This is a genomic window from Streptomyces sp. NBC_01260 (assembly GCF_036226405.1).
GTDB lineage: Bacteria > Actinomycetota > Actinomycetes > Streptomycetales > Streptomycetaceae > Streptomyces > Streptomyces laculatispora.
In genome coordinates, this window is the sequence record NZ_CP108464.1 from 2411423 (window position 1) to 2526089 (window position 114667).

A 114667-nucleotide genomic window follows, 5' to 3' on the forward strand; every position below is an offset into this window, starting at 1 on the left:
ACGTCGTCGAGGTCTCCGTTGCGCTGGGCGGCGGTGAGGTCCGCGGTGTTCGCCAGTTCCTCGACCGAGTCGACCAGGTCACGCGACTGCGACCAGCGCGAGCGGACCATGCCGGAGACCAGATCGACGGCTTCGCCGCCCACCTGGCCGCGCAGCAGACGTCCGGCCAGCTCGGCCCTGGCCTCGCCGGGCTGAGCCGGGTCGGTCAGGACCCGGCGCAGCGACACCTCGCGGTGCAGCAGCGCCGTGACGCCGGCCAGGTCCTCGGCGAGCTTCGACGCGTCGACCGACGTGCTGTCGGTCAGTGCGTCGAGACGCTCGCGTGCGGCGGCCAGTGCCTCGCGGCTCGCGCCGTTCATCGGACGGCCTCGGCCTTCGCCTCGAGCTCGTCGAGGAAGCGGTCGACGGTGCCACTCTGCCGGGCGTGGTCCTCAAGGGACTCGCCGACGAGCTTGCCGGCCAGGTCGGTGGCGAGCTTGCCCACGTCCTGACGCAGCGCGGACGCCGCGGCCTTGCGGTCGGCCTCGATCTGGGCGTGGCCCGCAGCGACGATCTCCTCGCGCTGCCGCTGGCCTTCCGCCCGCATCTCCTGCAGGATCACGGCGCCCTGCTCCTGCGCCTCCTGGCGCATACGAGCGGCTTCGTGGCGGGCCTCGGCGAGCTGAGCCTTGTACTGCTCAAGAACGCTCTGGGCCTCGGTCTGGGCCGCATCGGCCTTTTCGATACCGCCTTCGATGGCCTCGCGACGCTCTTCCAGAACCTTGTTGATGTTCGGGAGGAGCTTCTTGGCGAGGAAGCCGAAGACGATGAGGAAAGCGATGAGGCCGATGACGAGCTCAGGGATCGGCGGGATGAGCGGGTTTTCCGTCTCAGCCGCGATCGTAAGCAACTGGCTCACGTCATTGCCTTTCGTCTAGTGGGCTGGTCGTGGATCCGAAGATCTACTTGATGCCGTAGACGAACGGCATGACCAGACCGATGAGGGCGAGCGCCTCACAGAAGGCGAAGCCGAGGATCTGGTTGGCGCGGATGAGACCGGCAGCCTCGGGCTGACGGGCCAGCGCCTGGGTGCCGTTACCGAAGATGATGCCGACGCCGACGCCGGGACCGATGGCGGCGAGGCCGTAACCGATGGAGCCGATGGAGCCGGTGACGGCAGCAAGAGTCTGGGACATGCCGGTTCTTCCTTCTCTTTCACGGACCGGTGGGGGTTGGCCACCGGACGAATAACGAGCGGCGCGCGAGGTGCTCAGTGGTGCTTGGCGAGCGCGCCCTGGATGTAGGTGCAGGTCAGGAGTACGAAGACGTACGCCTGCAGCGCCTGGATGAAGAGCTCGAAGGCGGTCATCACGATGGTCATCACAAAGGAGACGCCCGCGTAGGCAAAGCCGATGCCGTTGAGCAGGTACCAGCTGGCGATCGTGAACAGCAGCAACAGCGTGTGGCCTGCAAACATGTTCGCGAAGAGTCGCACCGCGTGGGTGAAAGGCCGGATGAGCAGGTTCGAGAAGAACTCGATCAACATGGCCAGAGGCAACACCGGGCCGAGCGACTTGTCGTACCCGGTGAAGTTCTTGAAGGCGCCGACAAAGCCGTGCCGCTTGAAGGTCAGGCTGACCCACAGGACGTAGACGATGACTGCCAGCACGGCCGGGTAGGCGATGATCGCCGTCACCGGGAACTGGGCGACCGGGATGATCGACCAGAGGTTCATCATCCAGACGAAGAAGAACAGCGAGACGACGAGCGGAACGTACTTCTCGCCCTCGCGCTTGCCGAGCGTCTCGTAGACGATCCCCCGGCGGATGAAGTCGTATCCCGTCTCGGCGACCATCTGCAGCTTGCCCGGGACGACCTTCGGCTTACGGAAGGCGGCCCAGAAGAAACCGACGATGACGATCGAGCCGAGCAGGGCCAGCAGCATCGGCTTGTTGAAGTACAGGTTGCTGTCCGCGTCGCCCCAGAGGGGTTCGAACAGGAACGAGTGCAGGCCGGGTGCCGGGAAACCACAACCGGAGAAGATGTGGCAATCGGTCTCGAAGGCGAGCACCTGTGTCGGGTCAGCACTCACCGCGGGCTCCTTCAGCGTGGCGCATAGGTACGGCAACCTCGTTGTGTCGGCGCGGCGCGCAGCCGCGATTCGGCACTGGACTGGTGATTCGGATGGGCGAGCGGCAGTCAGGCATTGAGCCTCGCGATCGAGCAGGCGTCAGCTCATATACCCGCGCCCGCGGTGCCGCAGTTGGAACCGGACGATAGCAGGGTCCTGAACTTGCCCTTATACCGCCCCTACCCTTCACGACCGGGGGCCAGTGTTCTTGGGCTTCTCACCCTTGTCGGAGTCGGGTTCGACGTAAAGGATCTTGGCCTTCATGTACGCACGCGCCTGTGCGCCGATCCACACGAGAGTCGCCGCGACCAGCGTGATCGCGAAGGCCTTCGGGTTGAACAACGTGGTGTTCTTGAATACAGCGACAAAGATGACCAACAGGAGCAGCTGAGCCGTGTACAGCATCAGCCCCATCGCCTGGAACAGATGGGGCAGGGACTTGGCGGTCCGCTGCAGGACCACCAGCCCGATACCCATGAAGAGGATGACCACGATCGTCGCAATGACCGCGCCCAGGGCTCCCTTGCCACCGGCGACGCCACCGCTGATCGCGGCGGCAACAGCGCCGGCGACAGCGGTGGGTACGGCGGTCTGGAGGAGAGTCCGGACGTCGTTGGACGGCATGGCGGCAGCTCCGCTTGCTGGGGGGGGTTGGCAGTGTGTCGTCATGGACGAGCGTAGGCCCGGTCCGAGTCGATGCCTCGAGGCCAAGGGACCGTGCTACTCAGGCCCTTCGGCTCTGTCACCGGGTTCGTGAACGGTATCACAAACTATTTGATGAGGTCTTTACCAAGAAAGTGTGCTTGCTGTCACACTTGAGTGTGAACAAGCACGTGTGAGCAAGACAACGCAACCGCTTGTCTGGTATTGCCCGTTGATGCCCGAATTATCGACGCGTGGAATCGGCCTCGCGCCGGTCCGAAAATCGCGAACGGGGGCCAATGGCGGTCGCTCCGTTGACGCCCGAGACACCTGCGGCGATCGGGGGCCTCGGGGCGGTCTCGCGCCCCCCCTGCCCCATCTGGGCATCCGCCGCCGCCTGTTGATCCTCCAGCCCCTCCGCGGACGCCGCCCCGGGCCCCTCGCCCCGCCGCCGCCGGCGGTAGCGGGGCGGTACGAAGCGTTGCGCCCACAACGGGGCGCGCGGGGTGAAGCGGGGCATCAGGAGCAGGATCAGGCCGAGCGCGCTCAGGCCCACGATCACGAGGACGATCCACATCGAGGCCGAGTGCACGGAGTAGCCGACCGCGCCGAAGGCGATCAGGGCCGACCAGAAGTACATGATCAGCACCGACCGGCTGTGCGAGTGCCCGATCTCCAGCAGCCGGTGGTGCAGGTGGCCCCGGTCGGCGGCGAACGGCGACTGGCCGTTCCAGGTGCGCCGCACGATCGCCAGCACCAGGTCGGCCGCCGGGATCGCGATGATCGTGAGCGGCAGCAGCAGCGGAATGAACACCGGCAGCATCGCGTGGGTCGCCTGGCGCTCACTGCCCTCGAAGATCTTCAGGTTGTCCGGGTCGACCTGTCCGGTCACCGAGATCGCGCCGGCGGCCAGGACGAGGCCGATCAGCATCGAGCCGGAGTCGCCCATGAAGATCCGGGCCGGATGCATGTTGTGCGGCAGGAAGCCGAGGCACATGCCCATCAGGATGGCCGTGAAGAGCGTCGCGGGTGCGGCCGCCTCGATCGTGTGTCCGTACCAGAGCCGGTAGGTGTAGAGGAAGAACGCGGCCGACGCGATGAGGACCATGCCGGCCGCCAGGCCGTCCAGGCCGTCGACGAAGTTCACCGCGTTGATCGTGATGACGACCAGGGCGACCGTGAGCAGCGTGCCCTGCCACTGGGTGAGGGCGACGGTGCCGACGCCGGGGATCGGCAGCCACAGGATCGTCAGGCCCTGCAGGACCATGACCGCCGCGGCGATCATCTGTCCGCCCAGCTTGATCAGGGCGTCGATCTCGAACTTGTCGTCCAGGACGCCGATCAGCCAGATCAGCGCCGCCCCGGAGAGCAGCGCCCGGGGTTCGCTGGAGAGGTCGAAGACGCCGTCGAGGTTGGCCAGGTGGTCGGCGACGATCAGTCCGGCGCACAGCCCGCCGAACATGGCGATGCCACCGAGCCTCGGTGTCGGTTCACGGTGGACGTCTCGCGCACGGATCGCGGGCATCGCCCCGACCGCGATGGCGAACTTACGCACCGGGCCGGTGAGCAGATAGGTCACTGCTGCCGTGACACAGAGCGTCAGCAGGTAATCACGCACGGGCTGCCCCACAAATGTCGCCGGCCATCTCAGCCCACACCTTAACTACGTCGGCCTCATGGTTGAGGACACAGAGGTACTCGTGATGGTTGCACGGGTCGTCCCCATTCGGGACATAGGGCCAATGTCACCCGGGGTACGGCGGAAATTCCGCAGCCAGCTCCCGCACCTCCGCGAGGACGTCGCCCTCCTCGCGCACCGCCGCGCCGAACAGCGCCGCGAGCCGTGCCACGCCGGCGCCGTCCATGCCCTGGGTGGTGACGGCCGCGGTGCCCAGCCTGATGCCCCGGGCGTCCCCGTACGGAAGCGCGCAGGTGTCCAGCACCAGGCCCGCAGCGGCCAGCCGGGCGCGGGCGGTGGGGCCGTCCACGCCGAGCGGGGCCGGGTCCGCGACGATCAGGTGGGTGTCCGTGCCGCCGGTGGTGACGTCGAAGCCCTCGGCCTCCAGGCCGGCGGCCAGCACCCGGGCGTGGGACACCACACGATGGGCGTACGCGGCGAAGGCCGGGGTCGCCGCCTCGTGGAAGGCGACGGCCTTCGCGGCCACCGTGTGCATCTGGGCGCCGCCCTGGGTGAAGGGGAAGACCGCCCGGTCGATCCGCTCGGCCAGTTCCACGCCGCACAGGATCATGCCGCCGCGCGGCCCGCGCAGCACCTTGTGCGTGGTGGCGCAGACCACGTCCGCGTACGGAACGGGGCTCGGCGCCGCTCCCCCGGCGATCAGCCCCATCGGGTGCGCGGCATCGGCGATGAGGTAGGCGCCCACCTCGTCGGCGATCTCGCGGAACCTCGCGTGGTCCGGGTGGCGCGGATAGGAGATGGAGCCGCTGACGATCGCCTTGGGACGGTGGCTGCGGGCCAGGGTGCGGACCTGGTCGTAGTCGATCAGGCCGCTCTCGGAGTCCACCCCGTAGCCGATGAACTCGAACCAGCGGCCGGAGAAGTTGGCGGGTGAGCCATGGGTGAGGTGTCCGCCGTACGGGAGTCCCATCGCGAGCACCGTGTCGCCGGGCCGCAGCAGTGCCGCGTACGCCGCGAGGACGGCCGAGGAGCCGGAGTGCGGCTGGACGTTGGCGTGCTCGGCGCCGAAGAGCGCGGTGGCCCGGCGGACGGCGATGCGCTCGGCGGCGTCCGCCTGTTCGCAGCCGCCGTGGTGGCGCCTGCCGGGGTAGCCCTCGGCGTACTTGTTGGCGAGCGGTGAGCCGAGGGCGGCCAGGACCGCGGGCGAGGTGAAGTTCTCGGCGGCGGTCAGCTGCAGTGTGCCGGACTGCCGGCGCAACTCCCCCAGCAGCACGTCGGCGATCTCGGGGTCCTCCCGGAGCAGGGCGCCGAAGTCCTGCGGCAGGGTGTCCGGTGGTGCGGCGGAAGCGGTGACCGGCATCGGGGGCTCCGGGCCTGGGAGGGGTGCGCTGACGTCAGCTCCAATGTAGGCCCGCGACGGGCCCGCTGCCCGCTGTCACGGCCCGGCGTGCACCCGTCCGGACCCCGCGCCGGTCAGCGCGGAGTCGATACGCCGGTCAGCGCGGTGACGACCGGCTCCAGGGCCTGGTTGATCTCGTCGCCGATGGACCGGAAGAACGTGATCGGGGCGCCGTACGGGTCGTAGACCTCGTCGGCCTCGGCGGTCGGGGCCAGCAGCCAGCCGCGCAGCGCGGCGGCCGCGCGCACCAGCGCGCGGGCGCGCTCGACGACGCCCTCGTCCTTCGCGTCGGGCAGCGTCGCGTGGTCTATCGCCCGGACCAGCCGGGTGAACTCCTTGAGCGTGAAGGTCCGCAGACCGGCCGAGTGGCCCATCGAGATCACCTGGGCGCGGTGGTCGCGGGTGGCGGTGAGCACCAGGTCGGCGCGGATCACGTGCTCGTCCAGCAGCTCACGGCCGACGAACCCGGTGGCGTCGGCGCCGAAGTCGGCGAGGACCACCTCCGCGTTGGCCTCCATCGGGGCGCCCTCGTGCCCCCAGGTGCCGGCACTCTCCACGATCAGGCCGCCCTGGAGCGGGTCGCCGAGGCGGTCCACGAGGGCATGGCGGGTCAGCCGCTCGGTGATCGGTGAGCGGCAGACATTGCCGGTGCTGACGTGGAGGATGCGGAAAGTGTCGGTCTGCCCCGCTATGCCACGCCCCTCAGGGGCGGTCAATTGGCCACCTCGAGGTCGGGTACCACCTTGCGCAGCTCCTCCGCGGAGAGCGCGCCGGCGCGCAGCAGGACCGGCACCTTGCCGGTGACGTCGACGATCGAGGACGGGACGATGCCCGGCGTCGGACCGCCGTCGAGGTAGACGGAGACGGAGTCGCCGAGCATCTCCTGGGCGGCGTCGCAGTCCTCGGGCGAGGGGTGTCCGGTGAGGTTGGCGCTGGAGACGGCCATCGGGCCGACCTCGGTGAGCAGCTCGATGGCGACCGGGTGCAGCGGCATCCGGATGGCGACGGTGCCGCGGGTGTCGCCGAGGTCCCACTGGAGGGACGGCTGGTGCTTGGCGACGAGCGTGAGGGCGCCGGGCCAGAAGGCGTCGACGAGCTCCCAGGCCTGCTCGGAGAAGTCGGTGACCAGGCCGTGCAGGGTGTTCGGGGAACCGATCAGGACGGGGGTCGGCATGTTGCGGCCGCGGCCCTTGGCGTCCAGCAGGTCGGCGACGCCCTCGGAACTGAAGGCGTCCGCACCGATCCCGTACACCGTGTCGGTGGGCAGCACGACCAGTTCGCCTCGGCGGACGGCGGACGCGGCCTCGCGCAGACCCGTCGTACGGTCGGTCGCGTCGTTGCAGTCGTATCGCCGTGCCATCAGCCGGCCTCCTCAAGCATGTTCGGGTAGGGCTGGTACGGGTCGTGCGGGTGGTGGCCGCCGGTCACGGCATCGCCTTGCGGGCCGTGGCGAACCGGGGACGGTTGTTCAGGTCGGGATGGTCGGCCGCGTCGGCCCAGCCCCGCTCCTCGGTGAAGATCCACGGCACCTGGCCGCCCTGGGTGTCGGCGTGCTCGATGACGACGAGGCCGCCGGGGCGCAGCAGACGGTGAGCGGTGCGCTCGATGCCGCGGATGGTGTCGAGGCCGTCCTCACCGGAGAAGAGAGCCATCTGGGGGTCGTGGTCGCGGGCCTCCGGAGCCACGTACTCCCACTCGGTGAGCGGGATGTACGGCGGGTTGGAGATGACCAGGTCGACCTGTCCGTCGAGCTCGGGAAGGGCCGTCAGGGCGTCTCCGCGGTGCACGGTGACCCTGGAGTCCTCGGCGTTCTTCCTGGTCCATTTGAGGGCGTCCTCGGACAGCTCCACGGCGTGCACGCGCGAGCGCGGCACCTCCTGGGCCATGGCCAGCGCGATGGCGCCCGATCCCGTGCAGAGATCGACGATCAGCGGCTCGACGACGTCCATCGCGCGGACCGCGTCTATCGCCCAGCCGACGACCGATTCGGTCTCCGGGCGGGGCACGAAGACACCGGGTCCCACCTGGAGCTCCAGATAGCGGAAGAAGGCGCGTCCGGTGATGTGCTGGAGCGGTTCGCGGGCCTCGCGCCGGGCGATGGTCTCCCAGTACCGGGCGTCGAAGTCGGCGTCCGGCACGTTGTGCAGCTCGCCCCGCTTGACGCCGTGCACGAACGCGGCGAGTTCCTCCGCGTCGAATCTCGGCGAAGGTACACCGGCGTCGGCCAGCCGCTGGGTGGCCTGGGCCACCTCGGCGAGCAGCAGGTTCATCGCGGTTCTCCGTACAGGTTCACGAGCGGTGCGGGGTGGTGGAGCTTACGCGGCGGCGAGCTTGGCGGCGGAGTCGGCGTCGACACATGCCTGGATCACGGCGCCCAGTTCACCGTCGAGCACCTGGTCCAAGTTGTACGCCTTGAAGCCGACGCGGTGGTCCGAGATCCGGTTTTCCGGGAAGTTGTAGGTACGGATCTTCTCGGAACGGTCGACCGTACGCACCTGGCTGCGCCGTACGTCCGAGGCTTCCTGCTCGGCGGCCTCCTGGGCGGCCGCGAGGAGGCGCGAACGCAGGATGCGCATGGCCTGCTCCTTGTTCTGGAGCTGGCTCTTCTCGTTCTGGCAGGAGGCCACGACGCCGGTGGGCAGGTGCGTGATGCGGACGGCGGAGTCCGTGGTGTTGACGGACTGACCGCCGGGGCCGGACGAGCGGTAGACGTCGATGCGCAGGTCGTTGGCGAGGATCTCGACCTCGACCTCCTCGGCCTCGGGCGTGACCAGCACGCCGGCGGCGGAGGTGTGGATGCGCCCCTGGGACTCGGTGGAGGGCACGCGCTGCACACGGTGCACGCCGCCCTCGTACTTCATCCGGGCCCAGACGCCCTGGCCGGGTTCGGTGGCCCCGTTGCCGCCCTTGGTCTTCACGGCGACCTGGACGTCCTTGTAGCCGCCGAGCTCGGACTCGGTGGAGTCGATGATCTCGGTCTTCCAGCCGACCCGCTCGGCGTAGCGCAGGTACATGCGCAGCAGGTCCCCGGCGAACAGGGCGGACTCGTCGCCGCCCGCGCCCGCCTTGATCTCCAGGAGCACGTCCTTGTCGTCACTGGGGTCACGGGGTACGAGCAGGAGGCGGAGCTTCTCGGTGAGCTCCTGGCGCTCCTTCTCCAGGTCCTTGACCTCGGCGGCGAAGTCGGGGTCGTCGGCGGCGAACTCGCGGGCCGTCTCGATGTCGTCCCCGGTCTGCTTCCAGGAGCGGTACGTGGCGACGATCGGGGTCAGCTCGGCGTAGCGCTTGTTGAGCTTGCGCGCGTTGGCCTGGTCGGCGTGGACCGACGGGTCCGCGAGCTTCTTCTCGAGATCGGACTGTTCGCCGATCAGTTCCTCGACCGCCTCGAACATCTTCGGGCTCCTGGTTTCTTCGCTCGACGTGCCTGCCGGCCGGCGGTTTGCCTGCCGGGCGGGACACGGGGATGCCGTGTCCCGGCCGGAAAAAACGCCGGTCACGGCGCCCCCGGGAAGAGGGCGCCGAGAACCGGCGCAGTTGGCTCGCTACTTGCTGGCGGAGCCGGCGGCCTTGCCGAAGCGGGCCTCGAAGCGGGCCACACGGCCACCGGTGTCGAGGATCTTCTGCTTGCCCGTGTAGAACGGGTGGCACTCGGAGCAGACGTCCGCACGGATGGCGCCGCTGTCCAGGGTGGACCGGGTGGTGAACGACGCGCCACAGGTGCAGCTGACCTGGGTCTCGACGTACTGGGGGTGGATCTCGCGCTTCAAGGGTGTCTCCTAGTTTCGGGAGGGCGCCGGGTCGTACGCGCGGATTGCGTGTCCGTGAACCGGGGCCGACGTACCAGTCTGCCAGGACCGGCCGCATCTCCCAAAACCGGGGTCGGCCCGGAACTATTCCCGGGCACTCCCGGTCACCGCACGATGTCGCCCGCGGCACCCTTGTCGCCCGCCGACTTCTCGGTGGCCGAGGCGGGGATCGGCGAGTCGTGCAGAAGCGCCGTCCACACCTGCTGTCCGGCCTTCTCCTGCGGTATGACGCGGTTCGGGTCGGCCGGGTCGTACTCGACGGGCAGGGTCACCATGTGGACGTTCTCGGAGCCGAGCCCCTTGAGTCCGTTGGCGAAGCCCGCGAGTGCCTTGACCGAGCCCAGGTCGGAGTCGGTCGTGATGGCCTTGGTCGCCGTGTCCGCGAGGCCGTACAGCTTGGTTCCGTCGAGGACGCCGACGCTCTTCGCCTGCACCATCAGCGCCTTGATGAAGGCCTGCTGGAGCTGGATGCGGCCGAGGTCGCTGCCGTCGCCGACGCTCTTGCGGGTGCGGACCAGGCCGAGCGACTGCTCGCCGTTCAGGGTGTGGGGGCCCGGCTCCAGGTTCAGATGGCTCTTGGGGTCGTTGATCGCCTGCGTGGTGGTGATCTTGACCCCGCCGAGCTTGTCGATCAGCTTCTTGAAGCCGGTGAAGTCGACTTCGACGTAGTGGTCCATCCGGATCCCGGACATCGACTCGACGGTCTTGACCGCGCAGGCCGGTCCGCCGACCTCGTACGCCGTGTTGAACATCGCGCGCTGTTCGCCCGGGACGTCCGCGCCGCTCTCGTCGCTCTTGCAGTCGGGCCGGGTGACGAGGGTGTCGCGGGGGATGGAGACGACGCTGGCCGCCTTGTGGCCCTTGTTGACGTGGACGACCATCGCGGTGTCCGAACGGGCGCCTCCCTCGTCGACGCCGTACTGCGCGTTCGCGCCGGAGCGGGAGTCGGAACCCAGGACGAGGATGTCCTCGGAGCCGTTGTCGACGTTCTGGGGGCGGTTCTTGCCGAGGGCGTTGTTGATGTCGACGGCCTTGAGATTGCCGTCGAGCTGGAAGTACGCGTACCCCAGCCCCGCTCCGCCCACGACGACCACGCCGGCCAGGCTCCAAGCGGCTATGACGGTCGCCCTGCGGCGGCGGGACGCCTTCCTCCGGCGTTTGCCGGTGGCCCGTATTCGGCTGTTGCTCCCACTCGGCTCGGTCATCCGTCTCCTCGTTCCGTCGGCTGCTCCCGGCTACCCCCTGCTGCGGTGTGCGGGTCGGTGCGCCGTTTTGTCGCTCTTGGGTACGACGCCACGGCGACAAGAAGGGTTGCACAGCACCCTGTGGCCTCCGGGTGCGCGAGAGGCGGTTCCACGGGGCCGGGAACAGTCGGTGATCCGGCGTTCACCTGCGGTTTCTTGCCCGATACAGGCAATGCCCGACGCGGTTGCGACCCGGCGGCCGTGTGGCGAAGGTCTCGGGTCGGCAACGGCCGGGAACGGCGGTCCGCACCCGGCGTACGGCACAGGGCCGCCCCCGGCACCGAAGTGTCGGGGGCGGCCCTGGGTACGGCTGCCGAGGGGCTGCGAACTAGTCGTTGTTGCCCGGGGCCGGCGTCGTCTTCTGGATCTGGAGCAGGAACTCCGCGTTGGACTGGGTCTTCTTCATCCGGTCCAGGAGGAGCTCGATCGCCTGCTGCTGGTCCAGCGCGTGGAGCACCCGGCGCAGCTTCCAGGTAATCGCCAACTCGTCGCTGCCGAGCAGGATTTCTTCCTTACGGGTGCTGGACGCGTCGACGTCCACCGCCGGGAAGATGCGCTTGTCGGAGAGCTTGCGGTCGAGCTTGAGCTCCATGTTGCCGGTGCCCTTGAACTCCTCGAAGATCACCTCGTCCATGCGCGATCCGGTCTCGACCAGCGCGGTGGCCAGGATGGTCAGCGAGCCGCCGTCCTCGATGTTCCGCGCGGCACCGAAGAAGCGCTTCGGCGGGTACAGCGCGGTCGAGTCGACACCACCGGACAGGATGCGGCCGGAGGCGGGGGCCGCGAGGTTGTACGCGCGGCCCAGGCGGGTGATCGAGTCCAGCAGGACGACCACGTCGTGACCCAGCTCCACGAGACGCTTGGCGCGCTCGATGGCCAGCTCGGCGACGGTGGTGTGGTCCTCGGCGGGACGGTCGAAGGTCGAGGAGATGACCTCGCCCTTCACCGACCGCTGCATGTCGGTGACCTCTTCCGGACGCTCGTCGACCAGGACGACCATCAGGTGGCACTCGGGGCTGTTGACCGTGATCGCGTTGGCGATCGCCTGCAGGATCATGGTCTTACCGGTCTTCGGCGGGGCCACGATCAGGCCTCGCTGGCCCTTGCCGATGGGGGCGACCAGGTCGATGATGCGCGTCGTCAGGATGTTGGAGTCGGTCTCCAGGCGGAGCCGGTCCTGCGGGTACAACGGCGTCAGCTTCTGGAACTCCGGGCGGCCGCGGCCGGTTTCGGGCGCCATGCCGTTGACCGTGTCGAGGCGGACCAGCGCGTTGAACTTCTCGCGGCGCTCGCCGTCCTTGGGCTGGCGCACCGCGCCGGTGACGTGGTCACCCTTGCGCAGGCCGTTCTTGCGGACCTGGGCGAGCGAGACGTACACGTCGTTCGGGCCCGGCAGGTAGCCGGAGGTCCGGATGAACGCGTAGTTGTCGAGGATGTCCAGGATGCCCGCGACGGGGATCAGGACGTCGTCGTCGGTGACCGGCGGCGCGTCACTCGCGAAGTCGTCACGGCCACGACGGCCGCGGCGGTCGCGGTAACGGCCGCGCCGGCCACGACGGCCGCCCTCGTCGTCGAAGTCGTCCTGCGGTCCGCCGCCGCCCTGCTGACCCTGGCCCTGGTTCTGACCCTGGCCCTGGCCCTGGCCCTGGCGCTGCTGGCGCTGGCCGCCCTGGCCACCGCCCTGCTCGTCGCCGCCCTTGCCGCGGCGGTCGCGCTGGCGCTCACGACGGTCACCGCGGTCGCCGCGGTCACCACGCTCGCCGCGCTGGCCGCGGTCCTGACGGTCGCCCCGGCGGCCCTCCGCGTTGTCCGCGGCGGCCTCGGCCTTGGGCTCGGAGCGGTCCTCGGCGGGCGTCTCTCGCTTCGGCTCGTCCTGCGTGCGGTCCTTGGCCTGCGCCTTGGTGTCCGCCTTGGTCTCCGGGCTGCCCGCCTGAGCGGTCGCGCGGCGCCGACGACGCTCGCCCGCGGGCTGCTCGTCGTTGGCCGGCTGGCCGGGGATGTCGATCTGCTGCTGAGCCGCGGCCTTGTCGGCGGGTGCGGCGGCCGGGGTCTCGTCCCCGGCGCCGGTGCGCGCCTTGGAGGTGGCCCGGCGCTTCGGCTTGGTCTCGGCCTCGTCGGCGGGGGCCGCTGCGGCGGCCTTGGCCTTGGGCGCGGAGGAACCGCCGGCCTGGGTCTCCTTGATGACCTCGATCAGCTGGCTCTTGCGCATCCGCGCAGTGCCCTTGATGCCGAGGCCGGACGCGACCTGCTGCAGCTCGGCCAGGACCATGCCGTCAAGGCCGGTGCCGGAGCGGCGGCGCCGTGCGGTGGTGCCAGTGGCAGCACCTTCGGCGGGCGCGGCGCTGTCGACGTTCTTGTCGGCAGTCACGCCCATCAGATCGGTGGTGTCGCTCACGAAGGGTCCTTCCCTGGAGCGGACGTCGGCCTTCTGGCTCGGCGACCGGTTGTGCTGTCCGACTGCGGTCTCTGGTGGTGCGGACCGTGCCGGGGCGGTGGTCCGCCGGGTAGGTACGGCGGAGAGATGAACGTGTGCATGGGGCCCGGCGCGAGCATCCCCCTGCTCGGCCCACTCCTGGACGAGCGAGAGGGTGTCGTGCCGGTTCCGGAGCGTGCTCGAAACTGCTCAGGCAGGCTGCTCAGGCAGTTGGGGAGGCTCCCGGAAGAAATGGTGGTCCCGGAAAGGGACACGAAGCAACGCGCCTCATAGACGTCGATTGCAGACTTGAGGTTAACACTACCGGCTCCAACAAATATTCCCCCTCTCACGCACCGGCAATCACTTCTCGGCTACGGGGCGAGCGGCAGCACACTCGCACCGGAGGCGTCGAGAGTCAGCCGGTTGGCCGCCCAGCCCTCGCCCGCCAGCCGTGCGACCTTGTCGGCCGCATCGTCCTCGGCCAGTGCCAGCACGGTCGGCCCGGCACCGGAGATGACCGCGGGGACGCCGTCCGCGCGCAGTCGGTTCACGAGTTCCACGCTCTGCGGCATCGCCGGGGAGCGGTATTCCTGGTGCAGCCGGTCCTCGGTGGCGGTGAGCAGCAGCTCGGGGCGCCTGGTCAGGGCCTCGACGAGGAGGGCGGCACGGCCCGCGTTGAAGGCGGCGTCGACATGCGGAACGGTACGCGGCAGCAGTCCGCGGGCGGTCTCGGTGAGCACCGGGTTGCCGGGGACGAAAACCACCGGAACGATGGAATCCGCGGGGTCCATCCTGATGGCGCGGGCCGATCCGCCGTCCATCCAGGCGAGCGTGAACCCGCCGAGGAGACAGGCCGCGACGTTGTCCGGGTGGCCCTCGATCTCGGTCGCGAGCTCCAGCAGTGCCGCGTCGTCGAGCCGGGCGTCACCGCCGGTCGTCACGGCGCGGGCGGCGACGATGCCCGCGCAGATGGCGGCGGAGGACGAGCCGAGGCCGCGTCCGTGCGGGATGCGGTTGGCGCAGACGATCTCCAGGCCGCGGGGCTGTCCGCCGAGCAGGTCGAAGGCGGTGCGCAGGGACCGTACGAGCAGGTGGTTCTCGTCGCGGGGCAGCGTGTCCGCGCCCTCGCCGGCGATGTCGATGTGCAGCCCGGCGTCGGCGACGCGGACGACGACGTCGTCGTACAGCCCCAGCGACAGGCCGAGGGCGTCGAAGCCCGGGCCCAGGTTGGCGCTGGTTGCGGGGACGCGCACCCGTACGGCGGCGGCTCGGAAGGCGGGACCGGCCATCGCTCTGACGACTCTCCTTGTGAGGCGGCGGGGAATTTCGAAGCGCTGCGGGATATCTGGGTATCTTCGCGGCTCTTCGGGTTCTTCGGGGTCTACCGGATTATGGGGATTCTTCTGGGCGATTGCGGCGGCGGGCATTGCGTAAGTCCGGGATGGGACCGACGGCCGCAACGGCCTGGGCACCCCGGGCATATGCGGCGGGGTGGGTTGGGTACAGCTTATCGAAGGAAGGTTCTGTGGCGACATAGGGCGCACAGGAGGCGCACGATGCGTGTCGCACGTTGCCGGTGCGCTCTCCGCCCCGGAGGTGGGCCGTCGAGCCGTCTTCCTGCCGAATCCGCTGCCGCCCCGGGCCCGATATGCGCATCGGGCCCGGGGCGGCGGCGCGGCCGCTGCGTACTACGCGAGGCCCAGCTTCTCGGCGGCGGCGACCGCGTCGACCGGGACCGTGACCGGCTGGGGGGCGCCCGCGACGGCCCAGTCCGGGTCCTTCAGGCCGTTGCCGGTGACCGTGCAGACGATGCGCTGGCCCGGGTCGACCTTGCCCTCTTCGGCGGCCTTGAGCAGACCGGCGACCGACGCGGCCGACGCGGGCTCCACGAAGACGCCCTCCTGCGAGGCCAACAGACGGTAGGCGGACAGGATCTGCCGGTCCGTCACCTCGTCGATGAAGCCGCCCGACTCGTCCCGCGCGGCGAGCGCGTAACTCCAGGAGGCCGGGTTGCCGATCCGGATGGCGGTGGCGATGGTCGACGGGTCCTTGACGATCTCGCCGCGCACGATGGGCGCGGAGCCGGAGGCCTGGAAGCCCCACATCCGCGGCGTGTGGGTGGCCGGGCCGTCCGCGGCGTACTCGGTGTAGCCCTTCCAGTACGCGGTGATGTTGCCCGCGTTGCCGACCGGGAGGACGTGGATGTCCGGGGCGTCGCCGAGCGCGTCGACGATCTCGAAGGCCGCGGTCTTCTGGCCCTCGATGCGGACCGGGTTGACCGAATTGACCAGCGCCACGGGGTAGTTGTCCGAGAGCGAGCGGGCCAGCGTCAGACAGTCGTCGAAGTTGCCGTCGACCTGGAGGATCTTGGCGCCGTGCACGAGGGCCTGGCCCATCTTGCCGAGCGCGATCTTGCCCTGCGGTACGAGGACGGCGCAGACCATGCCCGCCCTGACCGCGTACGCGGCGGCGGAGGCGGAGGTGTTGCCGGTGGAGGCGCAGATGACGGCCTGCGCGCCCTCCTCCTTGGCCCGGGTGATCGCCATCGTCATTCCGCGGTCCTTGAAGGACCCGGTGGGGTTGGCGCCCTCGACCTTGAGGTGCACCTCGCAGCCCGTGCGCTCGGAGAGGACCTGAGCGGGGACGAGCGGCGTGCCGCCCTCACGGAGCGTGACGACCGGCGTCGTGCTCGTGACCGGAAGGCGGTCCCGGTACTCCTCGATGATGCCGCGCCACTGGTGGGTGCCCTTGGTGGTCATGGGTCCTTACTCCCCTTCAACACGCATGATGCTGGCGACACCGCGGACGGTGTCGAGCTTGCGCAGCGCCTCGACGGTCCCGGAGAGGGCGGCGTCGGGCGCGCGGTGGGTGACGACGACGAGCGAAGCCTCGCCGCTCTTGTCCTGTCGGCCTTTCTGGCGGACCGTATCGATGGATACGCCCTGTTCGGCGAAGACCGTCGCGACCTGGGCGAGCACGCCAGGCTTGTCGGCCACGTCGAGACTGATGTGGTACCGCGTGACGACGTCGCCCATGGGGCTGACCGGCAGACGCGTGTACGCGGACTCACCGGGGCCGGGGGCCTCGCTGAGTTTGTTGCGGCAGACCGCGACGAGGTCGCCCAGGACCGCGGAGGCGGTCGGCGCGCCACCGGCGCCGGGGCCGTAGAACATCAGCTGCCCGGCGGCATCGGCCTCGATGAACACCGCGTTGTACGCCTCGCGGACGGAGGCCAGCGGGTGGCTGAGCGGGATCATCGCGGGATGCACGCGGGCCGTGACCGAGCGCCCGTCGGCGGCGCGCTCGCAGATGGCGAGGAGCTTGACGGTGCAGCCCATGCGGCGGGCGGAGGCGATGTCGGCGGCGGTGACCTCGGTGATGCCCTCGCGGTGCACGTCGCCGATCCTCACCCGGGTGTGAAAGGCGATTCCGGCGAGGATCGCGGCCTTGGCGGCGGCGTCGAAGCCCTCGACGTCGGCGGTGGGGTCGGCCTCGGCGTATCCGAGTGCGGTGGCCTCGTCGAGCGCCTCGGAGTACCCGGCGCCACTCGTGTCCATCTTGTCGAGGATGAAGTTCGTGGTGCCGTTGACGATGCCGAGGACCCGGTTGACCTTGTCGCCGGCCAGGGACTCGCGCAGCGGGCGGACGAGCGGGATGGCGCCGGCCACGGCGGCCTCGTAGTAGAGGTCCCGGCCGTACTGCTCGGCGGCGGCGTGCAGGGCCGCGCCGTCCTCGGCGAGCAGCGCCTTGTTGGCGGAGACGACGCTCGCGCCGTGCTCGAAGGCGGTGGTGATGAGCGTGCGGGCGGGCTCGATGCCGCCGATGACCTCGACGACGACGTCGATGTCACCCCGTTTGACCAGGGCGGTCGCGTCGGTGGTGATCAGCGCGGGGTCGATGCCCTCGCGCACTTTGGAGGGCCGGCGCACGGCGACACCGGCGAGCTCCACCGGCGCGCCGATGCGCGCGGCGAGGTCGTCGGCGTGCGTCGTCATGATGCGCGCCACCTCTGAGCCGACCACTCCACAGCCCAGCAGCGCCACCTTCAGCGGACGCGTACGCATCATCCGACCTCGTTTCGTTTACATCTGATGTATGGACCAGTCTCACTCACCGGACGGGCGTTCCCCGCCACCCGTCCGGATCCTGAGATGTTTATGGGCGACCGGGGGTGTACCCCGGGAAATACGGCATCAGCCGACATCCAGACGCAGGAGATCTTCCTCCGTCTCGCGCCGGACGATGACCCGCGCCCGACCGTCGCGCACGGCGACGACCGGCGGGCGCAGGGCGTGGTTGTAGTTGCTCGCCATGGAACGGCAGTACGCGCCGGTGGCGGGGACCGCGATCAGGTCGCCGGGGGCCAGGTCGGACGGCAGGAAGGCGTCCTTGACCACGATGTCGCCGCTCTCGCAGTGCTTGCCGACGACCCGCACGAGCATCGGCTCGGCGTCGGAGGTGCGCGAGACGAGCGCGACGCTGTACTCGGCGTCGTACAGCGCGGTGCGGATGTTGTCCGACATGCCGCCGTCGACGCTGACGTAGGTGCGCAGCCCCTCCAGGGGCTTGATCGTGCCGACCTCGTACAGCGTGAAGGCGGTCGGTCCGACGATGGCGCGGCCCGGCTCGACGGAGATCCGCGGGGTGGCGAGCCCGGCGGACTCGCACTCACGGGTCACGATGTCGCCGAGCGCCTTGGCGATCTCGTACGGCTCGCGCGGGTCGTCCTCGGAGGTGTACGCGATGCCGAGGCCGCCGCCGAGGTCGATCTCGGGCAGTTCGACGCCGTGCTCGTCGCGCACCTCGGCGAGGAGTTGCACCACGCGCCGGGCGGAGACCTCGAAGCCGGCCATGTCGAAGATCTGCGAGCCGATGTGCGAGTGGATGCCGATGAGTTCGAGCCCGTCGAGGGTGAGCGCCCGCCGTACGGCCTCGGCGGCCTGTCCCCCGGCCAGCGCGATGCCGAACTTCTGGTCCTCGTGCGCGGTGGCGATGAACTCGTGGGTGTGTGCCTCGACGCCGACGGTCACCCGGATCTGCACGGGCTGGCGCCGGCCGAGCCGCTGCGCGATGTGCGAGACCCGGACGATCTCCTGGAAGGAGTCGAGCACGATCCGCCCGACGCCCGCCGTGATGGCCCGCTCGATCTCGTCGACCGTCTTGTTGTTGCCGTGGAAGGCGATGCGCTCGGCGGGCATCCCGGCGTCCAGTGCGGTGGTCAGCTCGCCGCCGGAGCAGACGTCGAGGTTGAGCCCCTCCTCCTTCAGCCAGCGCACGATCGCGCGGGAGAGGAAGGCCTTGCCGGCGTAGAAGACGTCGGCGCCGGGGCCGAAGGCGTCGGACCAGGCGCGGCAGCGGGCCCGGAAGTCGGTCTCGTCCAGGAAGTAGGCCGGAGTGCCGAACTCCTCGGCCAGCCGGGCGACTTCGATCCCGCCGACGGTCAGTGCGCCGTGTTCGTCCCGGGTGACGGTGCGGGACCAGACCTTCTCGTCGAGGACATTGAGGTCCTCTGCCGGGGCGGAGTAGTGCCCCTCCGACATGACATCGGCGTGACGGGGTCCGGCGGGGTGTGCGGATCGGCTCATCGTGTTGCTCTGTTCTCTCTCGGGTCTCTCACAGGTGCGGGGGCGCGCTGATACCGAGCAGGGACAGGCCGCCTGCCAGCACCGTCCCGGCGGCTTCGGCGAGGGCGAGCCGGGTGCGGTGGGCGGCCGAGGGTTTCTCGTCCCCGACGGGGAGCGGCGACGCGGCGTCGTGGAAGTCGAAGAACGCGTGCGCGACCGCTTCGAGGTGGCGGGCGAGCCGGTCGGGTGCGCGGTGGTGCGCGGCGGCGGCGAGGACGGCGGGGTGGTCGGCGATGACGGCGAGGAGCGCGGGCGCCCCGGCTCCCGCCGGGTCGCCGGGGTCGCTGGTGAATCCGAGCCGCTCCGCGCCGCGGCTGAGCGCGCGGGTGCGGGAGTGGGCGTAGCGGACCAGGAACAGGGGGTTGTCCTCGCCCTGGACGAGAAGGCCGTCGCCGAGCCGGGCGCGGTCGTGACCGGCCGGGCGGAGCAGCCCCCAGCGGGTGGCGTCGGGCCCGAGCCGTTCGAGCAGCTCACCGGCGGTGGCACCGGCGGGAACCGGCCGTATCTCCGTCAGCGGTACGGGGGGCCGCCCATGGACGTCGACGGCGACCCCGAGCCGCGCCCAGTCCGGGTCGGAGGCCTCGTCGCAGCTGATGCGGACGGGCGCGCCCTGTGCCCGCACGAGCCGGCGCACCGCGTCGGCGGTGACCGCGGCCCGGACCTCGCGGGCGTGGCTGAACTGCAGCGGTGCTCCGGCGAGCGCGTCGCCGTGTCCGTAGCGCAGCCCTTGCTCCCGTACCCGGTGCAGGAGCGCGCGGTGCGCGGCGGTGTCGGCCGTGGCGTCGAGCGTGAAGTTCAGGAAGCCGGGTCCGGTGATCTCGACCCGCCCGAGCCCGGGGGCACCGGCCATCCGCTCCCGCAGGATCTCGGCCACCTCCCGCGCGGGCAGCGCGGCGGGCCCGGCCAGCTGGAGGGCGACGGCGCTGGCGTAGTCGCCCCGGCCGCCCGGCCGGGTCCTCTCCACTCGCACGCGCGCGGGCACGGGCGCGTGCAAGGCGTCCTCGTCGACCGCGCGGCGCACGGCGTGCAGCACGGTCGTGGAGAGATCGGCGGGGGTCACGGGACAAGCGTATGGGAGGGAGGGGGGCCTTTCGCGAACCGGTTTCGCCATCCGGTCAGCCCGCGGCTCTCTCCGCCCGCCCGGCACCCCGCCTGCCGTCGAGTGCCGGTGGCCGGCCACGCTCCATCAACTGCCGTACGACCCGCACCAGCTCGCTCGGCTCGAAGGGCTTCGCGAGGAAGGCGTCGACTCCCGCCGCGACGCCGTTGTCCACCTCGTACGGCGTACAGGCGCTGATGACCGCCACGGGCAGATGCCGGGTCCGTGGATCGGAACGGAGTCTGGTGGCCGTCTGCAGACCGTCCAGCCGGGGCATCACGACATCGAGCGTGATCACATCGGGACTGACCCGATGCACCAGATCCAGACACTCGACACCATCGGCCGCGGTCACGACCTCGAAGCCCTCAAGCTCGAGATTGACCCTGATCAACTGCCGGATGACCTTGTTGTCGTCGACAACAAGCACGCGGCCGGACGCCCCTGACACCCTTCGAGAGTAGGCGGGCAGGAGTGGCTGCGTCCGGGTTTTGCCCACTTCCGTCCCCACGGAGGTGGCGGCGAAGGTTGGCCGGATGTGTGTGCGACGGGCCGGACAGGGCCTGAGGCACCCGGCGGGCGGCGCGGAAATACCTGTTCACGGGCACCGGGCGGAAGCTGGTAGTGTTTCACCCGTCGCAGAGCAACACAGCGATACGCCCCCGTAGCTCAGGGGATAGAGCATCGGCCTCCGGAGCCGGGAGCGCAGGTTCGAATCCTGCCGGGGGCACCTTAGTCCAGGTGCCATGCAGGCCCTCTGATCAGGCAAGACGCCAGATCGGGGGGCCTGTTGCCATGAGTGGCGAAGTCCGGGAAGAATGCAGATCACCGCTGCGCCCGGGACGTACTCCGACGAACTGCGCGGGCGTGCGACGTGGCAGCAGAATCACCGTGTCCAAGGCTGACACCGGGCTAGGTCGTGTCGTCAAAACCGACCGTGTGGTTGAGGGAGGGCGGGGCGGCCTGGCGAGCAAAACCCACGTGCCAGCGCTGCTGCGCCTTGGCGATGATTCACAGATGTTGAACGTCACCGGCGCGGACGACGCCGAAAGCACGGCTCTCTTGCTGACCACGATGCATCGGCTGCACAAGCAGCTGGACGTTTTCACCACTCAGCTCTACATCGCCTACGACTTCGGGGACGAGTCTGGGCTGGTGCCTGTCATCATGATCGAAAAGCACGCTGCGGGGCCTGAACTGAGGATCCACCACCGCTTCGGCTTCTTCGCGGAGGGCGATTCGGATGTCAGTGAGCTGCGGTTCTCGGCAGGTGTGACCATCACCTCGGCCGGGTGCATCGTTGAAGCCAAGGTGGATGTCGACCTTGAACGACCCCTGGGAGAGTTCGGCGCCGACGTCCACACCCTCTATTTTGAGCGGTTCGATGCACTTTCCCTCACGGACGCCCTGAGCTGTTTGGAGGAGCAGGTCACGGCGCTCTGCAACATGGGCGATGTCCCGAATCGTCTGGGTTTCGATACGCGTTGATCGCGGTCATCGCCTCGGCGGCACCATAGGAGACGCGCATGTGGTTCACACCCACATGAGGAGTGCAGCCAAAGTGACGGCTGCTTCGTAGGACTCGGCGGTTTTGTCGTAGCGAGTGGCGATGCCTCGCCACTGTTTGAGGCGGTTGAAGCATCGTTCCACCACGTTGCGCTGCTTGTAGACGGAGCGGTCGAAGGCCGGCGGCCTGCCGCCACGGCTGCCGCGCCTGAGCCGGTTGCGGGCCTGGTCGGCTCGCTCGGGGATGGTGTGGGCGATGCCGCGCCGCCTGAGCCAGGTGCGGATCGCCCTCGAGCTATAGCCCTTGTCGCCCAGGACGTGGGCGGGTCGAACCCGCGGCCGGCCCAGTCCGATGCGGGGCACCCGGATCGCTTCCATCACCGTGGTGAACTGAGTGCAGTCGTTGATGTTCCCGCCTGTAAAGACGAAGGCCAGCGGGCGGCCCAGAGCATCACAGGCCAGGTGAATCTTGCTGGTCAGACCGCCTCGGGACCGTCCGAGCGCCGGGCCGCGGAGCCCTTTTTTAGCCCCGGCGGCATGCTGGTGGGCTCGGACGATCGTGGAGTCAACCGACACCAGCCAACTAATGTCGCCCGCCGCGTCTGCCTTGGCCTGGGCAGTCCGAAGCATCCGCTCGAACGTGCCGTCCGCCGCCCACCTGCGGAAACGGGTATGAAGCGTGGCCCACGACCCGTACCGAACAGGCACATCCCGCCAAGCGGTCCCGGTGCGGAACTTCCACACGATCCCGTTGAGGACCCTGCGGTCGTCCAGTCGCTTCCGCCCCCGCAACGATGAGGGCAGCAGCGGCTGAACGAACTCCCACTCGCGGTCGGACAGTTCATGGCGGCGTATCACGACTCCATGATCCACCATCCAAGATCATTTGAAGACAGGTCCTAGCCCTCGGACGGTCCCCCGTGCGCCGTGATCCCGGGCAGGACGTCCACCGGTACGGTGCTCGCCACCGCAGCCGTGGCTCCCCGGCGGCGATCCGCCCAGACCAGCAGTGGGAGACCGCCCCCGCCCGCCTTCAGCAGGGCCTCCCGGCGCACCCACGCCCGGAGCAGTTCCGGACCGGGGTCCGGGGAAGCGGCTGCCGCTTCCAGGTCGGCCTCGGGCAGCATCCGCCGCAGCACCGACACGGGGCCGGGCCGGCGGGTGGAGGGCTCCACGTCGATGCCCACGGCACCGGGGCCTGCGGCTGCCGCGACCAGGCCGTGGGCATGGCTCATGCTGACGCCGGTACGGGGGCGGTCCCGGAGCGAGGGGCGACCGTGCTCGTACTGCCCGCACTCGGGGCAGAACTGGACGAGATCGTGGGCGTCCGGGGCGAGGCCGGTGAAGCGCGAGGCGCACAGGCGCAGCAGGAGCCGCGCCGCCACCACGTCGTCGCGGCGGGCCGGCACCCGTATCCGGGTCAGCCGCCGGCGCTCCCAGGGGGCGAGCATGTCCGCGTCCAGCTCCGGGTGGGCCAGGACCTCCGCCGTGGTGGCCACCGCGGCCACCACGTGGTCGTGGCGCGGCGGAGGGCCGCCGCTCAACGGCGGACGCTCATCCGGACGCCGCCTCGGAGGCTGCCGAGGAGACGGGCGGGGCCAGGAAGCGCTGCTGTATGCGGTCGAGGGTACGGAAGTCGTCGATGGTGACTTCCTGGAGGTCGATGCTGCTGGCGGAGAGCTCCTCCAGCAGATCGATGAACTCCAGGAAGTCCATGGAGTCGATGAGGCGGGCCTCGATCAGGTCCTCGTCGGAGGCGATGCCGCCGGTGAGACCGGGGTTCTTCTCGTGGAGCCACGCGGTGATGCTGTCCATGGTGCTGAACCGTTCCTTGTCGTACGGGAGTTGTCGGAGCCGAGGCGGCCGGGTCCCAGGGGGCTAAATGGCCCGGAGCCGACCCGGAAGGCGCTCAGGCGCCGACGCGGCGGAGGCGGTCGAGAGCCCGCTCGGGGGTTCCGTGGGCGAGGATCATCGCGTGGACCCAGCGCTCGACGCCGAAGGCCACGCAGGAGCTGTACACGGACTCTTCGGAGCCCGCGCGGATGCCCAGCCGCTCGCCGAAGAAGTTGCGGTGCCGGTTGACCGAGGCGACAGCGGTGCCGTCCGGAGCGCTGAACTCGTGCTTGACCGGGTCCAGCATCATCAGACGGGCACGCGATCCGCCCTTGTCGTAGAACGGGTCGTCGGCCGCGGCCCGGGTCAGCTCCAGGCCGAGGTGGGCGGCGACCTCGCGGATGAACTCCGCTCCCCGGCCCAGGTGTTCGGACGCTCCGTCCTGGGTGCCGAGGTACAGCACCTCGCGCATGTGGAAGCCCCATAGCCGCCGCAGCCCGTCGTAGTGGGTCTCGTTGCGGTAGCAGCGGCCGGTCGCCGAGAGCCGCAGCCCGTCCGCACCGACGTCCTGCCCCTCCAGGGAGAGCAGCAGTCCGTAGCAGGTGGCGGAGGGCAGGAGGTGACCGGTCGGCTCCAGCGGCAGGCCGCCCGGCGGCTGTCCGCCGGCCAGGCCGTCGAAGGCGTCCGGAGCGAAACGGCCGGCGGCGACACCGAGGTGGGGGAAGTTGCGGAAGTAGTCCAGCCGGGACAGCCCCTCCGCGGAGAGCAGCGGCGGACCCACCACCTCCGGGGCCGAGAGCCTGGCCGCCAGGCCCGTCAGCAGGGCGTCCAGTCCGTGCAGCAGGGCGGTGTGGACCGGGTCCAGGGGGACGAGGCCGGGCCCCGGGCTCTTCAGGGTGATGCCCGGCGGCGTCGTGGTGTCGGATGTGCTCATGAAGACCGCTCCCTCTGAGCGTGGCGAAGAGCCGAGGAGCTGACCCATCGGCAGGGCGGAACGTCACGAGTCGCTGGTCAGGGCGGTGTGAAGTTCCTTGGGAAGGTGGCGATTTCGCCGGCACACGCAGGACGTGCCGACGGACGCTCCGTCAGGAGCCGTGCCAGGTACGGACCTTAGGACGAGTGCACGCGATTTGTCTAGACCAAAGATGGCGAAGTCGATTGCAGGGCAGGCGCGTTGCTCACGACGGCAGGAATCCGCCCGTATGCCCATTCCGGCGCGTCGCTTGACAGGGATAATGGTCTGGACCACTGTGCTGACACGCGGGATCTCCACCGATCCGCCGGAGTGACCGCCTTCGATCCTGCCGTTCGCACCTCCCCGCGGACAGCGGCGCGCTGCCCCCTGGCCGAGAAGGAGCCCATGTCCGCCATGCCCTCCTCACGCCCCCCGCGCGCCCTTCCTCCGGCGCCTGCCAACCGGACCCGGAGCGACCGTCAGGCCGCCCAGGTCCCCCTGCCCAGAAGGTCAGCGTGATACCCACCACCCCGCAAGGCCCCCGCCGTCCCCGGTTGCACCGGGCGGCGTCCGACCGTCCCTACTTCAGCGCCGACGGCGAGTCCTACCTGGCACAGACCACCCTGCGGGAGCTGAGCAAGTCACGTCCGCTGCGGGTGCTGTCCGAGGAGGACTTCGCCCACTGGCAGACCTATGGCTACGTCGTCGTCCGTGAGGCGATTCCCGCACGGGCGGCCCGTCAACTGCTCGACTTCACCTGGGATTTCCAGGGTCTCGACCCGGACCGGCCGGACAGCTGGCACGAGGACCGCCCGTTCCGTTCCCAACTGGACCGCCAACTGCACGTATACGGCTTCGTCGAGGCCTACCACCACCAGTTGCTCTGGGACAGCCGCCAGGCCCAGCGGGTGTACGACGCCTTCGTCGACGTGTGGGACTGCGAGGAGCTGTGGGTCACCCTGGACCGGCTCAACCTCAACCCGCCCAACGTCGGGAACCGGGACCGCGCCCTCATCGACGCCACCGACCGGGGCTTCGACATCGAGCTGCACTGGGACATCGACACCACGCTGGGTGTCCCGCCCCAGCGGGTGCAGGGCATCATCGCGCTCAACGACACCAGCCCGGAGACGGGCGGTTTCCAGTGCGGCCCGGAGCTGTTCCGGCGGTTCGAGGAGTGGAAGACCGATCAGCCGGCGGACCGGGACCCCATCCGCCCTTCGGTGGACCGCTCCGAATTCCCGGTCGTGCGGCCCGACCTGCACCCCGGCGACCTGCTGATCTGGAACGGCCTCCTCGCCCACGGGGTGGCGCGCAACACCTCGCGCGACGGGGTCCGGGCGGTCCAGTACCTGTCCATGATGCCCGCGCTGGAGGAGCACGAGAGGCTGCGGCACTCCCGCGTCGAATCCTGGCGGCACCTGCGCACCCCGCGCTGGAACCGCACCCTGGTCGGCGATCTCACCCGACACGAGTCCAAGCGCTACCCCACCGCCACGCTCGACGGACTCGGCAGCCGGCTGCTGGGCCTCACCTCGTGGAGCGACGGGGACCGGGGCCAGGAGCCTGCCGCCGGCGGACGGAGCGAGGAGCCGTCGTGCGCCGCGTCTGCCTGACCCTCCCGACCAACCGGCCCTGTGCCGAGACCATCGCGGCGGTCGCCGCGGAAGCGGCCCATGGTGCACGTCACTTCGGCGTCGAGGTGCACCTGCTGATCCTGGACTCCTCCGACGCCCCGGTGCTCGCCGGGCACCGGGCGGCGGTCTCCGGCCTGCCCCGGGAATCCGGCGTGGTCGTCCACCACCTCGACGAGGCCCAGCAGCGGACCTTCCTGCGGGAGGTGGCCACCAGGTCCGGTGTCGCCGCCGCGGACCGGGTGGTAGACCTGATGCTGCCCGACCGTGTGTCGTACGGCGCCTGCACCAACCGGGCCTTCCTGATCGCGGAGGCGCTCGGCTGCGAATCGGTGCACCGCCGGGACTCCGACAGCCGGTACCAGAGCCTGGAGGGCGAGCCGGTCTTCCCCCTCCACCAGGAACTGGCCTCGCTGGGACGGCGGGCCGCCGACGTGGCGAGCCTGGTGTCCCGCAGCAGACTCGACCCCGCGTACGCCCATCGGCCGGTGGCCATGGCCGGGGGCTCCTTCATCGGCGAGATGTCCGTGGACGTCGAGGAGATCCGCCGGCTCGACCCCGCCGTGCACCACGACCTCGTCGGACTGTCGGTGCCGGACGGCTGTCCGGAGATCTGGCGGCGGAAGCTGATCGAGGAGTCCTTCCGGGGCGCAGGGACGACCCCGTTCACCACCGATCTCACCACCCTCACCCGGGTCGCCCCGTCCCGCGTGGACATGTGCAACATCGCCTTCGACAGCCAGGTCTACGGGGCTGTCCCGCTGCCGCCCGCCACCGACACCATCGGCAGCGACTACTTCCTCATCCACCTGGTCCACGACGCCCGCCTCCCCGGCGTGCTGCACAACCGCCACATAGTCAACTACCACACCGGCGAACGCCGTACCGGTGCCGGCTTCGTCGCCTACCAGGTGCGGCTGGCGAAGTTCCTGCTGTCGATGCCGTACTTCAACGCCGTGTACGCGGCAGCGGCGGCGGCCGGCGACACACTGCTCGACCCGGCGGGCCGGGTCCGTGCCTGCGCCGTAGCAGCGCTGGTCCGGGACAGCACACGGCTCGACCCGGCCGGGAACGCCGGACGGTTCGACCTCATCGAGCGCTCCTACCGTGCGCTGGGCGGCCGTTACACGGCGGTCGCGGAGGCCCTCGCCGAGCGGCGCGGGCAACTCCTCGACGAGGCCCGGGCGGACATGGAGGACTTCGCCGTGCTGATCGACGCCTGGGAGCCCCTGGTCCGGGCCGCCGGACGCGCCGGCATCGACACCGGCACCGGCACGAACACCGGCACCGGGAGCGAGACGCCCCAGCCGGGGACAGCGCATACGGTCACCCTCTCCTACGCGGGCGGCGAGGAGCGCCGGGGCCCCGTCACGATGGGGCAGGCCAACATGATCCGCTGCATCCTGCGGGACGAGCCCCTGCACATCAACAACCACGACGTCTGGCCGGTGCCGGCGGGCACCGCTCCGGAGCAGGTGCTCGACGCGCTGCGCACACTGGTGGTACGCCACGAAGCGCTGCGCACCACCTTCCCCGAGCCCGCCGACGGTGCGTCCCGCATCCAAGTGGTCGCAGCGGAAGGTGATTTCACCGTACGCGTCCTCGACCACGAGGAGTTCGGCACGGAGCCCGCGCGCTACGCCGAGACGGTGGCCCGCCGGGCCCGTGCGGGGCGATTCCGGCTGGACCGCGACTTCCCCCTCCGCATCACCCTGCTCACCCTGCGCGGAGCACCGGCCTTCGTCTCCCTGTCCTCCAGTCACGCGGTGACGGACGGCAGCGCCCTCGCCGTGCTGCGCGAGGAGTGGCTCGGCCTGCTGGCCGGCGCCGAGCTGCCGCCGGTGGAAGCGCTCACCCCGCTCGATCTCGCCGCCGAGGAGGCCACCCCGGCCGGACTCCGCAGGTCCGAGGCGTCTCTGCGGTACTGGCAAAGGACCATCGGTACCGGGCCGCAGGAGATGTTCGCCGAACCGCGGGCCACCCGCACCGACGGGCAGCAGCCGCAGCTCACGCTGCGCTCACTGCGGGGCGCCCGGGCCCTCGCCCAGGTGGCCAAGCGCACCGGCAGCCCCTCGCCCACCGTGCTGCTGACAGCCTGGTGCACGCTCGTCGCGCACCGCGCGGGCCAGTCCACCTGCGTCGCCGCCGCACCGCTGTCCAACCGGTCCCGCCCGGGGCTCGCCCGCTCGGTGAACACCCTGTCGCAGGACGCGCTGCTCTCCCTCGACGTGCGGGGCCTGTCCTTCGACGCGGTGCTGCGCAAGGCGTGGGGGGCGGCGCTCAGTGCCTACCGCCACAGCCAGTTCGACTCGGTCCGCCTGTGGGAGGCGATCGAGGCGACCACCTTCGAGCGGGGCAGCCACTTCGCGCGTGACGTGGTCTTCAACGACGTGAGCGTGCTCACCGACGCCCGAGGTCCCGCCACCGGCCAGGACGCCCGGGACGCGCGGGATGCCGAACTGGACCTCGACTGGGGCCCGGTCCAGGTGCTGCCGACCCGCCTGCTGTGCTTCGCCTACCGGACGGCACCGCTGCTGCACCTCGGGATGTGGGCCGACCCCGCCCTGTTCCCCCGGGAGGAGGCGGAGGCATTCCTCACCGGCCTGGTGGCACTGCTGGAGGCGGCCGCGTACGAGGACGTACCGCTGGCCTCGCTCACGCAGGTCACCGGGGTCCGGCCGGCCGGGCGCGACGGCGACTGGCGTCAGGTGGACGGCTGCTGGACATCACCACTCGCGGTCGCGGGCGCGCTGAGCGGCGCCCTGGGCGGCCTGCCCGTACACGTCGGCACGGCCGAGGACTCCGCGCACGCGCCGGGCGGGGACCGCGCTCCGGCCGGCCTGACGGCCTTCATCGCGTCCGGCGGCGCGCCGCTCACTCCGGCCGATGCCCACACCGCGCTGATGGACGTGATCTCCGGGCCCGGTCCCTCGGGCCTCCTGGCGCCCGCCCGGTACGTAATCGTTCACGATCCGCCGGCCGCTCCGGGCGACAGCCCCGCGTGGCTCCGGCAGCGGATCCTCATGGAAGGGAACGGCCGTCACCGGCCGACGCGAGATGACCACTGACGCTGTGTTGGACCGGCCGGAGTCACCGGAGCCGGATCTGCTCCCCAGCCCCTGGAAGTCGAGGTCCTTCCAGCTGTTCTTCACCGCCCGCAGCGCCTCCCTGCTCGCCGACGGCATGCTGATGGTCTCGCTGACCACCGCCGTGCTGGGGGCGGGCTACGGAGCCGGCGGTGTGGGCTACGCGCTGGCCGCGTGGATGGCGCCGATCGCCCTGCTGGTGCTGTTCGGCGGTGTGCTCGCGGACAGGTTCACTCCACAGGTGATGATGGTCGGCGCCGACATTGTGCGGATGCTGGCCATGCTGGCGCTCGCTGCGCTGCTCATCACCACCGACGTGCGCCTCTGGCAGATCATGGCCCTGATGGCACTCAGCGGCGCCGCGACCGCCATGTTCCAGCCCGGGGTGGCGAGCATGGTCCCGCAGGTCGCACCGGACATCCAGCGGGCCAACGCGCTGCTGCGGATATCCGAGGCGATGAGCGCGCTGATCGGCCCCGGCCTGGCGGGTCTGCTGGTCGGCTACTGGCAGGTGGCGGGCTCCTACTTCGTGATCGCGGCGGCCTACGGGCTCAGTGCGCTGGTCCTGGTACCGCTGCGCAGGCTCAGCGTCGCCCGGGAGGAGGGCGACGACCCTGTGCTGCACCGTCTGAAGACGGGCTGGCACGAGTTCCGCTCCCGCTCCTGGCTGTGGGGCGTCATCGTCGTCTGGGCCGTCTACGGCCTGTTCGTCTTCGGCCCTGCCCTGCCGCTGGGCGCCGCGCTGCTCACCGAGCAGCACGGAGCAGGCGGTTACGGCTGGATCGCCTCCGCCGACGGCGCCGGCACGATCATCGGCGGTCTGCTCGGCATGCGGGTACGGCCCGCCCGCCCGCTCGTCGCGGGCGCCTGCGCGATGTTCTGCTTCGCGCTCAACCCGCTGGCGCCCGCGCTGGGATGGTCCTTCACCGTCACCGTGCTCACCGGGGTCCTGGCCGGATGCGGCTTCGCCTTCTGGGGGGTGATGTGGGCGACCAGTGTGCAGTCCCACATTCCGCTCGCCGTGCTGAGCCGGGTGTACGCCTATGACGTCGCCGGGTCCATCATGGCCATTCCGCTGGGCAGGGCGCTGGCCGGTCCGGCGTCCGCGGCCTTCGGCGCGGACCGTGTACTGCTCTTCTCCTCGGCCGTCTCGGTGGTGTGCCTCGCCGTCATGCTGAGCGTGCCCGCCATCCGCAAGCTGGGCCGGGGGCCGGAGAAGGCCGCCGTCCCGGAGCCGCCGATCGCCGCGGAGGAGGTCCCGGCCGTCGGGCCGGCCGGGCCGGCCTGAGCCCCTGCCGGGTGGCGGCTGACAGAACCCGGGCACGACGTACAGGTCAGGCGGACACGACCTGTACGTCGTACTGCGGGATCCACTCGCTGCGAGTGACCAGGACCATCTCCTCGGCCTGCGCCTGCGCGACGAGTATCCGGTCGAAGGGGTCGGTGTGCAGTATCGGCAGCCGGCCCGCTCGCACCCCGTGGGCGGCAGTGACCGGCACGCTCGTAAAAGGCAGGTCACGCACCTGCTCGGCCAGTTCGCCCGGCCCCTCGAACTCGCCGAGGAACTGCTTGATGGTGATCTCCCACGGGGAGACCGCGCTGACGTGGACCGCTGGTTCGGTGTCGATCAGGTCCTTGACCCGGTCGGGCAGTTGCGGGGCGTCGGCCATCCACCACATGACGACGCGGGTGTCGAGCAGCAGTCTCATCAGCGCATCCCGAACGCTTCGGCGATGCCGGCGCGCGGATCGTCGAAGGTGGCGGGGATGCGGATACGCCCCCGAAGCGAGCCACGGCCCTCACGGTGCACCAGCACCCTCGGTGGCGCCGCCCTCGGCACTGGTTCACCCGCCTTGCTGATCACCACCGGCCGGCCGCCGATCACCTGCTTCAACGTGCCGGTGAACCGGGGCCCGGCACCTGCCGTGCGGGCACGACGCCGACGGAACCTCCCCCACAGCCACCTCACGACGAGCTCACCGGGCCGGACAAGGGCCGCGCCTGACCGGCAGGGGTGCGAGGCGTGCCTGCGGCACTCGCTCCCCCGGTCCGCACCGTCACCCCTTCCCCTGCTTGCAGCCGCAGGGCGGGGCCCTCGTCCAGGCAGACGATGACGAAGAGCCCGCCCGAGGCGTACCGCTCGCTCCGCACGCTGCGGACCGTTCGCCAGGCCCCCCAGACCCGTACGCTCTGGCCCGGCCGCAGAGTCACCGCCGCGACGTCCGCCTCCCCGAGCACGGGGGCGGCGCCCGGGGCCAGTAGATCGGCCCACACCGTCTTCCCGATACCGGCCTGCCGTTCGTCCACTCCCCAGCGGTGGGCCAGGGCCTGCACGAGCAGCAGCCCGCGCCCCGCCGTATCCAGTTCACCGGGCTGCCGCACCACCGGCCGCCCCTCCCCCGCGTCGCTCACCTCCAGCCGCAGCAGCCCTTCCCGCTCCCGGGATTCGATACGGACGCCGACCATCCGGTCACCGGGCACCTGGACCCGCAGCGCGTTGGTGACCAGCTCCGAGAGCACCAACTCCCCTGACTCGGCCACCATGTGGCCCGCCCGCCACTCGCCGAGCTTGGCGCGCAGCACGGCTCGCGCTCTCGGAACGCTGCTGCGACAGCGCACCAGTTTGAACATCACTTCGCACGGTTCACTCACGACTGCTCCCAGGGGGGTTGCTGTTCGGACGGAGCCCCCAGCGAGCGCACACCATCTGCGACGAAGGGCGTCATTACCGACTCACGAAGAATGAGTGAGCACTACGCGAATCTGCAACGTTGACGAACAATTCGGCGCCATTCTTCACCCATTCGAGTATCCGCATGTCATTCGAGAAGCCGCTTTGATAGAGGTGGTTCCATGCACGCGAAGAACGCACCAGCGAGCCCGTCAACCGTCCTCGGACGCCAACTCGGTGATGAGTTGCGTCGGTTACGAGAGGCCGCAGGGATGACCACCACGCAGTCCGCCGATGCTCTCGACTGCACCAAGGGCAAGATCAGCCGGATCGAGAACGGACGCGTGGCCGTTCGCCTCCCGGACCTCACCGCGATGCTCCTTGCCTACGAAGTCGCGGACGACGGGGCGCTTGAGCGCCTCACCACGCTTGCGCGCAAAGCCAATCGCAGGCGCCGGGACGGATGGTGGAATCAGTACGGCGATGTACTCGCAGACACCTATCGCGACCAGATCGAGATGGAAGCCATCTCGGAAAGCATCCGCACCTACCAGGTGCAGTTGATTCCCGGGCTCCTTCAGACCGCCGCCTACGGCCGTGCGGTGACTGTGGCTTCGCGCGCATGGAAGACACCTGAGGAAATCGAGCAGTTCGTCGAGGTGCGACTCGCGAGGCAGAGGCGCTTGACCGGCGATGCCCCGTTGGAGCTCTGGGCGGTGCTCGCCGAGGGAGTGCTGCGACAGCAGGTGGGAGGGTCTGCCGTGATGCATGCCCAGCTGGAGCACATGGCTGTCATGGCAGAGCAGCCGAACATCAGCGTCCAGGTTCTGCCCTTCGAACGGGGAGCCCACTCAGGTATGTTCGGCCCGTACCTGCTGCTCAGCTTCCCGCAGGTGTCGTCGCTTGACCTCGTGCTGTCGGAAGCACCGACCGGCAACGTCTGGACCGAGCGAGAACCCGAAGTGGCTCGCTACCGGACACTCTTCGACGATGCGCGCACCGCATCCCTGTCGCCGACAGACTCGCTCGCACTGATCCATCGCGTCGCCAAGGAGTATCAGTCATGACCTCTGCCGCACATATATCGCCTGACATGGCTAAGGCAATGTGGCGTACAAGCAGCTACAGCGGAGGGCAGGGCGACTGCGTCGAGGTCGCCCACAACTTCCCCCTCCTCGTCCCCGTCCGCGACAGCAAGCGTCCCACCGGCCCCGTCATCACCTTCGGGCACGGCGCCTGGCGCGCGTTCGTCAGCGAGCTGGTCTGACCTCGGACAGCGGTGCCGGTCAACTCCCTGCGGCTCGACGGCGACCGAAGCCTCTTCGACCGGCTCGACGCCTGGGACCCGGTTGAGCAGGACGTGACGACGCGCCACCTCGCGCGCCCTCACCCGTCCAGGTGCAGCAGGACGTCCGGGATGCACCGGGAGCCTTCGGGCGGAGCGTCCGAACTTCGGCGATTCGTTGCGAACCGACCTCTACGCGCGTCCACTTGGCTGATTCTTGGTGAATGCATGCCCCGTACATGAGGCGTTCCTCGCCAGAGTGGCGGATTACATGTGCACATCATTCGGCACATGCTCCGCACGCGAGACCCACATCGCAGGGGGTTACTTTGAGAATCAGCCGCGCCGGACGACGCGCCGGGCTGAGCATGGCAGCGACACTGCCACTGCTCGCCGGTGCGCTCGCCCTCGGGATACCCAACGCAAGCGCCGACTCCGCACCGGTCGGCCGGGACGCGCTCCAGGGCAGCAAGCCGGCCTGGGCCACCGCCACGGCCGACCAGGGGGCCACGGCCGACAGCGGGAAGGTCGCCGTCCGGGTCCACCTCACCGGACGGGACGCGAAGGGGCTGGCCGCCTACGCGGCCGCCGTCTCCGACCCGCGGTCTCCGTCGTACGGGAAGTACCTGAGCGCCGCGAAGGCGCAGGCTCGGTTCGGGGCGACCCATCAGCAGATCGACCGGGTCAGCCAGTGGCTGAAGTCGAGCGGGCTGACCGTCACCGGCGCCAACCAGCACTACGTCTCGGCCACCGGTGACGTGGCCAAGGCGGAGAAGGCGTTCAGCACCCAGCTGCGCAACTACCGCAAGGGCAGCCACACCTACCGCGCCCCGGCCTCCACCGCATCGGTGCCGGCCGCGCTCAGCGGCGACGTGCTCGCCGTCTCGGGTCTGGACAACGCGCCGCACAGGTCCAGCCATGACGAGGTGCTGCCGCCGCCGGACGCGGTGTTCCGCAACTCCGGTCCGACGTCCTCGTACTTCGGGTCGAAGACCGCCTCCACCCTGCCGAGCGCCTACGGGTCCAAGGTGCCGTACGCGGTCAAGGGGTACACCGGCAAGCAGCTGCGCGCCGCGTACGGGGCCGGGAACTACACCGGCAAGGGCGTGACCGTCGCCATCACCGACGCGTACGCCTCCCCCACCATCGCGAAGGACGCCGCCGAGTACGCCAAGCGCAACGGCGACGCACGGTACAAGCGCGGACAGCTCAGCCAGGTGCTGCCGGACGACTACACGAAGACCGAGGAGTGCGGGGCCTCCGGCTGGTACGGCGAGGAGACCCTCGACGTCGAGGCCGTGCACGCCGTCGCGCCCGCCGCGGACATCGTGTACGTGGGCGGCGCGTCCTGCTACGACAACGATCTGCTGGACTCGCTGAACAAGGTCGTCGACCACCGGCTCGCGGACATCGTCTCCAACTCGTGGGGCGACGTCGAGGCCAACCAGACCCCTGACCTGGCGCTCGCCTACGACCAGGTGTTCAAGATGGGCGCGGTCGAGGGCATCGGCTTCTACTTCTCCTCCGGCGACGACGGCGACAACGTCGCGTCCACCGGCACCAAGCAGATCGACGTCCCCTCGAACTCCGCCTGGGTGACCTCGGTCGGCGGTACGTCGCTGGCCGTCGGCAAGCACGACACGTACAAGTGGGAGACCGGCTGGGGCACCACGAGCGCTCCCCTGGCGGCGGACGGCAAGAGCTGGACCGGCTTCCCCGGCGCGTACACCTCGGGCGCGGGCGGCGGCACCAGCTCCACCGTGAAGCAGCCGTTCTACCAGCGCGGCATCGTGCCGGACTCACTGGCGAAGGCCAACGGGAAGACCCGGATGCGCACGGCCCCGGACCTCGCGGCCGTCGCGGACCCGAACACCGGCTTCCTGGTCGGCCAGACCCAGACGATGCCCGACGGATCGCTGGGCTACGACGAGTACCGCATCGGCGGCACGTCGCTGGCGGCGCCGGTCATCGCCGGTGTCCAGGCCCTGGCGCAGCAGGCGCAGCACGGCCGGCCCATCGGTTTCGCCAACCCGTCGATCTACGCCCGCTACGACTCGAAGGCGTACCACGACGTGACGGACCACCCGCTGGGCAAGGGCCATGATCTGGCCGTCGCCCGGGTGGACTTCATCAACGGGTACGACGCGGCGGACGGTCTGCGGACCTCGGTGCGGAGCCTGGGCAAGGACGCCTCGCTGTCGGCGGTGCGCGGCTACGACGACGTGACGGGTGTCGGCACTCCGGCCCCCGGATACGTGAGCTCCTACCGCAGGCACTGATCCTCGGATCAGTGACGCGGCAGGCGGGCGCGGGCCGAACGGCCGTCCCGGGGCGCAAGTCCCTGGGCGGCCGTTCGGCCGGGGTCAGGCCGAGGCGCGTTTGCGCGGGGCGCTCTTCGCGCCGGACTGCTTCTTCGGCGTGGTCTTCTTGGCCGTGGTCTTCTTGGCCGTCGTCTTCTTGGCCGCGGTGCTCCGCCCCGTCGCCTTCTTCTTCGCGCCGGTCCCGCCGCTCGGCGCGCTCTTCTTCGCGGCCGTCTTCCTGGCCCCGGCCGTGGACTTCTTCGCATCCGAGGACTTGGGCGAGCGGGTGCCGCCCGACGTCTTGCGGTCCGCGATCGAGGTGACCTTCGCGACCGGCGCCTCCTCGCCGCCTTCCTCCGGCTCGCCCCCGCGGGCCTCCTTCGCCGCCCGGACGCTGCTCTCCAGGGCCGCGATCAGGTCGATGACCTTGCCGCCGGATTCCTCGGACTCCGCCCGCCGCGGCACCTCACCGGCGGCCTTGGCCGCGACGAGCTCCTCGACCGCCTCCCGGTAGTCATCGTGCAGCGAGTCCATGTCGACCTCGCCGAGCGTGGCCATCAGCGCGTCGGCCAGGTCGAGTTCGGCGTCGCGCACCTTCACGCCCGCCTCCGGGGCGGCCCCCTCGGGGGCCCGGATCTCGTCCGGCCAGAGCAGGCCGTGCATCGCGATCACGTCGTCGACGACCCGCAGCATCCCGAGGCGCTCACGGCCGCGCAGCGCGTACTTGGCGACGGCGACCTTCCGGCTCCGCTTCAGGGCCTCGCGCAGCAGGGTGTACGGCTTGGCGGCCGGGACCCCGTTGGCGGAGAGGTAGTAGGCCGCGTCCATCTGGAGCGGGTCGATCGAATCGGCCGGCACGAAGGCGACGATCTCGATCGTCTTGGCCGTCGGCAGCGGCAGCGAACCGAGATCCTCGTCGGTGATCGGGATCATCGAGCCGTCGGCGCCCTCGTAGGCCTTGCCGATGTCGGCCGCGGTCACCTCTTCCCCGTCCAGCTCGCACACCTTGCGGTAGCGGACCCGGCCGCCGTCGGTGAGATGGATCTGGCGGAAGGAGACCGAATGGTTCTCAGTGGCGTTGACCAGCTTGACCGGGATGCTGACCAGCCCGAAGGAGATGGCGCCGTTCCATATGGACCTCACCGGTCACCCCTTACATCCGTCATGCCCGTACAGATCAGTAAAGATCCGCTTTGCGTGTGATTCTTATCGTATGACGCCGATCACAGAGGTGGAGGGGCGACGCCTGAGACTCAGCAATCTGGACAAGGTGCTGTATCCGGCCACCGGCACCACCAAGGGCGAGGTGCTGCACTACTACGCGGCCACGGCAGCCGGGGCGCTGCTGGCGCATCTGCGGGAGCGGCCCGTGTCGTTCCTGCGCTATCCGGACGGCCCGGACGGGCAGCGTTTCTTCACCAAGAACCCGCCCCCCGGTACGCCGTCCTGGGTACGGACCGCCCCGGTGCCGCACCACGACAACGAGGAGGCCAGGCAGATCGTCGTGGGGGATCTCGCCTCGCTGGCATGGGCGGCCAACCTGGTGGTGGAGTTCCACACCCCGCAGTGGCGGGCCGGGACGCCGGGAGTGGCCGACCGGCTGGTTTTCGACCTGGACCCCGGGACGCCCGCGAGCGTCGTGGAGTGCTGCGAGGTCGCCCTCTGGCTGCGGGAGCGGCTGTCCGCGGACGGCCTGGAGGCGTTCGGGAAGACCTCCGGCTCCAAGGGGCTGCATCTGCTCGTCCCGCTGGAGCCGACGGAGTCCGCCCGGGTGTCGGCGTACGCGAAGGGGCTGGCCGTCCAGGCGGAGCTGGAGCTTCCGGATCTGGTCGTGCACCGGATGAAGAAGGCGCTGCGGCCCGGGAAGGTACTGGTCGATTTCAGCCAGAACGCTGCGGCGAAGACGACCGCCACCCCCTACACCCTGCGCGCGCGGGCCGAACCGTCCGTCTCCGCGCCGGTCACCTGGGCGGAGATCGAGGAGTGCCGCAGCCCCGGGGAGCTGGTCTTCCTGGCCGGTGACATGGCGGAGCGGCTGGGGCGGTACGGGGATCTGCTCGGGCCGCTCAACGAGCCGGGCCGGGGGCGTCCGGTTCCGGACACGGCATAGCCCCTCGGTCCTACCGCCCCGGGGCATACCGCACCGCCGCCTTTGTTGTCATGTCCAAAGGTAAAAGGCCGCATGCGGCGGTTGGATTGTCCGAGTGGTGGTGCACACTCTGCGCAGACACTGCTTCGTGGTGACGGCCGCGCCCGCGATCGCGATTGTGGGTGAGGCTGTAAGGCGTGGGGAGGCGATGGCGTGTTCGCGGGGATCGACGAGGTCGACTGGGCCTCGATGGAGCATGCCTACGGGCCTGCCGATGATGTGCCCGGACTGCTCCAGGGCCTGGCGTCCGCCGATCCGGCGGAGCGCGAGGGAGCCCTGGACGGGATGTACGGGGCCGTGCACCATCAGGGTGACGTCTACGCGTGCACCCTCGCCTGCATCCCCTTCCTCTTCGAGCTGGTCGTGGACCCGGCGGTCCCGGACCGCGGAGGCATCGTCGAGCTGCTCACCAGCATCGGCGGCATCGACCTCGACGAGGACGACGAGGACGAGATCGACGAGGACGAGATCGAGGGCGCGGCGAACTACGCGATGGCGGCGGCGGCCGTCACCGCGGGCGCCGGGGTGTTCTTCGCGCTGATGGCCGACGACGACGCGGGGGTACGGGTCTCCGCCCCGCTGGCGCTGGCCACCCTGCACGGCCACCCCGCACGGGTCCTGACACTGCTGCGGGACCGGCTGGCGGTGGAGCCGGACGAGGAGGTGCGGCTCGCGCTGGTCGAGGCGGCGGGGCGGGTCGCGCTGCGTCACCGGCCGCTGACCGGCCAGATCGCGGACTGGCTGAGCCGGCTGGCCGCCGAGGCGTATCCGCCGGGGCTGCGGCTGGCGGCCCTCGCCCAGCTGGCGCGGTGCGCACCACAGGCGCTGCCGGGCGATGTGGTGCGGGTGGTGGCCGGGCTGCTGCGGCAGCTTCGCTCGTCGCCCCCGGCCACGACCCCGGCCGAGCCGGGACCCCGGGCGGCCGAGGCGCACAGCGAGCCGGAGCCGGCCGGGGTCGAGGAGCGGGCCGCGCCGGTGACGCTGGTGGGGCAGTTGCGGGCACTGTCGGCCGAGGAGAGCGCGGGGCGCGCGGCGCCCTGGACGGCCGATCTGCTGCGGACCCTGCATGTCGGTCTTGACGACCGGGTCGCCGAACGGACCGCGCTGCTGACCGACCAGCTGTGCAGCCCCGACCGCTGGCAGCGCATCGACGCGGTCCGGATGAGCAGCGGGCTGATCCGGGCCTGGCGCGGTTCCTACGGGGAGCTGGTGCGGCTGGTCGGCGAGCAGCTCGGCGCGGCCGAGCCGAAGCTGGCCGAGGCGGCTTCGCACGTCCTGGAGGAGCTGTTCGGCCTGGCCGCACCGGCCGCGGACGCGCTGGCGGCCAGGGTGGCGGCGGATCCGGGGGCCTGGGTGAAGGAGTGGGCGAGCGGGCCGCCGGGGCTCGGCAGCGCGGTGAAGGCGCTGTCCCGGCTGGGCGACGCCCGCGCCGTGCCCGCGCTGGCCGCGGCGCTGGAGCGGCCCGAGGTGCCGCACGACGTGGGGTTCGCCATCGGCTATCTGGGGTCGGCGGCCCGGCCGCTGGCCGGTGCGCTGCGGCGCAGGCTCGGCGAGGTGGGGCTCGATGAGGGCGCGTACGACCGGGCGAGCCCGCTGCTGGCCGGGCTGACCGCGCTGCGGGCGGGCGAGGCGGCGCCCGAGGTGCTGCGGGTGCTGCGCGGGGCCCCGGAGTACCGCGGTGAGTGGCTGCGCACGGCGGCGCTGCGGGCGCTCGGCTCGTTCGGGCCCGCGGCGCACTGTGCCGTGCCGGAGCTGCGGGCGCTGATCCGGCGTCCCGGCACCGCGGCGGCCACGGAGGCCGCCGAGGCGCTCTGGGCGGTCGACGGGGACGCCGGCGCCGTGCTGCCGGTGCTGATCGAGGGGCTGCAGGCGGAGCACGCGCACGAGCGGCGGTCGGCGGCGAGCGCGCTGGGCCGGCTGGGTGCGCAGGCCGCGGTGACCGCGCCACGGCTGCGGGCGCTGCTGGGGCACGACGAGCTGTGGCTGCGAGTGGACGCGGCGATCGCCCTGTGGGAGGTTTCCGGGCGGGCCGGGGAGTCCGTACCGGTACTCCTCGCGGCCTGGGAGCAGAACCGCCATGTCAGGGTTCGGGTGGCCGAATGCCTGGCGCGGATGGGGGCCGCTGGTGCAGGGTCGGACGCGGCACATGTGCTGCGCGCCGAGCTCGCCTCCGTACGCCGCCACAACGCGATGGACGGCGGCTACGGCAGCCACGACACATACGAGGACGAGAAGCTGCTGGCGCTCTGCCGCCGGGCGCTCATGGGTGATTCGGGGAAGGGACCCACGACATGATCATTTTCGGTACGCGAGGCTATCTCTACCAACTGGCCGTCATGACGATGGTCTGCGGCTGGTGCGGGAATCCGTCCGCGCACACCCTGCGCAAGCGGGTCACGAAGTTCACGCTGTTCTTCGTGCCGCTGTTCCCCTTCTCGACGAAGTTCGCCACCCAGTGCACCTTCTGCGGTGGTGAGCAGAAGATCCCCAAGGAGCAGGCCGAGCAGCTGCTGGCCCAGCACATCGCTTCACAGGACGGCAACCCGTTCGGGCAGCCGCAGCAGCCGGGCTACGCGCCGGGAGCGCAGGGCCAGGGCCAGGGCCAGGGCCAGGGTCAGGGTCAGAATCCGTATCAGCACTAAATACGCATAAGAGACTTCCTTCCGAATAAGGTCTACGGAGCCGGGATCGTGCGCGAGCACGTACCCACCGGCTCGACGGACCTCGGGAACGGAGAAAGCCATGCGTCGGCAGCACCGGGTGGCGCCCCGCGTGGCGGCACTGCTGGCCGGCACCGCCCTGCTGGCCGGGTGCGGCACCGGCGGCGGGCTGAAGAGTACCGGGCCGGCCCCGGCCGCCATCGGTCCGGCCCGCCTCTGGCCGGAGCTGCCGCCCGCCTCCGCCGCTCCGTACGACTACGGCGAGGGTGAGACCGCACACATCCCCGGCATCACGGTTCCGGGCGGCGATGTGCGCCGGCTGGACCCGGTGGCGGTGGTGCAGGCGGGCCTGAAGGCCCACCCCGACCGCTCCAGTGGTGCGGACGAGCTCCCGGCCGCCGCGGTCCGCCGGATCAACGCCTGCCGGACCGCGCCGGACGACTGCCCGGTGCTCGCGCCGTACTACCGCGATCTGACGGGTGACGGCAGGGACGAGCTGGTCCTCGCCATCAAGCTGGCCGACCGCCAGCTCTCCGTGCGGGTCTACATGCCGGAGCCGAGCGGACTGACCCGGATCATGTCCACCTCGGACGCGGTGATCAGCGTGGAGCTGGCCGGCCGGGACCTGATCATGCGGGCCCCCTCCGCCATCACCGGGTACGAGTACCGCACGGCCTGGTCCTGGGACAGCAGGCAGCGGGCCATGCTGCCCACCCAGGACGGAATCCTGCGCATGACCCCGCAGCCCGAGCCCGGCCGGCGGCAGCCGCCGGGCACGCGCCCCTCCGTGCGGCCCGGCGAACCGCCCTCCGCCGCGCCCACCGCGGCCCCCTCGGCCGCCGTGTCCGCGGAGCGCCGGTGAGCCGGCGGCGGCCGAGAGCGCCGCGTGGTCCGCGCGGGCTGCGGACGCCCGCCTGGACCGCGTCGCTGACCTGGAAGTCCGCGGCCTTCATCACCGCGATGTGCTGCGTGCTCGCCGCCCTGCTGGGCGTGCTGGTGCACACCGCGGTCAACCGTCAGACGGTCGGCCACGCCCGCGAGAAGGCGCTGACCCGGCTGGAGGGCGTCACCGCCGCCTACGAGGCGGGCGAGGCACTTCCGCCGCGTTCCGGTCTCGATCCGCCGGGGCTGCCCGCGTCACTGCGGGCCCTGGCGGTGGACGGGGAGCGCGGCACCATGGTCGCCGACCATCTCGGCCGGCCGACGATGTGGGCCGCCGCCCCGGCCGACGGCCACGCGCTGGCGACCCATATCGACTACAGCCAGAGCGCCCGCACGATCAACGGCCTGGACGGGGCGATCATCGGCTCCTCGCTGCTGGCGATCGGCGCGACGCTGCTGGCCGGCGGCTTCGCCGTCACCCGGGTCACGCGGCGGCTGCACCAGACCGCGCGGGTGGCCCGCCGGATCGAGGCCGGTGATCTCGACGCCCGCGTCAACGACCCCCGTACGGCAGACCCCTCGCGCCGGCCGGACGAGGTGGCGATCGTCGCCGGTGCGCTGGACACGATGGCCTCGACGCTCCAGCGCAAGCTGCTGACCGAGCAGCGCTTCACCGCCGACGTGGCGCACGAGCTGCGCACCCCGCTGACCGGCCTGTCGGCCGCCGCCGAACTGCTGGCGCCGGGCCGCCCCTCGGAGCTGGTGCAGGACCGGGTCCGCACGATGCGCGCCCTCACCGAGGACCTGCTGGAGATCTCCCGGCTCGACACGCGTACCGAGCAGGTCGATCTCGATGTGCACGAACTGGCGCCGCTCGTCGAGCGAGTGGCGTCCACCTCGGGCACCGACACCGAGGTCGAGGTCGTCGGGGACGGGCCGCCGGTACGCGTCGAGACGGACAAGCGGCGCCTGGAGCGGGTGCTCGGCAATCTGATCAGCAACGCGCACCGGCACGGCCGCCCGCCGGTCGTGCTGACGGTCGACGGGCCGGTGGTGACCGTACGCGATCACGGCGACGGCTTCCCGGACTATCTGACCGCGGACGGCCCGCAGCGCTTCCGCACCGAGGGCGGCAGCAGGGGACACGGCCTCGGGCTGACCATCGCCGCCGGGCAGGCGCGGGTGATGGGTGCCCGGCTGGTCTTCGAGAACGCGGCGGACGGCGGGGCGGTGGCCCGGCTGACGCTGCCGGAGTACGTACGCCGCGAGGCACAACCGCCGCCCGGCCCGCGGTCCTGACGTCCGCCGCCGGAATCCCACGAACCTCCGTACTGTGACATAAGGGAAATGAACCCCACCTCTTGCTACGTTGCGTGGCATGACCGCAACGACAGCGGACGCACCCCCGCCCGAACTGCGCCTGCCCAAGCGGCGCGGCGTGGAACTCTCGCTCCTCATCGGGGCCGTCCTCATCTCCGTGTACGGCTACGCCGCCGTCGGTCTGGCCAGGAACAACGCGGTCCCGCCCGATGTCGCCGGGTACGGCGGCGGGCTCGGGCTGCTCGCCCTGCTCGCCCATCTCGCCGTCCGCTTCCGCGCCCCGTACGCCGATCCGCTGCTGCTGCCCATCGCCCTCCTGCTCAACGGCCTCGGCCTGGTGCTGATCTACCGGCTCGACCTGGAGACCCCGAAGGACCAGGCGGCCCCCACCCAGCTGGTCTGGTCCACGCTCGGCGTGGCGTTCTTCATCGCGGTGGTGGTGTTCCTGCGCGACCACCGGGTGCTCCAGCGGTACGCGTACCTCTCGGTCGCCACCGCCCTCGTCCTGATGATCGTGCCGATCTTCTTCCCCGCCGTGAACGGCGCCAAGATCTGGATCAGGGTCGGCGGATTCTCCTTCCAGCCGGGCGAGTTCGCCAAGATCCTGCTCGCCGTCTTCTTCGCCGCCTACCTCGCGGCGAACCGCAACGCCCTCGCCTACACCGGCCGCAAGATCTGGAAGCTGCAGCTCCCCACCGGCCGGGTGCTCGGCCCGATCGTGGCGATCTGGCTGTTGAGCGTCGGGGTGCTGATCCTGGAGCGGGACCTGGGCACCTCGCTGCTCTTCTTCGGCCTGTTCGTGATCATGCTGTACGTGGCGACCGGCCGCATCGGCTGGATCGCCGTCGGGCTGCTGCTCGCCGCCGTCGGCGCGTTCGTCGTCGGTTCGTTCGAACCGCACGTGCACAGCCGGGTGCAGGACTGGATCGACCCGTTCGCCTCCATCGACGCCGGTCAGGGGCCCGGCCAGCTCGCCCAGTCGCTGTTCGCCTTCGCGGCCGGCGGGATGCTGGGCACCGGGCTCGGGCTCGGACACTCCATCCTCATCGGCTTCGCCGCCAAGTCCGACTTCATCCTGGCGACGGCGGGCGAGGAGCTCGGCCTGACCGGGCTGACGGCGATCTTCATGCTCTACGCGCTGCTGGTGGCGCGCGGCTACCGGGCCGGACTCGCCCTGCGCGACTCGTTCGGGCGGCTGCTCTCGATCGGTCTCGCCTCGATCCTGGCGCTCCAGGTGTTCGTGATCGCGGGCGGGGTGATGGGGCTGATCCCGCTGACGGGCATGGCGATGCCGTTCCTCGCCCAGGGCGGTTCGTCCGTGGTCACCAACTGGATCATCGTGGCGCTGCTGATCCGGGTCAGCGACCTGGCCCGCAGACCCCACGCCGACCAGGTGGAGACCGGAGTCATCGCGCCCATCCTGGAGGACGAACTGTGATCCCGTACGCGCCGACCGTGGCGGGGGCCCGGACATGATCCGCTACATCCGGCGCGCCGCCGCCTTCTGCCTCCTGCTGCTCGTGGCGCTGCTGCTGAACGCCGCCCGCGTCCAGGTCTTCGAGGCCTCCTCGCTCGACGACAACCCCGCCAACCGGCGGATCACGATCGACCGTTACGACCAGCCGCGCGGCAACATCCTGGTCGACGGCAGATCCGTCACCGGCTCGAAGGACACCGGCGAGCAGCTCGCGTACGAGCGCACCTACCGCTACGGCCCGCTGTACGCCCCGGTGACCGGATACGCCTCGCAGACGTACGGCACCACCCTGATCGAGAACGCCGAGGACCCGGTCCTCTCCGGCACCGACTCGATGCTCGCCCCGTTCCCCCTCTGGAACGAGATCACCCGCAGCCGGCAGCCCGGCGGCGACGTCGTCACCACGGTCAGGGACTCCATGCAGCGTGCCGCGTACGAGGGGCTCGGCGGCCGACGGGGCGCCGTCGCGGCCATCGAGCCGACGACCGGCAGGATCCTGGCGCTGGTCTCGACCCCCTCGTACGATCCGGGGCTGCTCTCCGGTACCGGTTCGTCCGTCACCGACGCCTGGCGGCAGCTCAACTCGGGCCGGACTCAGCCGATGCTCAACCGGGCCATCCGGCAGACCTATCCGCCCGGCTCCACGTTCAAGATCGTCACAGCGGCGGCCGCCCTGGACGCCGAGGTCGTCACCGACCCGGACGCCTCGACCGACACCCCCTCCCCCTACGTACTGCCGGGCACCTCGACCACGCTCCCCGACGAGGCGAGCGGCTGCGACGAGGCGTCCCTGGCCGAGGCGATCCGGGTCTCCTGCAACACCGTGATGGCCCATCTGGGGGTGCAGGTCGGGCTGAAGGGCATGGTGCACGCGGTCGGCAGGTTCGGCTTCAACGACACGGGGCTGAAGATCCCGTCCGGGGTGGCGAAGAGCAACTTCGACACCCGCATGAGCGACGACCAGCTGGCCCTCTCCTCGATCGGCCAGTTCGACACCACGGCGACCCCGCTGCAGATGGCGATGGTGGCCTCGGCCGTGGCGAACGGCGGCGAGCTCATGTACCCGCATCTGGTGGACCGTACGACCACGCACGGCGGCTCCACCGTCCACACGACGGGGTCGCGCTCCTATCACCGGGCGATGACCCCGCAGACGGCGACGCGGCTGCGCCAGATGATGATCGACGTGGTGCAGGACGGCACCGGCACCAACGCGGCCATCGACGGGGTGACGGTCGGCGGCAAGACCGGCACGGCCCAGCACGGCATCGACAACTCCGGTACTCCTTATGCCTGGTTCATCTCCTGGGCGCAGGCGCAGGACGCGGCCCGGCCGGCCGTCGCGGTCGCCGTGGTCGTCGAGGACGCCGCCGCCGACCGGGCCGACATCAGCGGCGGCGGCAGTGCCGCGCCGATCGCCCGTTCCGTCATGGAGGCGGCGCTGGGAGACTGAGCGGATGACGGCTCCCAGGGATGTGCGCGGGGCGCTGGCCGCGATCGGGCGGACGGACCCGCGGCTCTGCGCCTTCATCGATGTCTGGCACGAGGAGGCGCCTGCCCGGCTGCCCGGCGCGGCCCGGCTCCCGCTGGCCGGGCTCCCGTTCGCGGTGAAGGGCCCCACCGGCATCCGCTCGTACGCCGCGCGGCGGCTGATCGCGGCGGGCGGTGTCCCGGTCGGCTCGACCTCCGTGCCGGGCCCCGGCACCTACTGGCAGACCTGGGGGCTGGGCGCCCACGGACGCACGGTCAACCCCTGGCGGTCCGACCGGACGCCTGGCGGTTCCTCCGCGGGCTCCGCGGCGGCGGTCGCCGCGGAGCTGGTGGAGCTGGCGACCGGGAGCGACGGGGCCGGATCGGTACGCATCCCGGCGGCCTGGTGCGGGGTGTTCGGGCTCAAGACGACCAACGGGCTGCTGCCCTCCCCCGACCGCTCGGGGCTCGCCTCCGCCGGGGTGCTGGCCCGGTCCGCCGCGCACGCGCACCTGTATCTGCGCTGCGTCCTGGACGCGTACGAACCCGCCGTGACTCAACTGCCCCTGCGCGCCGTCTACAGCCCGGACCTCGGGTACGCGGACGTCGACCCGGAGGTCGAGGCGGTGGTGCGGGGCGCGGTGCGGCGGCTGGCGGCGGCCGGGGTGATCCGGCTCGCGGACACCGGCTGCGAACTGCTCGACCCGGCGGCGGTCTGGCAGGCGGTGCGCGGCGGTCGGGCGGCGCCGCCCGACAAGGAGCTCCGGCGGGAGAACGACCGCAGACTGGACGCCTTCTTCGCGGACACGCCCCTGCTCCTCACCCCGGTCACCCCCAACCGCCCGCACGGCCACGAGGGACCGGGCGAGCTCTTCTCCACCGCGCTGACCTGGGCGTTCAACCTGAGCGGGCATCCCGCGGCGAGTGTGCCCGCCGGATTCACCCCGGACGGCTGCCCGGTCGGGCTCCAACTGGTGGCGCAGCGCGGCGCCGATGTCTCGCTGCTCGGAATGGCCGGTGCGGTGGAGAGGGCGCTGACTACTGTGCGGCCATGACGGAGGGGAGCCTGCTGCACCTGCGTGAACACGGGCCCGCACAGCGGGCGTTCACCCTGCGCACGAGCTTCCCGGCGCCCGGCGCGGCGAGCTGATCAGCCGGCCTGGGCGGCGCCGACCGGCTTGCGCGACTCGGCCCGGACCCGGGCGGTGTCCAGCGCCGCCTTTTCCAGGTCGACCTTCTCGGGGGCCTGGAGCGCGGTCTCGGGCGTGACGACGGCGACGAAGGACGCGGTGTTGTCGTCGCCCCAGGCGCACATGGGGATGGTGCTGGTGATCGCGCCGTCCTTGGCCCGTACGACCTGGCAGGAGATGGTGACCGCGTACCCGTCGGGGGTGAAGTCCCGGGCGGGTACGGCGATGGTCATGCCCTTCGTCCGGGTGGCCCCCTCCAGGATCTTGTCCCGGGTGAACTCCGGTCCCTTGATCCGTCCCCACAGGCCGGAGATGACCAGGGTGCCGCCCGCGGAGGAGTTGTACTGGGTGACGACGGCCTTCGCATCGCGGATGCTCGGGTCGTAGGTCTCCTCGATCTCCCTCCCCTCGGTCGACGAGGTGTCCTTGAACAGCGTGTACTCGTCGTCCAGCAGCTTCTTCGGCACGGTCAGCCGGTACTCGGCCGCCGGAAACTCACCGCTGACCGCGGACGCCCCGGCGTCGGCCAGCCGGGAGACCCCGAACGCGACGCCGCCGGCCACCACCAGCGCGCCGACGGCTATCCCGACGATCAGCCCGGTCCTGCTCTTGCGGGGCGGCGGCGGTCCCTGCGGATGGCCGAAGGGCTGCGGCCCGGGTGTGGGCGGCTGGGCATACGGGTTCTGCTGCCCGTACGGGGCCTGCTGGGCATACGGGTTCGGCTGGCCGTACGGGTTCTGCTGGGGCGGAGGCGGGGGTCCGTACGGGCCCTGCGGCGCTCCGTACGGACCCTGCGGCGGCTGCGGCGGCGGCGTGGTCATGGCGCCCAAGTTACGTCATGTGCACGAACACGATTTCGAACCGCCGGGGCGGCCGGTTCAGTTCAGCGGCTCGCGGCGCCGGAGCCACTCGGCGGGCACGCCGTCGACCCCGACCGCGGCGCCCGCGCCAGCCCTTCGAGGCTGCGGCGGGCGGCGGCGAGATCTGGTTCGACGGTGGTTGAGGCCATGGCACCACCCTCCCGCCGGCGGTCCGGTCCGTACAGCCGATTTCAGCCGGAACGTGACCGTGGCCGGCGGGCCGGACGCGGAGGCGCGGCGCCGGCGTGCGAACTCATCGACCGACGTCCGTGGCTGGTGCCGGCGCAGCCGCGGCCCGGTCGATATCGGCCGCCGGATAGGGCGTCCGCTTGCTCTCGGTCAGCAGGCGACGGTGGAAGCCGTCCAGGACGACGGCGGGCGCCGCGTGCCGGTCGATGACCGCGGCGGCCCCGGGCGGGACGTCCCCGGGCCGGTCGCCCGCGACCCAGCCGCGCAGGAAGTCGGTGTCGCACACACCGTCGAACAGGTGGTGGCGGACCAGGTGCCCGGCGACGTAGTGGCGGTCGTACCCGAGGTGCCCGGCCAGGAACTCGGACTCCTGTGTGGAGAGTTCGAACCCGGAGCTCAGGGCGAGGCCGAAGTCCGCGAAGCGGATCGAGCGGCCGTCGGTCAGGATGTTGCCGAAGTGGGCGTCGAAGTGCACGAACCCGCGGGAGCTCATGAAGTCCGCCCCGCGGGCCAGGGCCTCGTCCAGCCACACGTACGGCGGCTCCTCCCCGCCCTCCCGGGCCGCCGCACGGCGGTCGCTCAGCCAGGCCGCGAGGGTCTGCGGCACATGTTCCAGGAAGAGCACCAGGCTCGCCGAGGACCGGCCGACGGCCTCCAGCCGGGCGCGTACGGCCGAGGAGCCCTCCCAGTGGGCGACCGCCCCGTCGATGCCCCCGAGCTCGTCGGCGAATCCCTGTGGAGCGGAGTCCGGCAGGACCCGCCAGTGGTACATCAGCGGGAAGTCCCCGTACACGTCACCGAGGACCCAGCCGGTGGTGATCGTGTGCGCGGCCAGCTCACGCCAGGCCCCGAACCCGGCCGAGCCCACCCCGTACTGGTAGAACGTCGGCAGCCCGAAGAGGTTGGCGGTCGACCGCACGTTCTCCGGACGCAGTTCGAGGTCCGTCAGCGGCACCCGCTTGACGAAGACCCGTGTCCCGCACACGTCCAGCTCCGCCGATCTGCCGCCCATGCCGGACCCGAGCGGCGTGGCCGCGCGGACCACTTCGCCGAGCCGGCGGTCGCTCAGCAGCGACAGGTGCGTGGACACCGACCCGTAGGCGGCCAGGCGGGCGGGATGCCGCCGGTCCGGGTGGTCCGGGGCCGGCCCGGCGGCAACCGGACCGGCGGCGTCATCTGTCTCGCACATGCGGACGACCCTACTCAGCGCTCCCCGCACCCGCCGCCCCCGCTCAGGAAGCCGGCCGGTCCGCCCCGCCGTCGGCGATCGACTGCGCGACCTCCGCCACCCGCTCCTGCTCCTCGGCCTCGAAGCGGTCCCGGTCCAGCTGTTCCGCTATCTCCTCGTCCTGCGCCATGAGCAGGTCCAGGCTGGAGTCGCCGAGTTCGAGCACGCCCATGTCGACGTACGCCTTCTGCAGCCGCTCGCCCCACAGGCCGATGTCCTTGACGCACGGGACGATGCGGCTGAACAGCAGCTTGCGGAAGAGCTGGAGGAACTCGGAGTGCTCGGAGAGCTCCTTGGCCTCCTGCTTGGCGATGCCGAAGTTCTCCAGCACCTCGACGCCGCTGAGCCGGTCGCGCATCAGGTAGCAGCCCTCGATGACGAACTCCTCTCGCTCGCGCAGTTCCACGTCGCTCAGCTGCTTGTAGTAGTCGCGCAGCGCCATCCGGCCGAAGGCCACATGGCGGGCCTCGTCCTGCATGATGTAGGCGAGGATCTGCTTGGGCAGCGGCTTGGTCGTGGTGTCGCGGATCATGCCGAAGGCGGCCAGGGCCAGCCCCTCGATGAGGACCTGCATGCCGAGGTAGGGCATGTCCCAGCGGGAGTCGCGCAGGGTGTCACCGAGCAGGCCCTGGAGGCTGTCGTTGACCGGGTACAGCATCCCGATCTTCTCGTGCAGGAACCGGCCGTAGATCTCCGCGTGCCGGGCCTCGTCCATGGTCTGGGTCGCGGAGTAGAACTTGGCGTCCAGATCGGGGACGGACTCCACGATCCGGGCCGCGCAGATCATCGCGCCCTGCTCACCGTGGAGGAACTGGCTGAACTGCCAGGAGGTGTAGTGCTTGCGCAGCTCGCCCCGGTCCTTGCCGGTCATCTTCGCCCAGTGCGGGGTGCCGTACAGGGTGAGGGCCTCGTCAGGGGTGCCGAGCGGGTCGGTGGGGTCGACCTCCAGGCTCCAGTCGATGCGCTTGTTGCCGTCCCACTGCTTGTCCTTGCCCTTCTGGTACAGGGCGAGGAGGCGCTCGCGGCCGTCGTCGTAGTCCCAGCTGAAGCGGGCGGCGCCCGAGGCGGGCACCGTCCACAACGGCTGTCCGGGGGCGGTGGTGTAGAGGTCGTGGGTCGACATGGACGGCTCCTTCGCCTCGCATGCTCCGACAAATCACCTGTCGATTCGTTCAGTTGGCAGGTTCACACGTTGGTAGACGCCGGGTCAACAAGTCGTGTGCAAGGGATTGACGCGCTTGCTGACAGACGGTCTCATAAGAGGTGACCGCCGGTAACCCATGTGTGAGGTGCCTCCAGCCATGACGCCAGTGACCGAACGCGATGTGCAGCTCCTCCGCGATGCACTCGGCCCGCTCCGGGACCGTGAGCAGATCGCCGAACGGCTGCTGGAGGCCTCCGCCAAGCACTCCTTCGACCCCGACAAGGAGCTCGACTGGGACGCGGCGGCCGAGGACGGCAAGTGGTTCTGGCCGCCCGAGCTGATCTCCCTCTACGACACCCCGCTGTGGCGGAGGATGTCGCAGGAGCAGCGACAGGACCTGGCCCGGCACGAGGCGGCCTCGCTGGCCTCGCTCGGCATCTGGTTCGAGATCATCCTCATGCAGCTGCTGGTCCGGCACATCTACGACAAGCCGGTGACCAGCAACCACGTCCGCTACGCACTCACCGAGATAGCCGACGAGTGCCGGCACTCGATGATGTTCGGCCGGATGATCACCTGGGGCGGGGCGCCCTGCTACCCGGTCCCGCGCCGCTACCACAACCTCGCCCGGGTACTGAAGACCGTCTCCACCACGCCCGGTTCGTTCGCGGCCACCCTGCTCGGCGAGGAGATCCTCGACTGGATGCAGCGGCTGACCTTCCCCGACGAGCGCGTCCAGACCCTGGTGCGCGGCGTGACCCGCATCCATGTGGTCGAGGAGGCCCGGCACGTCCGGTACGCCCGCGAGGAGCTGCGCCGCCAGATGGTGACCGCGCCCCGCTGGGAGCGCGAGCTCACCCGGATCAGCTGCGGCGAGGCGGCCCGCGTCTTCTCGGTCTGCTTCGTCAATCCGCAGGTGTACGCGGCGGTCGGCCTGGACCCCCAGGAGGCCGTGGCCCAGGTACGGGCGAGCGGGCACCGGGCGGAGGTCATGCAGTCGGGGGCCAAGCGGCTGACCGACTTCTTCGACGACATCGGGGTCCTCAACGGGGTGGGACGCAGGCTGTGGAAGAGCTCGGGCCTGCTCGCCTGACGGCCGCGGACACGGCATCAGCCCTTAGGCTGGCCGGTATGACCCCTGCCGCAGCCGCGCCGTCGAACCGTGCGTACCGAAGGCTCAGTGTCGAGGAGCGGCGCGCCCAGCTCCTCGGTGCGGCACTCACCCTCTTCGCGCACCGGGCCCCCGACGAGGTCTCGCTCGACGAGGTCGCGACGGTGGCCGGGGTCTCCCGGCCGCTGGTCTACCGCTACTTCCCCGGCGGGCGGCAGCAGTTGTACGAGGCGGCGCTCAGGTCCGCCGCCGAGGAACTGATCCTGTGCTTCGCCGAACCGGCCGTGGGCCCGCCCACGGAGCGGGTGACCCGGGTCCTGGACCGCTACCTCGCCTTCGTCGACCAGCACGACGCCGGCTTCAGCGCACTGCTGCGCGGCGGCAGTGTCGCCGAGACGTCGCGTACGAGCACGATCGTCGACGAGGTGCGGCGGGCGGCGGCCGACCAGATACTCCTGCACCTGGGCCGGGGCGCGGGCAGCGATCCCGGACCGCGGCTGCGGATGATGGTGCGCACCTGGATAGCGGCCGTCGAGGCGGCCTCACTGATCTGGCTGGACGAGGAGAAGCAGCCTGCCGCGTCCGAGCTGCGCGACTGGCTCGTCGACCAGTTCATCGGACTCCTCGCCGTCACCGCGGCCACGGACCCGGGCACCGCGGCCGCCGTGGCCGAGCTGCTGCCCCTGGAGACCGCGGTGGGCCCGGCCGGCCGGCTGGCGGACCGACTGACCCCGGTGGTCGGCGCGGCGGCGCATCTGCTGCCCCCGGGCTGATCGGTCAGACTGGGGCGGTGAGAAGCGAGAACACCCCCTTCACCGGCGGACCGCTGGACGGACGGGTCCTGCCCGTACTCGTCGGCCCGACCGGCCACCCGCCCAAGTGGTACGAGGTCCCGGTCCCGGACGCCGACGGCGGGCCGGCCACCGTGCACGCCTACCGCCGGGTCCCGGCCGGGCATTCCAAGCGGCTGGGCATCCAGCTCGGCTGGGTGTACGAGTACGCCCCCGGCGGCCGTGAGCGCCACAGCCCCAAGTGGCCCTGGTCGAAGCCGGGATGACGCGTCCGGGGTGAACCGGGTCGGGGCCCGCCGTTCGGTCCCCGACCATGGGCCGTCGGGAGTCCGCTCCCTGTCGCGGGCGAGGTCGTAAGATCGACGATCTGGTCCGAGGACGGTCACATAGGGGGTGCGCCATGGAGGCGCTGCGTCAGGACGATCCACCGCACTTCGGCCCGTACACGACGCTGGCACGGCTGCGTGAGACGGCTGCGGCGGTGCAGTACCTCGCGCGCGGCGCGGCCCCGCAGGACCTCGCCGTGATCACCGCGGCGCGGCCCCCGCTGGCCGCGCTGCCCGCCTTCCGGCGGCGCTTCCAGGCGGAGGCGCGGACCGCGGACCGGCTGGCCGGCGGCTGGGTGGCGGCGCAGCTCGCCACCCGCACGGACGGGTCCGAGGACGACGACCTGCTGTGGACGGCCTCGGAGTACGTACCGGCGCTGACCCTCGCCGAGGCGATCGAGGCCGCCGGGCCGCTCCCCGAGCGTACGTTGCGGATACTGGGCGCGGGCGTCGCCGAAACCCTCTCCCGGGTGCACGCCACCGGGGCCGTGCTCCAGGGTCTCGCCCCCAGGACGGTGCTGCTGGCCGAGGACGGTCCGCGGCTCACCGCCTTCGGCCCCCTGGGTGCGGCGGCCGACGCCGAGGCGCGGCCGGGCGGGCAGCTCTCCGTCCGGCTCGGCTATCTGACCCCGGAGCAGGTCGAGGGCAGGGAGGCCGGTCCGGCCTCCGACCTCTTCGTGCTGGGCCTGCTGCTCGCGTACGCGGCGACCGGCAGCACCCCGCTGGCGGACGGCCCGGCGGCGCAGGCCGCCGAACGGATCGCCCACACCGACCCCGAACTGGCGGCCGTGCCGGACGCGTTGCGCGATCTGGTCGCCCGCTGCCTGGCGAAGGACCCGGCCGACCGGCCGACGGCGGGCGCGGTGGCCGCGGAACTGGCCCTGGAGGGCGCGGCCGGGCTCGCCAGGGGCGGCCCCTGGCTGCCGGCTCCACTGTCGGCGGCCATGGCCGAACAGGCCGTACGCGCCCGGGCCCTGGAAGCCGCACCGCCCGCCGTCGAGGACTCCGCGGCCACGGCGGACCCGGCGGGCGCCCCCGCCGCCTCCGGCGTCCCGGACGTGCGGGACGCCGTGCCGCTCCCCGCAGGCAGCGGGTCCGAGGCACCGGTGCCCGGCCGGGACACCCGGACCGCCCAGTTCGGGATCATCGACCGCGGCGCCGCACGGCCCGATCTGGCGACGGCCCAGCTCTCGATGCCGCGTGAGCTGCCCGGTCCCCCGGCCGCCCTCCCCGCCGGACAGCCGGCCCCTCAGTTCCTGCCCGTGCCCGCCCCCGCGGCGCCCCGTCCCGCGGCCCCTCTCCCGCTCGCTCTCCCGGCCGCTCCCGCGCGCGCCGCGGTCGGCCGCCGGACCCTGCTGACCGGGGCCGCGGCCGGGGCCGCCGGGCTCCTCGTCGGCGGCGGCGCGGTGCTCGCGCTCGGGTCCGGCGACGACGCGAAGTCCACGGACGACGCCAAGCCGACCCCGAGCACCAGCCGGGCCGTCATCGCCGGGCTGCCTCCGCAACCGCGCTGGATCCACACCCACCCGGCGTCCGAACCGGCCCCCCTCACCGCCGCCCTCTGGAACGACCGGCTGCTGGTACTGACCGACGAGACCCACGCGTCCGCCGTCGACCTGAGCACCGGTCGCCGGGTCTGGGAGAGCTCGGACGCCGCCAAGGGCCAGGCCGCCCTGCCGGCCGGCAAGGAGTTCTGCTTCATCGCGGGTCCGGCCGAGTTCCTGTGGCTGTCGGCGAAGGACGGCCGGGTGGCCCACCGGGTGGCGTACGCCGACGGATTCGACGGCGCTCCGCATCTGACGGCGCCTCAGCTCGTCGGCGCGTCCGGGTCGACCGTCTGGTTCACCGGCTCCATCAAGGCCACCGTGAAGGCCCCCAAGCCGAAGAAGGGCAAGAAGCGCGGGAAGGACAAGCAGGTCGTCAAGTCGTTCCTGTTCGGCTACGACATCGAGCAGCGCAAGGAGCTGTGGCGGACGTCCGTGCCCACCGGGCGCGGCCCGGCCGCGCCGGTGTACCGGCTGACCGCGGTGCGGCCGGACGACATCGTCGTACGGCAGAACCAGCTGTCGCTCACCCCGGCGGACGTGAAGGCGGCCAAGGGCAAGGGCATGTTCCGCAGCTTCGACCGGAAGACCGGAAAGCCGAAGTGGACCGAGGCGTTCGGCACCGTCACGCCCGGCGGGGCGGCCGTGGGTGACGCGGACGGCCTGCTGTTCGCGGCGGTCGGTGACGATCTCCGGGCCTTCGGGACGTCCGACGGGAAGCCGAAGTGGACACTCAACGGCTCCCGCGGCTCCCACTTCGGGAACTCGGTCGAGGCCGGCCCGCTGCTGCACACCACCAACAGCAACCAGGAGGTGGGGGCGGTCGACCGGGAGACCGGGCGGCTGCGCTGGCTGCGGTCGACGGAGGGGCCGCGCACCGACGTGACTCCCGCGATCACCGTCAGCGGCACCGGCGCGACACTGCTCGCGGCGAGTTCGGCTCAGGTCACCGCGTTCGCGGCGGCCGACGGGCGGCGGCTGTGGAAGTTCCAGGACATCGGGGAGCAGGACCCGAAGGGCGCGACGGTCACCGCCAAGTACCAGGTGCTGGCCTTCGGGAAGAGCGCAGTCGTCCAGCGCGACCGGGTGTTCTACGCGTTCCCGGTCGACTGACCGCCGGGCCAAAGGACGGCCGGTCCGCCGCCTTCCGGGGGATCAGGACGCCGCCACGCCCCTCGGTTCTTGAATCACCTGACGGTAGGTGAGCGTATGAAGGAATTCCGCTCACTTATGGGGTAGTGCGACGGTTCACCCCGCTATCGGAGGTGATGTCGTGCCGGGCAGCTTCTTGCGCTCCATCTGTACGGCGGCGCTGGCAGCCGTCGTGGTGACCTCACCGGCCGCCGCCGCTGCCGCCCCCTCCCCCGCCCCCGCGGACCCCGGCACCGGCGCCGGCACCGCGGGCGCCGCCGCCCCGGCAGTGGCGGGCACCGGCGCCGCCGTGCTGCTGAGCGAGCTCAAGAAGCTGTACCAGCAGACCGAGGAGGCCACCGAGACCTACAACGGGACGGCGGCCGAGCTGAAGAAGCGGACCGCGGAGGCGAAGAAGCTGGACTCCGCCCTCGTCACCGCCCGGCTCTCGCTGTCCCGCGGCCGCGACGCCACCGGGCGGCTGGCCCGCGAGCAGTACCAGGGGCGTTCCGACCTCTCCTCGTACCTGCGACTGCTGCTGTCCCGCGACCCCCAGCAGGCCCTGGACCAGGGGCAGGTCATCCAGCGGCTGGCCGCCGGGCGGGTGGCGGCCGTGGAGCGGCTCACCGGCGCCGAGGAGCGAGCCGACGAGCTGGCGAAGCGGTCCCGCAAGGTGCTCGAACGTCAACAGGTGCTGGCCGCACGGCAGAAGAAGCAACGCGACGCCGTGCGCAAGCGCCTGGGCAAGGTCGAGGCCATGCTCGCCAGACTCTCCGCCGACCAGCTGGCCGAGTTGGCCGGCCTCGAACAGAAGAGCACGGCCAAGGCCCAGAACGCGCTGGTCGCCTCGGGCGCCCTGTCCTCGACCCGGCCGCCGTCCGAGGAGGGCGGCGAGGCGGTGCGGTACGCGATCAGGCAGATCGGCAAGCCGTACGTGTGGGGCGCCGAGGGGCCCGGCTCGTTCGACTGCTCCGGACTCACCTCGCAGGCCTGGGCGAACGCAGGCCGCACCATTCCGCGCACCTCGCAGGAGCAGTGGCGGCAGCTCCGGAAGGTGCCGGTGAACGCGCTGCGCCCGGGAGACCTGGTGATCTACTTCCCGAAGGCCACGCACGTGGCGCTGTACATCGGCAACGGCCTGGTGGTGCAGGCGCCCCGGCCGGGCTCCCAGGTGAAGGTCTCGCCACTGGCGTCGAATCCGCTGCTGGGCGCTGTCCGGCCGGACCCGGAGAGCACCCCGCTGCGTACGTACAAGCCGCCGGAGCTCCCCCAGGGGGCGTCCGGGGGCTCCGACGAGGGGTACAGCGTCTCCTCGGCCCCCACCGGGTAACGGCTGCCGTACCCGAACCGGCCGGGCCGGGAACGTCGGCGGTGGCGACGGGTCCCGGTCCGGCCGGTTCGTTCAGGGGGTACGGAGCGCTCAGGCGGCCGGACCCGCGACCGAGGCGAGGTACGCGTTCGTCTTCTCCGGCTCGAAGAAGAAGTTGTCGAAGTCCGCCGGGTCGTTGAACCCGTTGGCGAAGCGGTCGGCGACCGGCTGGAGCTGGCCGGCGGCGCCGATCAGGTTCAGCACGTGCTCCGGCGGAGCGCCGAGCATCGCGTTCGTCCACTTCGTGACGTGCTGGGCGGTGTCCCAGTAGCGGTCGAAGGTGGACTGCATCCACGCCGCGTCGAACTCGCCGTCGCCGTGCTCGATGATCGAGTCCAGGTAGGCGTTCGCGCACTTGGAGGCCGAGTTGGAACCCTGTCCGGTGATCGGGTCGTTGGCGACGACCACGTCGGCGACCCCGAGCACCAGACCGCCGCCGGGCAGCCGGCCGATCGGCTTGCGGACGGTCGGGGCGTAACGGCCCGCCAGGGTGCCGTTGGCGTCGGTCAGTTCGACCTTCGTGGCGCGTGCGTACTCCCACGGGGTGAACCGCTCCATGAGCTCCAGCGTCTTGGCGAGGTGCTCCGAGGGGTCCTTGATGCCCTGGAAGACGTCGAGCGGTCCGCCCGGGACGCCCTCCCAGAACAGGATGTCGGCGCGGCCGGACGTGGTCAGGGTCGGCATCACGAACAGCTCGCCGACGCCGGGCACCAGGTTGCAGCGGACCGCGTCGAACTCGGGGTGCTCGGGGCGCGGGCCCATGCCGTGGACGTACGCGACGGCCAGGGCGCGCTGCGGGGCGTCGAACGGCGAACGGGAGGCGTCCCGGCCGAACATGGAGACCAGCTCGCCCTTGCCCGCGGAGACCATCACCAGGTCGTAGGTGCGGGAGAAGTAGTCCAGGTCCGAGACGGCCGCGCCGTGGATGACGAGCTGTCCGCCGCGCTGGGCGAAGGTGTCCATCCAGCCGGCCATCTTCACGCGCTGGTCCACGGACTGGGCGAAGCCGTCCAGCTTGCCGACCCAGTCGACGGCGCGCGAGGAGTCGGGCGCGGCGACCGAGACGCCGAGGCCCTGGATGCGCGGGGCCTGGGACTCCCAGAAGTTGAGCTGGTAGTCCCGCTCGTGCTGGAGCGCGGTGTGGAACATGCACTGGGTCGACATGACCCGGCCCGAACGGATCTCGTCGGCGGTGCGGTTGGACATGAGGGTGACTTCGTACCCTCTGGACTGCAGTCCCAGGGCGAGCTGGAGCCCGGACTGACCGGCTCCGACTATGAGTATCTTCCGCATCGCGGTTCTCCGTTGTGTGTGGCGTTCGAGCTATTCCGGGGTGGCGTCGAGGGCGTGGCCCACCAGGGCCAGCAGTGCCTCGACGACGGTGATCCTGTTACGCGCGTCCATGATCACAACAGGGACGTGCGGAGGTACGGTCAGGGCCTCCCTGACGTCCTCGACCTCGAACCCGGGCGTTCCCTCGAAGTGGTTGACGGCCACGACGTACGGCAGTCCGCAGCTCTCGAAGTAGTCGAGGGCCGGGAAGCAGTCGGCGAGCCTGCGGGTGTCGGCCAGCACGACCGCGCCGATCGCGCCGCGCACCAGGTCGTCCCACATGAACCAGAAGCGCTGCTGACCCGGTGTACCGAAGACGTACAGCACGAGGTCGTCGTCGAGCGTGAGACGGCCGAAGTCCATGGCGACGGTCGTGGTGACCTTGTCCGGCGTCGCGCTGAGGTCGTCGGTCTCCTCGCTGGCCTGGGTCATCATCGCTTCGGTCTTCAGCGGGGTGATCTCGGAGACCGAGCCCACGAAGGTCGTCTTGCCCACGCCGAAGCCGCCCGCGACCACTATCTTCGTGGCGATCGGGGCCCTGGTGTGGTCCAGCTGCCAGGCCTGCAGCGCTTCGTCGGCCTGGTCCTTCGGCCCCGGCTGGCGCGGGGCGAACAGCGGCGACTCAGAGACGACGGAGTCCATTGAGCACCCTTTCGAGCAGTGCGCGGTCGGGCTGGCCGGTGCCGTGCCCGGTCCCGTACACGCGGATCTTTCCCTGGTCGGCCAAGTCGCTGAGCAGCACCCGGACCACGCCGAGCGGCATCTTCAGCAGTGCGGAGATCTCCGCGACGGTACGCATCCGGCGGCAGATCTCGACGATGGCCTGGAGCTCCGGCATGACGCGCGAAGCCAGGTTTCCGTTGGTCAGTTCACGACGCTCGTCGGGTGCTTCGAGTGCGGCCACGAACGTCTCGACGAGCAGGACGTGGCCGAACCGGGTGCGACCACCGGTGAGCGAGTACGGGCGGACCCGTGCGGGCCGTTTCTCGGCCCCCCGGACGGGGAGCCTGCGGACGGGTTCGGCGGCGGCGGGGGTCACTGGGCGCTCTCCATCGATTTGCGCAGCTCACTGCGGAGTTCGGGGGTGAGTACGTGGCCGGCACGGCCGACGAAGAGCGCCATGTGATAGGCGATGACGCTCATGTCACAGTCGGGGGTGGCGTGCACACCGAGCAGTGAGCCGTCGCTGATCGACATGACGAAGACGCTGCCTTCCTCCATGGCGACCATGGTCTGCTTGACGCCGCCGCCCTCCATCAGCTTCGCGGCGCCGACGGTGAGGCTGCCGATACCGGAGACGATGGTCGCGAGGTCGGCGCTGGAGCCACGGGGGCCGTCCTGCCGGCCTGCCACCTCGGCGTTCTGGTGGCCGGGGTCGGAGGAGAGCAGCATCAGGCCGTCGGACGAGACGACGGTGACCGAGTGGACCCCTGGCACCTCCTCGACCAGATTGCTCAGCAACCACTGAAGGTTACGGGCCTCGGTGCTCAGCCCGAATGTGCTGGGCGCAGTCAACTGCGTGCCTCCTCGACTGTGTCCCCCGTCTCATCGGTTCGACCGTCGGTACGGTCGGCCGCCTCAGTGTGGCCTGTACGTGCGGTGCGGCCGGCCGGAAGGGCCGTCTCCGGCGTGGCGGACGACTCGGCGATCTCGGCCTCGACGTCCCTGCGGCCGTCCTTCGCGCCCTGGTGGAAGCCGCCCAGCCGACGGCGCAGGGCGTCCTTGTCCACACTGCCCTTGCGGTCGGCCGCGGGGGCTGCGGTGGGCGTGACGACCTTGGGGGTGCGCTTGGGCAGTCCCTTGTCGGTGACCTTCTCGGGCTCCGGTTGGCGCGGGCCGGGCACGGCGTCGGCCACGGACGGAGTGACGGGTGCGGGGGCCGGAGTGGGCGCCGGGGCCGGGGTGGGCGCGGGGGCGGCCGCGGGCTGCGGGCCCTCGTCGGCGGCGCGCTCGTGGCGGTCGGGGCCGATGGCGTACGGGCCGGACGCGCGTGTGGGCTCGGGGCCGTCCCCGAAGGCCGGGGCGTGGGTGAACTCGGGTACCTCGTCGAACTCGGGCACCCGGGGGAGCCGGACCTGCATCGTGGTCTCGGCCTCGGTCTCCGCGGGCCGCTCGGGGCGCGTCGGCCTCGCGGTGTCCGAGGTCTGCTCGGGCTCGGGCGCGGCCTCCGGCGCGGGCCCGGACGGGGACGCGGCGGGCGGTGCGTGATCGGGGAGGGCGTGGGCACGGTCCTCGGTGGAGGGCAGGTCGACGCTTCCGGCCGCGGACTGGGACCCGGACTCGGACTCGGCGATCGTCTGCTCGGCCGCCGCGATCAGCGGGTCGCCGGACAGCGCCGGCGTGCGGCTCGGCAGTGCGTTGGAGTTGGCCTCGGCGACCGAGCCCGGCAGATTGAGGGCGGGCGCGTCGCCGGGCGCGGTGACCGGCGGCGGGGTGGCGGCCGGCGGCGCCTTCGGCAGCAGCGCCTCGGGCAGTACGACGACCGCGGCGATCCCGCTGCCCTTCTGCTCGCGCAGCTGGACCCGTACGGCGTGGCGCGCGGCCAGCAGGGAGGTCACCTGGAGGCCGAGACCGGCTCCGTCCGCGTTCTGTTCGCCCGCCTCGAAGAGCGACGGGTCGCCCAGGCGGGTGTTGAGCTCGCCCATCCGCACGGTCGACATGCCGATGCCCTCGTCCTGCACGGAGAGCATCACCTCACCGGTCTCCAGCAGCCAGCCGGAGAGCTGGACATGGGAGTCGGGCGGCGAGAAGGAGGTGGCGTTCTCCAGGAGTTCGGCGACGAGGTGGCTGAGGTCGTCGGCGGCGAATCCGGCGATCTGGGCGTGCGGCGGCAGGGACTGGATGGTGACCCGCTCGTACCGCTCAATCTCGCTGACCGCCGCGCGCAGGACGTCGACCAGCGGAATCGGACCCTGGTGCCCGTGCCCGTGCTCGGCGCCCGCGAGGACCAGCATGTTCTCGCTGTGGCGGCGCATGACCGTGGCCATGTGGTCGAGCTTGAAGAGGGTGGCGAGCCGTTCCGGGTCCTGCTCGCGCTCCTCCAGCGACTCGATGACCCCGAGCTGACGCTCGACGAGGCCGAGGTTGCGCAGCGAGAGGTTGACGAAGGTGTGGTGGACGGTGTTCTTCAGCTTCTCCAGCTGGGCCGTCAGATCGGCCATCTGGACCTGGAGTTCGGCGCGCTGGATGGTGAGTGCCTCGCGGCCGGCGATCAGCTCGGTGCGCTCGCTCTCCAGGCTCTCGAACCGTCCGTTGAACTCGTGGAGCAGTCCGTGCAGCCTGCCGTGCAGGGCGTTGATGGACCGTACGACCTGGGCGAACTCGTCGTTGCGGCCGGTGTAGCGGACCGGCTCGGCGCTCTCGGGTTCCGCCGCGAGACGGGAGGCGCCGATCCGCAGCACGGCGAGCGGCTGGGTGAGGGTGCGGGCCACGGCGGTGGAGACGCCGACGGCGATCAGCAGACAGCCGCCGAGCAGCGCGATCCGCAGCTCCAGTGCGGTGACGTCGTCGTCGCGCAGCTGCTCCAGCCGCTGGACCTGGGCGGTGCCGAGCGCGGACTCGACGCTCCGCATCCGGTCGATCCGGGCGGAGAGCGCCGCCGCGGTCTTCTTGCTGCTGACCTTCTGCTCGGAGTCGGAGAGCTCGGGGCGGTCGGTGAGCTCGGCGAGGTACTTCTCCGCGTTGTTCACCTCGGGGCCGGTGACGGTGGAAGCCAGCTTGTCGCGGGCGGCGGCCCCGGCCGCCTGGTCGAAGTCGGCGAGCGAGGAGAGTTCGCCGACCCGGGCCCGCTGAGCGGCGGCGCTCAGCTCGTCACGGGTGCGGTCGTCCTTCGAGTCGCCCTCGTCCTGGGTCTGGACGGGCAGCCCGGTGAACGGGTCGGTCTGCGTCACCGGCTCCTTGCGGGGCACGGCGAGCGCGGCGAGCAGCAGCCCCCGGGTGGCCGAGGCGTGCTCGGTGGCCTGGCCGAGCGCGAGCGGGGCGCGGCCCGATTCGGCGGCGCGCGGCGGGGTCTTCTCCGCGAGGTCGTCGGCGAGGCCGTGGAGCTTGGCGATGACCTCGGAGTACGACTGGTGGGCCTCCAGCGCCGAACCCTTGCCGCTGACGGCGTCGCGCCGCAGCGAGGGGACGGTGGAGAGGTCGCGGCGCAGGACGGCCGGGGCGGCGTCCCGGATCTCGTCCACCTGCTGGTCGACGCGGGCACTGCGGCTCCCGGTGGCTCCCGTCCCGCCGGGCTTGCCCTTCCGGCCGGCCGCGATGTACGCGGTGACCTCGTCGCGCTCGTCCGCGAGGGAGTGCGCCAGCGCGATGGCCTGCTGGTTCAGTTCCGCGAGAGTGACCAGCCGCTGTGACTCGTTCAGATCGGACGAGGCACTGAGGGCTGCCGGGGCCCCCGCGGCTATGACGGTGATCCCGACGACCGCGACTCCCGCGACCAGCCGACGGCGTACGCGCACGGTGCGCCCGCCTTCAGCCGGCGCCGAAGGCGCCACCTCGGAACCGCTGTTCTTGCCGCCCTTGCTCCGAGGCCGCTTCTTCTGCACCGGTGCTCGCAATCTTGACTCGTCCGCCCTTGAAGCAGAGGTGACGCACGGCCACGTGAACGAGCGCCCCGACCCCTGGTACGGCTTCTGACCATTCCAGCGCTTTTGAGAGGGGGGCGCACATCAACCGCTCCGCCACTCGAACGAGTGAACAACACTCCCGAGTTGGCGAACAAGTCTCCCCACGTGGCCCCGACGGCACACCTGGACGTCCGGTTGGAACTTCCGGGCAGGCTTTGGCAGGATGCCCGCCCGCACACCTGACGGAGTGGTTACTTCCGCTCCAGCCGCCCTTCTGACCTGCTGGTACGGGTCGGCCCCGGGTCCGTGCAGGCCACGTGAAGGCGTCGTGCAGACTGGCCGTATGCGTATGGAGCTCGCCACCGCCGCCGGCATTCCCGGGCGCCCGAACGAGGACTGGGCCGCCACCGTCCTGCCCGCTTCCGGCCAGGGCGGGGGGCTGGTACTGCTCGACGGGGTCACTCCGCCGCGGGGGGACGACGGTTGTGTGCACTCGGTCCCGTGGTTCACCGCACGGCTGGGCGGCTCCCTGGTCGAACTGTCGGGTTCGCACCGGGATCTGACCCTGCGGGAGATCCTGGCCGAGTCCATCCGGCGCACCGCCGACACACACCGTTCCCTGTGTGACCTTTCTCACGTACGCACACCACAGGCAACCGTCGTCATGGTCCGCTGGGACGGGTCCGAGGTCGAACACCTGATCCTCTCCGATTCCGTACTGCTTCTCGAATCGCCCGACGGGACCGTGCGCGCCCTGCTGGACGACCGGCTCGACCGGCTGCCGCCGGGCTCGCTCGCCTCCGAGGCGATCGCCGACGCACAGGTCCGGAACAAGGAGGGCGGCTTCTTCACCGCCGCCGCCGATCCGGCCGTGGCGCACCGCGCGGTGACGGGGCGCACGCCCCGCGCCGAGGTGCGGGCCGTGGCCGCGATGACGGACGGCGCGAGCCGCTGGACGGAGATGTTCGGCGAGGGCGACTGGACGGACTGCCTCGGGGTGCTGCGCAAGGAGGGCCCGCAGGGGCTGATCGACCGGGTGCGGGCCCTGGAGGACGCGGACACCGACCGTACGCGGCTGCGCCGCAGCAAGACGCACGACGACGCGACGGCGGTCTTCGCGGAGCCGTGAGGCCGGGCGGTGGCCCGGAGCCGCCGCATGGCGCGGATGCGCGGCGCGGCCGCCCGCCGGGCCGGGGGCGTAGCGCCGTCAGTCCTCCGCGCGGGCGTTCAAGTGGTGCAGCAGCCGGGCCAGTTCCGCCACCTCGGCCCGGTCCCAGTCGGCGAGCTTACGCACATACCGGTCCCGGCGGGCGTCACGGACGTGCCGGAAGCGGTCGAGGCCCTCCTCGGTGAGATGGACGAGGAAGGCCCGCCCATCGGCGGGATCGGGCTCGCGCGCCACCAGTCCGAGGCCCTCCAGGGCGCGGAGTTGACGGCTCATGGTCGCCTTGCCGACCCCGAAGTACGAGGCGAGGTCCGTGGCCCGCTGCCGGCCCGCCGACTCCAGGCGCACGAAGAGTCCATAGGCGGCCGCCTCCAGCTCCGGGTGCACCTCGCGCGCCATTTCGCCGGAATTCGCCCGGGCGCGGCGCAGGAAGACCGCCAACTCCAGCTCCAGGGCCAGGAATTCGTGGTCCACACCACTCCCCCCGGCTGCGCCGGGTTCACTCCCTCTTTCGCTCCCGTGCACGTCAACACCCCTCATGAGCTTTCCTGCCGCTGAAAGTTTCCTTCACCGCTGGTCATCGCCGCAGCTCCGCCAGTATTTCGCAGGAGTAGACCAACGGCACCGCCCTGGCCCCCTTCCGCAGCACGGGTCTACGTGCGTAGCGTCATGCATGGCATGTTCACACCATGTCGTCCCATCAGGGGTGCGTTCGCCGGTCCCTGAGTCAGCAGATCCCCCCACTGAGGCCTCGGAGGCACGCAATGCCCGTGCACAGATCCGGCTCCAAGACAGCCCGCCGCTCACGCTTCGCAGCCGCGGGAACTCTGCTCGCAGCACTCTCCCTCCTCGTCGCCCTGCCCGGCGCCGCCGGCGCCGCGGGCAACCCGGCCACCGGAGACCCCACGAAGCCCGCCCGGGGTTCGGCCACCATGGGCATGGGTGTCGCCGCCCACGACGGCCGGGGCGGACTGCCGGTCGACACCCGCGCCGTCCAGACCGAGGGCGTGGACGTCAGCGGTCACCAGAACGCCGTGAACTGGGCGGCCCTCTGGAGCAGCGGCGTCAAGTGGGCCTACGTCAAGGCCACCGAGGGCACGTACTACACGAACGAGGACTTCGCCCAGCAGTACAACGGCTCGTACAACGTCGGGATGATCCGCGGCTCGTACCACTTCGCCACCCCGGACACGACGAGCGGCGCCGTCCAGGCCAACTACTTCGTCGACCACGGCGGCGGCTGGTCCAAGGACGGCCGGACGCTGCCGGGCGCACTGGACATCGAGTGGAATCCGTACGGCGACCAGTGCTTCGGCAAGACCCCGGCCGCGATGGTCTCCTGGATCCGCGACTTCGTGAACACCTACAAGGCGCGCACCGGTCGCGACGCGGTCATCTACACCGCGACGAGCTGGTGGCAGACCTGCACGGGCAACAACGCCGGCTTCGGCACCACCAACCCGCTCTGGGTGGCCCGCTACGACTCCACGGTCGGCGCGCTCCCGGCCGGCTGGGGCTTCTACACGATGTGGCAGTACACCTCGTCCGGCCCCACGGTGGGCGACCACAGCCACTTCAACGGCGCCCTCGACCGTGTACAGGCACTGGCCAACGGCTGAGCCACCGCGCCGGCAGCCGCCCGGCACACCGTTCCCGCAGGAGAGCCCGGTGACGCACCCTGTCGCCGGGTTTTTCCCGTTCCACGCCCCTGACCAGGCATGCAGCCTTCAGGAGAGACAGACACCCCTCTATAAACTGCATGTATAGACGATGTGTATAGTCCTCCCGGACGCACACCCTGTGCGTCGTTCAGCCACTAGGGAGTGACCTGCCGTGCCCAGTAGGACGAAGCCGATCGGTGCGGGGTTGGCCGTCGCACTTGTGACAGCCCTCACGCTGACACTCAGCGGCTGCTCGATGGAGACCACCGCCCCCGGCTCCGCACGCGCCGACGCCGGTTCGGACTCCAAGGGGTCGTTCGGCCCAGTGGACTGCCGCAAGGCCAAGTGCATAGCCCTGACGTTCGACGCGGGCCCGGCCGAGGACACCCCCCACCTGCTGGACATCCTCAAGAAGGAGAAGGTCCACGCGACCTTCTTCCTGCTGGGCAAGAACCATGTGAAGAAGCACCCCGACACCGTCCGCCGGATCGAGGCCGAGGGACACGAGGTGGCCAACCACACCTGGTCGCACGAGATCCTGACGGACAAGAAGCCCGCGCAGATACGCGCCGAGCTGGAGAAGACGCAGGACGCGATAGCGGCGGTCACCGGTAAGAAGCCGCGGCTGATGCGCCCGCCGCAGGGCCGTACCGACGACACCGTCTCCGAGATCAGCAAGGACCTGGGGCTCTCCCAGATCCTGTGGAGCGCCACCGCCAAGGACTACTCGACGACCGACTCCGCGCTGATCAAGAAGCGGATTCTCGACCAGGCGAGCAAGGACGGCATCATCCTGCTGCACGACATCTACAAGGGCTCGGTGCCCGCGGTGCCCGGCATCATCGACGAGCTGAAGAAGCGCGGCTACACCTTCGTGACGGTGCCCCAGCTGATGGCACCCGCCGAGCCGGTCCCCGGCACGATCTACCGCCCCTGAGCCGGCCGCGCGGAACGGGGCCGCCCGCCGCACGCCTCACGGTCCCGTGCGTCCGCCCGTTCGGGCACGCGAAACGGCCCGCCGCCCCGTCGCCGGGGAGGCGGGCCGTCCGTACCGGCCGCGCCCGTGGTGCCACGCCCGTCACTCCGTGACACCTACGCGACGGCCGGGATCCTCCGCTCCGCCCGGGCCAGGGCCGGGGCGAGGGCGATCTCCAGCACCTGGCGGACGTCGGTGACCGGGTGGACCTCCAGGGTGTCCAGCACCTCGGCGGGGACGTCGTCCAGATCCGCCTCGTTCCGCTTCGGGATCACCACGGTGGTGATCCCGGCCCGGTGCGCGGCGAGCAGCTTCTGCTTCAGGCCGCCGATCGGCAGCACGCGTCCGGTCAGCGAGACCTCACCGGTCATCGCCACATCCGTACGGACCAGCCGGCCGGAGAGCAGCGAGGCCAGTGCGGTGGTCATCGTGATACCCGCGCTCGGACCGTCCTTGGGCACGGCGCCCGCCGGGAAGTGGATGTGCGCACCGCGGTCCTTCAGGTCCGCGACCGGCAGTTCCAGCTCCGCACCGTGCGACCGCAGGAAGCTCAGCGCGATCTGCGCGGACTCCTTCATGACGTCGCCGAGCTGGCCGGTGAGGGTCAGTCCGGACGCCCCGGTCTCCGGGTCGGCGAGCGACGCCTCAACGAAGAGCACGTCGCCGCCGGCTCCGGTCACCGCGAGCCCGGTGGCCACGCCCGGCACCGCGGTGCGGCGCTCGGCCGGGTCCTGGGCGGACTCGGGGACGTGGTGCGGCCGGCCGACAAGACCGCGCAGGTCCTCGTCGGTCACCGTGAACGGCAGCTCCCGGTCACCCAGTTCGTGCTGGGCCGCGACCTTGCGCAGCAGCCGGGCCACGGCCCGCTCCAGGTTCCGTACGCCGGCCTCGCGGGTGTACTCGCCGGCCAGCTTGCGCAGGGCCGACTCGTCGAGGGTGACCTCGTCCTTCTCCAGACCGGCCCGCTCCAGCTGGCGCGGGAGGAGGTGGTCGCGGGCGATGACGACCTTCTCGTCCTCGGTGTAGCCGTCCAGCCTGACCAGCTCCATCCGGTCGAGCAGGGCCTCCGGGATCGCTTCCAGGACATTGGCGGTGGCCAGGAAGACGACATCGCTGAGGTCGAGTTCGACCTCCAGGTAGTGGTCGCGGAAGGTGTGGTTCTGGGCCGGGTCGAGCACTTCGAGGAGCGCCGCCGCCGGGTCGCCCCGGTAGTCGGAGCCGACCTTGTCGATCTCGTCGAGCAGGACGACCGGGTTCATCGAACCGGCCTCCTTGATGGCGCGGACGATGCGCCCGGGAAGCGCGCCGACGTAGGTGCGCCGGTGGCCGCGGATCTCCGCCTCGTCCCGGACACCGCCGAGCGCGACCCGGACGAACTTGCGGCCCATGGCGTGCGCCACGGATTCCCCGAGCGAGGTCTTGCCCACGCCGGGCGGTCCGACCAGGGCCAGCACCGCGCCGCCGCGCCGCCCGCCGACGACGCCCAGACCGCGGCCGGCCCGCCGCTTGCGCACCGCGAGGTACTCGGTGATGCGCTCCTTCACGTCCTGGAGGCCCGCGTGCTCGGCGTCGAGGATCTCCTGGGCGCCGCGGATGTCGTAGGCGTCCTCGGTCCGCTCGGTCCACGGCAGTTCGAGGACGGTGTCGAGCCAGGTCCTGATCCAGGAGCCCTCGGGACTCTGGTCGGAGGAGCGCTCCAGCTTGTCGACCTCCTTGAGCGCGGCCTCGCGGACGTGCCCGGGAAGATCGGCGGCCTCGACGCGGGCCCGGTAGTCGTCGGACTCGTCGCCGGAGGCGGGATCACCGTTGAGCTCGGAGAGCTCCTTGCGTACGGCGTCGAGCTGGCGCCGCAGCAGGAACTCGCGCTGCTGCTTGTCGACGCCCTCCTGGACGTCCCTGGCGATGGACTCGGCGACGTCCTGCTCGGCGAGGTGTTCGCGCAGCCACTGGATGGCGAGCTTCAGCCGGGCGACCGCGTCGGCGGTCTCCAGCAGCCGCACCTTCTGGGCGATGGTGAGGAAGGGGGAGTATCCGGAATTGTCGGCGAGCGCGGAGATGTCCTCGATCTGCTGGACCCGGTCCACGACCTGCCAGGCACCGCGCTGCTTCAGCCAGCTGGTGGCGAGTGCCTTGTACTCCTTGGCCAGCTCGGCGGCGGCTCCGGGGAGCTGGTCGGGGGCCGATGCGTCGACCCGGGCCCCCTCCACCCAGAGCGCGTCGCCCGGTCCACTGGTCCCGGCACCGATCCGCACCCGGCCGCGGCCGCGGATGAGCGCGCCGGGGTCTCCGTCGGAGAGCCGTCCGACCTGTTCGACGGTGCCGATGACACCGATCCCGGTGTAGGTGCCGTCGATGCGCGGAACGAGCAGCACCTCGGGCTTGCCGCCGCCCTCGGGGGCCGCGGCCTGGGCGGACTCCACCGCGGCGCGCACGTCGTTGTCGGACAGGTCCAGAGGCACCACCATTCCGGGCAGCACGACCTCGTCGTCGAGCGGCAGCACAGGCAGGGTGAGCGGTGTGACCGCATTGGACTCAGTAGCCATGATCTCCCCTTCGGCAGTCAAGTTGAGCTATGAAGACTCAATGCTCCTGAGCCGCCTAATGTTCCCCGGGAGGTGTTCGCTGTGAGCGATCGTGCGGCGGCCGCCCCGTGTCTGCCTCCGCGCCTTGTGTCCAACGCCGTACGGGCTTGCCGTAGTCCCCGCCCCTCGTGCTCCGTCCGCGAGATCCCGCGAAATCCGGTGGAAGGCCGCGGCAGTGCCGGACAGGATGACGCCATGAACCATGTCGCACCCCCTGCACAGGCCCTGATCGTCGTGGACGTCCAGAAGGCGGGGGTGACCGGTGAGAGGGCGGTGCCCGGCGCGGCCGGACTGCTGAGGCGGACGGCGGACCTGATCGCACGGGCGCGCCGCGGCGGTGCGCTGGTCGTCCATCTCCAGAACGACGGCGCACCCGGCTCGGGCGACGAGCCGCACACCCCGGGCTGGGCGCTGCACCTTCCCGTCGGGGAGGGTCCCGCGGAGGTCGTGATCCGCAAGACGAGGGACGACGGCTTCGCGGGCACGTCCCTGGGGGACCTGCTGACCGGGGCCGGAGTCGAGTCGCTCGCCCTGTGCGGGGTGATGTCGGAGATGTGCGTCCAGGCCACGGCCCGCACCGCCCTGGCCCTGGGCCACCGGGTCGTTCTCCCCTACGACGCCCACGCCACGCAGGACATCCCGGCCGCCCCCGGCATCAGCGCCGCGGTCCCGGCCGCCGTGGTGTCCCGGGTCGCGGCGTGGGCGATCAGCGGCGACGCCGAGGTCACCGTGCCGGCCGCGGACGTCACGTTCGCCGCGCCGCCGCGGGTGCGCTGAGGACGGAAAAGAGTTCGGCACGGGCCCGGCGGCAGGGCAGAGTGCCCGCATGAGCGATGACCGCGGACTGGCGCAGGACGGCACGATCGCGCGGGAGGGCTCGCTGGACCGGGTGCAGGCGCCGTTCGCGCCGGTCGTGGCGGCGGCCCGGTCTCGGATCGCCGAGGTCTTCGGTCCCGCCCGGCTGGACAGCGCCTACCTCTACGGCAGCGTTCCGCGCGGCACGGCCGTTCCCGGCGTTTCCGACCTGGACCTCCTCCTCGCGCTGCGCTCCGGGCCCACCGGGGCGGACCGGGCCGACGCCGACGCCGTCGAGGCGGAACTCGACGCGTCGTTCGACGCGATCGACGGGGCCGGGATCCTGCTGTCCGGCGCGGGCACACTGCTCAGCGACCTCGAACGCCATGACGGGGGCTTCTTCCTCGCCTGCCTGTGCACCCCGCTGCTCGGCGACGACCTCGCCGAGCGGCTGCCGCGCTACCGTCCGACCTCGCTGCTCGCCCGTGAGACCAACGGCGATCTGTGCCTGTTGCTCCCGCGCTGGCACGAGCGGGCGGCGGAGGCCGCCACGGACCGCGAACGCCGCGCCATGAGCCGCGGCGTCGCCCGTCGGATCGTCCGCACGGGCTTCACCCTGGTGATGCCGCGGTGGGGCGGCTGGACCAGCGATCTGGCCGAGTCCGCCGAGCTCTTCGCCCGCTACTACCCGCACCGTCCCGAGCGGGCCGGGCAGATGCGGCTGGCCGCCCGCACGGGCCGCGTACCGACCGCCGACCCGGCCGTCCTGTCGATGCTCGTCGACGACCTCGCCCCGTGGCTGGCGGCCGAACACATCGCGGTGCACGGGGAGAAGGCGCCGCGCCCCTGACCGCGGCCGTGCCCGGTCCGTGAACCGAACGGGGGCCGGTCTCCGATAGAGGAGCTGTGAGCCACTTGCTGCGCCCGCGAGGGACGACCGGACCGACGAGGCGCTGCTGCGTGCCGTCGCACAGGGGGACACGACGGCCCTGGCCGCTCTCCACGACCGGCACGCCGGCTGGCTGCCGGCCCGGCTGAACCGGCGGTGCGCCGACCCCGAGACCGTGCGGGAGGTACTTCAGGACACCTTCGTCACGGCCTGGCGCTCGGCCGGTTCGCACCGGGGCGCCGAGGCGGGCGGCTGGCGCCGGGTGATCGCCGCCCGCCTCGCCTGGCTCGGACGCCATCTGGCCAGGCGCACGAGTCGCGCCGCGTCAAAGGTGCCCGTCCTGTGCACGCCACCGCCGGCTCTCTCCCCCCAGCACGAGGACCGGGACGCGGGCGGTGTGGTTGAAGTCCGGCCGGTCCTCAAGCCAGTCGGCGGCCCAGGCCGAGAGCACAACGACGCAGGCCAGCGCGGCGGCGGTGAGAGGGAGGCCGCGGGAGCGGATATAGAGGAGGGGCAGTCGTGGCCGGAGCGCGGAGCGGTTCGAGGGGCCAGGCCGATGTCAGCCGGGACCGCAGGCCGGGGCGTGGACGGTGGCGCTGCTCGCGTACGGGGCGGGCGCGGCGCTGTTCGCGGTGCGCGGGGCCCGCCCCGAACACGGCTGACCGGTTGTGTCCCGGACGGGACCGGCCGGTGCCCGATCGGGCAATCCGCTGGCCCCGACGCGGCCGGGCGGGCCAGGATGGCCGGGACACCGACCGGCGGTGACCCACCCGCCGACCAAACCACCGGAGACCCGCGCCATGCAGCACGCCTACGGCCCCGACGCCCTCGCCCCCGTCACCCTTGACCGCCGCGAGGGACCGTACGGGGAGGTCGTCCTGCGCCGGCGGGGTGACGACTTCGAGATCATCGCCAACGGGTGCTTCCTGATGGACACCTCGGACGGGCGCTCCGAGCGGCTGCTGATCGACGCCGCACTCGCCGCGCTGCCCGCCGGACGGCCGGCCCCGGCGGTGCTCATCGGCGGGCTCGGGGTCGGGTTCTCGCTCGCGCGGGCCGCCGCCGAGCCGCGCTGGGGCCGGATCGCGGTGGTGGAGCGGGAGCGGGCCATCGTGGACTGGCACCTGGACGGACCACTGGCCGGGATCTCGGGGGCGGCGCTCGCCGATCCGCGGACCGCGGTCCTGACGACGGATCTCGTCGCCCATCTCCGTACGGCTACGGAACGTTACGACGCACTGTGTCTGGACATCGACAACGGGCCGGACTGGACGGTCACCGAGGACAACGGGAACCTCTACTCCCCCGCCGGTCTCGCCGACTGCCGCCAGCGGCTCACCCCGGGCGGGGTGCTCGCGGTGTGGTCCGCGCAGCCGTCCGAGAAGTTCGAACAAGCCTTGCGCGATGCCGGATTCCATGGGGTTCGGACCGAAGAGGTAGGCGTTGCCCGAGGTGTACCGGACGTGGTCCATCTCGCAATTCGTGCGGCCTGAGATCCCCCCGCCGGGTATGCGGGCCCCTGGGACTCCCGGGGGCCAAGCGCCACAAGAGCGACACTCCGCCTCTTTCGCGCGGCCCGCGCACTCCCGCGCCCTTGCACCCTGCGTAGCCGGGAGCCGCCCGCTGCCTTTACGCTGCTGACCGATAACGGGATCTCCCGCGAAATTCACAAGCGATATCCGTGCGTCCGGGGGAATGGCCCCCGTGAGAACGGGCAGGGGCGGGGCGATGGAACAGACACACACCACCCAGACCGGTGTCGCGGCCACCCCGGGCGCACAGCGCCGGGTGCTGGTGGTCGAGGACGACGCGACGATCGTCGATGCCATTTCCGCCCGGCTGCGGGCCGAGGGCTTCCTGGTGCAGACCGCGCTCGACGGCCCGGCGGCCGTGGACGCGGCCGAGGCCTGGCAGCCGGATCTGATGGTGCTCGACATCATGCTTCCCGGTTTCGACGGGCTGGAGGTCTGCCGCAGGGTGCAGGCCCAGCGCCCGGTGCCGGTGCTGATGCTGACCGCCCGGGACGACGAGACCGACATGCTCGTCGGCCTCGGGGTCGGCGCCGACGACTACATGACCAAGCCGTTCTCCATGCGTGAGCTGGCGGCCCGGGTGCACGTCCTGCTGCGCCGGGTCGAGCGGGCCGCGCTGGCCGCCGTGACGCCGCGCAGCGGCATACTGCGCCTCGGTGAGCTGGAGATCGACCACGCGCAGCGCCGGGTGCGGGTGCGGGCGGACGACGTCCATCTGACGCCGACCGAGTTCGACCTGCTGGTCTGCCTGGCCAACACGCCGCGCGCGGTGCTCTCCCGGGAGCAGCTGCTGGCCGAGGTCTGGGACTGGGCGGACGCCTCGGGCACCCGGACCGTCGACAGCCACATCAAGGCGCTGCGCCGGAAGATCGGCGCGGAGCGGATCCGTACCGTGCACGGTGTCGGTTACGCCCTGGAGACTCCCGCGCCATGACCGCGCCCGGACCGGGGCTGCGGCCGTTCTCGATCAAGGCCAAGCTGGGCACCCTCGTCGTGGTCTCGGTGTTCATCACGACCGGGCTGCTGATGGTGGCCCTGCGCACCCGTACCGAGCTTCGGTTCATCACGGTGTTCTCGGTCATCGCGACGCTGCTGATCACCCAGTTCGTGGCGCACGGTCTGACCGCGCCGCTGGACGAGATGAGGGCGGTGGCCCGGTCGATCTCGCACGGCGACTACACCAGACGGGTGAGCGGCGCCGACCGGCGTGACGAGCTGGGCGACCTGGCACAGACGATCAACCTGATGGCGGACGATCTGGAGGCCGTGGACCGGCACCGCAAGGAGCTGGTGGCCAATGTCTCACACGAGCTGCGCACCCCCATCGCGGCGCTGAGAGCCGTGCTGGAGAACGTCGTGGACGGGGTCTCCTCGGCCGATCCGGAGACGATGCGCACGGCCCTCAAACAGACCGAGCGGCTCGGCCGGCTGGTGGAGACGCTGCTGGACCTGTCCCGGCTGGACAACGGCGTGGTGACACTGAAGGCCGGCCGTTTCGAGGTGTGGCCGTATCTGTCGGGGGTGCTGAAGGAGGCGAACCTCGCCTCCGGCCGGAGCCGGCTGTCCTCCGGCTCCGGCAACTCCACCCGCAAGGACGTCCATCTGCATCTGGACGTGTCGCCGCCGGAGCTGACCGCGCACGCGGACGCGGAGCGGCTGCACCAGGTGGTGGCGAACCTGATCGACAACGCGGTGAAGCACAGCCCGCCGCACGGCCGGGTCACGGTGCTCGCGCGGCGCGGGGCGCAGCCGGAGTCACTGGATCTGGAGGTCCTCGACGAGGGCCCCGGCATTCCGGAGTCCGAGCGGCACCGGGTCTTCGAGCGTTTCAACCGGGGCGAGGTGACGTCTCCGCACGGTCCGGGCAGCGACGGCGGTACGGGGCTGGGCCTGGCGATCGCCCGCTGGGCGGTGGATCTGCACGGCGGACGGATCGGTGTGGCCGAATCAGCTCGCGGATGCCGTATCCGCGTCACTCTTCCGGGGACCCATCAACCGCGCGGTTGACATAGGGTTCGAACCGGAAGGGCGCGTTCTGCGCGTCCTGTTCAAGGGGTACGGTCCAAGGGGCCGTAAGTGCGGTCTCGCGTACCCGGAGCAATGCGGAACCAAGCTTGTTTCCCGCCATTTCCTGCGCCGAAACCCGACTTTCGATGTGACTTGCACGACGAAGACCGGCCCGGTCCGCATGGAACGGTCCGGGAGGCGTAGCCTTGATTTCCGCTGTCCACCACCTTTGTGAAGCGGAAGAGGGCGGTTGCCGCCGTGTCGTCTCAGTCCCCCAGTAACTCGAGCATCTCGACCGACCAAGCCAGCCCGGGTTCGAACCCGGCTGCTGCTTTCGGACCCAATGAGTGGCTCGTCGACGAGATCTACCAGCAGTACCTCCAGGATCCCAGTTCGGTCGATCGCGCCTGGTGGGACTTCTTCGCCGACTACAAGCCGGGCACTTCCGGCACGGCGGACAAGCCCGTTCCCGGCGTTGCAGCCGCGGGGGCCGCGGCGCCGACGGCCCCGGCCGTGACCGCACCGACCGCCACCAACCACACCGCCCCGGCCGCGCCGGCGCAGCCCGTGGCCCAGGCCCCGGCCGCACCCGCCGCCCCGGCGCCCTCCCCGGCCGCACCCGCCCCGGCGGCTCCGGCAGCTCCGGCGAAGGCCGCCCCGGCTCCGGCCGCGAAGGCCGCCGCCGCTCCGGCCACCGAGGCCCCGGCCGGACCGGAGTACGTGACGCTGCGCGGCCCCTCGGCCGCGGTCGCGAAGAACATGAACGCCTCGCTGGAGCTGCCGACGGCCACGTCCGTGCGCGCCGTCCCGGTGAAGCTGCTCTTCGACAACCGCATCGTCATCAACAACCACCTCAAGCGCGCCCGGGGCGGGAAGATCTCCTTCACGCACCTCATCGGGTACGCGATGGTGCAGGCCCTCAAGGCCATGCCGGCGATGAACTACTCCTTCGCCCAGAAGGACGGCAAGCCGACCCTGGTCAAGCCGGAGCACGTCAACCTCGGCCTGGCCATCGACCTGGTGAAGCCGAACGGCGACCGCCAGCTGGTCGTCGCGGCCATCAAGCAGGCCGAGACGCTCAACTTCTTCGAGTTCTGGCAGGCCTACGAGGACATCGTCCGCCGGGCCCGCAACGGCAAACTCGGGATGGACGACTTCACCGGTGTCACCGCCTCGCTGACCAACCCCGGCGGCATCGGCACCGTTCACTCGGTGCCCCGCCTGATGCCCGGACAGGGCCTCATCATGGGTGTCGGCGCGATGGACTACCCGGCGGAGTTCCAGGGCACGTCGCAGGACACCCTGAACAAGCTCGGTATCTCGAAGGTCATGACCCTGACCTCGACGTACGACCACCGGGTCATCCAGGGCGCCGCCTCCGGCGAGTTCCTTCGGATCCTCAGCCAGCTGCTGCTCGGCGAGAACGACTTCTACGACGAGATCTTCAAGGCGCTCCGCATCCCCTACGAGCCGGTCCGCTGGCTCAAGGACATCGACGCCTCGCACGACGACGACGTCACCAAGGCCGCGCGGGTCTTCGAGCTGATCCACTCCTACCGGGTCCGCGGCCACGTCATGGCCGACACCGACCCGCTGGAGTACCGCCAGCGCAAGCACCCCGACCTGGACATCACCGAGCACGGCCTCACCCTGTGGGACCTGGAGCGGGACTTCGCGGTCGGCGGCTTCGCCGGGCAGACCCTGATGAAGCTCCGCGACATCCTCGGCGTGCTGCGTGAGTCGTACTGCCGCACCACCGGCATCGAGTTCATGCACATCCAGGACCCGAAGGAGCGCAAGTGGCTCCAGGACCGGGTGGAGCGTCCGCGCCCCGCACCGGAGCGCGAGGAGCAGCTGCGGATCCTGCGCCGGCTCAACGCCGCCGAGGCGTTCGAGACGTTCCTGCAGACCAAGTACGTCGGCCAGAAGCGGTTCTCGCTGGAGGGCGGCGAGTCCGTCATCCCGCTGCTCGACGCGGTCATCGACTCCGCGGCCGAGGCGCGCCTCGACGAGGTCGTCATCGGCATGGCCCACCGCGGCCGGCTGAACGTGCTGGCGAACATCGTCGGCAAGTCGTACGCGCAGATCTTCCGGGAGTTCGAGGGCAACCTCGACCCCCGCTCGATGCACGGCTCCGGCGACGTCAAGTACCACCTGGGCGCCGAGGGCACCTTCACCGGTCTGGACGGCGAGCAGATCAAGGTCTCGCTGGCCGCCAACCCCTCGCACCTGGAGGCGGTCGACCCGGTCCTGGAGGGCATCGCCCGCGCCAAGCAGGACATCATCAACAAGGCGGGCACGGACTTCACGGTCCTGCCGGTCGCACTCCACGGCGACGCGGCCTTCGCGGGCCAGGGCGTCGTCGCCGAGACGCTCAACATGTCGCAGCTGCGCGGTTACCGCACCGGTGGCACGGTGCACGTGGTGATCAACAACCAGGTCGGCTTCACCGCCGCCCCGGAGGCTTCACGCTCCTCGATGTACGCGACGGACGTCGCGCGCATGATCGAGGCGCCGATCATCCATGTCAACGGTGACGACCCGGAGGCCGTGGTCCGCGTCGCGCGGCTCGCCTTCGAGTACCGGCAGACATTCAACAAGGACGTCGTCATCGACCTCATCTGCTACCGCCGCCGCGGTCACAACGAGGGCGACAACCCGGAGTTCACCAACCCGCAGATGTACACGCTGATCGACAAGAAGCGCTCGGTGCGCAAGCTCTACACCGAGTCCCTCATCGGTCGCGGCGACATCACGCTGGAGGAGGCCGAGCAGGCGCTCCAGGACTTCCAGGGCCAGCTGGAGAAGGTCTTCGCGGAGGTCCGCGAAGCCACCTCCGCGCCGTCCCAGCCGCATGTCCCGGACGTCCAGGCCGAGTTCCCGGTGGCCGTGACCACCGCGGTGTCCTCGGAGGTCGTGAAGCTGATCGCCGAGTCGCAGGTCAACATCCCCGACGGGATCACCGTCCATCCGCGCCTGATGCCGCAGATGCAGCGCCGCGCCGCCTCGGTGGACAACGGCACCATCGACTGGGGCATGGGCGAGACGCTGGCCATCGGATCGCTGCTGATGGAGGGCACCCCGGTCCGGCTCGCCGGCCAGGACACCCGCCGCGGCACGTTCGGCCAGCGGCACGCGGTGCTCGTCGACCAGAAGACCGGCGAGGACTACACCCCGCTGCTCTACCTCTCCGAGGACCAGGCCCGGTACAACGTCTACGACTCGCTGCTCAGCGAGTACGCGGCGATGGGCTTCGAGTACGGCTACTCGCTGGCCCGCCCGGAGTCGCTGGTCATCTGGGAGGCCCAGTTCGGTGACTTCGTCAACGGCGCGCAGACCGTCGTGGACGAGTTCATCTCCTCGGCCGAGCAGAAGTGGGGCCAGACCTCCGGCGTCACGCTGCTGCTGCCGCACGGCTACGAGGGCCAGGGTCCGGACCACTCGTCCGCCCGCCCGGAGCGCTTCCTCCAGATGTGCGCGCAGGACAACATGACGGTCGCCATGCCGACGCTGCCGTCGAACTACTTCCACCTCCTGCGGTGGCAGGTACACAACCCGCACCACAAGCCGCTCATCGTCTTCACCCCGAAGTCGATGCTCCGGCTGAAGGCGGCCGCGTCGAAGGTGGAGGAGTTCACCACCGGCGGCTTCCGTCCGGTGATCGGCGACGAGTCGGTCGACCCGAACGCGGTCCGCAAGGTCGTCTTCTGCGCCGGCAAGGTCTACTACGACCTGGAGGCCGAGCGCGAGAAGCGCGGCGTCACGGACACCGCGATCATCCGTCTTGAGCGCCTGTACCCGCTGCCGGGTGCCGAGCTCCAGGCGGAGATCGCCAAGTACCCGAACGCCGAGAAGTACCTGTGGGCCCAGGAGGAGCCGGCCAACCAGGGTGCCTGGCCGTTCATCGCCCTGAACCTGATCGACCACCTGGATCTGGCCGTCGGCGCCGACGTCCCGCACGGTGAGCGCCTGCGCCGCATCTCGCGGCCGCGCGGCTCGTCCCCCGCGGTCGGCTCGGCCAAGCGTCACCAGGCCGAGCAGGCCCAGCTGGCCGACGAGGTCTTCGAGGCCTGACCGGCACCTCATGAACCGGGGGCCCGGTACCGCGAGACGATCGCGGTGCCGGGCCCTCGGTGTTGTCCCGGGTCCTCAGATGATGAGCGGCTCGAACGGCCAGAAGGCCAGGGACCCGGCCCGCACCGATTCGTCCGCCTCCCGGCAGGCGATGCTGAGCGGGTGGCCGGGGCCCAGCGCCTCGGTGGCCCGTGGACCGTTCGCCCCGCCCAGCGCGTGGGCCTCCTCGGTCCGCCCCGTCCTCATCCTGAGGATCGTCGCGTTCAGCGCGCACCCGATCGCCCACGGGTGCCCGGTCCCGACCGCCTCGGCCATCAGGACGCGGGCCCGTTCGGTCTCGTAGCCCGCGGCCTCCGGATCGCCCAGGGTCCAGCGCATCAGCCCGAGGTTGCCCTCGACGCCGATCGTGTACGGGTGCCGGTCGCCCAGCATCCGCCGGTAGCCGTCCACCACCTGTTCGTGCAGCCGCAGCGCCTGCCGGGGGTCGCCCGCCTCCCGTTCCGCGCCGGCCGCGGCCGCGGTGATCAGCAGGGTCAGCGGATCGTGCTCGCCCAGGAGCCGCAGTGAGCCGTCCCTCGTCGCGGTGAGCGCCGGAAGGGCGGAATCAGCGCCCTCCAGGGCGTACTGGCAGAGCGTCAGGTGGTACTGGGCGCGCAGCGTCTGCGGGTTGTTGCCGCCCATCCGGCGCAGATGGCGTCCGGCCGTCTCCCGCAGGGCGACCTCCGCCTCCCGGTGCCGGCCGAGCAGCCGCAGGTCCATGGCGAGGTTGATCTCCGAGTACAGCGTGGCGGGTGCCTGCGGCGGCAGGACGGACCGCCGCCGTTCCAGGGTGAGTTCGTCCTGCTCCAGTGCCTGCTGGTACCGGCCGAGCAGGCGCAGCGACACGGCGAGGTTGTTCTCCGCGTTGAGGGTCCGGGGGTCGTCCCGCCCCAGCAGCCGGCGGTCGCGGTCCCGGATCGAGACGGAGAGTTCCAAGGCCTCCTGGTAGCGGCCCAGGCCCCGCAGATCCGCGGCGAGCCCGCCGGCGGCCCGCAGGTGGTCCGGGTCCAGTTCGCCGCGCTCGGCAGCCAGGAACTCGGCGGTGGTGCGCTCCACGGCCTCGCTGGTGCGGTAGTCGCCGAGGGCGCGCAGCAGGTTGGCGTAGTGATGGCGCAGGTCCCAGATCCGGGGGTGGGCCGGGCCGAGCAGCGTCTGCCAGGATTCCATCGCGGGGGCGGCGAACCGGACGCCGCTGCCGTACTCGCCCGAAAGGTACATGTAGCGGAGGCAGTTGAGGACGAACTGTTGTACGTTCGGGTCCTCGCTGTCCAGGACCTCGGCCCATTTGAGGTGGGGGGTGAGTGCCGCGTACTCCGGCCAGCGGCCCGGGTCTGCGGGGTCGCCCGGGTCCGCGGCGGCGAGGGCGCGGCGGGCGACGTCGGCGTAGGCGCGGCGGTCGCGTTCCGGCATGTCCTTGCGGACGATCTGGTGGACCATGCGGTGCAGGTGGATCGACGCCACGGACAGGCCGCCGTCGGAGTCCTGGAACTCCAGCCACACCACCGAGTACTGGCGCAGCTGCCTGATCGCCCTGTTCCACAGGAGCGGGTCGTTCATCAGGCCGGAGAGCCGCTCGGGCAGCCCGCCCGGAGGCATGTCCCTCAGCAGCCGTACGGGGATGGAGCCGGGTGCGAAGAAGCCGCACAGGCGGAGCAGGTCGACGGACTCGGGGACGGTGTCCCTGAGCTTGTTCAGCAGTATCGACCAGGCGGTCCGGAAGGTGAGCGGGAAGTCGGCGGAGACCTTGACGACGTCCTGGTCGATGCCGCCACCGAGGAGCTCGATGTACTCCTCGACCGACATGTCGGAGTCGTTCAGCCAGCCCGCGGTCTGGTCGAGCAGCAGCGGCAGGTCCTCCAGCCCCTCGGCGAGCCGGTCGGCCTCGGTACGGGTGAGGCGCGGGGCCCGGCGGAGGATGAAGGCGACCGATTCGTCACGGTCGTAGACCGGCACCTCGACCAGGTCGCTGTTGTGGTCACCCCACTCGGGGTTGCGGGACGTGATCAGGACATGACCGGGGCCCGTCGGCACCAGGTCCCAGATCTGCTCCGGCTCGTCCGCACCGTCCAGAACCAGCAGCCAGTGGGAGTGCGGATCGCCGCGGCGCAGCGAGTCACGCACCGCGCGCAGCCGTTCGCCGTACTCGGCACCGGTCGACAGACCCAGCTCCGGGGCGAGTTCGGCGAGCTTCTGACGGTAGAGGGCACGCCGGTCGGCGGGCACCCACCACACCACGTCGTACTCGAAGCCGAACCGGTGGACATACTCGGCGGCCAGCTGCGTCTTGCCCACCCCCGGCATCCCGGACAGGGTGACGACGGCGCCGGGCCCGCCCGTGTGGAACGCCTCGCAGAGGCCGCCCAGCAACTCCTCGCGGCCGGTGAAGCGGGTGTTGCGGCGCGGCACCCCGCCCCACACCTCAGGGGTGTGGGCCGGGTGGTGGGGACCTGGCCTGGCGGCGACGTCCTCGGGCAGCGGACCGGTGGGCAGCCCCAGGCGGACGAGCAGCCGGTGCTCGGCGTCGTCGGCACCGGCGCCGTACAGCTCCAGCGGGTCCAGCAGGGAGACCGCGCCTCCCAGCGGGGTGGAGTGCGTGAACCAGATCGCCGCGAACCGGTCCCGGTCGGGGCCGACGACCTCGTGCAGGGCCCGGTCCCACGCGTCGGGGCCGTGGCCACCGAGCTGGACGTAGCGGCGGCTGAGCAGCAGCAGGATCCGGCCTCGGGAGCGTGCCAGCTCGCGCAGCCCGTCCGTCGGCGAGACGCCCGCCGGGGGGTCCCAGCGCTGTTGGCGGACCGTCACCCCGCGCCGCTCCAGGCGGTCCGCGGTCCACGCCGCCCAGGCCCGGTCGGTGTCGGCGAAACTGAGGGTGACCGCGGTGTCGGTCCCGGCCGGCGGTGCGGTGTTCCCGGACCCGTCGGGGTCCGCGCCGGGCCCCGGCAGCCACCGGCCGGGCGGGCGGACCCGGCTGCCGTCCGGGTCTGCGGACTCCTGGATGCGGCAGTGCAGTTCGTCCCTGCGGACCGGTGCGCCCCACTGGTTGGAGATGGTCAGCCGCAGCACGGCGGGCCCGGTCGCGGTGCCCGCGGTGACGAGGAACCTCGCCGGGCCGTACGTACCGCCGAAGCGGTGCAGTACGAGTCCCGGGTCGTCGAGCACCTCACAGACGAAGTGCGGGGCGCCGTCCAGGGAGACGCTGAAGGCGAGCTCCTCCTCCTCGTACGGCCAGGCCTCGCTGTCCTCCTCGTTGCGGGCGTTCAGCGGGCCGCGCAGGTCGACGCCGACACACTGGACGGCCCCGGGGCCGACCTCGCGCAGCCAGCCCACGACGGGTTCGATCAGCAGTGGCCGCTCGTCACCGTTCATGCTCGGCCTCCTCCCGTGCGCGCGGGCCGTCCGCGTACCGGCCGGTGAGGTGAAGCGTGCTGAGCGGGTGCCCGTAGTACTGGAACATCAGGCTGTAGAGCAGCCGCAGGGCGTTGCGCTGCCCCCGCTCGTCGAACGTGCCGTCGTCCCGGACCATCAGCGGAATCCCGCCCTCGGCGAGAAAGGTCTCGTGGGCCGCTGCCCGGAAGGCCCGCAGCGCGCGGGCCACCGGCCGGTCCGGGTCGGCGGTCACCGTCTCGACGAGCCGGCGGATCAGCTCGCGGGCCTCGGCGTCGCCGACCTTCCCCGCGGTGACGATGCAGCCGCCCGCCCCGTTACCGAGGAAGACCTCCGTGAAGCCCCGCAGATACTGCCGGCCGTCCCCGTCGTGGTCGAGGAAGCGGCCGGAGTGGCAGGCGTTGAGACAGACCAGCGAACCGTCCCGGCCGAGCAGGCGCATGCCGTGGTCGTGGTACTCCGCCCAGGTCACGTCCGCCAGGGTGAGGTTGCTGAGCTCCTGGTCGAAGGTTCCGTGGCAGCCCATGTAGACCAGGCCGGTCGGGTCGGCGGCGGTCTCGTCGAGGCTTCTCAGGAAGGACACGATGCCGGAGTGCGGCCGGTGTCGGTAGCCGCGGAAGACGTCCCGGTCGGCGCCCATGTCCGGGTGGAAGTAGCCGAGCACCGCACCGGCCGGGGCCGCGACATCGGTCGGGAAGTCGTCGCCGCCGCGGACCGCGTCGAACCAGCGCGCCAGGTCGACGAGCATCCCGAGCATTCCGCCGGGAAGTCCCGCCTCCGGAACCGGTGGCAGGGTGAGTGCCTCCCAGGGCAGATCGAAGCCGGTCTGGTCGAGTATCACCAGCTGAAGGGCGTCGCCGTGGACCTGCCGGCACCGGTTGATCCAGCCGGTCAACGGGCCCTGGTTCAGCGACCAGCGGCGGATCGAGCGGAGCAGCTCCGACGGCGGTTCGCCGCCCGGCCGGGCGTTGCCGAGGCTGATCGCCGCCGGGCGCCGCTGGCCGCCGCCCGAGGTGTACGGGAGCGGCGGGACGCCGCGGCACCAGGCCTCGAAGCCGAACGCCTCCGGCAGGCCCGGTGAGGGGCGCCGTCGCCGCACCCTGATGCGGGCGTACATCGTGTCGGGCGCCTGTTTGGCGTCGACGGCGACCGCGCCGAGTCCCAGCGGAGTGCCGGTACTCGCGCCGGCCGGCACGGCGGTCCGTGGGGCGGGCAGCACCTGTCCGGCCCGTCGCCCGAGGCGCCGGATCACGTCGAGGGCGTCATCGCGCACGGCTCGCCCCCTCGTCGTCGGCCTCCGCCGCGATCACGCTGCCGCCGAGTGCCTCCGCGAGTTCGGCGGGCAGCGCGGTGTACGGCCGCCGCCCCGGGTCGATCACCACGCTGTGCAGCCGGGCAGGGCTCAGGGCGCCGATCCGTTCCGCGGCCCGCACCGCGTCCGTCGTCCCGGTCCGTCCCGCCGGACCGGGGCCCAGGCGTCCGGTACGGCCCGCGGCCAGCGGCACATTGCCCCGCCCGTCGGTCACGACGACGAGCAGGGCCTCGACGAGTCCGGCGCGGTGGTGCCGGAAGGCCCGGCGCAGGGCGCTGCCGGCCTGGTCGAGGCCGTGGGCGAGCGGGGTGGCGCGGCCGGCCGGCCTGGCGAGTGCGGCGGCGATCCTCGGGTCCCTGGTGGACCGGGCGGAGAACGACCCGGCCCGCAGCTCGTTCGCCGCTCCCCGGGCACCCACCTCGACGACATGGACGGCGGCCCGGGTGACATAGGCCCACTGCAGGAAGGGTTCGAGCGCCGGGTTCCAGTCCCAGTCCCCGCGGCAGGTGTGGTCGAGTACGAGGGTGAGCGTCCGGACGGGTTCGGGTGCCCGGACGTAGCCGCGCAGGTCCTGCGGGACGATCACGAGCCGGCCCCGGCCGCCGCGTATCGCCCGGTACTTCGCGGCCTCCATCGCGGTACGGACCGGGGCGAGGTCCCACAGGTCGCGGGCCCGCCGCACCCCGACGACGGCGCCTCGGGAGGCACGGGCGCCCCCGGCCCGGCGGGCGGGTATCCGCAGCGTGGCCCCGCCGGGCCCCGGACCCGCGGTGTCCTCCGGGTACGGGGAGAAGGGACCCGGCCGGTCGCCCCGGACCGGGGCCGGGCCGAGGGAGACTGCGGTCTCCGGTTCCTGGACGAACGAGCCTGCCTCTAAGGGCCGTTCAGGGGCGGGGCGGGCGTCCGGAGGCGGACGGTCCGGGCCGGGTCCGGGAGGCCGCGGGGGCTCGTGGTCCGGGGCGGGCTCGGGCGGTGCCGACGGGCGGTGGACCGTGCGGAGGCGGATCAGCCGGGCGGCCCGGCCGACGTGGGCGGCGGTGACGTGGGCGCCGGCGATGTTCCCGGCGGCGACGTGGAGCGGGGCGTCGTCGGCGGTACCGGGGCCGGGGGGTGTCTGCTCGGCACCGTCCAGCCGGGCCAGGGCGCGTGCGATGCGGCCGAGTGCGAGGGCTCTGCGGTGTCCGAGTCCCTCCTGGTCGTCCAGGTGCTCCAGCACCGACGCGGCGAACCCGTCGGTGAGCGGGGCGGGCGGCCGCGGGGTGCGCGGGCTCAGCGCGGTGGCCCAGGCGGCGGGGAGCGGGCCGAGCGGGTCGGGGCCCGGCAGGGGCCGCAGACCGGGAACGCCGAGCCGGACCGGGAAGCGGTCCAGGAGGTGCGGTGAGAGGTGCGCGGCATCCTCGGCCCGGCAGAACGCCAGCCACCGGGCGCGGGGCGTCCAGCTGCGGCGGATGCCGGAGTGTTCGAGGGTGGCGGTGTCCGCGCCGAGGAGCTGGACGGCGGCCCGCATCCCCGGAACGCTCAGCCGGGCCAGGTCGGGCACGACGACGAGCGGCGGGCGGGCCGCCGTCTCGGCCAGCGGTCCGGGCCCGAGGGTGAACTCGATCCCGCCCGCGCCCCGCCGCACCAGGGGCCGCAACCACAGGTCCTCGTCGGCGGTCGCCGCGTCGAGCGTCGTGCGGGGCACCCCGGTCCCCGGCGGCAGGCCACCGGCCACGCCGAGCACCTCGGCGAACACCGTGGCCACGGCGGGGACATGCTCCGGGGGCAGGTCGAAGAGCAGGACACCCGTGAGTGCCGGTTCCAGCGCGGAGCAGACGAGCGCGGTCAGCAGCCGGTGGGAGGCATCGTCCCGTTCCCCCGGGTCCTGGGTCCGCGTCGGCCGGGCGGACACGCGCTCAGCCGAACAGGCCGGCGAGGACGGCGTACTCCTCCGGCCCCCAGGCGAACTCCGCGCCGTGGGCGGATTCGGGCCTGCGGTGCCGCAGCGCGAGCGGCAGCACCCGGTGCACGTGCCGGGGCTCCACCCGCCGCGCCGACTCCCTGGCGGCCAGCGCGCGGGCGGCCTTGGCCACCAGGAGGTCGCCGCGTTGCCCGACGGCGCCGGACAGGGCGGCCGCCTCGGCACAGAGCCTGCTGACGTCCTCCTCCAGCCGGACCTCCGTCAGCCGCTCGCGGGCCGCCAGCAGCCGCTCGCGCAGCCGCCCGTTCTCCTCATGGGCGGCCCGCAGCCAGGCGGAGTCCACGGCTTCGAGCTCTTCCTCGAAGGTGAGCACGATGGTGATCATCCGGTGGCGCTCCTCGATGTCCAGCTCGGCCGCCGTGACCATGAGCCCGAAGCGGTCGAGCAGTTGGGCGCGCAGACTGCCCTCCTCCGGATTCATCGTGCCGACGAGCCCGAAGGAGACATGGGTCTCGGTGTCGATGCCCTCGCGCTGCACGGACAGCACCCCGGTGGAGACCACGTCCAGGATGATGTTGACGATGTGGTCGTCGAGGAGGTTGACCTCGTCGACGTACAACATCCCCTTGGCATGGGCCTCTTCGAGCAGCCCGGCCTGTCGCCTGGCCTCGCCGCGCATCAGCGCGTCCAGCTCCCAGCCACCGAGCACCCGGTCGTCGGTCGCGTTGATCGGCAGGGTGACGGGCAGCCTGCCGCCGGTCATCAGCGCGAAGGCGCGGACGACGGTGGACTTGGCCGTGCCGCGCTGTCCCGCGATCAGTACGCCGCCGATGCCCGGGGCGATGAAGTTCAGCTCCAGGGCGAGCTTCAGCTCGTCCTGCCCGACGACGCGGCTGTACGGGAGGATCGGGACCGCCCGCGCCGGCTCGCTCATGAAGGCGTCACCGTGGTGGTGGCCCGCTCCTCGCGTCCCGGCTGCCAGCGGAAGGTGACCTGGATCTGCGCCTCCGCACCGGCCTTCACGACGGCCGCCATCCCGGCCTCGAAGGTGATGCCGACCTGGAGCTCGATCTCGTCGGGCCGCAGCCCCTGCCCCAGGTCACCGAGCCTGCGCATGGCCTGGGAGGCGCACCGGCGTGCGAGGTCGAGGCCGTCCCCGTACAGATCGCCCGCCGTGCCCAGAGCGCGTCGGGCGGCGCCCGCGGCGTCCCGGGTCTCCTCGCTGTCGTACAGCGAGTCCACATCGGTGGCGGGCATCCCGGCCCGGGTGTACGCCTCGGCGTCCACCACGACCGGGATCGGACCGTCCTCCCCTGGTGCCACACCACCCACAACGACCGTCATGCGCGCCCCCTGAATGACCAACCGGCTGGTTTCACAAGGTTACTGACGGACACTCATGTCCCGCATGGGTTCCGGGCAGGTGCTCAGATCATCTGTGGCTCGAAGTCCCAGAACGGCCGGTTGCGGGACCTTGCGGAGACGGTGTGGACGTGCTGGGCGCCCAAGGTGGTCGCCAGATCGTCGAGCGCCTCCGTCTCGACCTTGTCCGCCCGCTGGCGGTCGCGGAGTCCGCGCAGATCGGCCGCGTGCGCGATGCGGGCGGTCAGGGTCAGCGGGTGGGTCCTGCCGAGGGTCTCGGTGGCCCGGGTGACGACCGAGTCCGTCAGCGCGGCGGCGGACTCGGGGTCGCCCACGAGATTGCGCAGCGCCGCGGCGTTGACCGCACAGCCGAGCGTCCAGGGGTGGTTCTCGCCCACCGCCCGGCCCATGTCCACGAGCACCTCCTCCAGGAGGTGGTACGCGTGGTCCCGCTCCCCGACGTTGCGCAGGATCAGCGCGTGGTTGCCACGGGTGCCCGCCACATAGGGGTGCTGGTCGCCCAGCATGTCCACGTACCCCTGCACGACCTTCTCGCTTATGGCGCGGGCCTGGTCGATGTCGGCGTGCTCCCGGGCGAAGAAGCTCTGGCTGGTCGCGAACATCATGGTGAGCGGGTCATCCTCACCGAGTACCCGCTCGCCCCGCTCCAGCACCCGGCTGAACAACGCCGCCGCCTGCCTCCGCTCACCCGAGCGGTAATGGCAGAGCGCGAGGTTGTGCTCGGCCTGCAGGGTCTGCGGGTTGTCCTGGCCCATGACGATCCGGTGCACGCGGACGCTCTGGCTCTGGAGCGATTCCGCCTCGGCGTACCGGCCGAGGAGGCGCAGGTCGGTGGTGTAGTTGACCTCGGAGTAGAGGGTCCAGCTGTGGCGCGCGCGGAGCAGCTGCCGACGCGCCTCCAGGGTGCGCCGGTTGAGTTCCAGCGACTCCTCGTACCGCCCGAGCAGACGCAGGGACATACCCAGGTTGTTCTGCGCGCTGAGCGTGCGCGAGTCCTGTTCCCCCAGCAGTTCGCGGTACGAGGCAAGGATCCAGCCGGACATCTCGTGCGCCTCGTCGTACCGCCCGAGGCCGCGCAGGTCGGCCGCGAGGCCGCCGGCGGCGCGCAGGTGCTCCAGGTCCTGGGCGCCGCGTTCGGTGCGCAAGTGATCGACGGCGGCCCGCTCGATTGCCTCGGTTCCGGCGTAGTCGCCGACCGCGCGCAGCAGGTTGGCGTAGTTGTAGCTGAGGTCCCAGACCCGGGGGTGGTTCTCGCCCAGCAGCTCGCCCCAGGCCTTCATGGCACGGGAGCCCAGCTTGATGCCGGCCCGGTACTCCCCGGAGAGGTACATGTAGCGCAGGCAGTTGAGCACCAGCGAGTGCACCGCGGGGTCTGCGCTGCGCAGCACGTCGGCCCACTTCAGGTGCGGGGTGATCTCGGCGTATCCGGGCCACAGCCGGGTGTCGGTGGGGCGGCCCGGGTCCGCGGAGGCGAGCGCCCGGCGGACCACGTCGGTGAATTCCTCGCGGTCGCGCTCCGGCATGTCCTTGCGGACGATCTGGTGGACCATGCGGTGCAGATAGATCGACTCGCCGGAGGACGTCTCGTCGATGACGGACTCGTGGGACTCCAGGCGGACCACGGAGTACTGGCGCAGCTGGCTGATCGCCCTGTTCCAGAGCAGCGGGTCGTTCATCAGGCCGGAGAGCTGCTCGGGCAGCTCGCCCGGTGGCATCTCCTTCAGCAGCCGTACGGGGATGGAGCCGGGAGCGAAGAAGCTGCACAGGCGGAGCAGGTCGACGGACTCGGGGACGGTGTCCCTGAGCTTGTTCAGCAGTATCGACCAGGCGGTCTGGAAGGCCAGCGGGAAGTCGGCGGAGACCTTGACGACGTCCTGGTCGATGCCGCCGCCGAGAAGCTCGATGTACTCCTCGACCGACATGTCGGAGTCGTTCAGCCAGCCCGCGGTCTGGTCGAGCAGCAGCGGCAGGTCCTCCAGCGCCTCGGCGAGCCGGTCGGCCTCGGTACGGGTGAGGCGCGGGGCCCGGCGGAGGATGAAGGCGACCGATTCGTCACGGTCGTAGACCGGCACCTCGACCAGGTTGCTGTTGTGCTCGCCCCACTCGGGGTTGCGGGACGTGATCAGGACATGACCGGGGCCCGTCGGCACCAGGTCCCAGATCTGCTCCGGCTCGTCCGCACCGTCCAGAACCAGCAGCCAGTGGGAGTGCGGATCGCCGCGGCGCAGCGAGTCACGCACCGCGCGCAGCCGTTCGCCGTACTCGGCGCCGGTGGACAGGCCCAGCTCCGGGGCGAGTTCGGCGAGCTTCTGACGGTAGAGGGCACGCCGGTCGGCGGGCACCCACCACACCACGTCGTACTCGGAGCCGAACCGGTAGACGTACTCGGCGGCCAGCTGTGTCTTGCCCACCCCCGACATGCCGTGCAGCGTGACGACGCCCGCACCGGCCCCGGCGTCCTGAAGGGCCGTGTAGGCCTTGCTGAGCAGTTCCTCGCGGCCGGTGAAGCGGGTGTTGCGGCGCGGCACCCCGCCCCACACCTCAGGGGTGTCGGCCGGGTAGCGCGGGCCCGGCCGCGCCGCGGCGGACTCGGGCAGCGGGTCGGTGGGCAGTCCCAGGCGGACGAGCAGCCGGCGCTCGGCCTCGTCCGTGCCGACGTTCGTCAGGTCCGCGGCGCCGAAGACCGAGGTGGCACCGGGAAGGGCCGAGGTGGTGACGGACACGGCGGCGAAGCGGTCCGGGTCAGGGGCGACGACCTCGCGCAGGGCTCGGTTCCACTCCTCGTGACCGCGGGGGCCGACCTGGAAGTACCAGTCGCTGAGCAGGACCAGGATCCGGCCGCGGGAGAGCATCAGGTCCCGCAGGGCGTCCTCCAGCGGGACCTCCACCGGAGGGTCCCAGCGCTGCTGGACGACCGTCACCCCGCGCCGCTCCAGCCGGTCCGCGATCCACGCCGCCCAGGCCCGGTTGAAACCGGCGAAACTGAGGGTGACGGTCTGCACCCCGGTTGCTCCAACTTGCTTACGCGTACCGGGCATTCAACCGTCTCCCTGACCTCGTTGCGAGCTCTTTCAAGATACACCGGAGGCTGTGCGCCCCACCGGAAACCTGGCTGCTCAGCTCCTGGGTGAACCGTTCCTCTGTTGCCATATCACCTTGGCGGTGCTCACGTACGCCTCCGCGCGAGCCAGGTGCCCCGTGGGTGGCGGCGAATCCTCCAGACGGTGGTAGACCGTGATCATCTCGTTGACGAGGACCCGCCCGTCGGGGGTCAGCGCGGCCGAGCCGGCCAGTACCGGCAGTACGGCGCCGACCTGTTGGCGACAGCGCGCGTGTTCCGCCCAGGCCAGATCGCGGTGGGTGACCCGCCGCGCGCCGAGCGCGAACCGCTGCCAGTAGTCGGCGAGCGCCAGGTGCGAGTAGGCGCCCTGGAGCAGCCCGTCGAAGGGCCTGGGGTCGGAGCGCCACGGGGCGAAGTGACGCGGGGTGGCGTCCTCGTGGTGCAGCCGGACGAGTGCGCCGAGCGCGGCGAGCTTGGTGTGCTGGAGTTCGTGCACGAGGGTCGATGCGAAGTAGGCGGGGGTCGCGGGCTTGCTGCTGAGGACCGCGCCGAACGCCTCGCGCCGGGTGCCGCTGCAGTGGGCCGCGCCCTGGCCGACCGGCCCGGAGCCGGGCGGCGGCCCGAGCGGGACGAGGCAGCGCAGCAGAACGGCCGCTTCGGTGAGCCGGTGCTCGCCGCCCACGCGCAGCAGCGGCTCGACCCCGGACCAGGACTCGGCCCAGGCCTTGCGTTCATGGTCGTCGATGTGGGTGGCGGCGCTCAGTCCGTGGCGTTCGAGCCCGGTGCCGCGGGTGCGGTACGGGTCGAGGTCGTCCAGGGGTACCGGGCCAGCGCCCGGCAGTACGGGGGGCAGTGTGAGCACCGGCAGCCAGCGGGGGTCGGCCGAGGCCATGGTGCCGTCCGGCAGGGCCCGTACCGAAAGGGGCGGCGCACCGGCCGGCCGGATCGTCATTTCGTCGTCGGCGTAGTCGAGTCCGACCGGGCCGGGGTCCGCCCGAACCGCCCCCAGGGTGGGCAGCGAGAGCAGCCCTTCGCGTGAGGTGAGCCGGACGGTGCAGGGCAGTGCGGCCCGGATCGCGGCCGCCGCCGCGAGGGCGCTCAGGTGGGCCAGGTCGGTGTGGAGTTCCGGGCCCGCGGCGGTGGTGCCGGTGAGGCCGCCCAGGAGCCGCTGCGCCCAGGGGCCGGCCATGGGGTGGAACAGCACGGTACGCACCGCGGCCCGGTCGGCGCGTTCGGCCGCTTCGAGCAGCGCCCAGTCTTCGCACAATCGTTCGAGCAACCGGGGCGGGCACACGGCCGCGGGTGCGGCGGCCGCCGCGTCGAGCAGGGCCCTGAGGAGGACGAGTCGGCGGGTGTCCTGATCGCGTACGAGCAGGCCGAGGGAGTCGGTGTCGCCCTCGGTGCGGCCGAGTTCGCGCAGTACGCGATCGGGGATGGCGGGGCTCATGGGGGGTCTCCTGCGGTTGCGTCGGCGAGCTGGTCCGCCACGTGGCGGACCAGCCGTTCGAGGTCCGCGCAGTAGACGGACGGGTTGATGAAGCCGTTCTCTGCGCGATAGCGGTGGGCGTAGTGGCCGCCGCCGCAGACGGTCAGCAGCGGGCAGCCGCGGCAGGCGGCGGCGAGCGCGCCCGCTCCTGCCTGTCGGGCGGCGACACCGGGGTGGCGCAGGGCGTCGTCGAAGGTGTGCCGGAAGACGTCGAGTCCGGTGGCGGCCGCCGTGTCGTAGGCGGACTTGAGGGAGTCGACCTGTTCGATCGACCCATCGGTCTCGACCACGACCGCGTTGACGGGGTCGAGACCGAGAGATTCGGTGGCGGCGGGCAGACCGAGGAGCAGGGCGACGCACTCCTCGAAGAGCCGGATCCGGGTCTCCCGCCGGGCCGCCGGCCACCAGCGGTCGAAGACGGCGCACAGCCAGTCGCCGTACGGGGTGGCGCGGCCCGACCCCGGTCCCGTCGGGATGTCCGCCAGGTCCGGCAGACCGGGCGGTGGGCTGGTCCAGTTGCCGTGCGGCAGGAGCAGGTCCAGGGCCGGCGGGCGCAGGGCGAGCAGCGACTCGTACATCTCCAGGGGGTCGGTGCGCGGGTCCACGACGGTGAGGATGCCCGCGTACGCGTCGGGGTGGTGGTCGGCGAGGAGCCGGGCGCCGCGCGAGGCGGCGGGCCAGGAGGGGCGGCCCGCGTGGTCGATGCGCTGGGTGTTGTGGGCGGCCAGGCCGCCGTCCAGGCTGATGCCGATGCTGATGCCGTGCCGGGCGAGCGTGGTGACGCCCGCGTCGGTGAGCAGAGTGGCGTTGGTCTGGACGGTCGCGTGGACGGCGCAGCCGCCGGGCACCCGTTCCCGCACCCGGTCGGCGAGGGCGGCCAGCCGGGCCGGGCCCGCGAGCAGGGGTTCGCCGCCGTGCAGCACCAGGGCGACGTGCCTCAGCCGGTGGGCGGCCGCGTGTTCGGCGATCCGGTCCGCGGTGCGGTCCAGGACGGCGGGCGCGGCGGCGGCCGGCCGGCTCCGCCAGGTCCGGTCGGGGCCCTCGTACAGGTAGCAGTACCGGCAGGCCAGGTTGCAGCGGCCGTGCACCTTCACGATGAACTGCCCGAACGGCACGGGTGGGGGCGAGCCCGCGCCACCGCGCTCCGGTGACGCGGCCGGGCGCGGGGCTGCGTCCGCGCGCGGCGGCCCGCCGCCCCCGTCCGCGTTCCGCTCCCGTTCCGTGTACCGCTGTGCGGGCCGCTCCCCGTGCGGTGTCGTCCGTCGGACCACTCCGGCACCCCCGTGCTGTACGTCTGCCGGGACGGTCACCGGTACCGGCCCAGGGTGAGTATCCCCGGCGCGCGGCGCGAACCGGCCCGTCCCGGACCATGATGTCCTGATCGACCCCGCCCCGGGCCAAAACCATGCGCCGGGGCGCGGTGCCGCCCGGCTCAGAAGGCGTTGTTGAATCCCCAGAGCATCTCCCGCGGCTGCTCGGCCCGGCCGCGCAGATCCGCGACCACCTCCGCCAGCACCGGGTGGTGAAGGGTCCGCAGGGTCTCCAGATCAAGGCCCAGCAGATCCGGCAGCGCGCCCGCGGCTCCGGACGCACCGCCGCCCGTGCCGCCGGGCACAGCCGCTCCGTCGTTACGTGTCGACTTGCTCATCACGCCTCCCCGTACTCAGCACCGGGCCCGCCGCGCCGCGCTCGCCGTTGAGCGCACACCGCCGGTCCCACGTCCCTGACCCGCTTCGTCCTGCTGTCCGCGCCGCCGCCCGGCGCCGCCCGGCGCCGGTCACGCGCCGGTCGTACCCGTACCCGGTCCGGGCGCACCGCCGTGCCGGGTGCTCATCGTTGAGCACTCAGCGCTCCAGGCCGGCCAGCCGTTCGGCGGTCCACTCGCCCGCCGCTCCGCCGCCGTCCGGCAGCTTGCGCCACTCCAGGCGGGCCGCCCGGTACGCCTCTCGCGCGGCCCGGGGGCGCCCCGCTCTCTCATATGTCATACCCCGCCAGTGGTTGGCTGTAGCACCCAACTCCACTGCCTCCCGAAGCTGTTGCGGACTGTCCAGCTCCGTTTGGGCCGTCGCGGCGCAGGCGGCGGCCGAGCGGAAGGCGTCCGCCGCCTCGTCGCGCCGGGACGGCCGGGCCAGCACGTCGGCGGCCTCCAGCTGGGCCCTGCCCAGCTCAAGCCAGCAGCGCGCCGCGGTCAGCGGGGCCGCGGCCTCCTGCGCCGCCAGCCCGAAGAGGTACTCGGCCTCCCGCAGGTCGACCCGGTCCGCGGTGGCCCGGTGCCGCAGCATCAGGGCCCGGCCGAGCATCAGCAGCCGCTCGGACTGATGCGCACCGCCGGCCGGGGTCTCGGTCCGGCAGTCGCGCAGCACGCGCACCGCGGCACCGATGTGCCCTGCGCCGTCCGGCAGTTCGGCGCGGCGCAGCAGCGTGCCGCCCCATTCCGCGAGCAGATCGGTGTGGGCCCGGGAGTCCCGCGGGATTCCCCGGGCCGCTCGGGCGAACCAGTCGGCGGCTGAGACGAGTTCGTCCGGATCGCCGGTGTGGTCATAGCGGGCGACCCGGACCCGCCCGGCCCTGGTCTGAAGCTGGGCGCGCTGGCGCTGCTCCCGTACGGTCTCCAGCGCCTGGCCGGTCAGGACCGCGGCCTCGTCCGGTTCCTCGCCGGAGGCCAGCAGCGCGTCCACCAGGTCGAGCACGATGCGGACCTCGGTGCCCATGGTGTGCCGGCCGCCCTGGGCGAAGGCCGTACGCAGCGAGCGGGCCGCCTGCCGGGCGAACTCCCTGGACCGCTCCGTGTCCTCGGTGGCCCCGGCCAGTTTCAGCAGGGTCCGGCCGTGCTGGAGCGGGAGGGCGGCCGGCCGGTTCTCCTGGTCGGGCCAGGAGTCGGCGAACGCCTCCAGCATCCCGCAGGCGCTCTGCAGCAGGGCGCTGTCACCGTCGAGCCGCCACTGCGCCTCCAGGGCCCGCACCCGCTCCAGGGTGAGCCGCAGCGCCTCGGCCGGCGCGAGGCCGGGGGCCGCGCAGGCGGCGGTGTACTCGCGGTCGGCGCGCCGCAGCAGCTCCAGGGCGCCGCGCCGGTCGCCACGCCGCCGCCGGTCGTCGGCCGCCGCGTGCAAAACCTTGGCCAGCACGGCCCGTTCGCGCACCGCACCGGGAACGGCGGCTGCCCGCTCGGCGGCGTGCTCGGCCTCGCGGAGCAGCTCGGCACCGCCCTGTACCTCCCACAGCCGCAGGACGCAGCGCGCGTACTCCGCCCAGAGTCCGGGGTCGACGGTCTGCCGCGGGCCGTTCTCGGCGGCTCCCCGCAGCAGCTGGACCGCATCGATCAGGCGCTGCACCATCGTGTCGGCCTCGAACTGCCGCACCAGCTCGCGGGCACGCTCCACGGCGGTGGTGGTGCCGGGGGCCGACGGTCCGGGGGCGGGGGTCTTCGGCGGGGTCACGAATCTCGGGGGCACGGGCATGAACCGCTCCAGTACGCGGGCTGCGACCTCGGCAAAGGCATGGGGGACCCGGGGGACGCCACGCCTCTCGATCCCCCCGTCCGCCTCGCCCTCCTCGCTGTCGTCGTTCTCCTCGCTGTCGTCGCCCTCCTCGTACCCGGCGCCCGTGATCGGGTGCCCGGTGGCGTACGGGGAACCGTCCGCCCCGCCGTCGCCGAGCTGGGCGAAGGCCAGAGCGGGGAAGTTGGGCCCGCCCTTGCCGAACCGCGTCTCTACGTACTGCGAACAGTGCTTGAGTACGAGCAGAGCCTCGTCCCGGCCCAGCGGACCGAGCAGCGCCTCCTGGACGCCGGGCTCGAACGCGTACCACTGGCCGCGGCCGCCGCCTCCGCCGTCGGCGCGCGAGAGCAGGCCGCTCAGCAGCACTTCGGCGAGTTCGGAGGGGCCCGACTGGGGCAGCATGGTGCGCTGCACGAGCTGCATCACCGGCAGGTAGAGGGGCGCGGCCGCGAGGTAGACGGCCAGCTGTCCGGCGGCCGGCGAGGCGGCCGAACGGAACCGGCTGACCAGCTGGAGCGAGGACAGGGTGGCGCCGGAGCGCTGGGCGGCCGCCGCGGGCTGGTCGGCCCGCACCCAGCCGACCGCTCCGGAGATCCGTGCCGCACCGGTGCCGGAGAGCAGCCTGGCCCAGGCCGCCAGCGCGTCCGGCACCGGCGGGAGGACCGGGACCGCCAGGGCGCCGGGGTGCACCGCGGGGCCGGTTCCGGCGTCCTCGGTGACCTTCAGCAGGGTGGCTCCGGCGAGGCCGTCACCGCGCGACAGCGAACCGAAGGTGACCGGCAGCCGGGTGCGGTTCCACATGCGCTGCGGCAGTGGCTGCAACACGGCGACCGGGGCCTGCCGGGCGAGCTGGTGCAGCAGCCGGTGGGCGCGCCCGCTGTGCCAGAGCGGCCCGGCGCAGTCGCTGATCACCACGGTGACCCGGCGCCCGGTCGGGTCGCTGAGCCGGTCCGCGGAGTGCAGCGGGGCCGCGGCGGGGTCGGAGCTGCGGCTGACCTCGCAGCCGCCGTCCGGGCCGCGGTGCAGATAGCGCACCTGCACATCCCGGAAGGCACCCAACTGGCCGAAAATCTGCTGGAGTTCACCGAACATCCGGTCCCACACCAGCATCGAGGACGAGGCGTCCATGACGCACTGGAGGACCGCGTCGCCCCGGCCGACCCCACGGAACACCGGCATGATCATGCCGCCCGCGCGGGCACTGCGGTCCGCGGTCGCCGTCTCGTCCAGGACGCGGCGCAGCGGGGCGGAGACCGGCCGGTAGCGCTGCAACGGGCGCAGTGCGCGGGTGAGTTCGAGGGGGGCGGGCAGGACGGGGGCGGCCGGCACCCCGAGCGCGAGTTCGGTGGCGCGGGGCTCCGCCCCGGATCTCCGGCGGGCCGGGGGGGCACCCTCGTCCCGCCTGCCACCGCCCCGTGCGGGGTCCGGGACGGGGTGCAGGGCGATCAGCCCGTCGCCGGCCGGCCCGTCGCCCGCCTCGCGGTCCTCATCGGGCCGGCCGGTGTCCGCGGCAGGGCTGCCGTCCGCGCCCGCCCGGTCCACCGGGCCCGGGTTTGTCTGCCCCTCGGGCAGCCGGGCATCCGGAGGCATCGCCCCGGATTCGCCCGGGTCCTCCTCCGGGGCGCCGGGTGCGCCGGTCCACCTGGCCAGCCAGAGGGCATCGCAGAGCTGCTCGACATCGGGGTCGAGCCCGGCCCCGCGCAGCCGTGCGACAAGTGTCTGCAGCAACTCCCCGTCGTACGGCTCCGGGGCCTCGGGCTCACCGGCCGGCACAAAGGCGTCGTCCGCCCCGGGCATCAGTACCTCACCTCGGCCGGTCGAGCCGCTGGATGAGCAGGTCGGCCAGCCGGTCGCGGCCGGCCGGCGCAGCGGCGTGGGTGAGGTAGATGGCGTTCAACAGCTGGTCCGTGGCCAGGAGTTCGCTGCGCGATCGCTCCAGGAAGCGGGTGATGAGGTCCTCGCTGGAGCGGGCCGCCTCCTCACCCAGGTGCGCCTTGACGAAGGCGGCCAGCCGCTTGTGGTCCGGGCGGTCGAGTTCCAGATGGATGCAGCGGCGCATCAGAGGGGCCGGGAAGTCCCGCTCCCCGTTGCTGGTGAGGACGACGAAGGGGAAGGCCCGGCACTGCACCCGGCCGCCCTTGATCCGCACTTTGTTGCCGTCGTGGTCCAGCACGTCCGCCTCACCGTCGGGCAGCCGGTCCACGATCCGTTCCAGCTCGGGAATGGCGAACTCGCCCTCCTCCAGCACGTTGAGCAGATCGTTCGGCAGGTCGATGTCGCTCTTGTCGAGCTCGTCGATGAGCAGCACCCGGGGCCGGTCCGAGGGCAGCAGGGCGGTGCCCAGCGGGCCGAGCCGGATGTAACTCCCCACGTTCTGGGCCGAGTCGGCTCCGTCACCGCCGTCCGCGGAGGTGTGCGAGGCGATCTGCACATCCTGCAGCCGGGCGATCGCGTCGTAGTGGTAGAGGCCGTCCAGCAGCGAGGAGCGGCTGACGATGGGCCAGCGCAGCACCTTGCCGAACTCGAGTTCACGGGCGACGGAGTGGGCCAGCGTGCTCTTTCCGGCCCCCGGGTCCCCGGTGACCAGCAGCGGACGCCGCAGATACAGCGCGGCGTTGATCATTTCGAGTTCCTCGGCGCCCGGCCGGTGCTCCTCGGCGATGCGCCCGGGGATACCGAGCCGGCGGTCGGCGGAGTCGCCCCCGTCCGCCGGGGCGCCTCGGCCGCCCGAGAAGTCACGCCAGGGCGGCGGGGGCGGCAACTGCGGTACGCCGTCGTGCGGTTCGCCGATCCCGCGGTAGATGAGCCACTCGCTGGGTTCACTCATAGCGTGGTCCTCGTTGTCACTCGTCCGCCAGGGACAGCAGCTGTCGAACGTGCCTTACCGTAGCGATCCGGCGCACCCCCCGTAAGGGGCGGGCCGGCACGGTCCTTCGGGTGATGACCGGCGCGTCCCGTCACGGCGCCTCCAGGAACTCGTCCGCACCGGGCAGCGGGTGGTGTGGATCGTCGTAGAACAGGGCGACCCCGTCGGACCAGTACGTCTCCGTACGTTGCGCGCTCACTCCTTTTCTGAGCTCGTGCAATTTCAGCGGCAGTCCGTCACGGGCGCGGGCATCGGAGACGGCCTCGGCCACTCGTCGGTGGAATTCCTTGCAGACCGTGTCGGTCTCCGTCGGCCGCCGTTGCAGCAGGGCCACTCCGAAGCCGGTGTCGAGCACCCGCACCGCCCCGGCCGTGATCCCGGGGTCCGGCCGGTCGCCGTAGCGGCAGAGCACCGGCACGCTTTCGTGGGCCAGGGTGCGCAGCTGCGCGACCTCCGGTACTCGTACCCGCAATTCGTTGTCGCAGTCGACGACTTCGGCCCGAATCCCGGTGTCCCGCATGGCGTTCCAGCGCGCCAGGCGCTCGTCGGCCGGCCCGTGGTAGGAGCTGCGCAGGACCACCGGGCGGACGACGCCGAGCGGCAGCCCGTCCGAGGGGAGCTCCCAGCGGTCGACCTCCAGCCCGAACAGCGCGGGGGTGACGGAGACCTGGAGCAGCGCGGGGCTGCCCGGTTCGTCGCACCGCCGGAACGCCTCGGTCAGCGCGGCGGCGAGCCGGTCCGGCAGAGTGTCGAGCGCGGTGCCCTGGCTGTCCTCGGCGACGGGCAGCATCTCCCCGGTGTGGCGGGCGACCCCGATCCGCCAGTCGTAGCGGTCCCGGGCCCAGCCCTGGGGTTCCAGCTCCAGCAGGACGTAGGCGCGTTCACTGTGGCGGACGGCCGCGCCCGGCGGTGCGAGGGCCCTGCGGCGGTTCTCCTCCAGGCGCAGCCGGACGGCCGCCCACTCCATGGCGAGCTGCCGGCGGAAGTCCCGGGACAGCTCCTCCTCCGCGATCCGCTTCACCCACTCCCACAGCGACTTGGCCGCGGTCCTGGTGGACGGCACGTCGAAGGGCCGGTCGGCGGCGAGCACGCCCATGCAGTAGCGCAGGACCAGTTCGAGCGGAGCGTCCCGGTCGCGGGCGCGGGTGTCGTACAGCGCCCCCAGACCGTCCCGCCAGCCGCGCGGGGCCGGACGGTGGTCACGGGAGTGGACGCCGGGCAGGGCGTCGAGGAGGAGGAGCAGGCCGCGGGTGCTGACCGGGGGCGGGAACTCGGCGAGCCGCCCCAGCAGATCCGCCCGCCGCTTGGGGCCGAGGACGCCGCCGGGCGGCGCCGACAGCTCGCTCTGCACATCGGCCCAGGTCCGCTCGGTGCTGGCCGGGCTGTTGTGCCGGTCCGCGTGGTAGCGGTCATGGGCGTGGAAGACCGACTGGTAGGTGTCGTCGCCCTCGGTCTCGACGGGCGCGGACGGCACCTTCAGGGTGCGCAGCCGCTCGATCCCCACGGCCGTTCCGCCCTGGTGGTGGTCGAGCCGCGACTTGATCACCCCGACCACCTCCCCCCGGGCGAGATCCACCACGGGGCCGCCGGACATGCCCGGCTCCAGCCAGTCCCCGTCGAGCCGGACGACCTGTTCGGCGTCGTCCGACGCCCCGTAGGCCCCCTTCACCACGCAGACGCCGCTGCGCTTCAGCAGCCCGCCGCCCTGCGAGGGCGCCCAGCCCACGCAGTGGATCTCCCGGCTGCGGAGCATGGCCTCCGAGCGCTCGGTGACGTACACACAGGTGTGCTCGACGGGCCGCTGGAGCTTGATCAGCGCGAGGTCGGGGGCCGGCCAGCCGGTGGCCCCCTGCGGTCGGGCACCGGGCATCGCGGCGACGACCTTGCCCGGCACCTCGCTCAGTTCGGTGCTGTAGCGGTCCTCCTTGAACCACACGTTCACCACGCCCCCCTCCCCCCGCATTGCCACGTGCGCACACGTGAGGATCCAGCTCGGGGCGATGAAGAAGCCGCTCCCCAGGAAGTCCCCGCCAGGTCCGTCATGGGCATACCCGGACCCCGGGCGATGGATGCGCACGGTGGCGTCGTGCACGAGGCCCATGAGTGCAGTCTGCGGCTGTCCCGGGCCCCCCTCTGCGCCCCCGTCGCCCTCCGAGCTCATGACCCGCCGCCGTCGGTGTCGTCCGCCCCGTCCGGGTGCGCCGGGGCGCCGGGGGATGCACCGGCGGGCGCGCCGGGGGGCGCGGGCGCCGGTGCGGTGGGCGGAGCCCCCGGGGGCCCGAACGGAACCGGCGGCACGAACGCGGGCGGCACGGGAGGCGCGGGGGCCTGCGCGGGTACGGGTGCGGGGGCCGGTGGGGGCGGGTCGACGGGTGGTCCGCCGCCGTTCCAGGTGAGCGTGACCTTGATGGCTCCCTTGGCCTCGCCGTCCGCGAGGAGTCCGACGATCCTGCCCGACTTGGCGGTGAGCTCGATCCCGAACTCGACGCTGACCTCGTCCGGCCGCACGGCGCGCAGCGGCACGGCGAGCGAGCGCGCGACGCTGGTCACCACGCCCTGCAGGCTCTCGACCCGGGCCTGCACCTGGTCGGCGATGTCGCCGAACCCGGTGTCCGTGTACGTCGGACCGGCACCGGGCGCCGGACGGTCCAGCTCCTCGGCTCCCGAGATCCGGGCCCATACCGGCGTGCCGTCCGGCATCTCAATGCGCGTAATACGGGCAACACTGTCACCCATGACACCCCCCGTTCCCCGACTACCCGCAGGTTAACGGCCGTAGTCGACCGATGCGAGGTACATGGACCAGGACGCGGGGGCGCGGCGGATCGGTTCGCGGGGCTCCCGCACGGCCGGTGCGGACCGGCTCCCACCGCCTTCGCGGGCTGTCACCAGGTACTACGGCACGGCCCTTCGGCCGGGCGGCGGGCGTGGGCGGTCTAAAATTGCCGCCATGTACTTCACCGACCGCGGTATCGAGGAGCTGGAGAAGCGGCGAGGCGAGGAGGAGGTCTCCTTCGAGTGGCTCGCCGAGCAGCTGCGTACGTTCGTCGATCTGAATCCCGACTTCGAGGTGCCGGTCGAGCGCCTCGCCACCTGGCTGGCCCGGCTGGACGACGACGAGGACGAGGACGCGTAGCCACCGCCCGCCCTTCGTCCCCTCCGGCCGCCCGTCGCCGGTCCGTCAGGCGGTCCCGCCGCCCGCCCCGTCCGGGCCGTCGCCCCGCATCCGGTCGTACGCGAGGCCGAGGGCGCCGTGCAGCATCAGCAGAGCCCCGGCGAAGACCCAGCCGCCACTGTGCCGGCCGGCGCCCCAGAGGGCGAGCGGGAGTCCCGCGGCCAGCTGGGCGCCTGCCAGGGCGCGGGCCCTGGGACCGCGCATCCAGGGGCCGACGCGGCTGTTCTCGACCGCTTCGAGTTCCACCCTGACCGCGTCGCGCCAGCCGGTCCACGCGACCCGTTCGACCGTCGGCCCCGTACCGGCTCCGGCGGTCAGCGAGGCGGAGGATTCGCCGGGGTCCAGACCGGCCGGGAGCGTCAGTCCGATGCGGGTGAGGACAGCGAGCAGCCCGCGCAGCCGGGTGCGGGCGTCCGCCTCCGGATCGGGGCGGGTGAGGCCTTCGAGCGCCTGGACGTCCAGTACGGGATCGAGGCCGAGCCGCTCGGCGAACGTCCGCATCGCCTCGTCCTCACCCGCCGGGGTCCCGTCGGCGAGCCAGACGTAGCCGACCGGCCGGCGGAAGCCCGCGGCCAGCGTGTACCCGGCCCGGTCGCCGTCCCACCAGAGCGCGAGGACCGGCCAGGTGGAGCCGACCGCGAGCGCGGTGGCCCAGCCGCCCAGCACCCGGTCGACGGGCTCGGCCGCCTCCGCCGCCTTCCGGTCCCGCGGGCTGTGCCGGTCCCGCGGGCTGTGCCGGTCCCGCCAGGGCGCTCCCTCGGGTACGAGGACGCTCCACCCGTCTCCGGCGGGCGCGAGCAGCATCCGTTCGCGCAACAGGTGGGCGACCGGCCGCACGGTCTCGGGTTCGGCCCGGCACAGCAGCAGTGCCCCCACGGGTGATGTCGCGTCCATGCCTCACACCGTAAGACAAATCAGCGCAGTTCATCACTGTTTGATGCGATTTGCCCCATCGATCTCACCCCACCCTCCGCCACGACCTGCCTTGACTTCCCCGATCCGCGATATATCGTGTTCTGCAAGAGACGCGATATGTTGCGTCATCCGCGCTCCCCGGGAGGTCAGATCCATGCCTGTGTCGACGTGGACCATCGCCGAGCCCCAGAAGCTCACCTTCGACGAACCCGTGACGGCGCTCAGCGTGCGCATCGTCAACGGCACGGTCAATGTCGTCGGCACCGACGAACCGACCGCCAGGCTGGAGGTCACCGGCATCGAGGGACCGCCGCTGATCGTGACCCAGAAGGACGGCGTCCTCACCGTCACCTACGAGGACCTGGCCTGGCAGAGCATCCTCAAGTGGTTCGACCGCAAGGGCTGGCACCGCCACGCGGCCGTCTCCCTCGCGGTCCCGGCCGGATCGGCCGTGGAGGTCGGCGTGGTCGGCGCCGGGGCCTTCGTCTCCGGAATCCGCGGCCGTACGGACGTACGCGGCGTCACCGGTGACACCACCCTCGTCTCACTCGCCGGCCCGGTCGGCGCGGAGACCGTGTCCGGCAACCTGGAGGCGCAGGCCGTCACCGGCGACCTCCGCTTCCACTCGGTCTCGGGCGATCTGACGGTCGTCGAGGGCGCCGGCACCTCCGTACGGGCCGAATCGGTCAGCGGCGACATGGTGCTCGACCTGGACCCGACCGGGAAGCCCACCGACATCCGGCTCACCACCGTCTCCGGCGAGCTCGCCATCCGGCTGCCGCACCCGGCGGACGCGAAGGTGGAGGCGAACACCGCGAGCGGCTCCGTCTCCAACGGCTTCGAGGACCTGCGGGTGAACGGCCAGTGGGGAGCGAAGCGGATCACCGGCACACTCGGCTCCGGCACCGGGACACTGAGGGCGACAACGGTCTCGGGATCGATCGCCCTGCTCCGCCGCCCACCGGCCGAGGACGATCCGCACGACGCCGAGCCGACCGGAAAGGTGCTCTGACATGCCCCCCGTATTCGCCCATGGCCGCCTGCGCCTCTACCTGCTGAAGCTGCTCGACGAGGCTCCCCGCCACGGCTACGAGGTGATCCGGCTGCTGGAGGAACGCTTCCAGGGGCTGTACGCGCCCTCGGCCGGCACGGTCTATCCGCGGCTGGCCAAGCTGGAGGCCGAGGGCCTGGTCACCCATGCCACCGAGGGCGGCCGCAAGGTCTACTCGATCACCGACGCGGGCCGCGCCGAACTCGCGGGCCGCACCGGCGAGCTGGCCGATCTGGAGCTGGAGATCAGGGAGTCGGTCTCCGAGCTGGCCGCCGAGATCCGCGACGACGTCCGCGGGGCCGCGGGCAAGCTGCGCAGCGAGATGCGCGCCGCGGCGGACGAGTCCCGCCACGGAACCACCCGCTCCGACGCCAAGGGAGGCGCCGCGGGAAGCGCCGAGGGAGGCAAGGACTTCCCCTTCGGCGGCTTCGGTGACCTCGGCGACCTCGGTGACTTCGGCGACAAGGAGACGTGGCGCAGCGCGAAGGAGGAGCTGCGCAAGGCCAAGCAGGAGTGGAAGGAGCAGGCCCGCCGGGCGAAGGACGAGTCCCGCCGCGCCCGCGAGGACGCCCAGCAGGCCCGCCGCCAGGCCAAGGAGGCCCAGGACCGGGCGCGCGAGCAGATGCAGAACGCCGCCCGCCAGGTCCAGGAGCACTTCGCCCGCGGCGACTGGCCCTCGGGCGTACGGGAAGGGCTGGCGGAGATCACCGGACAGCTGGGCGGCTTCGCCCGTACCGCCGGCCGGCCCCCGTACGTCACGCCGGAACCCGCCGACGCCGACCCCGACTGGGGCAAGGACACGGGCAGCACCGGTGACCCGGCGCGCGATCTGGACCGCCTGCTGGACCGCTTCCGCGACGACATCCGCGACGCGGCCCGGGACCGGGGCGTCACGGAGGACCAGCTGTCACAGGCCCGCGGCCACCTGTCGGCAGCGGCGGCCCGCATCGGGGCGCTGCTGCGGACGGACGCCGACGGCCCGGCGTAGGCAACGGCGGGGAGCCCGGGGTGCGCACCCCGGGCTCCCCGCCGTTTTCCCGGCTTCTCGGTTCCGCTGCCGCGCGGCCCCTCAGCCCGCCTTCCGGTCCTGTTCCGCGCCGCCGTCCCCGTACATCGCGCGGCTGACCGTTTCGTAGGTCGCACCGTGCTCGGCGAGGACGTCGGCGACGACGCCGGGGTTGGCGGTGAGCGCCAGCAGGACATGTTCCTCGCCGATGAACCGGTCGCCCCGGCCCAGCGCGATCCGCAGGGACTTCTCCAGGATCGCCTTGGCCTCCCGGGTGAACATGCGGTGTCCCGACCACCGGCGCCGGGCCCTGCGCCCGCCGTCCAGGGCCCCCTCGCCGTGCGCCTCCTCGATCCGGTCGACGATCGCGGTGAGGTCGATGCCGATGCCCGCGAGCGCGTCGGCGTCGGCCCTGGTCATGCCGCCGCGCCTGCGGGCGTCGGCCAGCGCGGCCGCCAACGACGCCTTGCGGTCCACGAGACCGAGCGCGGCGGCGGCGAACGACGCCCGGCCGCCCTCCTGGTCCAGCAGCGCGAACAGCAGGTGCTCCTCGCCGACCGCACCGGCGTCGGCCCGTTCGGCGTGGGCCACGGCTCCGGTCACGGTGGCGCGGGCGCCCTTGGTGAATCGCTCGAACATCAATGCCTCCCGTACTTCTTGTGCACGGCCTGCCGGCTGACACCCAGTTCGGCCGCGATCTCCTGCCACGACCAGCCCTGAACACGGGCGCTTCTGACTTGTACGGCTTCGAGCTGCTCCAGCAGCCGTCGCAGCGCGGCGACCGACCGCAGCCCCACCCGGGGGTCGCGGTCGCCGGCACGAGCGGCGAGATCCGTTGCTTCGGTCATGGCGTCAACTTACATTGACACCATGACGCACGTCAACCCTGGTTGACAGTCAGCACGATCTTCCCGAACTGGTCGCCCGAAGCCAGCCGTTCGAACCCCTCACGGGCCCGGTCCAGCGGCAGCACGTCGTCGATGACGGGGCGCACCCCGGTGGTCGCGCAGAACGCCAGCAGATCCTCCAGCTCGTCCTTGGACCCCATGGTCGAGCCGACGATCCTCAGTTCCAGGAAGAAGATCCGGGTCAGCTCGGCGTGCGAGGGGCGGTCGCCGCTGGTGGCGCCGGAGATGACCAGCGTGCCGCCGGGGCGCAGGGACTTGACGGAGTGCGACCAGGTGGCGGCGCCGACCGTCTCGATGACGGCATCGACCCGGTGGGGCAGCCGTGCGCCGGGCTCGTACGCCTCGACGGCACCGAGTTCGACGGCCCGCTTGCGCCTGGCCTCGTCGCGGCTGGTGGCGTAGATCCGCAGGCCGGCGGCCCGGCCGAGCACGATCGCGGCGGTCGCGACCCCGCCGCCGGCGCCCTGGACGAGCACGGAGTCGCCGGGCCGCACCCCGGCGTTGGTGAAGAGCATCCGGTACGCGGTCAGCCAGGCGGTGGGCAGACAGGCCGCCTGCTCGAAGGTGAGTTCCTTCGGCTTGGGCAGCACGTTCCAGCTGGGGACGGTGACCTGCTCGGCGAAGGTGCCCTGATGGCGCTCGGTGAGGATGGAGCGGGGCTCGTCCGGGCCGACCCCGTGCCCGGTCTGGCCGATGACGGAGTGCAGGACGACCTCGTTGCCGTCCTGGTCGATCCCGGCGGCATCGCAGCCGAGGATCATCGGCAGCTTGTCCTCGGCGAGGCCGACGCCGCGGAGCGACCAGAGGTCGTGGTGGTTGAGGGAGGCGGCCCGGACGTTGACGGTGGTCCATCCGGGACGTGCGCCGGGAGCCGGGCGTTCGCCCAGCTCAAGGCCGTTGAGTGGGTGGTCGCGGTCGAGGCGGGATGCGTAGGCGGCGAACATGGGGCCGACGATAGGCCGGGCGGCCCTCCGGCGTAACCGGCTGCGGGTGTGACACGCACCGCGCGTGACGAACCCCGCGGGGGTTCGGGGGCGCCCCCGAACAGGCGACGCCCCCGAACCCGCGCGCAGAATCCTCAGCGCCGGGCCACACCCTCCGCCCGCGCCGCCGCCGCGACGGCCGCGGTGACCGCCGGAGCGACCCGCTCGTCGAACGGCGACGGGATCACGTAATCCGCGGCCAGCTCATCGCCCACCACGTCCGCCAGTGCGTTCGCCGCGGCGATCTTCATGCCCTCGGTGATCCGCGACGCCCGCACCTGGAGCGCGCCCGCGAAGATGCCGGGAAACGCGAGCACGTTGTTGATCTGGTTCGGGTAGTCCGACCGCCCGGTCGCCACGACGGCCGCGTACTTGTGCGCGATGTCGGGGTGCACCTCGGGGTTCGGGTTCGCCATGGCGAAGACGAACGCGCCGGGTGCCATCGAGGCAATGGCCGGCTCCGGGACCGTACCGCCGGAGACGCCGATGAAGACGTCCGCACCGGCCAGCGCGCTGTCCAGCGGCCCGGAGATGCCGGCCTTGTTGGTGAGCTCGGCCAGTTCCCGCTTGACGTCCGTCAGGTCCTCGCGGTCCCGGCTGACGATGCCCTTGCGGTCGGCGACGGCGACATCGCCGAGCCCCGCCTCCAGCAGGAACTTGGCGATGGCCACCCCGGCCGCGCCCGCGCCCGAGATGACGGCGCGCAGTTCGCCGAGACTGCGCCCGGACAGCTTCGCGGCGTTGCGCAGGGCTGCGAGGGTGACCACGGCGGTGCCGTGCTGGTCGTCGTGGAAGACCGGGATGTCGAGCCGCTCCTGGAGCTTGCGCTCGATCTCGAAGCAGCGCGGGGCCGAGATGTCCTCCAGGTTCACGCCGCCGAAGGACGGGGCGAGCCTGACGACGGTCTCGACGATCTCGTCCGCGTCGGTGGTCGCGAGCGCGATCGGCACCGCGTCGACGCCACCGAACTGCTTGAACAGGATCGCCTTGCCCTCCATCACGGGGAGGGAGGCCTCGGGCCCGATGTCGCCGAGCCCCAGCACCGCGGTGCCGTCCGTCACGACGGCGACGACCTGCGACTTCCAGGTGTAGTCGTGGACGAGTTCGGGATTCTCGGCGATCGCGCTGCACACCTTCGCCACACCGGGCGTGTAGGCGAGGGACAGGTCGTCCTTGTCCCGGATCGGGACGGTGGCCTGCACGGCCATCTTCCCGCCGCGGTGGAGGGCGAAGGCCGGATCGAACGGCTCGTCGGTCGCGCTGTTCGTGCTGCTGTCGCTGCGAGGATTGACGATCTCCGCTGCCATGGTGTTGACCCCTTAAGTCTTCATCGTTTGAGGGTGGCCACTCCTGGTCGAGGAGGGGTGGGTGGGCACCGCGTACGGCCCCTGCGCTGGGCGGTTGGCCCGCCCCGGCAGGGGGGAGGTACGTACGCGCGGGCGCGCCGCACACGCGCCCTGAGCCCCGGATGAGGGGTGTAAACGTCTTTCATACCGGACGGACCGGGTCACGGACGAGTCCACACCCCTGCGGTGACGTGACTCATAGCCGAATATCTGGACAAGTCCGCCACGCGAAGAATGCGTGTCCACCGGTCGAGACGCACCGCAGATTCTGCGGTCGCAGGAAAGAAACCCCATAGAAGGTCCGGCCTTGGTGTACCGGCCTCGTGAGGATCGGGGATCGCCCGTTACCCGATTTTGACATGACCAGCCCCCTGAATGCGCTGGTCCGAATGGCAAGATGCCGTAATCGCACACGGCGGCGACACCCGACGTCGTGTGCCAACCCGCCTGGCAACACCACCCTCATCTGCCGGAGGAACCCGATCATGACCGCAAGCACGACTCGTCGTACGGCCGCGAAGTCCCGGATTGCAGCGGTCGGCGCCATCGCGGTCGCCGGCACCATGCTGCTGACCGCCTGTGGCGACCAGACCAAGAGCGGCCCCAGTGGCTCGGACACGGCGAAGGCCACGACCGGCGCCTCGAACTCCCCCGCCGATCTCCTCCCTGCGGAGATCAAGTCCAAGGGCGTCATCAAGGTCGGCTCGGACATCGCGTACCCGCCGGTCGAGTTCAAGGACAAGTCCGGCAAGACGGTCGGCATCGACCCGGACATCGCCGCAGCGCTGGGCAAGCAGCTGGGTGTGGAGTTCCAGTTCGAGAACGGCACCTTCGACACCCTGGTCACGGGGCTGCGCTCCAAGCGCTACGACCTGGCCATGTCGGCGATGACCGACACCAAGGAACGCCAGGAGGGCATCGACCCCGAGACCAAGAAGAAGGTCGGCGAGGGGGTCGACTTCATCGACTACTTCACCGCCGGTGTCTCGATCTACACCAAGAAGGGGGACGACCAGGGCATCAAGACCTGGTCCGACCTCTGCGGCAAGAAGATCGCCGTCCAGCGCAACACCGTCTCGCACGACCTGGCCAAGGCCGAGTCCAAGAAGTGCGCCGGCGGCAAGAAGATCGCCATCGAGCCGTACGACAACGACCTGGAGGCCCAGACCCGGCTCCGCTCCGGCGGCGCCGACGCCGGCTCCTCCGACTTCCCGGTCGCCGCGTACGCGGTGAAGACCTCGGGCGGCGGCAAGGACTTCCAGATCGTCGGCGACCAGGTCGAGGCGGCCCCGTACGGCATCGCCGTCGCCAAGGGCAACGACCAGCTCACCAAGGCCGTCAAGGCGGCCATGGACGCGATCATCAAGAGCGGCGAGTACGAGAAGATCATCGCCAAGTGGGGCGTGGAGGCCGGCGCGGTCACCGAGGCCAAGCTGAACGGCGGATCGTGACCGGGCTCCGGCGCTGAGAGGTATCAGCCGTGATTGACATCGAGAAATCGGGCCCGGCCGACCAGCCGCCCGCACCCCCGACCCCGGCGGCCGGCCCTGAGGCGATCAAGGCCATCCCGGTCCGGCACTACGGCCGGTACGTCTCGGCGGTCGTCGCCATCGCCGCACTCGTCGCGATCATCTACGCCTTCAGCCAGGGCAAGATCAACTGGGGTGCGGTCCCGGACTACTTCTTCGACGACCGCATCGTCAAGGGGGTCGGCCAGACCCTGCTGTTGACCTCCCTGTCGATGGTGATCGGCGTGGTCGGCGGCATCCTGCTGGCCGTCATGCGCCTGTCGAAGAACCCGGTGACCTCGTCGATCGCGTGGTCCTACATCTGGTTCTTCCGGGGTACGCCGGTCCTGGTCCAGCTGTTCGTCTGGTTCAACCTGGGCCTGGTCTTCCAGTACATCAACCTCGGGCCGATCTACAAGGACTACTGGTCCAGCTTCATGACGCCGCTGCTGACGGCGCTGCTGGGCCTCGGCCTCAACGAGGCCGCGTACATGGCGGAGATCTGCCGCGCCGGTCTGCTCTCGGTCGACGAGGGCCAGACGGAGGCGTCCCACGCACTGGGCATGAGCCACGGCAAGACCCTGCGACGCGTCGTGATCCCGCAGGCCATGCGGGTGATCGTGCCGCCGACGGGCAACGAGGTCATCAACATGCTCAAGACCACCTCCCTGGTGGCCGCCGTGCAGTTCTACGAACTCTTCAAATACGCCCAGGACATCGGGCAGGCCTCCGGGGCCCCGGTGGAGATGTACTTCCTCGCCGCGGCCTGGTACCTGATCATGACGTCGGTGCTGAGTGTCGGGCAGTACTACCTGGAGCGGTACTACGCCCGCGGCTCCAGCCGCAGTCTGCCGCCCACCCCGATGCAGAAGATCCGGACCAACCTGCTGTCACTGGGCCGCCCGAACGGAGGCATGGCATGACCGCCATGGTGAAGGCCGAGGGCGTCCACAAGTCCTTCGGCGCCGCACACATCCTCAAGGGCATCGACCTGGAGGTCGCCCCGCGTGAGGTCTTCTGCCTGATCGGCCCGTCCGGTTCCGGCAAGTCGACCTTCCTGCGGTGCATCAACCACCTGGAGCAGATCAGCGCCGGCCGGCTGTCCGTCGACGGCGAGCTGGTGGGCTACCGCCAGAAGGGCGACAAGCTCTACGAGCTCAAGGACAGCGAAGTCGCCCTGAAGCGCCGGGACATCGGCATGGTCTTCCAGCGCTTCAACCTGTTCCCCCACATGACGGCGATCGAGAACGTCATGGAGGCTCCGGTCCAGGTCAAGCGCGAGTCCAAGACCGTCGCCCGCGCGCGGGCGACCCAGCTGCTGGACCGGGTCGGCCTGTCCGACAAGGCGAACAACTACCCCTCACAGCTCTCCGGCGGACAGCAGCAGCGGGTGGCCATCGCCCGCGCACTGGCCATGGAGCCGAAGCTGATGCTCTTCGACGAGCCCACATCGGCGCTGGACCCGGAGCTGGTGGGCGATGTCCTGGACGTCATGCGCGGTCTCGCCGAGGACGGCATGACGATGATCGTCGTGACCCACGAGATGGGCTTCGCCCGTGAGGTCGGGGACGCGCTGGTCTTCATGGACGACGGCGTGGTGGTCGAGTCGGGCCACCCGCGCGACGTCCTGACCAATCCGCAGCACGACCGGACGAAGTCGTTCCTGTCCAAGGTCCTGTAAGCGCCGCAGGTCCGGTGACCGGACCGGCGTACGAGAGGGCGGTACGGACCCACCGGTCCGGACCGCCCTCTCGCGCGTCCACGCACTGCTTCTCCGGCAGCAGCCTCCGCAGCTGCGCCCGCGTCAGCGGCGGGGGCTTGAGCAGCGGCCCCCGCGCGCTTGATGATGACGGCAACCCGGGCCGCCCCGGCGTGGACCACTTCCGTGCTGACGACCGGCCGCCCGGCGTCCTCGGCGGCCCGCCCCAGCAGCTCACGCACACGGGAGGGGCGGCCCGGACCGTCGTCCGCGCCGCCCCTGCCGGGACGCTGCCGCTACTTCACCGCGAGCACCAGGCTGTCCGAGGGCGAGGACCAGACGGCCCGCGCCTCTCCGAAGCCGGCCGCGCGCAGCGTGTCCGCGTGCCACCGCACGGACGGCGTGTCGCCGTCCGCGTGCTCGCCGTAGATCCTGAACCGCTCGGCGGTCGGCCCGGCGAGCACCGGGTCCTTGGCGGCCAGTGCCCACCAGTCCGCCCAGTCCAGGGCGCCGTCGGCCTTGGCCGCGTCCATGACGGCGTGCCGGTGGGCGCGTTCGGCGGCGTTGATCCGGGGGGTGCCCGTATCGGTCATGTGGTCGGCGTTCATGAACACCCCACCGTCCCGGACGAGGCCGCCGAGCTGCCCGTAGAGAACGGCGAGCGGCTCGCTGTGCAGCCAGTGCAGGGCCGTGGCGGTGAGGACCGCGTCGTACGAGTCGTGGGGCAGCCGCGCCGTCCACCGCGGGTCCTTGAGGTCCGCGGTGACGAAGGTGACGCGCTCGTCGCCGGCGAAGGAGCCACGGGCGATGGCGAGCAGTGCCGGGTCGAGGTCGACCCCGGTGCTGGTGGCTTTCGGGAACCGCCCAAGGAGCCGGTCCGTAATACTTCCCGTACCGCACGCGAGGTCGAGCACCCGCGGTTCGGGGCCCACCAGGGCCCCGACCATGTCGAGCATCACGCGGAAGCGTTCCTCGCGGTCGGGCATGTACCACTCCTGCTGCCGGTCCCAGCTCTTCTGCCAGGCCTGCCAGTCGGTACCCCGCGCTGTCTCCGTCACCCGAAACCCTCCTATGTAATAGCCTGAACCCAGAGAAGCCCATTACATCATCGCCGCACCGACTTTAGACCGACGCCGTAAGGACTACAAGTGGAACTGGCCTATTACTCGGACTACGCCGTGCGCCTGGTCAACACCGAGGAGCCGGCCCGCAACAAGGACGCCCTCACCTCGGTCGACGCGGTGCGCGAGCTCTTCGGCGTCAACGGGCAGGCCGCCCGCCGGGCGACCGACGCGGATGTGACCCGCTTCCGGTCCGTCCGGGCACGGCTCCGCTCGGTCTTCGAGGCGGCCGACGGCGGGGACGAGACGCTGGCCGTGGACCTGCTCAACTCACTGCTGCTGGAGTTCCCGGTCAGCCCGCAGATCTCCGGCCACGACATCCGGGACGCGGACGGAAAGCCGGACTGGCACATGCACCTGGCCGACCATCCGTCCAACGCCACGGCGGGCTACGCCGCGACCGCAGCGATGGGCCTCGCCTTCCACCTCACCTCGTACGGCGTGGACCGGCTCGGTCTGTGCGAGGCGGCACCGTGCCGCAACGCCTACCTCGACACCTCGACCAACCGCTCCCGCCGCTACTGCTCGGACCGCTGCGCGACCCGCGCCAACGTCGCCGCCTACCGGGCCCGCAAGCGCCTGGAGACGGAGCGCGCCGCCGAGACCGGCCGCAGCGCGGAGACCGCCCAGCCCGCCACTCCGCGCAGCGAACGCTGATCCTTCGTCAGCGGCCGGTAGCGCGCCCGGACCCTGGCCAGCACGAGCTCCTCGGGCACGGTCCCGTAGTCCGTGCTGTCGCCGCCCGCGAACCGGTTGTCACCGAGCACCCACCAGCCGCCGGTCCGCCGCTCCACGGCCCGTTTGACCACCAGCAGGTCCTGCTGGAACGGATGTCTCAGAATCACCACGTCACCGGGGCGCACCGGCGCCCCGTACTGCACGAGCAGCCAGTCCCCGTGGTGGAGCGTGGGCACCATCGAGGGCCCCGTCACCTCCACCACCTGGAACGGCACCCGCGCCGCCAGCCCCCGTGCGGGCTGTTCATCGGTCAGCTCCGGCACCTCCGGCACCTCCCGCATCTCTCCGGCACCTCCCCGTCCGTCCAGTGCACCGTCCACAACAGCGTTCCGTACATTCGGCCACTGGTCCCATCCTCACCCTGGACTTTTGGCCTAAGCCCATGGGGGCACCCACTATTTCGCGCCTCTCACGGAGTAATGTCCCACCTGAGAAGACGATCACGAGGAAGGACAGCTCCATGCTTTCCCGCCTGTTTGCCCCCAAGGTGAAGGTCAGCGCCCACTGCGACCTCCCCTGCGGCGTGTACGACCCGGCCCAGGCCCGCATCGAGGCGGAGTCCGTCAAGGCCGTCCAGGAGAAGTACCAGGCCAACGAGGACGCGGACTTCCGCACTCGCGCGATCCTGATCAAGGAACAGCGCGCCGAGCTCGCGAAGCACCATGTCTCGGTGCTCTGGAGCGACTACTTCAAGCCGCCGCACTTCGAGAAGTTCCCGGAGCTGCACCAGCTGGTCAACGACACCCTGAAGGCGCTCTCCGCGGCCAAGGGCTCGAACGACCCGGCGACCGGCCAGAAGGCTCTGGACCTGATTGCCCAGATCGACAAGATCTTCTGGGAGACCAAGAAGGCTTGATCTACGGTTAGGCGGTCTGACCTGCGGTTTCTCTGGTCAGACGGCCTACCGGTCCGCACCCGGTCCGCAGGCCGCCGAGAACGGCGTCCATCACGGACCGGGTGCGGTCTTCTTCTCCCGGCCACAGATGCGCGTAGATCCGCAGCGTGATGACGGCGGACGCGTGGCCGAGGACCATCTGGACCTGCTTCACGCTCGCGCCGCCCGCGATGAGCGCGGAGGCGTAGAAGTGCCGCAGGTCGTGGGTCACCATGTGCGGCAGCTCGACGGGCTTGCGGCCTTCGCGCCCGGCCGCCTTGTTCTCCTCCGCCTGGAGCGCCTTGCGGACGCAGTTCCACTCGGTCTTCCACCGTCGGTAGTTGAGCGGTTCCCCCTCCTCCATCGTGAACAGCCACTCCGTGGACGGGCGCGTGGCGAGGTGCCCGAGGAGCGCGTCGGTGACGACCTCTCCCACCGGAACCGTCCGCCGGGACTTGGCGGTCTTCGGCGGACCGACCTTCCCCGACTGGAGCCGCTGCCGCTCCACGCGAATGCTTCCGGCCTTGAAGTCGATGTCCGACACCGTCAGGCCCAGCAACTCACCTATGCGCAAGCCTGACCCGGCGAGCACGACGACGGCCGCGCGGATGTAGGGCGGCATCACGCGCGCCATCGCCTCGACCTGGGCGACAGTGGGCGGGGTGACCTCCTCGTCCGGCATCACCGGAAGGGTGATCCGGCGGCACGGACTGGAGGCGATGACCTTGTCGTCCACGGCCGCCGTCATGACGCGCACGAGGACGTCGTGGACGTTCCGGACGCTGCCAGGGCCGAGCTGGTCGGACAGGTGCTTGAAGAGCACTTGTATGTCGTAACGGCGTATCGCCGCCAGTGAGCGGGCGCCCAACGCCGGTACGAGATGGAGCCGGAGCGCGATATCGGTGATGCGCTCACCCGCCTCGCTCGCGATGAGCGAGCCCTGCCACCTCTCGGCGTACTTCTGGAACGTGCTGCGACCGGCGCGCGGGTCGACGTACTGACCCATGACCACGCTGGCTGTGACCTCGTCGAGCCAGCGCTGGGCGTCGAGCTTCCGGTCGAAGTGGCGAGCGTGCTCCTTGCCGTCGAGATCACGGTAGCGGGCGCGCCATTTGCCGTTGGGGCGCTTCTGTACGTTCGCCAAGTGGCTTCTCCTCTGTGCTGGTTGTCAGTAGTGGCCCCCGTCCTCGATGTCGCCGCTGAGGACGCGGGCGTCTCGCTCGTCCCCCATGAGGCGGAGGCATTGCTCGTGGATCGCCCGCGAGCTGTCCGGGTGGGCCTTGATGTGGCCGGCGACGGCGACCACGGCACGGTGCAAACGGTCGCGGGCGTCACGGGTTTCGTAGAACGCTTCGACGGCTTCCTGGACGAGCCGTCGGCTGTCGACGTCAAGCCCTTCGAGGGGCGGCGACATCAGCTCTTCGAGGGGGAGCTCGAAGACGCGGGAGAAGGCGAGCGCCTCGTCGAGGTTGATCCGGCGACGGGGTGAGCCGTTCTCGATGCGCCAGACGGCCGTCTGGTTCATCTTCACGCCGGCCCTGGTCACCCGTTCGGCCAGCTCGGTCGTGCTCCACCCTCTGACCTCGCGCTCCAGGGCCACGCGGCCCGCCACGTTGCCTTCGCTGTAGAGCAGCGGCACTTCGCCGCCCTCGGCCTTCTCGCTTGCCATCGAACCTCCATCGCGACCGTCGCTATCCAAATTGAAACATGCGCTTCCCGGTTTGGCTAACCCCCGATCATGAGGTACTGATTATGCGAATCGAATCGCCGCCTAGCCGAATAGGAACGCATGCGATACCTGACCACCGCCGAGGTCGCCGAGCGCTACCGCACCGCCGAGAGCACCGTCCGCTACTGGCGCCAGCTCAAGAAGGGGCCGCGCGGCATCAAGGTCGGCAAGCGGGTGCTCTACCCCGAGGCCGAACTGCTGCGCTACGAGCGCGCGCTGATCGAGGGCGGAGGGGACTGGGGCCTGGCCTCATGAACCGACGGCCCGTCCGGACACAGCAATGGCCCTCGGCGCGCCTACGCCGAGGGCCGGAGATTCCCCTGCACGTCGCCCATCCCTGAACGAACTGGCCGGGGGCGAGACCTTGCCCGTCTCGCCCCCACCTGAGAGGAACATCTATGAAGGACCCTACGTCCCCCGCCACCTCGGAGGCATCCGGCGTTGCCTGGCCACCGATCGCGGTTCCAGGCCAGGGTCTGCCCCGCGACCGGCAGACATGCCCCGCCATCGGAGGCCCGCCCGCCGATGCTCCGCACCGGAGCTCGCGCGATTCGCAACCTGCCGAGGCCAGTGCCCCGACAACAGCGTCGTACAGCGCAAGCGATCCCGCTCCAGGCGGACCAGAAGCCCAAGACGGCGGCGGGGCAGCAGGCGAAGGCGGCGCGATGCTGGACGACCTCCGCACGGCGATCGGGCGGTACGTGGTGCTGCCGAGCGACGAGGCCCTGACCGCCGTCACCCTCTGGGTCGCGGCTTCCCACATCCAGCCTGGCCTCCAGCACGCGCCACGGCTGGCGGTGGTCGGGCCGACCAAGGGGTGCGGCAAGTCCCGTCTCCTGGATGTCCTCTACGAGACCGTCCACCAGCCGATGATGACGGTGAACACCTCCCCCGCCGTCGTCTTCCGCGTCATCGGCAAGAACCCGCCGACGCTGCTGGTGGACGAGGCAGACACCATCTTCGGCCCCAAGGCGGGCGACAAGGAGGACCTGCGCGGCTTGCTGAACGCCGGGCACCAGCG

General features: G+C 71.5%; 100 protein-coding genes, 1 tRNA gene and 1 pseudogene (2 of these 102 cut by a window edge). 42 read left to right on the forward strand and 60 right to left on the reverse strand.

Annotation, left to right across the window (positions count from 1 at the left end; genetic code table 11):
- From OG322_RS10245 to OG322_RS10340, 20 genes are all read right to left on the reverse strand, one after another.
- Positions 1–359 carry the beginning of a F0F1 ATP synthase subunit delta gene (locus tag OG322_RS10245; RefSeq protein WP_329306324.1) on the reverse strand. Its footprint begins 457 nt before the window's first position, so 359 of the gene's 816 nt are visible here — the first part of the coding sequence; the start codon lies at positions 357–359; its stop codon lies off the left edge, out of view.
- On the reverse strand, positions 356–898 hold the full coding sequence (locus OG322_RS10250; RefSeq protein ID WP_123461675.1) for a F0F1 ATP synthase subunit B: 543 nt from the start codon (positions 896–898) through the stop codon (positions 356–358). The genes OG322_RS10245 and OG322_RS10250 overlap by 4 nt, the downstream gene beginning before the upstream one ends.
- A 43-nt stretch (positions 899–941) precedes the next feature.
- Complete coding sequence (atpE, locus tag OG322_RS10255; protein WP_100568043.1) at positions 942–1175, reverse strand: ATP synthase F0 subunit C; 234 nt, start codon at positions 1173–1175, stop codon at positions 942–944.
- Positions 1176–1249: 74 nt separating this feature from the next.
- Positions 1250–2086: a F0F1 ATP synthase subunit A gene (gene atpB, locus OG322_RS10260; protein WP_185095442.1), complete on the reverse strand. Its 837-nt coding sequence runs from the start codon at positions 2084–2086 to the stop codon at positions 1250–1252.
- Between the two features lie 210 nt (positions 2087–2296).
- Positions 2297–2734: a hypothetical protein gene (locus OG322_RS10265; RefSeq protein ID WP_123461673.1), complete on the reverse strand. Its 438-nt coding sequence runs from the start codon at positions 2732–2734 to the stop codon at positions 2297–2299.
- 262 nt (positions 2735–2996) lie between these two features.
- Positions 2997–4382 (reverse strand): MraY family glycosyltransferase, encoded by a 1386-nt coding sequence (locus OG322_RS10270; RefSeq protein WP_123461672.1) that lies wholly within the window; start codon positions 4380–4382, stop codon positions 2997–2999.
- A gap of 115 nt (positions 4383–4497) precedes the next feature.
- Entirely contained in the window at positions 4498–5751 is a 1254-nt protein-coding gene (glyA, locus tag OG322_RS10275) for a serine hydroxymethyltransferase (protein ID WP_123461671.1), read from the reverse strand.
- Between the two features lie 113 nt (positions 5752–5864).
- Positions 5865–6506 (reverse strand): arsenate reductase/protein-tyrosine-phosphatase family protein, encoded by a 642-nt coding sequence (locus tag OG322_RS10280; protein ID WP_073736886.1) that lies wholly within the window; start codon positions 6504–6506, stop codon positions 5865–5867.
- Positions 6503–7150 (reverse strand): L-threonylcarbamoyladenylate synthase, encoded by a 648-nt coding sequence (locus OG322_RS10285; RefSeq protein WP_123461670.1) that lies wholly within the window; start codon positions 7148–7150, stop codon positions 6503–6505. Before OG322_RS10285 ends, OG322_RS10280 begins: the two co-directional genes overlap by 4 nt.
- Positions 7151–7214: 64 nt before the next feature.
- A complete protein-coding gene (gene prmC / locus OG322_RS10290; protein WP_123461669.1) occupies positions 7215–8060 on the reverse strand; it encodes a peptide chain release factor N(5)-glutamine methyltransferase in 846 nt (281 codons plus the stop codon).
- Between the two features lie 45 nt (positions 8061–8105).
- Positions 8106–9182 (reverse strand): peptide chain release factor 1, encoded by a 1077-nt coding sequence (prfA, locus tag OG322_RS10295; protein WP_123461668.1) that lies wholly within the window; start codon positions 9180–9182, stop codon positions 8106–8108.
- Between the two features lie 150 nt (positions 9183–9332).
- Positions 9333–9557 (reverse strand): 50S ribosomal protein L31, encoded by a 225-nt coding sequence (gene rpmE / locus OG322_RS10300; protein WP_123461667.1) that lies wholly within the window; start codon positions 9555–9557, stop codon positions 9333–9335.
- A 143-nt stretch (positions 9558–9700) separates the two neighbouring features.
- A complete protein-coding gene (locus tag OG322_RS10305; RefSeq protein WP_124285042.1) occupies positions 9701–10801 on the reverse strand; it encodes an LCP family protein in 1101 nt (366 codons plus the stop codon).
- Positions 10802–11168: 367 nt separating this feature from the next.
- Positions 11169–13235 carry a transcription termination factor Rho gene (gene rho / locus OG322_RS10310; RefSeq protein WP_124285041.1) on the reverse strand — a complete coding sequence of 689 codons (2067 nt, stop codon included), beginning with the start codon at positions 13233–13235 and terminating at the stop codon, positions 11169–11171.
- A 392-nt stretch (positions 13236–13627) separates the two neighbouring features.
- On the reverse strand, positions 13628–14545 hold the full coding sequence (gene thrB / locus OG322_RS10315; RefSeq protein WP_329306325.1) for a homoserine kinase: 918 nt from the start codon (positions 14543–14545) through the stop codon (positions 13628–13630).
- 399 nt (positions 14546–14944) lie between these two features.
- Positions 14945–16015 (reverse strand): threonine synthase, encoded by a 1071-nt coding sequence (gene thrC, locus OG322_RS10320; RefSeq protein WP_123461663.1) that lies wholly within the window; start codon positions 16013–16015, stop codon positions 14945–14947.
- A gap of 6 nt (positions 16016–16021) precedes the next feature.
- Entirely contained in the window at positions 16022–17323 is a 1302-nt protein-coding gene (locus tag OG322_RS10325; protein WP_266410938.1) for a homoserine dehydrogenase, read from the reverse strand.
- Between the two features lie 126 nt (positions 17324–17449).
- The gene (lysA, locus tag OG322_RS10330; protein WP_123461662.1) at positions 17450–18841 is read right to left on the reverse strand and encodes a diaminopimelate decarboxylase; all 1392 of its coding nucleotides are present in this window, start codon (positions 18839–18841) and stop codon (positions 17450–17452) included.
- 28 nt (positions 18842–18869) lie between these two features.
- Complete coding sequence (gene nrtL, locus OG322_RS10335) at positions 18870–19940, reverse strand: ArgS-related anticodon-binding protein NrtL (RefSeq protein WP_329306326.1); 1071 nt, start codon at positions 19938–19940, stop codon at positions 18870–18872.
- A gap of 55 nt (positions 19941–19995) precedes the next feature.
- The gene (locus OG322_RS10340; RefSeq protein WP_241200142.1) at positions 19996–20430 is read right to left on the reverse strand and encodes a response regulator; all 435 of its coding nucleotides are present in this window, start codon (positions 20428–20430) and stop codon (positions 19996–19998) included.
- Between the two features lie 207 nt (positions 20431–20637).
- Here OG322_RS10340 and OG322_RS10345 point away from each other — a divergent pair.
- Both OG322_RS10345 and OG322_RS10350 read left to right on the forward strand, forming a co-directional pair.
- Positions 20638–20709: transfer RNA gene (locus OG322_RS10345), tRNA-Arg, on the forward strand.
- Between the two features lie 161 nt (positions 20710–20870).
- Positions 20871–21467, forward strand: coding sequence for a hypothetical protein (locus OG322_RS10350; protein WP_124285038.1), 597 nt, complete (start codon positions 20871–20873; stop codon positions 21465–21467).
- A 45-nt stretch (positions 21468–21512) separates the two neighbouring features.
- Here OG322_RS10350 and OG322_RS10355 read toward each other — a convergent pair whose 3' ends face one another.
- The 4 genes from OG322_RS10355 to OG322_RS10370 all read right to left on the reverse strand — a co-directional run bounded on the left by OG322_RS10355 (position 21513) and on the right by OG322_RS10370 (position 24252).
- Positions 21513–22340, reverse strand: coding sequence for an IS5 family transposase (locus OG322_RS10355; RefSeq protein ID WP_329307723.1), 828 nt, complete (start codon positions 22338–22340; stop codon positions 21513–21515).
- A 44-nt stretch (positions 22341–22384) separates the two neighbouring features.
- Positions 22385–23029 (reverse strand): 4'-phosphopantetheinyl transferase family protein, encoded by a 645-nt coding sequence (locus OG322_RS10360; RefSeq protein WP_260146807.1) that lies wholly within the window; start codon positions 23027–23029, stop codon positions 22385–22387.
- A gap of 10 nt (positions 23030–23039) precedes the next feature.
- Positions 23040–23300: an acyl carrier protein gene (locus OG322_RS10365; protein ID WP_123461659.1), complete on the reverse strand. Its 261-nt coding sequence runs from the start codon at positions 23298–23300 to the stop codon at positions 23040–23042.
- Positions 23301–23394: 94 nt separating this feature from the next.
- Positions 23395–24252, reverse strand: coding sequence for an aminoacyl--tRNA ligase-related protein (locus tag OG322_RS10370; RefSeq protein ID WP_123461658.1), 858 nt, complete (start codon positions 24250–24252; stop codon positions 23395–23397).
- 536 nt (positions 24253–24788) lie between these two features.
- On the opposite strand from OG322_RS10370, the gene OG322_RS10375 reads away from it, so the two are divergent.
- The 3 genes from OG322_RS10375 to OG322_RS10390 are packed head-to-tail and all read left to right on the forward strand — an operon-like array spanning position 24789 to position 30281.
- Entirely contained in the window at positions 24789–25889 is a 1101-nt protein-coding gene (locus OG322_RS10375; RefSeq protein WP_329306327.1) for a phytanoyl-CoA dioxygenase family protein, read from the forward strand.
- Entirely contained in the window at positions 25871–28975 is a 3105-nt protein-coding gene (locus tag OG322_RS41535) for a DUF6271 family protein (protein ID WP_443066539.1), read from the forward strand. The genes OG322_RS10375 and OG322_RS41535 overlap by 19 nt, the downstream gene beginning before the upstream one ends.
- Positions 28965–30281: an MFS transporter gene (locus OG322_RS10390; protein WP_329306328.1), complete on the forward strand. Its 1317-nt coding sequence runs from the start codon at positions 28965–28967 to the stop codon at positions 30279–30281. The genes OG322_RS41535 and OG322_RS10390 overlap by 11 nt, the downstream gene beginning before the upstream one ends.
- 46 nt (positions 30282–30327) lie before the next feature.
- Here the strand turns inward: OG322_RS10390 and OG322_RS10395 are convergent, their stop codons facing one another.
- The 3 genes from OG322_RS10395 to OG322_RS10405 form a co-directional block, all read right to left on the reverse strand.
- Positions 30328–30702, reverse strand: a complete 375-nt coding sequence (locus OG322_RS10395; RefSeq protein WP_329306329.1) for a type II toxin-antitoxin system VapC family toxin — start codon at positions 30700–30702, stop codon at positions 30328–30330.
- A complete protein-coding gene (locus OG322_RS10400) occupies positions 30702–30887 on the reverse strand; it encodes a prevent-host-death protein (protein ID WP_260146806.1) in 186 nt (61 codons plus the stop codon). Before OG322_RS10400 ends, OG322_RS10395 begins: the two co-directional genes overlap by 1 nt.
- Before the next feature lie 71 nt (positions 30888–30958).
- Positions 30959–31645 carry an ATP-binding protein gene (locus OG322_RS10405; RefSeq protein WP_329306330.1) on the reverse strand — a complete coding sequence of 229 codons (687 nt, stop codon included), beginning with the start codon at positions 31643–31645 and terminating at the stop codon, positions 30959–30961.
- 201 nt (positions 31646–31846) lie between these two features.
- On the opposite strand from OG322_RS10405, the gene OG322_RS10410 reads away from it, so the two are divergent.
- The 3 genes from OG322_RS10410 to OG322_RS10420 all read left to right on the forward strand — a co-directional run bounded on the left by OG322_RS10410 (position 31847) and on the right by OG322_RS10420 (position 35228).
- Complete coding sequence (locus OG322_RS10410) at positions 31847–32731, forward strand: helix-turn-helix domain-containing protein (RefSeq protein WP_123461654.1); 885 nt, start codon at positions 31847–31849, stop codon at positions 32729–32731.
- Positions 32728–32931 (forward strand): DUF397 domain-containing protein, encoded by a 204-nt coding sequence (locus tag OG322_RS10415; protein ID WP_123461653.1) that lies wholly within the window; start codon positions 32728–32730, stop codon positions 32929–32931. Before OG322_RS10410 ends, OG322_RS10415 begins: the two co-directional genes overlap by 4 nt.
- A 386-nt stretch (positions 32932–33317) precedes the next feature.
- Positions 33318–35228 (forward strand): S53 family peptidase, encoded by a 1911-nt coding sequence (locus OG322_RS10420; protein ID WP_123461652.1) that lies wholly within the window; start codon positions 33318–33320, stop codon positions 35226–35228.
- Positions 35229–35312: 84 nt separating this feature from the next.
- Here OG322_RS10420 and ku read toward each other — a convergent pair whose 3' ends face one another.
- The gene (gene ku, locus OG322_RS10425) at positions 35313–36392 is read right to left on the reverse strand and encodes a non-homologous end joining protein Ku (protein ID WP_124285033.1); all 1080 of its coding nucleotides are present in this window, start codon (positions 36390–36392) and stop codon (positions 35313–35315) included.
- Between the two features lie 70 nt (positions 36393–36462).
- Here ku and ligD point away from each other — a divergent pair, with 70 nt between their 5' ends.
- From ligD to OG322_RS10470, 9 genes are all read left to right on the forward strand, one after another.
- Positions 36463–37359, forward strand: a complete 897-nt coding sequence (gene ligD / locus OG322_RS10430; RefSeq protein ID WP_123461650.1) for a non-homologous end-joining DNA ligase — start codon at positions 36463–36465, stop codon at positions 37357–37359.
- A gap of 192 nt (positions 37360–37551) precedes the next feature.
- Entirely contained in the window at positions 37552–39693 is a 2142-nt protein-coding gene (locus OG322_RS10435; RefSeq protein WP_123461649.1) for a HEAT repeat domain-containing protein, read from the forward strand.
- On the forward strand, positions 39690–40040 hold the full coding sequence (locus tag OG322_RS10440; protein WP_329306331.1) for a zinc-ribbon domain-containing protein: 351 nt from the start codon (positions 39690–39692) through the stop codon (positions 40038–40040). The genes OG322_RS10435 and OG322_RS10440 overlap by 4 nt, the downstream gene beginning before the upstream one ends.
- A 100-nt stretch (positions 40041–40140) precedes the next feature.
- Positions 40141–40920 carry a hypothetical protein gene (locus tag OG322_RS10445; protein WP_329306332.1) on the forward strand — a complete coding sequence of 260 codons (780 nt, stop codon included), beginning with the start codon at positions 40141–40143 and terminating at the stop codon, positions 40918–40920.
- Positions 40917–42239: a HAMP domain-containing sensor histidine kinase gene (locus OG322_RS10450; RefSeq protein WP_329306333.1), complete on the forward strand. Its 1323-nt coding sequence runs from the start codon at positions 40917–40919 to the stop codon at positions 42237–42239. The genes OG322_RS10445 and OG322_RS10450 overlap by 4 nt, the downstream gene beginning before the upstream one ends.
- A gap of 79 nt (positions 42240–42318) precedes the next feature.
- Positions 42319–43698 (forward strand): FtsW/RodA/SpoVE family cell cycle protein, encoded by a 1380-nt coding sequence (locus OG322_RS10455; RefSeq protein WP_123461646.1) that lies wholly within the window; start codon positions 42319–42321, stop codon positions 43696–43698.
- Positions 43699–43732: 34 nt separating this feature from the next.
- A complete protein-coding gene (locus OG322_RS10460) occupies positions 43733–45190 on the forward strand; it encodes a peptidoglycan D,D-transpeptidase FtsI family protein (RefSeq protein WP_329306334.1) in 1458 nt (485 codons plus the stop codon).
- Positions 45191–45194: 4 nt separating this feature from the next.
- Positions 45195–46262, forward strand: a complete 1068-nt coding sequence (locus OG322_RS10465; RefSeq protein WP_266410950.1) for an amidase family protein — start codon at positions 45195–45197, stop codon at positions 46260–46262.
- On the forward strand, positions 46259–46357 hold the full coding sequence (locus OG322_RS10470) for a DUF3291 domain-containing protein (RefSeq protein WP_241200138.1): 99 nt from the start codon (positions 46259–46261) through the stop codon (positions 46355–46357). Before OG322_RS10465 ends, OG322_RS10470 begins: the two co-directional genes overlap by 4 nt.
- On the opposite strand, the gene OG322_RS10475 is transcribed toward OG322_RS10470, so the two are convergent.
- The 3 genes from OG322_RS10475 to OG322_RS10485 all read right to left on the reverse strand — a co-directional run bounded on the left by OG322_RS10475 (position 46358) and on the right by OG322_RS10485 (position 49797).
- Positions 46358–47218, reverse strand: a complete 861-nt coding sequence (locus tag OG322_RS10475; protein ID WP_123461643.1) for a hypothetical protein — start codon at positions 47216–47218, stop codon at positions 46358–46360. It lies immediately after the preceding gene.
- Between the two features lie 292 nt (positions 47219–47510).
- Positions 47511–48635, reverse strand: a complete 1125-nt coding sequence (locus tag OG322_RS10480; protein ID WP_329306335.1) for a protein kinase family protein — start codon at positions 48633–48635, stop codon at positions 47511–47513.
- A gap of 43 nt (positions 48636–48678) precedes the next feature.
- Complete coding sequence (locus OG322_RS10485; RefSeq protein WP_329306336.1) at positions 48679–49797, reverse strand: ferritin-like domain-containing protein; 1119 nt, start codon at positions 49795–49797, stop codon at positions 48679–48681.
- A 178-nt stretch (positions 49798–49975) separates the two neighbouring features.
- On the opposite strand from OG322_RS10485, the gene OG322_RS10490 reads away from it, so the two are divergent.
- From OG322_RS10490 to OG322_RS10510, 5 genes are all read left to right on the forward strand, one after another.
- The gene (locus tag OG322_RS10490) at positions 49976–50911 is read left to right on the forward strand and encodes an AurF N-oxygenase family protein (protein ID WP_329306337.1); all 936 of its coding nucleotides are present in this window, start codon (positions 49976–49978) and stop codon (positions 50909–50911) included.
- Positions 50912–50949: 38 nt separating this feature from the next.
- Positions 50950–51702, forward strand: coding sequence for a TetR/AcrR family transcriptional regulator (locus OG322_RS10495; protein WP_123461640.1), 753 nt, complete (start codon positions 50950–50952; stop codon positions 51700–51702).
- A 17-nt stretch (positions 51703–51719) separates the two neighbouring features.
- Positions 51720–51986 carry a hypothetical protein gene (locus OG322_RS10500; protein WP_123461639.1) on the forward strand — a complete coding sequence of 89 codons (267 nt, stop codon included), beginning with the start codon at positions 51720–51722 and terminating at the stop codon, positions 51984–51986.
- Between the two features lie 134 nt (positions 51987–52120).
- Positions 52121–54703: an outer membrane protein assembly factor BamB family protein gene (locus OG322_RS10505; RefSeq protein WP_329306338.1), complete on the forward strand. Its 2583-nt coding sequence runs from the start codon at positions 52121–52123 to the stop codon at positions 54701–54703.
- 160 nt (positions 54704–54863) lie between these two features.
- Positions 54864–56051: a C40 family peptidase gene (locus OG322_RS10510; protein ID WP_123461637.1), complete on the forward strand. Its 1188-nt coding sequence runs from the start codon at positions 54864–54866 to the stop codon at positions 56049–56051.
- Positions 56052–56141: 90 nt separating this feature from the next.
- On the opposite strand, the gene OG322_RS10515 is transcribed toward OG322_RS10510, so the two are convergent.
- Genes OG322_RS10515 through OG322_RS10535 form a run of 5 tightly spaced genes read right to left on the reverse strand, consistent with a single transcriptional unit; the run spans position 56142 to position 61963 of the window.
- A complete protein-coding gene (locus tag OG322_RS10515) occupies positions 56142–57383 on the reverse strand; it encodes a styrene monooxygenase/indole monooxygenase family protein (protein ID WP_123461636.1) in 1242 nt (413 codons plus the stop codon).
- Positions 57384–57413: 30 nt separating this feature from the next.
- Positions 57414–58064 carry a GTP-binding protein gene (locus OG322_RS10520; RefSeq protein WP_123461635.1) on the reverse strand — a complete coding sequence of 217 codons (651 nt, stop codon included), beginning with the start codon at positions 58062–58064 and terminating at the stop codon, positions 57414–57416.
- Complete coding sequence (locus OG322_RS10525) at positions 58045–58461, reverse strand: DUF742 domain-containing protein (RefSeq protein ID WP_123461634.1); 417 nt, start codon at positions 58459–58461, stop codon at positions 58045–58047. Before OG322_RS10525 ends, OG322_RS10520 begins: the two co-directional genes overlap by 20 nt.
- A complete protein-coding gene (locus OG322_RS10530) occupies positions 58458–58937 on the reverse strand; it encodes a roadblock/LC7 domain-containing protein (RefSeq protein ID WP_123461633.1) in 480 nt (159 codons plus the stop codon). The genes OG322_RS10525 and OG322_RS10530 overlap by 4 nt, the downstream gene beginning before the upstream one ends.
- Positions 58934–61963, reverse strand: a complete 3030-nt coding sequence (locus tag OG322_RS10535; protein WP_329306339.1) for a sensor histidine kinase — start codon at positions 61961–61963, stop codon at positions 58934–58936. The genes OG322_RS10530 and OG322_RS10535 overlap by 4 nt, the downstream gene beginning before the upstream one ends.
- A gap of 364 nt (positions 61964–62327) precedes the next feature.
- Here OG322_RS10535 and OG322_RS10540 point away from each other — a divergent pair, with 364 nt between their 5' ends.
- Positions 62328–63113 (forward strand): protein phosphatase 2C domain-containing protein, encoded by a 786-nt coding sequence (locus tag OG322_RS10540; protein WP_123461631.1) that lies wholly within the window; start codon positions 62328–62330, stop codon positions 63111–63113.
- A gap of 78 nt (positions 63114–63191) precedes the next feature.
- Here OG322_RS10540 and OG322_RS10545 read toward each other — a convergent pair whose 3' ends face one another.
- The gene (locus OG322_RS10545; protein WP_242644920.1) at positions 63192–63689 is read right to left on the reverse strand and encodes a MarR family winged helix-turn-helix transcriptional regulator; all 498 of its coding nucleotides are present in this window, start codon (positions 63687–63689) and stop codon (positions 63192–63194) included.
- A 224-nt stretch (positions 63690–63913) separates the two neighbouring features.
- On the opposite strand from OG322_RS10545, the gene OG322_RS10550 reads away from it, so the two are divergent.
- Positions 63914–64768: a lysozyme gene (locus OG322_RS10550; RefSeq protein ID WP_123461630.1), complete on the forward strand. Its 855-nt coding sequence runs from the start codon at positions 63914–63916 to the stop codon at positions 64766–64768.
- 298 nt (positions 64769–65066) lie between these two features.
- Positions 65067–65747 (forward strand): polysaccharide deacetylase family protein, encoded by a 681-nt coding sequence (locus OG322_RS10555; protein WP_123462471.1) that lies wholly within the window; start codon positions 65067–65069, stop codon positions 65745–65747.
- Between the two features lie 155 nt (positions 65748–65902).
- Here OG322_RS10555 and lon read toward each other — a convergent pair whose 3' ends face one another.
- Positions 65903–68329 carry an endopeptidase La gene (gene lon, locus OG322_RS10560; RefSeq protein ID WP_329306340.1) on the reverse strand — a complete coding sequence of 809 codons (2427 nt, stop codon included), beginning with the start codon at positions 68327–68329 and terminating at the stop codon, positions 65903–65905.
- A 234-nt stretch (positions 68330–68563) separates the two neighbouring features.
- Here lon and OG322_RS10565 point away from each other — a divergent pair, with 234 nt between their 5' ends.
- The 7 genes and pseudogenes from OG322_RS10565 to OG322_RS10595 all read left to right on the forward strand — a co-directional run bounded on the left by OG322_RS10565 (position 68564) and on the right by OG322_RS10595 (position 77665).
- Entirely contained in the window at positions 68564–69145 is a 582-nt protein-coding gene (locus tag OG322_RS10565; RefSeq protein WP_266410959.1) for an isochorismatase family protein, read from the forward strand.
- Positions 69146–69194: 49 nt separating this feature from the next.
- The gene (locus OG322_RS10570; RefSeq protein ID WP_329306341.1) at positions 69195–70013 is read left to right on the forward strand and encodes a nucleotidyltransferase domain-containing protein; all 819 of its coding nucleotides are present in this window, start codon (positions 69195–69197) and stop codon (positions 70011–70013) included.
- Positions 70014–70116: 103 nt separating this feature from the next.
- Positions 70117–70333: pseudogene (locus tag OG322_RS10575) on the forward strand (RNA polymerase sigma factor); the annotation flags it as partial.
- Positions 70334–70852: 519 nt separating this feature from the next.
- Positions 70853–71545: a spermidine synthase gene (locus OG322_RS10580; protein ID WP_123461627.1), complete on the forward strand. Its 693-nt coding sequence runs from the start codon at positions 70853–70855 to the stop codon at positions 71543–71545.
- 235 nt (positions 71546–71780) lie between these two features.
- Complete coding sequence (locus OG322_RS10585) at positions 71781–72518, forward strand: response regulator transcription factor (RefSeq protein ID WP_018521091.1); 738 nt, start codon at positions 71781–71783, stop codon at positions 72516–72518.
- Positions 72515–73591, forward strand: a complete 1077-nt coding sequence (locus OG322_RS10590; protein ID WP_123461626.1) for a HAMP domain-containing sensor histidine kinase — start codon at positions 72515–72517, stop codon at positions 73589–73591. Before OG322_RS10585 ends, OG322_RS10590 begins: the two co-directional genes overlap by 4 nt.
- Positions 73592–73849: 258 nt before the next feature.
- The gene (locus OG322_RS10595; protein WP_123461625.1) at positions 73850–77665 is read left to right on the forward strand and encodes a multifunctional oxoglutarate decarboxylase/oxoglutarate dehydrogenase thiamine pyrophosphate-binding subunit/dihydrolipoyllysine-residue succinyltransferase subunit; all 3816 of its coding nucleotides are present in this window, start codon (positions 73850–73852) and stop codon (positions 77663–77665) included.
- Between the two features lie 75 nt (positions 77666–77740).
- Here OG322_RS10595 and fxsT (OG322_RS10600) read toward each other — a convergent pair whose 3' ends face one another.
- The 13 genes from fxsT (OG322_RS10600) to OG322_RS10660 all read right to left on the reverse strand — a co-directional run bounded on the left by fxsT (OG322_RS10600) (position 77741) and on the right by OG322_RS10660 (position 99329).
- Positions 77741–81070, reverse strand: a complete 3330-nt coding sequence (gene fxsT, locus OG322_RS10600) for an FxSxx-COOH system tetratricopeptide repeat protein (protein ID WP_329306342.1) — start codon at positions 81068–81070, stop codon at positions 77741–77743.
- The gene (locus tag OG322_RS10605; RefSeq protein ID WP_207315081.1) at positions 81060–82361 is read right to left on the reverse strand and encodes a CHAT domain-containing protein; all 1302 of its coding nucleotides are present in this window, start codon (positions 82359–82361) and stop codon (positions 81060–81062) included. Before OG322_RS10605 ends, fxsT (OG322_RS10600) begins: the two co-directional genes overlap by 11 nt.
- On the reverse strand, positions 82351–84291 hold the full coding sequence (locus OG322_RS10610) for a hypothetical protein (RefSeq protein WP_329306343.1): 1941 nt from the start codon (positions 84289–84291) through the stop codon (positions 82351–82353). Before OG322_RS10610 ends, OG322_RS10605 begins: the two co-directional genes overlap by 11 nt.
- Before the next feature lie 4 nt (positions 84292–84295).
- Entirely contained in the window at positions 84296–85234 is a 939-nt protein-coding gene (locus tag OG322_RS10615; protein WP_207316362.1) for an AAA family ATPase, read from the reverse strand.
- On the reverse strand, positions 85231–85644 hold the full coding sequence (locus tag OG322_RS10620) for a CU044_2847 family protein (RefSeq protein WP_329306344.1): 414 nt from the start codon (positions 85642–85644) through the stop codon (positions 85231–85233). Before OG322_RS10620 ends, OG322_RS10615 begins: the two co-directional genes overlap by 4 nt.
- Positions 85645–85727: 83 nt before the next feature.
- Positions 85728–88721 carry an FxSxx-COOH system tetratricopeptide repeat protein gene (gene fxsT / locus OG322_RS10625; protein WP_207316361.1) on the reverse strand — a complete coding sequence of 998 codons (2994 nt, stop codon included), beginning with the start codon at positions 88719–88721 and terminating at the stop codon, positions 85728–85730.
- A gap of 78 nt (positions 88722–88799) precedes the next feature.
- Positions 88800–90191 (reverse strand): aKG-HExxH-type peptide beta-hydroxylase, encoded by a 1392-nt coding sequence (locus tag OG322_RS10630; RefSeq protein ID WP_329306345.1) that lies wholly within the window; start codon positions 90189–90191, stop codon positions 88800–88802.
- On the reverse strand, positions 90188–91345 hold the full coding sequence (locus tag OG322_RS10635) for an FxsB family cyclophane-forming radical SAM/SPASM peptide maturase (RefSeq protein ID WP_329307725.1): 1158 nt from the start codon (positions 91343–91345) through the stop codon (positions 90188–90190). The genes OG322_RS10630 and OG322_RS10635 overlap by 4 nt, the downstream gene beginning before the upstream one ends.
- A 317-nt stretch (positions 91346–91662) precedes the next feature.
- Complete coding sequence (gene fxsA / locus OG322_RS10640; protein WP_207319235.1) at positions 91663–91878, reverse strand: FxSxx-COOH cyclophane-containing RiPP peptide; 216 nt, start codon at positions 91876–91878, stop codon at positions 91663–91665.
- A gap of 196 nt (positions 91879–92074) precedes the next feature.
- Positions 92075–95524: an SAV_2336 N-terminal domain-related protein gene (locus OG322_RS10645; RefSeq protein ID WP_329306346.1), complete on the reverse strand. Its 3450-nt coding sequence runs from the start codon at positions 95522–95524 to the stop codon at positions 92075–92077.
- A 7-nt stretch (positions 95525–95531) separates the two neighbouring features.
- Entirely contained in the window at positions 95532–96554 is a 1023-nt protein-coding gene (locus tag OG322_RS10650) for an AAA family ATPase (protein WP_123461619.1), read from the reverse strand.
- Between the two features lie 130 nt (positions 96555–96684).
- Positions 96685–98694: a VMAP-C domain-containing protein gene (locus OG322_RS10655; RefSeq protein ID WP_266410961.1), complete on the reverse strand. Its 2010-nt coding sequence runs from the start codon at positions 98692–98694 to the stop codon at positions 96685–96687.
- A gap of 56 nt (positions 98695–98750) precedes the next feature.
- Positions 98751–99329, reverse strand: coding sequence for a CU044_2847 family protein (locus OG322_RS10660; RefSeq protein WP_123461617.1), 579 nt, complete (start codon positions 99327–99329; stop codon positions 98751–98753).
- A 214-nt stretch (positions 99330–99543) separates the two neighbouring features.
- On the opposite strand from OG322_RS10660, the gene OG322_RS10665 reads away from it, so the two are divergent.
- Positions 99544–99729 (forward strand): DUF6104 family protein, encoded by a 186-nt coding sequence (locus OG322_RS10665; protein WP_123461616.1) that lies wholly within the window; start codon positions 99544–99546, stop codon positions 99727–99729.
- Positions 99730–99774: 45 nt separating this feature from the next.
- Here OG322_RS10665 and OG322_RS10670 read toward each other — a convergent pair whose 3' ends face one another.
- Positions 99775–100662, reverse strand: coding sequence for a hypothetical protein (locus OG322_RS10670; protein ID WP_329306347.1), 888 nt, complete (start codon positions 100660–100662; stop codon positions 99775–99777).
- A gap of 175 nt (positions 100663–100837) precedes the next feature.
- Here OG322_RS10670 and OG322_RS10675 point away from each other — a divergent pair, with 175 nt between their 5' ends.
- Both OG322_RS10675 and OG322_RS10680 read left to right on the forward strand, forming a co-directional pair.
- Entirely contained in the window at positions 100838–101695 is an 858-nt protein-coding gene (locus OG322_RS10675) for a DUF4097 family beta strand repeat-containing protein (RefSeq protein ID WP_124285026.1), read from the forward strand.
- Between the two features lies 1 nt (position 101696).
- The gene (locus OG322_RS10680; RefSeq protein ID WP_123461613.1) at positions 101697–102722 is read left to right on the forward strand and encodes a PadR family transcriptional regulator; all 1026 of its coding nucleotides are present in this window, start codon (positions 101697–101699) and stop codon (positions 102720–102722) included.
- 81 nt (positions 102723–102803) lie between these two features.
- On the opposite strand, the gene OG322_RS10685 is transcribed toward OG322_RS10680, so the two are convergent.
- The 4 genes from OG322_RS10685 to OG322_RS10700 all read right to left on the reverse strand — a co-directional run bounded on the left by OG322_RS10685 (position 102804) and on the right by OG322_RS10700 (position 105938).
- Positions 102804–103379, reverse strand: a complete 576-nt coding sequence (locus OG322_RS10685; RefSeq protein ID WP_123461612.1) for a Clp protease N-terminal domain-containing protein — start codon at positions 103377–103379, stop codon at positions 102804–102806.
- Positions 103379–103588: a sigma factor-like helix-turn-helix DNA-binding protein gene (locus OG322_RS10690; protein ID WP_123461611.1), complete on the reverse strand. Its 210-nt coding sequence runs from the start codon at positions 103586–103588 to the stop codon at positions 103379–103381. The genes OG322_RS10685 and OG322_RS10690 overlap by 1 nt, the downstream gene beginning before the upstream one ends.
- 32 nt (positions 103589–103620) lie before the next feature.
- A complete protein-coding gene (locus tag OG322_RS10695) occupies positions 103621–104592 on the reverse strand; it encodes a zinc-binding dehydrogenase (RefSeq protein WP_329306348.1) in 972 nt (323 codons plus the stop codon).
- A gap of 134 nt (positions 104593–104726) precedes the next feature.
- Positions 104727–105938 carry an NAD(P)-dependent malic enzyme gene (locus tag OG322_RS10700; RefSeq protein ID WP_123461609.1) on the reverse strand — a complete coding sequence of 404 codons (1212 nt, stop codon included), beginning with the start codon at positions 105936–105938 and terminating at the stop codon, positions 104727–104729.
- Between the two features lie 524 nt (positions 105939–106462).
- Here OG322_RS10700 and OG322_RS10705 point away from each other — a divergent pair.
- The 3 genes from OG322_RS10705 to OG322_RS10715 are packed head-to-tail and all read left to right on the forward strand — an operon-like array spanning position 106463 to position 109166.
- Positions 106463–107428, forward strand: coding sequence for an ABC transporter substrate-binding protein (locus OG322_RS10705; protein WP_123461608.1), 966 nt, complete (start codon positions 106463–106465; stop codon positions 107426–107428).
- 29 nt (positions 107429–107457) lie between these two features.
- Positions 107458–108408, forward strand: coding sequence for an amino acid ABC transporter permease (locus OG322_RS10710; RefSeq protein WP_123461607.1), 951 nt, complete (start codon positions 107458–107460; stop codon positions 108406–108408).
- Entirely contained in the window at positions 108405–109166 is a 762-nt protein-coding gene (locus OG322_RS10715) for an amino acid ABC transporter ATP-binding protein (protein ID WP_123461606.1), read from the forward strand. Before OG322_RS10710 ends, OG322_RS10715 begins: the two co-directional genes overlap by 4 nt.
- 314 nt (positions 109167–109480) lie before the next feature.
- Here the strand turns inward: OG322_RS10715 and OG322_RS10720 are convergent, their stop codons facing one another.
- Positions 109481–110242 (reverse strand): class I SAM-dependent methyltransferase, encoded by a 762-nt coding sequence (locus tag OG322_RS10720; protein WP_124285023.1) that lies wholly within the window; start codon positions 110240–110242, stop codon positions 109481–109483.
- Between the two features lie 90 nt (positions 110243–110332).
- On the opposite strand from OG322_RS10720, the gene OG322_RS10725 reads away from it, so the two are divergent.
- A complete protein-coding gene (locus OG322_RS10725; protein WP_123461604.1) occupies positions 110333–110962 on the forward strand; it encodes a CGNR zinc finger domain-containing protein in 630 nt (209 codons plus the stop codon).
- Here the strand turns inward: OG322_RS10725 and sodX are convergent.
- Positions 110866–111324, reverse strand: coding sequence for a nickel-type superoxide dismutase maturation protease (sodX, locus tag OG322_RS10730; protein ID WP_123462467.1), 459 nt, complete (start codon positions 111322–111324; stop codon positions 110866–110868). The two genes, OG322_RS10725 and sodX, sit on opposite strands and share 97 nt — an antisense overlap.
- 179 nt (positions 111325–111503) lie before the next feature.
- On the opposite strand from sodX, the gene sodN reads away from it, so the two are divergent.
- Positions 111504–111899, forward strand: coding sequence for a superoxide dismutase, Ni (gene sodN, locus OG322_RS10735; RefSeq protein ID WP_123461603.1), 396 nt, complete (start codon positions 111504–111506; stop codon positions 111897–111899).
- Between the two features lie 7 nt (positions 111900–111906).
- On the opposite strand, the gene OG322_RS10740 is transcribed toward sodN, so the two are convergent.
- Positions 111907–113061 carry a tyrosine-type recombinase/integrase gene (locus OG322_RS10740; protein ID WP_124285022.1) on the reverse strand — a complete coding sequence of 385 codons (1155 nt, stop codon included), beginning with the start codon at positions 113059–113061 and terminating at the stop codon, positions 111907–111909.
- A gap of 24 nt (positions 113062–113085) precedes the next feature.
- Positions 113086–113586, reverse strand: a complete 501-nt coding sequence (locus OG322_RS10745) for a helix-turn-helix transcriptional regulator (protein ID WP_100561490.1) — start codon at positions 113584–113586, stop codon at positions 113086–113088.
- Between the two features lie 120 nt (positions 113587–113706).
- On the opposite strand from OG322_RS10745, the gene OG322_RS10750 reads away from it, so the two are divergent.
- Both OG322_RS10750 and OG322_RS10755 read left to right on the forward strand, forming a co-directional pair.
- Positions 113707–113901, forward strand: coding sequence for a helix-turn-helix transcriptional regulator (locus tag OG322_RS10750; protein WP_124285021.1), 195 nt, complete (start codon positions 113707–113709; stop codon positions 113899–113901).
- A 143-nt stretch (positions 113902–114044) separates the two neighbouring features.
- A protein-coding gene (locus OG322_RS10755; RefSeq protein WP_443066540.1) for a DUF3631 domain-containing protein crosses the window boundary here: on the forward strand, positions 114045–114667 show its beginning. Its footprint extends 817 nt past the window's final position; 623 of the gene's 1440 nt are visible here — the first part of the coding sequence; its start codon is at positions 114045–114047; its stop codon lies off the right edge, out of view.

What these genes read in the sequence shown, in the direction of transcription:
- sodN (WP_123461603.1), top strand. Translation starts at nt 111,504, where the DNA reads ATGCTTTCCCGCCTGTTTGCCCCCAAGGTGAAGGTCAGCGCCCACTGC.
- OG322_RS10305 (WP_124285042.1), bottom strand. Translation starts at nt 10,801, where the DNA reads ATGACCGAGCCGAGTGGGAGCAACAGCCGAATACGGGCCACCGGCAAA.
- thrB (WP_329306325.1), bottom strand. Translation starts at nt 14,545, where the DNA reads ATGGCCGGTCCCGCCTTCCGAGCCGCCGCCGTACGGGTGCGCGTCCCC.
- OG322_RS10585 (WP_018521091.1), top strand. Translation starts at nt 71,781, where the DNA reads ATGGAACAGACACACACCACCCAGACCGGTGTCGCGGCCACCCCGGGC.
- OG322_RS10505 (WP_329306338.1), top strand. Translation starts at nt 52,121, where the DNA reads ATGGAGGCGCTGCGTCAGGACGATCCACCGCACTTCGGCCCGTACACG.
- OG322_RS10485 (WP_329306336.1), bottom strand. Translation starts at nt 49,797, where the DNA reads ATGTCGACCCACGACCTCTACACCACCGCCCCCGGACAGCCGTTGTGG.
- OG322_RS10470 (WP_241200138.1), top strand. Translation starts at nt 46,259, where the DNA reads ATGACGGAGGGGAGCCTGCTGCACCTGCGTGAACACGGGCCCGCACAG.
- OG322_RS10475 (WP_123461643.1), bottom strand. Translation starts at nt 47,218, where the DNA reads ATGACCACGCCGCCGCCGCAGCCGCCGCAGGGTCCGTACGGAGCGCCG.
- prfA (WP_123461668.1), bottom strand. Translation starts at nt 9,182, where the DNA reads ATGTTCGAGGCGGTCGAGGAACTGATCGGCGAACAGTCCGATCTCGAG.
- OG322_RS10680 (WP_123461613.1), top strand. Translation starts at nt 101,697, where the DNA reads ATGCCCCCCGTATTCGCCCATGGCCGCCTGCGCCTCTACCTGCTGAAG.
- OG322_RS10750 (WP_124285021.1), top strand. Translation starts at nt 113,707, where the DNA reads ATGCGATACCTGACCACCGCCGAGGTCGCCGAGCGCTACCGCACCGCC.
- OG322_RS10685 (WP_123461612.1), bottom strand. Translation starts at nt 103,379, where the DNA reads ATGTTCGAGCGATTCACCAAGGGCGCCCGCGCCACCGTGACCGGAGCC.
- OG322_RS10695 (WP_329306348.1), bottom strand. Translation starts at nt 104,592, where the DNA reads ATGTTCGCCGCCTACGCATCCCGCCTCGACCGCGACCACCCACTCAAC.
- OG322_RS10395 (WP_329306329.1), bottom strand. Translation starts at nt 30,702, where the DNA reads ATGAGACTGCTGCTCGACACCCGCGTCGTCATGTGGTGGATGGCCGAC.
- OG322_RS10455 (WP_123461646.1), top strand. Translation starts at nt 42,319, where the DNA reads ATGACCGCAACGACAGCGGACGCACCCCCGCCCGAACTGCGCCTGCCC.
- OG322_RS10620 (WP_329306344.1), bottom strand. Translation starts at nt 85,644, where the DNA reads ATGACGGTCGTTGTGGGTGGTGTGGCACCAGGGGAGGACGGTCCGATC.
- OG322_RS10700 (WP_123461609.1), bottom strand. Translation starts at nt 105,938, where the DNA reads ATGGCAGCGGAGATCGTCAATCCTCGCAGCGACAGCAGCACGAACAGC.
- OG322_RS10555 (WP_123462471.1), top strand. Translation starts at nt 65,067, where the DNA reads ATGGAGACCACCGCCCCCGGCTCCGCACGCGCCGACGCCGGTTCGGAC.
- OG322_RS10590 (WP_123461626.1), top strand. Translation starts at nt 72,515, where the DNA reads ATGACCGCGCCCGGACCGGGGCTGCGGCCGTTCTCGATCAAGGCCAAG.
- OG322_RS10285 (WP_123461670.1), bottom strand. Translation starts at nt 7,150, where the DNA reads ATGGCACGGCGATACGACTGCAACGACGCGACCGACCGTACGACGGGT.
- OG322_RS10745 (WP_100561490.1), bottom strand. Translation starts at nt 113,586, where the DNA reads ATGGCAAGCGAGAAGGCCGAGGGCGGCGAAGTGCCGCTGCTCTACAGC.
- OG322_RS10675 (WP_124285026.1), top strand. Translation starts at nt 100,838, where the DNA reads ATGCCTGTGTCGACGTGGACCATCGCCGAGCCCCAGAAGCTCACCTTC.
- OG322_RS10545 (WP_242644920.1), bottom strand. Translation starts at nt 63,689, where the DNA reads ATGAGGGGTGTTGACGTGCACGGGAGCGAAAGAGGGAGTGAACCCGGC.
- fxsT (WP_329306342.1), bottom strand. Translation starts at nt 81,070, where the DNA reads ATGAACGGTGACGAGCGGCCACTGCTGATCGAACCCGTCGTGGGCTGG.
- atpE (WP_100568043.1), bottom strand. Translation starts at nt 1,175, where the DNA reads ATGTCCCAGACTCTTGCTGCCGTCACCGGCTCCATCGGCTCCATCGGT.
- thrC (WP_123461663.1), bottom strand. Translation starts at nt 16,015, where the DNA reads ATGACCACCAAGGGCACCCACCAGTGGCGCGGCATCATCGAGGAGTAC.
- OG322_RS10580 (WP_123461627.1), top strand. Translation starts at nt 70,853, where the DNA reads ATGCAGCACGCCTACGGCCCCGACGCCCTCGCCCCCGTCACCCTTGAC.
- OG322_RS10650 (WP_123461619.1), bottom strand. Translation starts at nt 96,554, where the DNA reads ATGAGTGAACCCAGCGAGTGGCTCATCTACCGCGGGATCGGCGAACCG.
- OG322_RS10480 (WP_329306335.1), bottom strand. Translation starts at nt 48,635, where the DNA reads ATGTGCGAGACAGATGACGCCGCCGGTCCGGTTGCCGCCGGGCCGGCC.
- OG322_RS10460 (WP_329306334.1), top strand. Translation starts at nt 43,733, where the DNA reads ATGATCCGCTACATCCGGCGCGCCGCCGCCTTCTGCCTCCTGCTGCTC.
- OG322_RS10415 (WP_123461653.1), top strand. Translation starts at nt 32,728, where the DNA reads ATGACCTCTGCCGCACATATATCGCCTGACATGGCTAAGGCAATGTGG.
- OG322_RS10410 (WP_123461654.1), top strand. Translation starts at nt 31,847, where the DNA reads ATGCACGCGAAGAACGCACCAGCGAGCCCGTCAACCGTCCTCGGACGC.
- OG322_RS10645 (WP_329306346.1), bottom strand. Translation starts at nt 95,524, where the DNA reads ATGCCCGGGGCGGACGACGCCTTTGTGCCGGCCGGTGAGCCCGAGGCC.
- OG322_RS10540 (WP_123461631.1), top strand. Translation starts at nt 62,328, where the DNA reads ATGCGTATGGAGCTCGCCACCGCCGCCGGCATTCCCGGGCGCCCGAAC.
- glyA (WP_123461671.1), bottom strand. Translation starts at nt 5,751, where the DNA reads ATGCCGGTCACCGCTTCCGCCGCACCACCGGACACCCTGCCGCAGGAC.
- OG322_RS10370 (WP_123461658.1), bottom strand. Translation starts at nt 24,252, where the DNA reads ATGAGCACATCCGACACCACGACGCCGCCGGGCATCACCCTGAAGAGC.
- prmC (WP_123461669.1), bottom strand. Translation starts at nt 8,060, where the DNA reads ATGAACCTGCTGCTCGCCGAGGTGGCCCAGGCCACCCAGCGGCTGGCC.
- fxsT (WP_207316361.1), bottom strand. Translation starts at nt 88,721, where the DNA reads ATGCCCGGTACGCGTAAGCAAGTTGGAGCAACCGGGGTGCAGACCGTC.
- OG322_RS10265 (WP_123461673.1), bottom strand. Translation starts at nt 2,734, where the DNA reads ATGCCGTCCAACGACGTCCGGACTCTCCTCCAGACCGCCGTACCCACC.
- lon (WP_329306340.1), bottom strand. Translation starts at nt 68,329, where the DNA reads ATGGCTACTGAGTCCAATGCGGTCACACCGCTCACCCTGCCTGTGCTG.
- ligD (WP_123461650.1), top strand. Translation starts at nt 36,463, where the DNA reads ATGACGCCGATCACAGAGGTGGAGGGGCGACGCCTGAGACTCAGCAAT.
- OG322_RS10465 (WP_266410950.1), top strand. Translation starts at nt 45,195, where the DNA reads ATGACGGCTCCCAGGGATGTGCGCGGGGCGCTGGCCGCGATCGGGCGG.
- OG322_RS10445 (WP_329306332.1), top strand. Translation starts at nt 40,141, where the DNA reads ATGCGTCGGCAGCACCGGGTGGCGCCCCGCGTGGCGGCACTGCTGGCC.
- OG322_RS10490 (WP_329306337.1), top strand. Translation starts at nt 49,976, where the DNA reads ATGACGCCAGTGACCGAACGCGATGTGCAGCTCCTCCGCGATGCACTC.
- OG322_RS10420 (WP_123461652.1), top strand. Translation starts at nt 33,318, where the DNA reads ATGGCAGCGACACTGCCACTGCTCGCCGGTGCGCTCGCCCTCGGGATA.
- OG322_RS10570 (WP_329306341.1), top strand. Translation starts at nt 69,195, where the DNA reads ATGAGCGATGACCGCGGACTGGCGCAGGACGGCACGATCGCGCGGGAG.
- OG322_RS10515 (WP_123461636.1), bottom strand. Translation starts at nt 57,383, where the DNA reads ATGCGGAAGATACTCATAGTCGGAGCCGGTCAGTCCGGGCTCCAGCTC.
- OG322_RS10630 (WP_329306345.1), bottom strand. Translation starts at nt 90,191, where the DNA reads ATGAGCCCCGCCATCCCCGATCGCGTACTGCGCGAACTCGGCCGCACC.
- OG322_RS10665 (WP_123461616.1), top strand. Translation starts at nt 99,544, where the DNA reads ATGTACTTCACCGACCGCGGTATCGAGGAGCTGGAGAAGCGGCGAGGC.
- sodX (WP_123462467.1), bottom strand. Translation starts at nt 111,324, where the DNA reads ATGCGGGAGGTGCCGGAGGTGCCGGAGCTGACCGATGAACAGCCCGCA.
- OG322_RS10565 (WP_266410959.1), top strand. Translation starts at nt 68,564, where the DNA reads ATGAACCATGTCGCACCCCCTGCACAGGCCCTGATCGTCGTGGACGTC.
- OG322_RS10440 (WP_329306331.1), top strand. Translation starts at nt 39,690, where the DNA reads ATGATCATTTTCGGTACGCGAGGCTATCTCTACCAACTGGCCGTCATG.
- OG322_RS10615 (WP_207316362.1), bottom strand. Translation starts at nt 85,234, where the DNA reads ATGAGCGAGCCGGCGCGGGCGGTCCCGATCCTCCCGTACAGCCGCGTC.
- lysA (WP_123461662.1), bottom strand. Translation starts at nt 18,841, where the DNA reads ATGAGCCGATCCGCACACCCCGCCGGACCCCGTCACGCCGATGTCATG.
- fxsA (WP_207319235.1), bottom strand. Translation starts at nt 91,878, where the DNA reads ATGAGCAAGTCGACACGTAACGACGGAGCGGCTGTGCCCGGCGGCACG.
- OG322_RS10715 (WP_123461606.1), top strand. Translation starts at nt 108,405, where the DNA reads ATGACCGCCATGGTGAAGGCCGAGGGCGTCCACAAGTCCTTCGGCGCC.
- OG322_RS10705 (WP_123461608.1), top strand. Translation starts at nt 106,463, where the DNA reads ATGACCGCAAGCACGACTCGTCGTACGGCCGCGAAGTCCCGGATTGCA.
- OG322_RS10690 (WP_123461611.1), bottom strand. Translation starts at nt 103,588, where the DNA reads ATGACCGAAGCAACGGATCTCGCCGCTCGTGCCGGCGACCGCGACCCC.
- OG322_RS10495 (WP_123461640.1), top strand. Translation starts at nt 50,950, where the DNA reads ATGACCCCTGCCGCAGCCGCGCCGTCGAACCGTGCGTACCGAAGGCTC.
- OG322_RS10670 (WP_329306347.1), bottom strand. Translation starts at nt 100,662, where the DNA reads ATGGACGCGACATCACCCGTGGGGGCACTGCTGCTGTGCCGGGCCGAA.
- OG322_RS10655 (WP_266410961.1), bottom strand. Translation starts at nt 98,694, where the DNA reads ATGGGCCTCGTGCACGACGCCACCGTGCGCATCCATCGCCCGGGGTCC.
- OG322_RS10520 (WP_123461635.1), bottom strand. Translation starts at nt 58,064, where the DNA reads ATGGACTCCGTCGTCTCTGAGTCGCCGCTGTTCGCCCCGCGCCAGCCG.
- OG322_RS10660 (WP_123461617.1), bottom strand. Translation starts at nt 99,329, where the DNA reads ATGGGTGACAGTGTTGCCCGTATTACGCGCATTGAGATGCCGGACGGC.
- OG322_RS10365 (WP_123461659.1), bottom strand. Translation starts at nt 23,300, where the DNA reads ATGGACAGCATCACCGCGTGGCTCCACGAGAAGAACCCCGGTCTCACC.
- OG322_RS10550 (WP_123461630.1), top strand. Translation starts at nt 63,914, where the DNA reads ATGCCCGTGCACAGATCCGGCTCCAAGACAGCCCGCCGCTCACGCTTC.
- OG322_RS10390 (WP_329306328.1), top strand. Translation starts at nt 28,965, where the DNA reads ATGACCACTGACGCTGTGTTGGACCGGCCGGAGTCACCGGAGCCGGAT.
- OG322_RS10325 (WP_266410938.1), bottom strand. Translation starts at nt 17,323, where the DNA reads ATGATGCGTACGCGTCCGCTGAAGGTGGCGCTGCTGGGCTGTGGAGTG.